Source organism: Alteromonas sp. LOR, assembly GCF_000753865.1.
Lineage (GTDB): Bacteria > Pseudomonadota > Gammaproteobacteria > Enterobacterales > Alteromonadaceae > Alteromonas.
Window position 1 is genome coordinate 1 of sequence record NZ_JQFW01000004.1, and the last position, 115,343, is coordinate 115,343.

Here is a 115,343-nt window from a genome sequence, read left to right on the forward strand (position 1 = left end):
GAATGCTCATCGGATTTTTGCATCTATAAAAGATCGGTCAACCGATCGCTAAAATATTTCTTAACTGATCGGCATTAGCCTACAGCCCCTTAATCATACAGTATTGTGATCGTTGGCGAGATAGTACTATAACCCTCTCGATTCTGCCATTTCCCAGTCTTTTACAATCTTTGTGCTTGTCCACAAGAATACCGCAATTGACAATGCGTACGGTACAACGAGATAAAGCAGTGCTTGTCTTAATGCTTCCGTCTCACCTAGTGTTGGCACGAGGGCTTGACTGATGATACCGGTTAGCGTTGGTCCGCCACCAAGAGCAATAATGTTAAGCACGAAGAAGAACAAGGCGGTAGACATTGCTCGCACGTTGATAGGTGCTAGCGTCTGCGCCATTGCGAAGCTTGGGCCTAAATAGGAACCACTGGTGAACAAAAGAAGCGCCATCAATCCTACCGATAACCATAAATCTTGTACTTGTAAAGAGATGTAAAACGCGGGTAAACCCACAATAAGCATAATAGCTGGCAACAGAGCATAGGCTTTTTTATTGTGTTTGCCCCATCTATCAGCGATGTAGCCGCCTAACCATACGCCTAGTGCATAAGCAGTACCGTTAATGATGCCGAAGACTACCAGCAGTTGGGTAATGTCTAATCCAGCAAAGGCACGCACATAGTAATCAATGATCCAGGTCGAAATTGCGTAGTTACCGAAAGAGCCAAAGGAAATACCCAAGGCCATTCCCCACCACGTAGGAATTTTGAGCAACTGCTTCAACGACTTCTTAACGCTTGGCTTATTAGCACTTTCTGTTTGCGAAGGAGCGGTAACAGAGCGAGTGGGCTCTTTAACCGTAAATTTAAGCAGTAAGGCAAGCAAAACGCCAGGTATGCCTACGCTGTACATAACCGTTCGCCAATCGGCCGAGCCGCCTTGTAAGAAAAACGCCGAGGCAAAAAACGCGAGCATTATGCCAAACGGGATCCCCAGTGAGTAAATAGACAACGCACCTGCTCGTTTTTCTTTTGGGAACAAGTCAGAGATAATACTGTGCGACGGCGGGCTTCCGCCGGCTTCTCCAATACCTACCCCAATGCGAGCTATTGCCAACTGAACATAATTGCCTGCAAGCCCTGAAGCTGCCGTAAAACCGCTCCATAGGGTAAGTGAAATGGCAATGATGTTGACCCTGCTATATCGGTCGGCAAGCCAAGCGATAGGAATTCCCATCACGGTGTACAGCAAAGCAAAGTATATACCTTTGAGCCATCCTAATTGCGCATCATCAAGACCCAAGTCGGCTTTTATGAAGGGAGAGAGAATACCTATTATCTGACGGTCAATAAAATTGAATGCATAGACAAGTGTGAGAATAAAGAGTACGTAGTTGCGGTAACTTCGAGATACACCCGCTTCTTGTGCGGGTAAACCTTCAACGCTTGTGTGGGCCATAACAGTCCTTTTAAATGAAGATAGGACAGTCTAGGCATGAGGTAAATTATTTGGCAACTAATTGTTACTTATTTGTAAACATAACGAAAATTTGTAACTGAGGCTTTTTGTTCCATACGGCTTAGGGTAGGATATTTAGCCTAAGACTCATCAGACCAGATAGGCAGTTATGACAGTAGATGAACTGTTAGATATCCCTTCCCTAACCCAAACTTCTGAAAATACCTGGAAGGTAGAAAACCTTGTTATTCCGAAAACATGGGGACAAGGTAGAACCGCATTCGGCGGTATTTCGGCAGGCATGTTGTACACCGCGGTAAAGCAACAGATTACCGATGACAGGGTATTACGCTCATTCACCACCAACTTTGTTGGACCTCTCATGCTCGACACGCCCTTTTCAATTGAAGTTACCTTGTTGAGAATGGGAAAAAACGTGTCTCAATACACAGCGCACGCAATGCAAGATGGTAAAAGCTGTGTGTTTTCTCAAGCGTGTTTTGGCATTGGCCGAGAATCAGGCATACGGGTTGAAAATACCGAAACGCATCAGATGTCTACGCCTAACAAAGCGAAGTTTATTCCTCAAATTCCTAAAATAACGCCGAAGTTTTTACGCTATTTCGATCTAGCGATAGAAGATGGCGGTATTCCGTTTACTCGCAAGAAAACCAGCATTTATCACGGGTTTATGCGCTTTAAGCAGCCACCAGCGCAAATAACTGACGCTCATATCATCACAATGATCGATGCTTGGCCACCTACGCTACTGCAAATGATGAAGCTCCCTGCCCCAGCAAGTACCGTAAGCTGGAACTTAGAGTTTATTCATCCGCATAAACCAGTATCACCCAGTGATTGGTTTGCCTATAAGGCACATACACGTCAAGCTGCAGATGGGTATGGGCACACAGAGGCAACCATTTGGGACAAAGATAACGAGGTTATTGCAATAAGCAGACAGACTGTGGCGGTGTTCGACTAGTCTTTTGGCACCAAGCTTTTTTAACACCTGAGGTTTGGCGCCTGAGATTTAAGGGCCAGCGCCATGCTGGCCGCTGTTGTTTCTCACAACCTCAATAAAGCATAAATGCGTTGGGGTTAAACAACGATATTACTGAAATACACTGAAGATTGGTGATATCTAAGGCATCCTCCAAGTCGTCTCTTTTCAATGTCAGTTGCTCGTGCAGCTCTGGTTTTAAATTATGATAGCTAGGGTAAATTTCAGGATTGACATTATCCAGTGACAGAACGTAAGAAAGTTGAAGTATGCGGTTTGAGTCTGATTGCGGCTCATCTTGTACATTATGAATGTTCGCTATTGGCTCTGAAATACTATCTGGTATACCCCATTTCTTTATAAGGCCAGCAGACACTTGGCTGTACGTATAGCCTAACACGCCGTACTGAAGTTCAGCAGGTGTAACCTGCTGGCTAAAGTTTAAACAGCGCTTGGCGGCATCTGGCAATGTAGACACTACAACAAGCTCGCCGATATTGTGCAGTAATCCTGCAACAAAAAATCGCTCAGGCTCTCTAATCCCTTTAATTTCAGCAAAATATTTCGCTAGCAATCCGCAGGATACGCTGTGCTCCCAAAATTTATCTAAATCAATAATTTGGGCATCGACTTTGCCGAATGCTTGACTCACGCCATAGGCTAATGCGAGGTCGTAGGTTGAGCGTGTACCAACCACTTGGACCGCTCTGGTTACCGTATCTATCTTGTTAGGGAATTGATACAGCGCAGAGTTTGCTACACGCAACAGCTGCGTGGCTAAGGACGGGTCGAAAGCGATAATCTCACTGATGTCATCTATGCTTGACGCTTCATCATCCATACAGCTTTTCAAGCGTAATACTGAATCTGGCAATACGAATAAGTCTTCGGCGGTCGAAACTAATTCATCTATGTTCATGTGTGCACTCACTCCAATGCAACCAATGTGGTGTTTGTGTTGTTAGAGAGGTCCGATTCTCGGTCAATACTGTAGGTATAGGCGTATTTATCTTGCTGGTCAACAGACGCCGCATCATCAAAAAGTATGATTTCTTTTTATATCAAAAGCTTAAAATTACAAAAATAGACTAAAAGATAAAGCGCTCTGCTAAATAAGTTAATACCTTTCACAGACTTAGCAAAGCGTATTGCGTTCATTATAGCGCTGTACGAGCTTAAATACTTTCCAATCCTCTTTGATTAATACTTTTTTATAAAAAGAAGCGTTTTCCCCTACTCTTTTTGTTCAACCCACTTTGATGCAGCAGTGACGAGCTTATACGCCTCGTTCAGCCCTGTAATTCTCAACATCACCTGATTGTTTTGGTATAGTCCGCGCACATTCGTTGTAAGAAGAAATTTTAATATGCTTAACATAGTGGTGATTGGTTACGTATGGCCTGAGCCTAATTCGTCTGCTGCGGGGCAGAACATGCTTTCGTTGATAAGACAACATTGCGACGCTGGCAATAAAGTAACCTTTCTTACCGCTGCTGCCGACAGTATTCACAAGGCTGATCTGGCAAAACTTGATGTTACAAGCGAGGCGATTGCCCTTAACTGCAGCAGTTTCGATGAACGTATTCGTGAAATAAGCCCAGACGTGGTTATCTTTGACCGCTACATGACAGAAGAACAATTTTCCTGGCGGGTAAAAGACGCATGCCCACATGCATTGAGAGTGTTGAATACGGAAGACTTACATAGCCTTCGACAGGCGCGTCACGATGCGGTAAAAAGCTCAGGTGACGCATCTAATGCACAGCTCAACACTGAGCTAGCGCTACGAGAAATTGCCTCTATTTTGCGTAGCGACTTAACGTTGGTTATTTCACAATATGAAAAGCAATTGCTGGAAAACCACTACAACGTGCCGCGTGCTCAACTTCGATTACATCCCCTTTTTGTTGAGGACGCATCCACAAGCACATTAGACTACTCACAGCGTCAACACTTTGTGCACATTGGTAACTTTCGTCATGCGCCAAATTGGGACGCTGTGCTGCAGTTAAAGCAGCATATTTGGCCAGCTATTCGCAAAAGAATTCCTGATGCCCAACTACACATTTACGGCGCCTATCTGCCGAAGAAAGCCTCTCAACTACACAACGTTGCACAAGGGTTTATTGTAAAAGGCTGGGCAGATAATGCAGAGGAAGTGATTTCAAGCGCTCGCGTCCTCATCGCTCCCATTCGATTTGGCGCAGGTATTAAAGGAAAACTGCTTGATGCCATGCGTACACACACCCCCAGCGTGACTACTTGGCTAGGCTCCGAAGGTATAAGCTCGGAAGGTATAAGCTCAGAAGATATAAGCTCGGAAGATAAAAGCTCAAAAGGCGATTTGCTAGATACACACACCAAGAACGAAAAAGAAGTAACGCCAATATCTACCCAGTGGCCGGGCGCTATTTGCTCACCCATTATGGATAAGACTGCTGTCGATAACTTTGTTGAGCATGCAGTATCACTTTATCAAAACGAAGCAAAGTGGCAGAAAGCGAGCTTGCAGTGCGAAGAGATGCTTAAGGCTTACAGAGCACAGGCTGACGACATGACGCTACCTGAACAGCTGCAGTTGCTATTCAACGGGCTAAAAACCCATCGAGAATCGCTCTTTTTACAAAGCTTGCTGTGGCACCAGAGTTTGAATGCGACAAAGTATATGTCGCAGTGGATAGAAGAAAAGAATAAATAGCGGGCTATAGCGTAAAGGCCTAGATTAAAGAGATTAAAAAGAATAAAAGAGGGTTAAGGGATTTAAAGCTCTTTTAATTGGTGCACCACTGATTTTATTCCGTTTCCTCGAGACTCGCTCATGTAACGCTGCAGCTGGCACTCATTTAAGTAAGCCCCAAAATCAAAATTAGCGCGCTCTTGGTGTTCTAAACTATTGGCTTTTTCAAGCAGAACCGCGAGCACGCCTCGAATGACTTTACTGGGTGAATAGGCGACAAATTTGGTGTTGAGCCCAGCGCGCTCACTGCTCTCCCTGCTCTCCCTGCTCTCGCTGTTCTCAGTATCAAGTAACGCCAACCACACCGGGCTCTCACAGCCCTCTACTGAGTTAGCATCGCGCTGCAAATGCTCAGGCATTGCCGGTAATTTTTTACCTGCAAGCATTATGGTTCGAGTAAACTCATCCCAACTTTTAGCCTGTGATAGCTGCTGTGCAAGAGGAAGTAATTGCATATTCGCCAGTGTCATTTCTTTAAACCCGCTTCACTGTTTAGTTAACTACTTACTTTCGTCATCACCGAGCTCTGAAGTTTTATCCTCACTTGGCTGATCATTTAGCTCTGAGCCTAGTTCTTCACTCAGCTCTGACGCCGTCATCACCAAGTTTTCTACGTCGCTTTGCGTTGGAAACATAACCAGTTCAACGCCATTTGTTTCCAGACCAGGCAGCCATGTAGATACAAATTCGTTTAACGGCCTGCTAACACACATACCGTCAAGGCCATTTGACGTAACAAAGGCATTCGCCAAGTCGCGATGGGGGAAAATAGGAAGACGCACTGCACCATCATCTTCAAGCATCACGAAACCTTCAGAGCCTTGTACTAACCACACCTCTTTGGCTTTACTCACATAACTGATAACCAACATCTGTCTTTCTTCTGCAGACAACTTCATTGCTTGGTCTATTACTGTATCACTTAATTTTTCACTAATAGTATTTGGAAACACGGCGGTTCTCGTCTTAAAATTTTCGGCAAGTATACCTGTGCCAGTTGTGTGTGCAACGGCAATTAGACCAATGTTGAGATGCCGCTTTTCAAACGTCTGTGATACCATTTACACGTGGTCTATTTATGACAGCATTTACGGCGTTTTACCAAATCGTTTTGTTTGTCTCTAGTCAGGTATCTTTAACGTGCTTTTAAGTGTTATCCGAGTCTAAATAAATTGCCCAGAACACATACAAATGATGAGACAGGACAAAAGATTACCTCCATGCACAAACTATTTACGGCGTTAAAACAAGATACCCTCGATAAACACACCACATTAGAAGAAACGCCCCCTTTTTCGGTATTTCACAACCTATCCGAGTTTAATATTTCAACGTATAGCGATGTTCTTAGCGTAATGTCAGTATTTCATAGCACGACATCGTCTCATGTTTCAAAAGCGCTAAACGAAACACCGAGTCTTAATAGGCTTGCAGAGATGTTAAACACTGATGAAGTTTCTGCTGCACTACATCGCGATACCAACGCATTGCATTGTAATTTTGCCAAAAGCTTTGATACTGAGACAAACGCTGATACTCAGACAAACGTTGAGACTCAGGCACTAACTAGCCAAAACCTAGATAGTCAGACAGTCAATGCGCTTGAGAACCAACTCAGCTTTAGCGGGCAAAACTCAGCGGCTATCGCAGCTATATATGTGTGGCTAGGCTCTTCCATGGGAGCCAACATGATTAGCAGACGTCTTGAAAAGCTCAATAACGATATTCCAACAGCGTATTATTCAGCAATGGCAGGATGCGCTAAAGCGTGGGTCCCGTTTAAGCAAACCGCTGAACATATATTGGCTGAATTAAAGCTTGATGATGACAAGGGTATTCGAGATATTGTGGAAGATGCAAACTCGTGGTTTTCATTTTTAATCTCCCTAGGCAAGGCCCAGACAGGTAAGTAAGCCCTGAATCCCTCTTTTTATTCTCCAACGTATAAATTATCTTAATCAACCCTCTCTGCTTGTTGGTATATTATTCTTTAAGAATTTATAAATAGCGGCAAGCGCCGAACAATAGCGCCAATATGCAACAAGCCCGTTAAGCGTGTCGCAAGTTTCTGGTATTCTAAGCCCATCATTGAATTGTTAGAAAAGAAAATATGAAAGTTGTATCGTTTAACATAAATGGGATCCGTGCCCGTCTTCATCAGCTGCAAGCATTAATAGATGCTCACCAACCCGACGTTATTGGTTTGCAGGAAATAAAGGTTCACGATGAACAGTTTCCTGTGAAAGCTGTTGAGGACATGGGGTATGAGGTCTTTTTTCACGGCCAAAAAAGCCATTATGGTGTGGCCTTCTTAGCGAAAAAATCGCCAACGGCTGTCATCAAGGGCTTCCCTACAGACGATGAAGATGCCCAACGCCGCATGATAATTCTCAAAACCACCGACGATGCAGGCGACCCCGTTACCATTTTGAACGGATACTTTCCGCAGGGTGAGAATCAAAAGCACGAAACCAAATACCCCGCTAAGAAAAAATATTATCAAGATTTAATGACCTACCTTAACGACAACCATACGCCTGACGAGAAAGTGATTGTTATGGGAGACGTTAACGTGTCGCACACCGATTTAGACATTGGTATTGGCGAAGAAAACAAAAAGCGCTGGTTAAGAACGGGAAAATGTAGCTTCCTACCAGAAGAGCGTGAGTGGCTAAATACACTTATGTCTTGGGGTTTTGAGGACAGTTACCGAAGCCTAAACCCACAAAGAGACGATGAGTATTCGTGGTTCGACTACCGCTCTAAAGGGTTTAACGATAACCGCGGCTTGCGAATAGATTTGATCCTTGCTACGCCATCGTTACACAGCGCGCTTAAAGACGCAGGTATAGATTACGAATTACGGGGAATTGAAAAGCCCTCTGATCACGCCCCCATTTGGGCAACGTATGAGTAAATTAGTGACTCATACTCATTGGTAAACGTTAAACGCTCTTAAGTGCACAAACGCGTAGCGCTTAGATAACATTACACGCAGGAGAAACAGTGAGTACATTGCAAACGTTGGCGATGGTTGTTTACGGGCTTTTTGTTTTAGGCTCGCTTAAAAATATAGACCTCGTTCATTTCGCAAAGACTAAACATCAGCAACATCTGGTGTTTGGTACTGCTGCTGCACTTTTTGTGCTGTGGTTGCTAAAGGCAGGTATCTTTGAAGGGTTAGACGTACACTTCCTTGGCCTGTCTGTACTCACGCTCATGCTCGGCTTTCGCTACGCGGTTATTTCATCTTTTATTGCACTTATTGGCGCTCACATCATTGGATACGCAACCTGGCAGAGTTTTGGGGTAAATGGCCTGCTCGGCACCGTACTTCCCATCGCCGTTACGTACTTTTTCTTTATGCTGTCGTTTCACCGTATTCCAAGGCAGCTCTTTGTTTACATATTTGTATGCGCTTTTTTCCCAGCCGCAGTGGGTATTGCGCTAAAAACCTTTGCCTTAGGCGGTTATTTCTTTATTGAAGGCGTCTACTCCTGGGATATTGTTTTCTCAAACTACGTGGTGCTTATTCCACTGCTTATTTTTCCTGAGGCATTGCTTAACGGCATGGCAATTACTTTACTTGTTATTTATCAGCCCACATGGGTTTATACCTTCCACGATAAGTTTTACCTCGATAACTGAGAATAGATAAACATGCTCTGGCAGCCGAATATCTATAACTAATTGTTAATGAGATTTTAATTATTTTTAATCTACACTATGTCTAACAGCCATTAAGTAGTTAATTTTATGCGCATAAAAACCTATTCATCAGATGAAAAAGACACAGTAGCGGCCGCAAAAGAAGTGTGCGATGCACTTCAAAACGATGGACCAACCTCATTAGTGATTGCGTTTACTAATGCAGAGCACGATGCCAATTCCCTGGTAGCGTCACTCAACGAATCTGGCGCCCCTTATCTATTGGCCACCTCGTGCTTGGGAAGCTTATTGTGCGATGAGTCACGCGCACAGGCAGACTCAGGTTTAAGTGTGCTGTCAATTTTTGATGAAGCTGGCGCATTTGGTGTTGGAAGCGCCGATTGCTCAGAAACTGACGCCTTTAGTGCAGGTGCTAGCGCCCTTGAGAATGCGCTTATGAGTGCAGGCCGTCCGTTTGAAAGCCCCTCTCTTATATGGTGCGCGCTTCCACCCGGTGAGGAAGAAGCCATACTCAATGGTTTTACCAGCGTTGTAGGCGAGCAAGTACCTATTTTTGGCGGCTCGGCCGCAGACAATACCGTAGAGGGCAACTGGTATATCAGTACGTCATCACACAGCGGCGCCAATTGCTTAGCAGTGGCAGTGATGTATCCTTCCTCGCCGCTAGGGCTTAGCTACAGCTCGGGTTACAAACCAACTGAAACCGTTTTTAAAGCGTCGAGTGCGCAAAACAGGCACATACTAGAGCTTGATGGCGTGCCTGCTGCAAAGGCGTATAACGAGGCTACAAATGGGTTGATAGCTAAAGAATTGGCTGGAGGTCAAATTCTAGGACTTACCTCTACAGTCCCATTAGGCAAGCCAGTGCAGCTAGAAAATGGCGCACTCAATTATCTTTTGTGTCACCCCGATGAGGTATGTAACGATGGCGGCCTTAACGTGTTCTCTGAGGTTATTGAAGGGGAAGAACTGGTGTTGATGGAAGGAAGCATTGCTAGTTTAACGGCGCGAGCAGAGCGGGTTATCAACAATGCCATCATGCTACTGCCAGATGATAGCAAGCCTGTTGGCGTGCTGTTGGTCTACTGTGCAGGCTGTCGATTAACGGTTGGCGATGAAATTCACCCCATGCTGACATCCCTTCAAGAAAAATTTGAGAGCCTGCCTATTTGCGGCACTTACACCTTCGGTGAACAAGGTCGATTTTTAGACGGTAAAAGCCGGCATGGTAATTTAATGATATCAGCGGTCGTTTTTTCTCAATGAACGCTTTTCTTGATAATAGGTTTTTTAGCCTGGGTTTTTTAATAACCGTTTTTAATGGCAGCGTTTAGATGAGTAAGGATTACGAAAACGTTCTTGAAGACTTAGCCCTGGTTTATCGGCTGAAAGAGCAGGCAGAAGCCCACAAAAAAGAAAGTGATGCGCTGCTCGCTGGCACACGGGCTTTGCTTACTGCAAGAAACGAACAAGAGCTGTATACCAAAATGTTTGGTATTTTTCGCAGCCTTTACAGTTACGACGTTTGCTTTGTATTAGAAAACGACAGCAAAGGCAAAATGCGCTGCACCAATACCACACACCCTGCGTTATTAGATACCATGTGGGACGTGGACGAAACACTTTCTCGGGCCATAAAAAGCTCTCCAGTGGCGCTTTTTAATGTAAAGCTACAGCCAACATGGCGCGAGCACCTTCACCTTTTTGATACTCCAGTAACCTCTGCATTACTGTGCCCATTTAGAGTGCACCACCAGCAGGCGGTTATGGTGTTTTGTCATCAAACCTTGGGATTCTATACCCAAGAGTATGTGGATATGGCAAACCGCTACCGCACCTTTACTCAACAAATGTCTATGAGCGTTCAGGCCAAACTAATGGCCCTTGAAACCATTAAATTAAAAGAAGAAAAAGCCCAAGTTGAAAAGAGCCTCATCTCATCAGAAAAGATGGCGTCTCTTGGCCTGTTAGCCGCGGGTGTCGCCCACGAAATTAATAACCCCATCGCGTTTGTAAATAGCAACATGATGTTTATTAAAGAGATATTACCGTCGTTAACAAGCATGCAAGATATTGTGCAAGAGCTTGCGGAGGCCGCAACTGATGAAGAGCGCGCTGCTGTGGCTGAAAAAGCGAAGCAGTGGACAAGCAACAACAAAATAGGCCCCATTGTGGATGAAATTGCAGATATCTGTGAGGAGTCTGGAGAAGGGTTAAATCGCGTTACTGAAATTATCACTAGCCTGCGCTCATTTTCACACAGCTCAGATGTGTTAGACGACGATACCGTCAATATAAACGACTGCATCACTAACGGCCTTAGACTGGTTAATAGCGAACTTAAACACAAAGTGACCATCAATACCGAGCTTGCAGATATCCCCTTAATTCGGGGGAAAACCGGTAAAGTAAATCAGGTGTTAGTGAACTTGTTCGTTAACGCAGCGCAGGCTATGGACAACGGCGACACGCTTACCGTTTCAACACAATGCGACTATCTAGATGATAATGAAATAGTGATAGTGACCGTGCAAGACACAGGTAGTGGTATTGAAAAAGACGATTTAGAAAAACTATTCGACCCCTTTTATACAACAAAACCCACAGGCAAAGGCACAGGTCTGGGCCTATATATTTCGTTTTCAATCATCGAATCTATGGGCGGAAAAATAGAGGTAAGTAGCGAAGTCAATGTAGGCACTACCTTCACGCTTCAACTTCCTGTTGCAAACGGTGATAGTGAAACTGGTGATAGTGAAACTGGCGATATTGAAACCGGTAATATTAAAACCGACAATGGCAATGCTGATAGCGCTAACACTAATAAAGCGCCTTAAACAAAAAAGCCGCATCGATGTAATGATCAATACGGCTTTGGTATTTACTAAAAAGCAGAATGTTGACGCTTTATTTCTTGAAAAGAATATCCATCACTTCAGACAACTCGCCTTTCCCAGCACGAATTTCTTCTTCCGATAAACCTGCAATCTCATGCGGGAACACAAGCCATTCGTCACTTTCGTTAATATGGTAGTCAGGCACTATGTCTGTTTTGTTGTTTTGCGGCTTGTACCAAGGACAGGCAATGCGAATGTCTGTAGGTGTGTTTAAACGCATCAGCTTGTTGATTTGTTTAATCAGTGCATCAACGCTGCGACCTGAATCAAACACATCATCAACAATAAGAAGCTTGTCGCCCGCATTGGCTTTTTCTACTAAGTAGTGCAAACCATGCACACGAATTTCTTTTGCCTGCTGATTAATGCCGTAATAAGACGACGTGCGCACGGCAATGTGATCGGTTGACGTATCTTTGAATTCAAAGAACTCCTGCACGGCGATACCTATCGGTGCACCACCACGCCAAATACCTATAATAAAATCTGGACGGAAACCATCGTCATATACCTTTGCAGCTAAACGAAAGGAGTCCTGTAATAGGGATTGCGAAGTGATAAAATTCTTGTTCATAACGTCTCATTCGGCGAAATTTAAAAGACCGCGAGTATAGTGAACTTCACGGTGTTTTGCACGGAAAACTCGGTTTATTCCTGTGTGACTTACTTAACCACACACGGTTTCTTTCGATTTGTTATTCACTTACTTTGCTGGAGGCTTGGTCAGTAAGTCATTCATTTTGCAGCACTTGAGAAGGCTGGGTTTTCATGGCCTTGAAGGCAGGGTAAATACTGGCCAATACGCATAGCAACACAGAAATACCGGTTATGCTGACAATTTGCATGATGTCCATGTCAATTGGCAGCCCGCTTCCATCGGCCGCCAGAGCAAGTGGAGAGTTAACCAGCGCTAACACGTTATTAAGCTGACTGGTTATAATACAACCCAAGACTAGTCCAATTCCCGCGCCTTTAATTCCGTTAAACAGGCCATTTAAGACAAAAATCCACATGACCGTTTTAGGCATCATGCCTTGGGTTTGCAATACGGCAATATCGCCCTGTTTTTCAGACACCACCATCACAAGGGCAGAGATAATATTAAACGCCGCCACTGCAATAATAAGCAGCAGCATTAACATCATCATGTTCTTTTCCATTTTTACCGCATCAAACAAAGGCCCTTGCCGCTCTCGCCATGTCTTTATATAGGCAATATCAATACCCAATTCATTTTGCAGAGTATTAACCGTGGTTAAATAATCGAATGCGTCGTTTAAAAACAGCCGTACCGATTCGCCCTGCCCTTTAGTGTCGCGAAGCAAGCGATTAACGTCGTTGATATTCATGTACATCACTTTATCGTCCATTTGCGAGCCCATATCAAAAACCCCTGATACTGTTACCAGGCGTTGGCTCGGCATTCTGCCAAATGGAGTATAAACGCTAGCACCGGCTACCATGATGCGAAGTCGATTGCCTACGCGCACATCTAACTTTTGCGCTAATGCCCGACCTATGATGACTCTAAAGCTTCCCGCTTCTAAATCGGTAAAACGTCCCTGCTCCATGTTGTTCGCTACCATGGTGTGTTGCTTCATTTGGTCAGGATGAATTCCGTGAACCTGCACACCTCTTAAATCTCGCTTAGACTGCACCACCGCTTCCGTTTCTCGGTACGGCATAACCGCAATCACATCATTAATGGGCGATGTTGCGAGCGCGCTCTTTATACCGTTTGCGGCTTCTGAGGTTATTTCAATATGGGGAACAATGCCTAAAATACGCTGTTTAAGCTGCCCTTCTAAGCCATTCATTACCGACACAACAATGATGAGCGCCGTAAGCCCTAAGGCAATACCTGCAACTGAAAAGCGATTGATAAAAGACACAAAGCTGGTTTGGTTGGCCTTGCTAGATTTGGCATATCGATAGGCTATTGATGCTGAGAGAGGATAGGACATGGCGCCTTGCTTTAAAAAAAGAAATTAACGTCTCGCACCCCATTGGCGTGGCCACCTCTTTAGCGTGGTCTCCCATTAGCGAGGACCAGGCTTTAATTAGTCAAAAGGTGAGATGACGAGATACACCCAAAATAGTAAAGTGGGTATACTACGTGTAAGCTACTGGCTGCACAAGAATTAGTGGCAGGGGAATGTCGTGAGTAAACTTAGCCTAGATGAAAAGAAAGCCCAATTCGACGAATACTTTTCAATTGCCTCTGGCATTAACGTCAATGTTAGGCCGCTAGAGGACAATGAAGCCGTTCCAGATGAAGAAGGTATTGAAGAAGCAATGCCCTATGCATTTCGTATTGCTAGTGAAATGGCAACCATCGAGGCGCAGGCAATTAGGCCACTACGCAATTTAGGCGATCACGCCGAATCGTTAGCCGACTTTCTTAACCATCAATCTAGAAAAATAGATCTTATGATGTCTTTTGTGCTGCATCAGCAAGACGAAGAAGCGCAGCGCTATCGCTCAGTAAAATATGGAGGCGGAGGCGTTATTATTGAGTCAGCATCGCCGTTAGACATTGGCACCACCGCTGAACTAAAACTTTTTCTAGACGCCGAAGCGGCAGCCATATTCTGCTACGGTGAAGTTATTACTTGCGAGAGCGTGGAAGATAGCTACCATATAGCCTTTATTTTCAGTGCCATTAGAGAGCAAGATCAAGAATTACTGGTGCGAGCTAGCCTGCATGTTCAAACCCAGCAGCTTAGAAAACGCGCGAAAGAGAAAAAATCTGGATCCTAATTGGCACCATAAGCAGTACTCATTGCCATCTTACATTGGTATAAATTGTATTAAACAGTTATAGGACGTCATGACAGCCACCTTATTATCGCTGCCTCTTCCGGCGCAGAAGAAAGACGCATCGTCTCAGGATCATAAGCAATGGGGGCAATTACAGGGTAGCAGTACTGCGCTTTGTATTAGCCAAGCTCAGGAACAGTACAACGGCCCAATAGTGCTGATTACTGCCGATACGCCATCGGCGATGAAGTTAGAAAAAGAACTCGCGTTCTTTATGGCAAACAAGCCCTCGGCCAAAGATGTCCCTATTACGTTATTTCCTGATTGGGAAACCCTGCCCTACGACTCATTTTCTCCTCATCAAGACATTGTTTCTCAGCGATTAGAAACCCTATTTAGATTTACCCAGCAAGTTGACGGTATTTTTATTGTTCCCGTTAACACCTTGATGCAGCGTCTGGCGCCTACAGATTATCTCGCCAAATATCTATTAATGCTAAATAAAGGCGAAACCCTAGACAGAGATCAGTTCAGACGCAATTTAGAGCAGGCCGGCTACTTACACGTTAGCCAGGTAATGAGTCACAGCGAATTTTCGGTGCGCGGCAGCATCATAGACCTATTCCCAATGGGTAGTGAACAGCCGTTTAGAATAGATTTATTCGATGACGAAATAGACTCTATTCGCTATTTCGACACTGAAACCCAGCGCTCGGGCGATGCCGTTGATAAGATTCGCCTGCTCCCTGCTCGTGAATTTCCAACGGACAAAGACGCGATCACGCTGTTTCGACAGCAGTTTCTTGAAAAGTTTGATGCCAACAACGCCTCAGAGAGTATTTTCTCTCAAGTGAGTAAAGGCACCATGCCTAGCGGCGTAGAATATTACTTACCGCTGTTTTTCGAAAAAACGGCCACGCTATTCGATTACCTTCACCCTAAAAGCATGCTACTGCTTCATGGCGATGTGCAAGATGCCAGTGAGTTTTTCTGGGCCGATGTAAAAGAGCGTTACGAACAATACCGGTATAACCTAGCTCGCCCATTGCTAGCACCCGATGATTTATTTCTGCCTATTAATGAATTGTTTGGCCAAATAAAGCAGTGGCCTCGCGCCTCTATGCGCAGTGAAGTACTAGAAGATAAAGCGGGCAGCACTAATATGCTGTGCGAAAAACTAGACGACATTGCCATTAACTCGCAGAAAAAAGTGCCTGCCGAACGCTTAATTGCCACCGTTAATGAGGCAACCAAGCAAGGCGCAAAAGTACTGTTTTGCGCAGAAACTCAAGGCCGACGTGAAGGCTTAATGACCGTACTGGCAAAAGCAGGCATTAAGCCTAAGCCAGCTAACTCATTTAACGAATTTCTGTCAAATCACGATGCCATTGGCATTACCGTAGGCTTGGTAGAACATAGCTTTCGTTGGAAAAGCAAAGAAGGCGAGCTGCTTTTTATTACTGAAACCGAGCTTCTCGGGCACAAGGTAAGTCAGCGCCGTCTGCGCGATAAGCGCACTGCAACCGACGAAAGCGCCATTATACGCAACCTAGCTGAGCTGTCTGTTGGGCAACCGGTGGTGCACCTCGACCACGGTGTTGGCCGTTACCTTGGCATGCAAACCCTCGATGCCGGTGGCGTCACTACCGAATATTTATGTATTGAGTATGCTAAACAGTCGAAGCTGTACGTACCCGTTGCCTCGCTGCATTTAATTTCTCGCTACACTGGCGGCGATGCGGATAGCGCCCCGGTTAACTACCTGGGCTCTGATGCATGGTCGCGAGCCAAGCAAAAAGCCGCTGAAAAAGTGCGCGATGTAGCCGCCGAGCTTCTCGATGTGTATGCCCGCCGCGCCGCTAAACCGGGCTTTGCTTACAACATAAACTGGGATGACTACCAAAAATTCTCTGATAGCTTCCCCTTTGAAGAAACACCAGATCAAGCACAGGCCATTGCCGCTGTAATGTATGATATGGGCAACCCATTAGCCATGGACCGTTTAGTGTGTGGTGACGTGGGCTTTGGTAAAACAGAAGTGGCTATGCGAGCAGCCTTCTTGGCGGCCAACCACGGTAAGCAAGTGGCTATTTTGGTGCCTACTACCCTACTTGCTCAACAGCACTATGAAAACTTTAAAGACCGTTTTGCCGACTGGGCCTTTGAAATAGAAGTCATGAGCCGCTTTGTAAGCGGTAAAGCACAAAAAGACGTCACCCAGCGCATTGGCGAAGGCAAGGTCGATATTGTGGTGGGAACTCACAAACTGCTATCAAGCGATATAAAATACAAAGACTTGGGCTTAGTCATTATCGATGAGGAGCACCGGTTCGGCGTTCGTCAAAAAGAAAAGCTAAAATCGCTTCGCGCCGATGTGGATATACTCACCCTTACCGCCACCCCTATTCCCCGCACGCTGAATATGGCACTTTCTGGCATGCGCGATTTGTCTATTATTGCTACACCGCCAGCCCGACGTCTTTCCATAAAAACCTTTGTGCAACAGCGTAATAAAGCCACTATTCGCGAAGCCATTATGCGTGAAATTTTACGGGGTGGTCAGGTTTACTTCCTGCACAATGAGGTAGACAGTATTGCGCGCACCGCCGAGGAAATAGCTGAAATTGTGCCTGAAGCCCGTATTGCCGTAGGTCATGGGCAAATGCGCGAACGGGACTTGGAAGGCGTAATGAGCGACTTCTATCACCAGCGTTATAATGTACTGGTGTGTACTACCATTATCGAAACCGGTATAGATGTGCCAAGTGCTAACACCATTATTATGGATAGAGCCGATCACTTAGGCTTAGCGCAGCTGCATCAGTTACGGGGCCGAGTGGGTCGCTCTCACCACCAGGCTTACGCATACTTGTTAACGCCGCATCCTAAGCGTATGACCAAAGACGCCGGCAAGCGCCTAGACGCCATTGCGCAGTTAGAAGATTTGGGTGCGGGTTTTGCACTCGCGACTCACGATTTGGAAATTCGCGGTGCAGGTGAGTTGCTTGGCGACGATCAGTCTGGGCAAATAGCGAGCATTGGTTTCAGTCTTTACATGGATATGCTGGATAAAGCAGTAAATGCGTTAAAAGATGGCAGAGAGCCGTCGCTTGACGATGCGTTGTCTGGGCACACCGAAGTAGAATTGCGAATTCCAGCGCTACTGCCAGAAGATTACATTGCCGATGTAAATACTCGACTGTCGCTTTATAAGCGTCTTGCCAGCTGCATGACCCAGGATGATATTGACGAGTTCCAAGTGGAATGTATCGACCGCTTTGGTCTTTTGCCAGAGCCTGCTAAAAACCTCGTGGATGTGGCTGAAATAAAGATAAGAGCCGCCGCTATAGGCATACTTAAAGTGGACTTGTCTGCTACAGGCGGTACCATGGAGTTTAAAGAGACCACCACGGTTAACCCTGCCTACATTATTAAGCAGGTTCAAACCAAGCCAAACACCTTTAAGTTTGAAGGTAGCCAAAAGCTTCGCTTGGTGAAGAAAACCGAAACAGCTAAAGAGCGCATTGCGTTTATTAGCGATATCATTGCCGATTTTGCAAAGGAGTCGCGATAACATGACGTTATTTCGCAGGTGCACATTAACTGCTGTGTTGGCCGCTTTTATAGCTTCATCGTTGTTGGCCAAAGCAAATGCCAACGACGACTGGTGGTTTGATGTAGAGGTTATCGCATTTAAACGCAACAAGGCACTGACTGAGCTAGAAGAGCAGTTTAATTTGGCTGAGTCTTTCGCGGTCCCCCAGAGTGAAGCGGATGTGATCAGTGCGGTAATAATGCCTGACATTCGATTCATCAAGCAAAACTTGGCCACTTGCGATGTCAACCGCTTGCCGAAAAAGAAGCCCTTACCTGCCTGGCCCAACGACCTGAGTTTGCTTGTACCCGCTTTTGATACTGACTTTTTAGCATTAAATACGCCTAACGCGCTTAACGAACTCGCGCTTAATCAGACAAGCCAGCTTGATAACTCAGCTTATGTCGAAAGCAAAGGGTCGTCAGAATCTACTGGCAATGCTTTTGATGAAGATGATAAAAGCCGCGATTTTGAAGGCACTGTTCTTGAAGAGACGACTTATAACGGCAGCGACGTTGAAGGGACTGACTTTAAAGAGAATGACTTTGAAACAAAGAGTGAGCGTAGTGAGCCTACTGGCGATGCCCTAGCACCTTCTCTAGAAACCATTACATCGTATTGGGTAGACGCAAATTGGACTGATTTTTTTGGTACTCACTCAACGCCAACAGTCACAACACCTCAATTTACCTACTGTGAAACCGAGAAGCCTTGGCTTAGCGTTAACCAACAACCCAATGGTATTAAGTGGGTGCGACATAGCGTTGATAACAGTATGCCTGCGCCAGCACAGCTTCCCGTTGTTATAGAAGGCAATGACTGGCCATTAGCAACAAAAACTCACTTGCTATCTAGCGATCTGCAAGAACTAACCTCTATCTCTCGTCAAATACGCTCTAATCGCCAGTTAGAGCGCCTGCTACATGTAGCGTGGCGACAGCCGGTTAAGTTTGGCAAAAGTAAGGCGTTTAACGTGCGTCTCTTTGGTGGCACTAATTACGCAAGTCGCTTTAATAAAGATGGCGAACAAATTCAAGATAAACGCCCTGCAGTTACCGACACCACAGACACGATGCAAGCATCGAAAGAAGCAACAATAGGTGTTATCAATGAGGATGAACAGACGGCCATCGTTAGCGACGCTTTTTTCACGTCGCTAGAGCAGCGTTTGTCACAACCAGAGCCTGTCTCGTTTAAAACCCTCCAGCGCTTAGAAACAGAGGGCGATTTAAGCGACGAGACCACAAACGATAGTGGTGCTTTCCGCGAGCCTATTTGGGAAATTGATGGCCGAATGAAGGTATTTCTCAAATACATTAACCGAGTGCCCTACCTACATATCGACAGTGAGATGTTTTATCGACATCAGGTACCTACACAGTATTTCACTGCTAGCGACCTCAGCACAGAGCTTGCTTCATCAAACAGTGGCGCATTTGTGAATGATGAAGGTGAAAACAGCGTATTGGAAAATAGCTTATCAGAGACCAGCGCGCAAACAGTAGAATATCAGCTAGTATCCATACCTCTTGCCGAGCAACGCCGCGTGATCAGTAAGCAACTGCACTATTTTGACCATCCGCTGTATGGATTTATTGTACAAATTCGTCGCTATGAGCGCCCTTTACAGGCCGATACACAAAACGACAAACAAAACGACACCCAAAAATAGGATTGCTGTTAAATGAAAATTTATACTCGTACTGGCGACAAAGGCAGCACGCAAATATACGCCGACAAAGCTATCCGCGTAGATAAAGATGATTTAGTGGTACAAAGTTACGGTGACATTGACGAACTCAATAGTCACATTGGTTTGCTGGCCTCCTCTGTGCCTAAGCAACATCGCGCACAGCTTCACACCATTCAGCGCAATCTCTTTCAGGCAGGCTTTGCCATATCGGCCAGCTCAACGTTAACGCTGTCAGACATTGAATCACTTGAAAGCCTTATCGATGAGTTAACCAATCAAATGCCGCCGAACACGTCGTTTGTATTGCCAGGTGGCAGTGAAGATGCGGCGCAAGCTCATGTTTGTCGTGCAGTTTGTAGGCGTGCAGAGCGCGCAGTAATAAGCTTGGCCAAGCACTACGACGTGCCCGAGGTGGTTCATGCTTACCTGAACCGCTTAAGTGATTTCTTATTCACCTTTGCACGCTTTTTAAATATTGAAGCTGGTGTAGACGAAGTAGCGGTTTAAATTCCGTTTAGCGCTAGCGGCTTTATAACCGCTGCGGCGACTGTATAACTGCTGCGGCGCTATAAGCACCGCAGTATCTCTGTAAAGCTCAGTTTCTATACGTGCAGTAGCTTCTCTATAAGCGCCACTGCGCTTTCGTACTGCTCACGCAGGCCCGCAGGCAATACTCGCCCGTGTAAATTCATCACGCGCTCTCGTTTTTGACTATCTTCCTGAGACTGCTGTGCAATACGCCCTTCTAGCCCATCTAGGATTTGCTCGGCCCCTTTAGCATTGTTACAAGCCAATACCATATCGCAGCCTGCACTTAATGCCGCATCTGCCCGCTCGACATAGCCGCCGGCAACAGACGCTCCGTGCATAGACAAGTCATCAGAAAAAACAGCGCCGCTAAAACCCAAGTCTTTCTTTAATATCAGCTTAAGCCAACGGGAAGAAAATCCGGCAGGCTCAGCACATACCTTATTATAAATTACGTGGGCAGGCATAACGCCATCTAGCAACTCCCGCTCTATTAACCGTTCAAACACCACCATATCGGTGTGTTTTATCTCGTCAAAATCGCGCTCATCAAGAGGTAATGCAACATGTGAGTCTGGGGCAACGCTGCCATGACCAGGGAAATGCTTACCAATAGCAGGCATGTTTGCCGTTTTAAGCCCGTCGATAAGAGACGCGGCTAACCGCACTACATCAGTGGCGTTATCAGCAAAAGCGCGGTCACCTATTACCTTAGACACGCCGTTTATATCTAATACAGGGGCAAAGCTAAAGTCGATATCAAGTGTTTTAAGCTCTACTGCCAACGCAAGCCCGCACGCGTGAGCAAGAGCAGCGCTTTCGCCTTCGCTTTTTGTATGGCGCAAGATATCGCCCATTGCAGGAATGGCGGTAAACCCTTCACGAAAGCGCTGCACTCGCCCCCCTTCGTGGTCAACTGCGATAAGCAAAGGCTTATTCGCATACCGGCGAATATCTTTTATCAATGCCGAAAGTTGAGGTTTATCATGGTAATTACGAGAAAATAAAATAACCCCGCCGACGACTGGATGCGCCAGCTTTTCTTTTTCCTCAGGCAGCAACTCTTCGGCCTGACAATCGAGCATTAATGGGCCCACAGCACATCCTTATTTTTATCAAGAATTGTGCGTTTAATTAGTCTCATAAAACATCACTTCTCATTGTTGAGTTTGTTGGGGTAGGATAGAGAAAAAAGCGGAGTAATTCACGTGATAAATTGGATCAAGTGGCTTGTTGTTGGTGCTGTACTGTTGTTGTCGATTGCCGCAGCTGCTGTGTACACCACATTATATTTAAGTTTACCCAAATTAGAGGGTAACAGTGCCACTTATCACGTAACCCAGCCGACCCAGCTTTCGAGAGACTCGCTAGGCCATGCCGTCGTAAACGCTGATAACCTATTTGATGCCGCCTATGCATTGGGGTTTGCTCACGGTCAAGATCGCTTTTTTCAAATGGACTTACAGCGCAGAGCAGCCTCAGGCAATTTGTCAGCCTGGGTAGGAAGTGCAGCATTAGACATAGATAAAAACGCCCGTTTCCATCAATTTGAACAACGAGCACAGGCCGTTTTCGAAAACTTACCCAGTAAACAACAAGAACTGCTTATTCGCTATGCTCATGGCGTAAATGAAGCCATTAATGAATACACCACTCTTCCCTTAGAATACATTGCAGCCAGTATGGAGATAACGCAGTGGCGCCCTACCGACAGTATTTTGGTTATTTACAGCATGTATCTAGATTTGCAGGACGGGCAGGTAAAGCTAGATCTTGCAAGAACCGCTCTTAAAGACACCTTTGGCGATGACATTTATCACTTTATAACCCAGCAAAGTCATTTTCAGGCCGCCCTTGAAGGCGGCGAGCTGCCTTTATCCGACGCCCCTATTCCTGAATACCCTAGCCAGTTTAAAGCCGCAGTCGAAAGTAAAAATGGAAGTGAAAACGCAGATACTCAAGCTTATAACAACCGTAGCATTAATAGCGTATTGCCTGATGACTTAGCTCGTTATACCGCCCCTCGTTATACGCATCCTCGTCATAACCGCGCTCGTTACAGCCACGCTCGTTATAACTATAGGGGCACCGAACTTCCCGATCTAGGCAGTAATAGTTATGCGGTGTCGGGCGCTATTACGCCTACAGGCGCGGGGCTGCTGGCGAACGATATGCATCTAAGCCTTCGTGTACCCGTTATCTGGTATCGCACCCAGCTTAATTACAGTGACGCAGGTCAAGACGTTTCTATTACAGGCGTGTCGCTACCTGGTTTACCCGGCATTGTTGTGGGTACCAATGGCAATATAGCCTGGGGCTTTACTAACGCTAACTTAGACAACGTAGATTGGGTAGCGCTTAATAGCGATACGGAAACCACGGCAGTAACAGAAACAATTCCCCTTCCCTCAGGCAGTCACGAATACACGATTGAAGTCAGTGAATTTGGCCCCGTTAAAATACTCAACGGAAAACGCTATGCCCTTAATTGGGTTGCCCATCACGAATTTGCTGCCAACTTAGCTATTGTAGATTTTGGCAATGCTAAGTCTGTGGATGAGGCTATCGATATAGGAAAGCGAATTGCCAATCCAACGCAAAACTTGGTGATGGTTGATATCGAAGGTAATACGGCGTGGATGCCAGGCGGCGCAGTGCTTCACAGAGAAAACGCATCGTACACCGCAATATCTGAACAAGAAATGCGAAACAATCCCACTCGCCCTGCAACCATTCTGCCTTTGGTAAAAAACCCTGTTTCAAATAGACTATGGACCGCCAATGCTCGAGTTATTGCAGCGAAAGACTTATCTCGACTAGGCGATGGTGGATACGCGCTTGGGGCAAGAGGCAGACAGATAAGAGACCGCTTATTTGAAAAAGACACGTTCACCGAAACTGATTTTTACGCCATCCAGTTAGACAACCATGCTCAGTTCCTTATTCCTTGGCATAATTTACTCAGTGGCTTACTAACCATGCAAAATGTCGAGTTTAAGCCAGATCTAACCTATTTAAACACATGGGGAGCCTGTGCATGTGACGACTCCGTGGGGTACACCCTGGTAAAGCATTTTCGTCGTGAAGTAGTACAAACGCTGTTTGGTGAAATTTTATCATCCCTTGATAAACAAGGCGTACAAAGCCGCACGCTGCTACGTGGCATTGAGCCTGCCACGTGGCAACTCATACAAAGCCAGCCAAACAGCTGGCTACCCGATGGAACCGATACTTTCGATGAGTTGTTGGTAGATGCCTACAGGCGAGCCAAGCATAAGCTTCTTGATAAATATTCTCCTCTTGAAGCGAATATGGACATGCTTAACTGGGGAAGTGTAAACACGTTAACAGTGAAACACCCTTTCTCAGCACAAATACCGTTAATAGGCGATAAGTTAAACATGGCCCCAGTTGCAGGTTTTGGTGATACCTACATGCCCGCCGTGCAGTCTACTGGGTTTGGAGCATCAGAACGTTTCTTTGTAAGCCCAGGGCATTTAGACAATGCTATTCTCACCTTACCTGGCGGGCAGTCTGGCCACCCACTGTCAGAATTTTTTACAGCAGGTTTTAATGACTATGCCACTCAAGCAGCTACGCCTCTTTTGCCTGGCGAAATTATTTATTCACGTACATTTTATAAGAAAGAAGAAGAATGACGCCAGCCATTACGCTGCTTTCCAAAAAGCGAATAAAGCACAGCGTGCTCAAGTACGAACACGAACCCAACGCTTCATCTTATGGGTTAGAGGCCGTTGAAAAATTAGGATTGCCTGCTGAAAGCGTGTTTAAAACATTGGTAGTGAGTTATGTGAATAAGGAGAACAAGGAAAATAAAGAACACAAAGAGTTAGCTGTAGCCGTTGTACCGGTTACTACCAAACTCAGCGAAAAGAAAATGGCAAAAGTGCTAGGCACAAAGAAAGTGACCATGGCCAGTGCCGATGCAGTAATCGCATCAACAGGTTATGTACTTGGTGGGGTAAGCCCTTTGGGACAAAAAAAACGACTTGTTACCGTTATTCACGAAAGTGCCCTGCAACTCGAACTCATTCATGTAAGTGCAGGTAAGCGTGGCTTAGAGGTCGCGCTAAGTGCAACCGACCTCGGTGCACTCACTAATGCAAAATTTGCCGACATATCAGTATGAGCTACCTGTATGAGCTATCAGTATAAGCTATAAATATGAGCTTTTGGTATGAGCGCTCGAGATAGGCTAGCCATATAAGCGCTCGACGTGAGCTATTTATATGAGTACTCGGTACAAACTATCGATGTGAGTGTTTAAGAGCCTGCTTTACCCAGTACTTACCAATGAGTACTAACGAGTACTAACTGGCACTGCATTGGCCTGTTGAAGCCACTGCTCTCTCGCCTCTTTTATTACCGCATCACTGGGTGAGTCGTTACCCGCAATGGTAACAGCAATTTGTTGAATGATAGCATCTCGCTTTTCAAGCAGCGCATCAGCACGGGCGAATAAGTCCTGCGCTTCCGGGTATTTAGCCTTAAGACTCTCTATGCTCTTTAATGCATAGTAATGGGCTTCAAATTCTTCGTTAAAAAGCTGGCGCTTAGCATTAAAAACCACGTAGTCTTTCGCTGCGCGAGAGCGTAAGTACTCAAGGTCGTCAGCCGCTAAGTTAGCCGCTTCACCAACCTCTGAAGCTTGCTGAAGCCAGTATTGAATTTCTTCATCGTTGTTTTGATTTACTGCCTGCTTAACGCCCTCTTGCAAGTCGCTTGCATGCAATATTTCCATTACGGTAATAACGGGTACGCTCGACGCTTCTTGATCGCGGTTATCAGCATCAACAGACAAGAAAACAAACCATGCCGCTATGGCGATGAACACAATAGAAAGAACGACAAGTGCTTTTTTCACACCATCCTCCGAAAAAATAACATAAGAAATCCAGTGCGGGTGCACTGTAAAAAGAAGAAACACAAAAGAGCGAGGGTGCTCCCCGCTCTTTTCATGTTTTACAACGTTATAATTGCAGCAGTGTGCGAATTATTCGTCGACAGGTGCTGAGTTTTCAACTCGGCTTTTAAGTTTTTGACCAGGGCGGAATGTCACCACCCTGCGCGCTTTGATAGGAATATCTTCACCCGTTTTAGGGTTACGTCCAGGACGTTCATTCTTATCACGCAGGTCGAAATTGCCAAAACCTGACAGTTTTACTTGCTCACCAGATTCCAGAGCGCCTTTAATTTCTTCGAAAAAAAGCTCTACCAGATCTTTAGCATCACGCTTGTTAATGCCTAGTTTCTCGAATAGGTGTTCAGCCATCTCGGCTTTGGTCAATGCCATAGTTTACTCTCTTAACGCGGCCCCAAACTCAGATTCCAAACCTTTCACCACAGTATCGACAGCGTGCTGAATCTCAGCTTCTTCTAAGGTTTTTTCTGGATCTTGTAAATGAAGTGACAATGCAAGGCTCTTGTACCCAGGTTCAATTCCCTTGCCTTTGTATTCATCAAACAAGTTTAGAGCAACTAGTTGATTTACGCCAATTTTTTCTATGTAAGAAAGAACATTTCCTACACGCACTTCATCTTTCACTGTAATAGCTATATCACGACGATTAGATGGAAAACGCGATACAGGTGCAGCAGACGGTAATTTACGTTCACTAATAGCGTCTACCGCTAGTTCAAACACAAATACACGACCGTTTACGCCCAACAATTTTGTAAATTGTGGGTGAACAGCACCAATATAGCCAACTTCTTCATCGTTAAGCAAAATTTTTGCAGTCATACCAGGATGCAACGCGCTGTGTTCGCCAGTAACAAATCGAAACTCACCGTGCTTACCGGTAAGTGCCAATAACGCTTCCACATCTGCTTTTGCATCAAAGAAATCTACTGGGCTATCGCCTAAGTCCCAGTGCTCTTCGTTACGACGCCCTGCTACTACACCACCAATTACCTGCTGTTGCAATACACCATTTGGCGCATCTTGTTGAGGTATAAAGCGTAATCCGGTTTCAAACAGTCGAATTCGCTGTTGCTGACGCTTCTGATTGTACGCCGAAGCGCCTAACAGACCTGGCCATAAACTTACGCGCATTACCGACATATCAGATGATATTGGGTGCGGTAACACCATGCCTTTTACATCAGGGAACAATGCGTTTTGTATTTTCGGGTCGACAAACGAATACGTAATAGCTTCGTTATAGCCTCTACTTAATAACAACGACTTCATTGTGCCTAGCGGCAGCTGCGCTTCTTGGGAAGGCAACATGGCAAGCGTTGCGGCAGGCGCAACATTAGGAATGTTGTTGTAGCCGTAAACGCGGGCAATCTCTTCAATTAAATCTTCTTCAATTGAAATATCAAAACGATAGCTAGGTGCAACGGCTTTCCAACCCTCAATGGTAGCGGTAACGTCTAAGCCTAAACGAGAAAGCATCTCGCTTACCTTTGCATCATCAATACTAATACCGAGCACGCGAGTTAAGCGGTCGCGACGAAGTGTAACCGTAGCTTGTTTAGGCAGTTTATCTTCTGAAACCGCTTCAACAACTGGGCCCGCTTCACCACCACAAATTTCAAGAACAAGCGCGGTAGCGCGTTCCATTGCTTTGCGCTGTAGCTGTGGATCCACGCCACGCTCGTAACGATGTGATGCATCGGTGTGCAAACCGTACTGACGGGCACGGCCCATAATCACGTCACGACTGAAAAACGCGCTTTCAAGCAAAATGTCTTTAGTTTCAGTGGTAACACCTGAATGCAAGCCACCGAAAATACCGGCCATGGCTAACGGTTTGTTATCGTCAGCAATTACCAGCGTGTTTTCGTTAAGTGTTGCTTCTGTTTCGTCAAGCAGAGTAAGCTTTTCGCCCTCTTTTGCCATGCGTACATTTACGTTGCCTTCAATACTGGCAAGGTTAAACGCGTGCATTGGCTGGCCAAGCTCTAGCAACACAAAGTTAGTAACATCAACAATGGGGTCGATGCTGCGAATACCGCAACGACGTAGCTTTTCAACCAACCACAGTGGCGATGCTGCTTTTACGTTAACGCCCTTAACCACACGGCCCAAATAACGTGGGCATGCGTCATCCGCGCTTAACGTAATTGATAATTTATCTTCAATAGTTGCGTCTAGGGCAGCGACTTCAGGCTCGCAAACGTCAAGGTTATTAAGTACGCCTACTTCACGGGCAATACCGCGAATACCCAAACAGTCTGCGCGGTTTGGCGTTAAATCTACTTCAATGGCGTTATCATCAAGTCCAAGGTAATCGCGAATGTCTGTACCTATTGGCGCATCTGCAGGAAGCTCGATAATACCGTCGTGATCATCGCTTATGCCCAGCTCAGAAAAACTGCACAGCATACCGAATGACGGCTCGCCGCGAAGCTTGGCTTTTTTAATTTTAAAGTTGCCAGGCAATACCGCACCAACACAGGCTACCGCGACTTTTATGCCTAGGCGGCAGTTAGGTGCGCCACAAACGATATCTAGTAGCTCATCGCCACCTACATTGATTTTGGTAACGCGAAGCTTATCGGCATTAGGGTGCTGACCGCACTCTACCACTTCACCTACTAGTACGCCGGTGAACTCGCCTGCAACAGGCTCTACGCCGTCTACTTCTAGGCCAGCCATGCTCAACTGTTCAGACAGCTCATGTGCCGACAGCGACGGGTTAACCCACTCTCTTAACCATTTTTCACTGAATTTCATGTGTACTCTCTGCCTTAATTGAACTGCTTGAGGAAACGAAGATCGTTTTCAAAGAACGCGCGTAAGTCGTTAACGCCATAACGCAGCATAGTTAAACGCTCTACGCCCATACCAAAGGCAAAACCAGTGTATTCTTCTGGGTCTATTCCAACCGACTTGAGTACATTAGGGTGCACCATGCCGCAGCCAAGCACTTCTAGCCACTGACCGTTTTTACCCATTACGTCTACTTCAGCTGAAGGCTCTGTAAACGGGAAGTAAGACGGACGGAAACGCACTTCTAAAGATTCTTCAAAGAAGTGATGTAAGAAGTCGTGCAAAATACCTTTAAGTTCGGTAAAGCTCACGTTTTTATCAACCATCAAGCCTTCCACTTGGTGGAACATTGGCGTGTGAGTTTGATCGTAATCGTTACGATACACGCGCCCAGGTGAGATAATACGTAGCGGCGGCTTTTCTGCTTCCATAGTACGAATTTGAACGCCAGAAGTTTGCGTACGAAGCATCATATCTGGGTTAAAGTAAAACGTATCGTGGTCGGCGCGCGCAGGGTGATTAGCCGGAATATTTAACGCATCAAAGTTGTGGAAACCATCTTCGATTTCAGGGCCTGTTTTGACCGAAAAGCCTAACTCACCAAAAAACGACTCTATGCGCGCAATGGTGCGGCTAACCGGGTGCAAATTACCTGGCTTTTCAGTACGCCCAGGTAGCGTAACGTCTACCGCTTCTTCCGAAAGCTTTTTATTAAGCTCTTCAGTGCGTAAATGTTCGCCTTTGGCAGAAATAGCCTGCTGAATAACCTGTTTCGCTTGGTTAATTTTTTGGCCAGCGGCAGGACGTTCTTCGTTAGACAACTTTCCTAAGCCTTTAAGTAAGTCGGTAAGTTTACCTTTCTTACCCATAAATTCGACCCTAACTTGGTCTAATGTAGCTGCATCTTCGGCAGCGTCAATCTGGCTCTGCGCCTGATTGATAATAGCGTCAAGCTCCATGGTTTCCTCAATGTGCATGATGACTGCATGGCCCTCGCATAAGTAGAATAAATCTACGGGCAAAGGCTTGCTTGAAATAAAAAAAGATAGTTTACACGAGTGTCTAATATAAGGGCTACCCTACGCGCCTGATATTCTCAATATTTTCCGTAGAAATGCGAAAAATTGATAGAAACAGAGCGCTAAAAAAAAGATATCGGGGATTTTGCTGTAGGTATTTGGGGGAGTGAAAGATGGAATTAGTTAATTTAGAGCGATCTTTGAAAAATAGAAAAGAAAAAGGCGAGCATCCTGCTCGCCTTTCCCCGAAAGAACTTAAACTTAATTAGTTAATAATTAAGCTAATGCGCCTTTAGCCGCTTCGACTAATGCGCTAAAAGCTGCTTTGTCATGAACTGCGATGTCGGCAAGGATCTTACGATCGATTTCAACAGACGCTTTCTTCAAACCGTTAATGAAACGGCTGTATGACAAACCATTTTGACGTGACGCAGCATTGATACGTGCAATCCATAACTGACGGAATTGACGTTTACGCTGACGACGGTCGCGGTAAGCATATTGACCAGCTTTAGTTACAGCTTGTACCGCTACGCGATAAACTCGTGAACGAGCGCCGTAATACCCTTTTGCCTGCTTGAGGACTTTTTTGTGACGAGCACGTGCAACCGTACCGCGTTTTACTCTAGCCATTCTTTAGTCTCCTAAGTCTTAAACGTACGGCAACATGCGCTGAACTAATTTAGTATCAGAATCATGAACCAATTTTTTGCCACGTAACTGGCGTTTACGCTTAGTACTCTTCTTAGTCAGAATGTGACGTAAGTGAGACTGCTTGCTTTTAAAGCGACCAGAGCCCGTTTTCTTGAAACGCTTGGCGGCACCGCTTACAGATTTCATTTTAGGCATTGCTAAAACTCCGCATTGTTTTGTATCGACATGTTCAGCGTGCAGTCGCTTAATTGTCGGTTAATGTTTGCAGCAAGGTGTTTCAGGGTGCAGATTCCTGAAAACTTTAGACCGTTACTACTTCTTAGTTGGGGCTAGCACCATAATCATCTGGCGGCCTTCCACGCGACGTGGAAAAGATTCGCAATTTGCGATCTCTTCTAAATCGTTTTTAACGCGATTTAGTAGGTCTATACCGATGTCTTGGTGCGCCATTTCACGTCCGCGGAAGCGGATTGTGACTTTGGCTTTATCACCACCTTCGAGAAAGCGACGCAGGTTGCGCAGTTTTACCTGGTAATCGCCTTCATCAGTGCCAGGGCGAAATTTAATCTCCTTGACCTGAATTTGCTTTTGTTTTTTCTTCTGCTCTTTCTGAGCTTTACTCTTTTCGAAGACGAACTTGCCATAGTCCATAACTTTACAGACTGGCGGCTCAGCATTCGGACTGATTTCTACAAGATCTAAGGTAGCTTCTTCCGCTAGCTGCGTTGCTTCAGCGAGTGAAACTACGCCAACCTGTTCTCCGTCTTTGCCAATTAAACGTACTTCTTTGGCTTTAATCTCATCGTTAATGCGGGCTTTGTCGCCCTGAGCCTTATTGTTAGCGCCTTTAATGTGGTATTCCTCCAAACATTTAATTCTTTCGTTTGTTTTTGTGATGCCGTATTCAGCATGAAATTTGAGTCAAAAACAAACTCCGGTGTGCATTATACACAAATTTTGCTCAACTACTTAATGGTCTTTGCCATAACTTCTTGTTGAGACATGGCAATAAAGTCTTCCAGGCTCATTTTGCCTAGGTCATCGCCGCGACGTGAGCGTACTGCTACTTCGCCCGATTCCATTTCTTTATCGCCTACTACTAGCATATACGGGATACGCTTAAGCGTGTGCTCACGGATTTTAAAGCCAATCTTCTCATTTCTCAAGTCAGACTTTGCTCTAAACCCTAAATCGTGCAGTTTTTTTACACAATCTTTCGCGTAATCTGCCTGTTTGTCAGTAATATTCATTACTACCACCTGTTGTGGTGCTAACCATAACGGGTAGAAACCGGCAAACTCTTCGGTAAGTATACCGATGAAACGCTCTAACGAACCCAAAATCGCTCTGTGGATCATTACAGGTACTTTTCGTTCGCCATCTTCAGCAACGTAAGTAGACCCTAAACGACCAGGCATCGAGAAATCGAGCTGCACAGTACCACATTGCCATGCTCTGTCTAGACAATCGTGTAAAGTAAATTCAATTTTAGGGCCGTAGAACGCACCTTCACCCGGTTGATATTCAAATTCAATATCATTGGCTTTTAATGCTTCAGCTAGTGCTGCTTCCGACTTATCCCAAATTTCATCAGCCCCTACTCGCTTTTCAGGTCGAGTAGACAATTTCACTGCCACTTTGTCGAAGCCAAATGCTGCATAAGTCTCATACACCATTCTTATACAGCCGCTAACCTCTTCTAAGATCTGCTCTTCTGTACAAAAAATATGGGCATCGTCTTGAGTAAACCCACGAACTCGCATTAAACCGTGTAGTGCGCCTGAGGGCTCATTGCGGTGGCAACAGCCGAATTCAGCCATACGCAGCGGTAAATCGCGGTAAGACTTAAGGCCTTGGTTAAATATTTGAACGTGACCTGGGCAGTTCATCGGTTTAACCGCGTACTCGCGCTTTTCCGACTCGGTAGTAAACATGTTTTCTGCGTACTTGTCCCAGTGTCCACTTTTTTCCCACAAGCTGCGGTCCATCATTAATGGGCCTTTCACTTCGTCGTAGTTGTATTGGCGAAGTTTTGTGCGAATGAAGCTTTCTAGCTCTGTGTATATAGACCAACCGTCATTGTGCCAAAACACCATACCTGGCGCTTCTTCTTGCCAATGGAATAAGTTTAGTGCTTTACCAATTTTACGGTGGTCACGCTTTTCAGCTTCTTCAAGTCGTTGTAAATACGACTTCAATTGTTTCTTATCTGCCCATGCTGTGCCGTAAATACGCTGCAGCATTTTGTTATCGCTGTCGCCGCGCCAGTAAGCACCAGCCACCTTCATTAGCTTAAAGTGATGGCAAAACTTCATGTTTGGTACATGAGGGCCACGGCACATGTCGGTATATTCTTCGTGAATATACAGTGCTGGGCGGTCATCCTTGCTGATGTTTTCATCAAGAATTTCAATTTTGTAGTCTTCACCACGCTCTGCAAAGGCATCGCGAGCTTCTTGCCAACTTACTTTGTTTTTTACAACGTTATAGTTTGTTTTGGCAAGCTCTAGCATACGTTTTTCAAGCTTGGTTAAATCTTCCTGAGTCAGGCTTTCTTCCATATCAACATCGTAGTAAAACCCGTTGTCGATAATAGGTCCAATGGCCATTTTCGTGTTTGGCCATAGCTGCTTTATTGCGTGGCCTAACAAGTGAGCACAGCTGTGGCGAAGAATATCTAGGCCGTCGTCGTCTTTTGCGGTAATAATTTGAAGCTTTGCGTCAGCATCAATCATGTCAACAGCGTCAACAAGCTCGCCGTTTACTTTTCCGGCAATCGTTGCTTTGGCTAAACCAGGGCCAATGTCGTTTGCAACGTCAAGTACAGAAACAGCGTTGTCGAAAGCGCGTTGGCTTCCATCAGGAAGGGTAATTACAGGCATGAATGTTCCTTTACAGTGGTGACGCCTACTCTGCGCCACTTGCATATTTAAAGTTTGAGCGTGGAATACGCTATTCGTATTTCTCCAACGTTCGTGTTTATCCCGCTTACACCATTAATTTTACGGCAGGCGTTGTCACTCAAAAACCGTAGCGCCAAAGAATTAAAGCAAAGGGTAAAAACAAAGTACAAAATAATGCACAACGTTGAATTATTAATATGTTTTCGATGGGCGATTATAACGAGTGTATGCACAACTTCAATGATGAAAGCAGGTTTCATCAACTAATTGGCATTCAATCGCTTAATTTGAATGCTTTTCCTTAAAGACACTTGCCATTAACCGTGCATTTTTTGTGATTTGCTCCATACTTTAACTCTGTTCAAAATTTAACCACAGGTGTGTTATGTGGCATTTCATCAGCGAACATATTTCTGAAGCAACAGGTCAATTTTTTAATTGCCAGCGCGCAGAGCCCGTAACAGGTGGCCATACTCACGCATGCTTTATTATCAAGGATGAAAGCCATCGATACTTTGTCAAAACACGGCTGTACGATGATACCCAGCAACTATTTCATGAGGCTGAAGGGTTAGAAGCGCTATCACAAACCAACACAATTTTGGTGCCCAAGGTTATCTGCCACGGAGTTACCAAAAACGAAACACCCAATATGGAATATTTAGTGTTATGCCACTGCCGTTTTGTTACGCCTGATTTGAACAGCTATTTTGTGATGGGAGAAAAACTTGCGCAGCTGCATAGCGTAAATGCCTATACGAGCTATGGCTGGCCACACGATAATTTTATTGGTTTAAGTATTCAAACCAATGGGCGCGCGGCGTCTTGGGCAGATTTTTTTGCTGAACGGCGAATAGGAAGCATGCTTGAGCGCTTAATTGCCAGTAATGTATGGCAAAAAAGTGATGGTAATGCCGATGATATTGTTGAATACGCTCGCAATGTGCTTAGCTTACACCAGCCCCACCCTTCGCTACTGCATGGAGACTTGTGGCAGGGCAATATAGGCTTTACTGCGAAAGGCCCGGTAATTTACGACCCTGCTGTATATGTGGGTGATGCAGAAACAGATCTGGCCATGGCCGAGTTGTTTGGTGGCTTCCCCGATATTTTTTTTAAAGGCTATAACAATGCCTCACCCATTGAAAAAAATTACATTCAAAGAAAACCAATCTATCAGCTTTACCATATTTTAAACCACGGGTTATTATTCGGCGCTCATTATATCGTTCAAGCAAAAGACATTATTAGCGATATTCAGCGTACGAAATACGCATAGCGTAAATACAAAAGTGAGTTTTTATGGAAGACAACGGCCTTAATGCGTTTGCAGCCAACAATGTTTACAAGGAAAGCGTAACGCCTGTCGTATTGGTAACTGGCGCTGCAAAGCGCATCGGCGCGACAATAGCTCGTCGACTTCACGCAAGTGGATATGCAGTCATCATTCATTTCTCCACGTCTTCAAATGAGGCAAATGGCTTAGTTAACGAACTCAATCAATCTCGCGAAAATTCTGCTGCCTGCCTTCAGGGCGATCTATGCGATAAAGACAGCGTACAAAGATTAGCTGAACAGTCAGTGGCTATCTGGGGGCGATTAGACTTACTGGTCAACAATGCATCGAGTTTTTATCCCACGCCCCTCGGCGAAATTACCGAAGACGACTGGTCGTCATTAGTGGGTAGCAATGTGAAAGGCCCGTTGTTTTTGTCTCAAGCATTAACGCCAGCACTGACAAACAGTAAAGGCAGCGTTATCAATATGATAGATATGCACATTGATAGACCGTTGCCTAAACACAGCGTGTATTTATTGGCAAAAGCAGGGTTAGCATCACTCACGCGCTCTATGGCGATAGACCTTGCACCAGAGGTTAGAGTAAACGGTATTGCCCCCGGCGCTATACTATGGCCAGAGCGGGAGATGAACGAGCAAGACAAAAAGCGTTTACTCGACAGCGTTCCACTTCGCCAACTTGGAAACCCAGAAGATATTGCAGAAACGCTGATGTTTCTTGTTTCTGCGCCTTATATAACGGGGCAAATTATCTATGTGGATGGCGGCCGAAGCCTTTATACCAGCGCTGAAATATAAAGCGAAAGAGCTCAATTAAAAAGAGACGCACAATCTATGATGAAGTTTCAACGTTTTACATTCGCTATGCCTTTTACACGCGCTATGCTTTTTACACGCGACTTGCCTTACACGCCAACATTCGCACCGGCTTCGCGGTACGTGTTCGCTGCAATCGCCATCATTTTGCTATCGGGGTGTTTTGGGCAAGAAACGGTAAAAGATAGTCTTGATAATTATCAGGGGCGGCTTTCTCGAGTATTAGACACTCCATTACCGGAGACGGTTGTGAAACCGTTGCCAAAACTGACAGACGGCTCGCAATTAAAGTACAACATTGAAGGGTTGAGCATAAACTTACGAGAGTTTTATGCCATATTAGACTGCGAGTTAGGACGAGTTGTTGCCGAACGCAATACGTCCCTTGGCAAAAGCCAGTTGCCATCTCAGCGCTTAGTGTATGAAAGTAAGCTGCTGTCGGTGTTTTCAGCCTGTGAAAACTCACTGAGAGAAACTGACACAAAGCTAGCCGATACGCTGGCCGCTTGGAAAGAAGCAAAAGAGGCTGACTACACGCAAAGCTGGGCTAACCTTATTCAAACCAGCAAAGAGTTGCGCCTAGGTTTAAATAGCCCTGAGCGCCTCCTTGCCACTGAGAACAACAAAGATGCGTTAGCCAGTATTAATAGCTTATACTTTCTGGATGAGCTATTAGCCCCCGCGGCGTTAAGCAAAAGTATTGATAGCAGCGAGTTAGAAGCACAGCTTAAGATAATTCTTTCTTCGCGACTGCCGGCGAGTTTATGGCAAACGCAGCAAACCCTTGCTACTACTTTACCAAAGCTCACAGAGTCTCTTGCCCCCCAACTCAATGCCATTGCTTGCCCAGAGGGTCGCGCGAGTGATACCGCTAAAATTCTTCGTAATGTGTTTTATTTGTTTTTTATTGAAGAAATTCAGCCCGTGGGCAGTTTGGTAAACAACTACCACTACAAACTGATGCCGTTATGGGAAAAGTGGCAAGACAACCCGGCGCTTCACAGTTCATTTAAGCGCTATATTAACCAACAAGCTAACATAGGATTTGCTACATACAGCAATGCCATGCAGGAACATGTTTCTATGTGGCAGCAGTTTTTAGGTCGCTGTAATTTATCACCGGTGGCGTAAATGTACCGTCACATTCTGTAATAAATTGCATAAGCAATTGGAATCATGGAATACTCTTATCAAATCACTATTTCTAAAAATGGCGTTAGCGCTGATGAGCTGTTGCAAAAAAGACCATGACTAAAAAAAGAGCGAATAAAAGCCCAAACGACGTTTTAGAGCAAATAGCACAGCATTATGCAACGCTGTCTCCTGCGGGCAAGGCAATAGCGCACTACCTTCAAAAAAATCCAATTGCAGTGCTATCGCAGTCAACATCGCTGATTGCGGAAAATGTAGGTACATCTAAGGCCACGGTAAGCCGGTTCTTTCGCCAGGTTGGCTTTGAATCTCACCAGCAAGCAAGAGCCTCACTCACCACACTGCGGGAACAGGGCGTGCCTATTGCCTCAGACAATAATGAAAAACACCATTTTGATAGTGAAGTACAAAACCTAGCGGCAAGTTTTGATGGTATAGCTGTTGAAGAGCTAACCTCTATTGCTACATTGCTGGCCAATGCTGGGCAAGTAACCCTTATTGGATTTCGAAACGCCTACCCTATTGCCCTTCACTTTCGCCAACAGTTAAAGCAAATACGAGCGTCGGTTCGAGTGCTTCCTCAGCCCGGACAGACACTCAGTGAGGATATTATCGACCTTACTGATAAAGACGTAGTGGTTTTGTTTGGCTTTCGCCGTCGCACTCGCCAATTTAAGTTTGTGCTCGAAAACATCAAGCACTGTAAAACCGTGTTAATTACCGATCCCACCGGTCAGGGCTATAAACGCCTTGTCGACCACCTTTTGGTATCGCATATCGGCAGTGATGCCCCCTTTGACAGCTACGCTGCACCAATGAGCCTAGTTGCTACGCTGTGTAACTTAACGTATACCAAACTTGGCTTAACGGCCTCTACGCGTGTTGATGCCATTACTGAAATTTACAAGCAAATGGATGAATTGGAGGACTCCGAACGATAATCAAGCCTCATTTCTTTTAAGTCCCTTATGTGAGTGCATTTATCCAGCATTATTTTGTTGCTTGTAAAAGTCTAATCAACAAGGCATTTTCGAACCCCTTAAAAAATACTTTCGTTTAATAGCCTCATTAATATAAAGATGCATGAGACAAAAGGAACAATTGTTTCTCTTGACATTATTTTGAAACGATTGTTTCATAGGGTATTGAAAAATTATAATGACTATAACAAAACACGCAGTGAACTCTCCTTTTGTATTAACGCCACCTATTAATGAAGAAAAATCCCAGTTCGCCCTAGAGGGTTCCCCTAAAGGTCTCCTTGAACATTTAGGGCTGGCGGTGAAAGACTTATTTCACATGACTAACCTGCCAACAGGTGCAGGCAATCCTGACTATTTGAAGTCGCATGTAAATGTTCATAAAAGTAATGCAATTGAGACGAACAGCACAGTAAAGGCACTGCTAAACGCTGGTGCAGTGTTTAAAGGGAAAACAATTACCGATGAGCTTGCCTATAGCCTACACGGGCAAAACAAGCACTTTCCTGCGCTTACCAACCCTGCGGCTCCCGAGCATATTCCCGGCGGGTCATCATCTGGCTCTGCCGTTGCGGTTAGCAGCAGACTAGCAGACATCGGTTTAGGCACCGACACCGGCGGCTCTATTCGAGTTCCTGCCAGTTATCAAGGGCTGTGGGGCATGAGAACAACCCACGGCATTATTGAATGCGACAATATGGTGGCCTTAGCGCCCTCTTTTGATACCGTGGGCTGGATGACGAGAGACTTAGCCACCTTCGAATTGGTAAGCGAAGTGTGTATTCCAGCACATACCCAACGCGATATTACAGGCGAGCCTCGCTTTGGTATTGCCCACAATTTGTTTGACAGTGCCCTTCACAAAGAGCATTGCAGTGCATGGATAGAAGAAAACCTTCGTCCACACGTTAACACCAAGGATATCTTTTCTGACAAGTTCGACCTAGCTGCTATGAATACCGCTGCCACATTTAGAGTATTGCAAGGCAATGAAATTTGGCAGCAGCACGGTCAGTGGATAGAAGAGGAAAAACCAGATATTGCAGAAGATATTATGTCTCGCTTGTTGTGGTGTAAAACCATAACGGCCGAGGAAGTGGCCTTTGCAAAACTGCAGCAACACAACCTTGTTACACACCTTGAAGTACTGTTTCAAGATATCGATGTATTGGTAATACCCACTACGCCAGGCATTGCACCTCGATGTGATGCCGACAGTACCACATTGGCAAATGATAGAAATTCACTACTCGCGTTAACCTCTCTTACAGGGCTAGCCGGGTTACCACAGCTTCATTTGCCGTTATTTGCGCTAAACAATGCCCCCTGCGGATTATCGTTTGTAGGCAAAAAAGGCAACGACCTTGCGCTCCTAGCGTTAGCTAGGAGATTAGAGAGCCATTAGCGAGAAAATTAGGAAGCTGTTAGCGGGAAAACTAAAGAGCCATTAGCGAAACAATTAGAAAAGTATTAGCAAAAGCATTACTCCATAAAAACTCGCTTTGCTAACACAACAGCTACAACACATAGCAACAAGTGCATGCACAATAAAAATCTCACTATGTGAATGTCGAAGCACGCGATGCCTGAAATCAAAGGAAAGAATGATGACAAAAAAATCTAATATTGCATTTACCGCCCCGCATTTTGCGGCATCTCAGGTAGGTTTGAATATTTTGGAAAAAGGCGGCACGGCCATTGAAGCTATGGTTGCTGCGGCGGCGTCCATTGCTGTGGAATACCCCCATATGAACGGCCTTGGCGGTGACGGCTTTTGGCTTATCAGCGAGCCGGGTAAAGCGCCGGTGGGTATTGATGCGTCAGGTGTTGCAGCAAAAGGAGCCACCCCATCATTTTACAAAGACTATGATGCTATTCCAAGTCGCGGCGGTATGTCTGCACTCACAATGGCAGGCGCGGTAGCGGGCTGGAGCGAAGCACTAAAAATAAGTAAAGAGTGGCAAGGTGGCAAAGAAGGTCTTCCGCTTACCACTTTATTAGATACAGCCATAAGCCAAGCTAACTGGGGAATTGAAGTTACCCAAAGCTTAACCGATGCAAGTAATAAAACCTTTGATGACCTCGCCGGTAATGAAAATTTTGATCAATTTTTAATTAAAGGCAAAGCACTTAAAAAGGGAAAAATCCTTAAGCTAACGGCCTTATCAAAAACCCTCGCTCATTTGGCAGAAAAAGGCCTAGACGACTTTTATCACGGTGAATTGGCGCAAAAGTTAGCCGCTGATTTAGAAGCAGCAGGCTCTCCTATTCGCTTAGAAGACTTTGAGAACTATAAGGCGCAGCGGGTAACTCCACTTCACGTTACTACGTCAAAAGGTAAACTCTATAATTTACCGGCTCCAACCCAAGGTGTGGCATCGCTTATTATTTTAGCGCTTTACGATAAAGTACAGCACTTGGGCAGCAGCGATGCTGACATGGTGCACCTACTTATCGAATGTACCAAGCAAGCGTTTATTGCACGCAACAACAATGTGACCGACCCATCTCGAACGCCAGTTGACTTACAACAGCTACTTACAGACGAGTCGCTAAATGAAATGGCACAACATATTTCGTTAGATACAGCACAACCTTGGCCTCATGTGGCTAAGCCTGGAGATACAATCTGGATGGGTTGCTGTGATAGTGAAGGCCGCATGGTGAGCTACATACAGTCGCTTTATTGGGAGTTTGGTTCAGGCATAGTGAGCCCGCAAACCGGCATTGTGTGGAATAACCGCGGAACGTCGTTTTCGCTCGACTCCTCTAGCAATCAATATTTAGCGCCAGGGCTTAAGCCATTTCATACACTAAACCCTGCGTTTGCAGAGCTTAGCGACGGTCGTCGCATGAGTTACGGCACTATGGGAGGTGAAGGTCAGCCACAAACTCAAGCCGCGCTTTTTGCCCGCCATGTGTATCACAATCAGCCAATCGACAAAGCGATATGGCTGGGTCGATGGTTGTTAGGCCGCACCTGGGGTGATGAGAGCCATAATTTAAAAGCCGAGCGTGATCTTGTTGAATACGTAGGTGAAAGTTTAGTGGCTCGCGGCCACGACTTAGTAACCGTAGACCCTTGCAATGAATTAATGGGCCATGCTGGCGCTATTATTCGCCAAGAAACAGGTGATGTTACTGGGGCGAGCGATCCGCGCAGCGACGGCAAAGTCTATCTGGGCGATTTATAGCAGTTAGTGTTAGCGGTTATTTTTAGCAGTTATTCATAACCGCTACTTAATTCCGTTTTTCAAGGCTGTTACTAATAGCGGCTTGTGTTGTGCGGGCTTTTAACAGTGGCCTTTTACCTGGTCATCTACAAGAACCCGGTATAGCTCAGAGACAAACGCACATCGGCTTTAGCGCATAAAATTTAGATTAATAAGAGATAACACAAACATGCAGTTTTTAATGGAAAACATAACGGTAATTTTATCGTTAATTGGCACCGGCGTTTTTGCCGGATTACTAGCAGGGTTGCTCGGCGTTGGGGGCGGCATCGTTATTGTGCCTGTACTCTTTTTCTTATTTCAGGCACTTGGAGTATCCTCAGAAAGCGCCATGGTTATTGCTACCGCTACCTCGTTAGCCACCATAGTGCCCACCTCGCTGAGCTCAATTAAAGCCCACCATGGCAAGGGCAATGTAGACTTTGCCCTGCTTAAATCATGGGCGCTGTTTATACTTGTTGGTGTTCTTGTGGGAAGCTATGCCGTTACCGCAGTTAACCCCACGTTATTAACGCTAATGTTTGGCGTTATCGCTACGTTATCGGCCATAAACATGCTAATTGGCCGAAAAGAAGCCTTGTTCAACAGCCTACCAAATAAGGGCGGGCAATCGGTCATGGCCACCTGCATCGGCTTATTTAGCTCTATGGTGGGCATTGGCGGTGGAACACTTACCGTACCAACCCTTACCTTTTGTAATTACCCCGCGCACAAGGCCGTGGGCACTGCCGCCGCTGTGGGGCTGATCATTTCATTGCCAGCGGCTATTACGCTGCTGTTTGTGGGCACAACACCACCTGATGCACCATTTGCAACCTACGGTTACGTTAACCTGCTTGGATTTGCCTGTATTGTGCCACTTACCGTTCTTTTTGCGCCTATTGGTGCAAACATTGCCAGCAAGCTAGATGCTGGACTGCTCAAAAAAATATTTGCCGTCGTTCTTATTATTACAGGCCTGCGCATGCTTGCGCAGGTACTCATTTAGGAGTTTTCTTTTATGCAAGGTTTTACACCGCTTTCTCCTCCACCTCGCCTTCTTATGGGTCCAGGGCCCATTAACTGTTACCCGCGGGTGCTATCGGCAATGGCAACACAGCTAGTGGGCCAATACGACCCTGTAATGACAGGCTACATGAACGAAACCATGGCCTTGTATCGCGATGTTTTTAATACCAAAAATCAGCAGACGTTTTTGGTAGACGGCACCTCACGTGCAGGTATTGAAGCCGTGCTTGTGTCGGCTATTGAGCCCGGTGATAAAGTACTTATTCCTATTTTTGGCCGCTTTGGCCACCTATTGGCTGAGATTGCTGAACGTGCCGATGCCGAAGTACATACTATTGAAGTGCCCTGGGGAGAAGTCTTTACCCCTGAACAAATAGAAACGGCAATTAAAGCGGTTAAACCCAAATTGCTTGCCACTGTGCAAGGTGATACTTCCACCACCATGCTGCAGCCTCTGGCTGATATTGGCGCAATTTGTGAAGCCCACGACGTGCTTTTTTACTGTGACGCCACTGCCTCAATTGGCGGAAACCCGCTAGAGGTAGACGCTTGGAAACTGGATGCAGTATCAGTGGGACTACAAAAGTGTTTAGGCGGCCCATCTGGCAGTGCGCCTATTACCCTTAGCGATAAGTTTGTCAAAACCGTTCGCACTCGTCATCACGTTGAAGCGGGCATTCGCGATGCCCACCACCAGGCGGCAACAGGCCCTAAAATTCGCTCTAACTACTTCGACTTGCCAATGATCATGGATTATTGGGGTGATGAGCGCCTCAATCATCACACAGAAGCCGCCAGCATGCTGTACTGCGCAAGAGAATGCGCACGAGTGCACTTGGAAGAGGGGCAGCAACAGGTTATTGCACGTCATAAAGTGGCTGGCGACGCCATGCTTGCGGGCATTCAAGCAATGGGGCTTGCGCCTTTTGGCGATTTAAAGCACAAGATGTACAACGTGGTAGGTGTGTATATTCCAGATGATGTTGAAGGTGAAGAGGTTCGAGAAACCCTATTGCTGCGTTTTAACATTGAAATTGGCACCAGCTTTGGGCCATTAAAAGGGAAAATTTGGCGTATTGGCACAATGGGCTACAACGCCCGCGAAGACGCCGTGCTTCATACTTTGCAGTCACTAGAAACCGTACTTCGCATGCAGGGGCATCACTGCCCTGCTGGTGCGGGCGTTGAAGCCGCACTTAACGTGTATACCCAAGCAAAGAATGCAGTTAACAAGGCGGGTAGCGCGAATGAGTGAGTTCGCTGAACTAGCTACACAGGTAATGGCGCGATGTGAAATACTAGGCACGCTAAGTCAAAATCCCAACTGCCTAGATAGGCGCTACCTCAGTGAGCAACACAGGCTTGCCAATCAACTCGCTTCTGGTTGGATGATTGAAGCGGGAATGACAACCTGGCAAGATGCCGTTGGCAATATTTGGGGCCGCTATACGTCAACAGTGCCGAATGCCCCTCGCCTTATTTTAGGCAGCCATTTAGATACCGTACCAAACGGCGGAAAATACGACGGTATGCTGGGTGTGATTGCCGCTATTTCAATGGTTGCCATGTTCGACGGTCTACAGCGCAAATTTCCTTTTCACATTGATATTGTGGGCTTTTGCGATGAGGAAGGCACACGCTTTGGCACAACGCTTTTAGGCAGTCGCGCCCTGACAGGAAATTGGCAAGATAGCTGGCGTCATTTAAAAGATGAAAACGGCATGAGTTTGGCCGAAGCAATGGAGCAATTTGGACTTCATTTTGATGAAGTGTCCAGCGCCAGTATTTCACCTACTGATATATTGGGCTATTTAGAACTTCACATAGAGCAAGGCCCGGTTCTTGAACAAGAAAATCTGCCTGTAGGCGTGGTGAGTGCCATTGCCGGCGCAAAGCGCTTTACTATCACCATTGAAGGAATGGCCGGTCACGCTGGAACCGTACCTATGTCTATGCGCTACGATGCCCTTGCTGCCAGCGCAGAAATGATATTGGCGGTAGAGCGCACAAGCCATCAGCGACCAGGTGTTGTCGCAACCGTGGGCAAGATAGATAACATGCCAAACGGCGTAAACGTGATATCGGGTAAAACCCGTTTTTCACTGGACGTAAGAAGCGAAGATGACGCACTGCGAGATGCGGCGTTGGCAGAAATAATGCAGCAATTTGGCGAGATTGGCGCGAAGCGAAATGTAAAGCTAAGTGTAGAGCAAACTCACGCTGCTCCTGCAGTGCAGTGCGACGAAGACCTAAAACAAGCCTTAGTGCGTGGGGTTGAACTGAGCGACATAAAGCCAAGAATATTGGCATCCGGCGCGGGGCATGACGCTATGGCAATGGCTGATATATGCCCAGTGGCTATGCTATTTACGCGCTGTAAAGGTGGCATTAGCCATCACCCTGGCGAGTCAATAAAGGAAAGTGACGTAGAAGCAAGTTTATCGGTGTTATTCAAAAGCATCGAGAACCTTCAGCATGTCTAGCGCCCCCTGTGGCGCTTGTGCACTTTAGTGCTGTATTTCGTAGCCGTTCTTCAGAGCAGTTCTTGAGAACCATTGATCAGGGTCGTTCTTAAGAACCGTTCTTCAGGGCCGGGCTTCGGACTTCAAAGTTGTAGCACTCACAGGTTTCAAAAATAGAAATTAATAGTTCAAAAGATAAAAGGGAAAGAGCTAATGAAAATAAGCAGAATTTATAACGATGATGAGGGGAAAAGCCACTTTGGTGAAGCCCATATCGATTTAAAAGACGGCGGCCCCATTGGGCTGCTTTCTGAAAAATTTGGGGTTGATAAAATAATATTTCGAGAAACGCCTGCCGACTATGACTTTAAATGGCACCCTGCCCCCGCCCGACAGCTATTGTTTATCATTAAAGGTCGCGCTGAATTCACCGTTTCAAATGGAGAAAGCAGAGTATTAGGAGCGGGCGACGTATTGCTTCTTGAGGATACTGAAGGACAAGGGCATTGCTCAAAAGCGTTATTCGATGAAGTACGGCATTCTATCTTTGTCACCCTAGACGATGACACTACGTTTTGAGATGTTCGACCTAATACAGACACTTTTACAATGACCTTAGGGTCATTTTTTTTTGCACTATTACCACTCAGTTGCACAGCTAAAGTGCACATTTCCCTCCCTGTTTTCACAGCACTTCTCACATCTTATTTTTATATTTATTTTTCAGTCACTTAAATAAAACTGAATTCGAGAATAACAATGACCAATTGGTCAGCTAATTGCTTTATTTACTTTTTATTCTGCTTACTTTTTTGTTGCTCACTTTTTGTTGCTCGCTTTTTGTTGCTCGCTCTTGAGCACGAAGCATGAGTACGAAGCGCGAGTACGAAGCACGATTCATTTGGAAATATAATGCACAATAGCGATCTACTTTTTAATCTTCACGACAAGCCTAATGCACTCACGTCACTTATCGCTGCCTTTCAACATATGTTAGCCAGCTTTGTAGGCGTAATTACACCTACGCTTATTATCGCTTCAACATTAGAGTTAGCAGAATACACTCCCTATCTCATTAGTATGGCTTTGTTTGTAAGTGGTATTGGTACGGCGGTTCAAACCAAACGAATCGGCCCTATTGGCAGTGGTCTCGTGGCTATTCAGGGAACTAGTTTTGCATTTATCAGCGCACTGTTACTTGCTGGCAATCAAGTGAAAAATAATGGCGGCTCGCCTGAGGATATTCTTGCCCTTTTGTTCGGACTTACCATGGCCGGTGCTGTGGTTGAAATTGTATTTAGCCTATTCATTGCCCAGCTAAAGCGCATTATCACGCCACTCACCACGGGTATTGTCATAACGGCAATTGGGTTGTCATTAATCAACGTGGGTATGACAGACTTGGCAGGTGGTTTTAATGCAAAAGGGTTTGCTGATGTATCAAATTTGGGAACTGGTGTTGCCGTCTTACTTGTTATTGTTTTTTTAAACGCCTCGTCTAATCATTGGCTTAGATTGTCAGCTATTTTTATCGGTATGTTTTTGGGCACTATCTATGTTGCGTTCACCGGCGGTATAAACCTTCAACATTTATCGGTTCTGCCTGTTATCGCCATTCCACAACCCTTCGCATTTGGTATCGACTTCGACATTTCACTATTTTTGCCTATCGCACTCATTTATCTCTTTAGTGCTATCGAAACCGCGGGCGATCTCACTGCCAATAGTCTTTTTTGTAAGCAACCGACAAGCGGGCCGCTTTACCTTTCTCGAATTAAGGGTGGGATTCTCGGTGACGGCATAAACTCATTACTAGCAGGCTCATTTAACACATTCCCAAATACTACATTTGGTCAAAATAATGGGGTTATTCAACTAACCGGGATCGCCAGCAGAAAGGTAGGGTTTTATGTGGCTGGTCTGTTTGTTGCTGTAGGGTTTTTTCCTGTTGTTGGCGGCATACTTCAAGCCATCCCAAAGCCTGTATTAGGAGGAGCAACACTGGTTATGTTTGCCATGGTTGCGGTTGGCGGGCTTAAGCTATTAGCCAGTCACGCGTTAGATAGACGAAGCAGTTTGGTAACCGCTTGCTCACTTGGTATGGCTATTGGCGTGATGATGGTTCCCGAAGCGCTTGCCCAACTGCCCGTTTGGCTTAAAAACGTACTGTCCTCTCCTGTCACCTCTGCGGGATTAACCGCAATAGCCTTAGATTTAACCCTGCCCAAAATGACTGATACAGATTCATCTGTACTAATGCGTGGTGATCTTTCAAAGAGCGACGAAAATCAGCCAGTTGCACATGAAAATCGGGCAGCACTTATTGGTGCAAATAGCGGGCAAAACTCCCATTAATGGTGCGCTCGATATCATGTAGAAAAAGCGTTACATAAATATAACATTATATTTATCGAGGATCGAAAATAAGCCCATATTTATCAACACGTTAAATATTTCAAAAATGCAGACTAAGTGGACAGGAAGTTGGCACTTTTTCTGCTCTTTAGTTTTTATGCATTATGTTGTGCAGCAAGCAAGAACAGCGTTAAAAAAGCTCCACAAAAGAGCTAAATAAAATAAAAAGAGGAAGCCATGAAACACACTACGTTCGCTCTATCCCCCCTATCTCGGGCTCTCATTGTAGGTATTGGTGCTATGGCATCAATATCTACAAGTGCGATTGCGCAAGAGGAAACGCCTAAAGAAGCTGATGTTGAAAAAATTGAAGTCACAGGCTCGCTGGGCAGCTTACCAGGGCAAGACGTTGAATCTGTTTTTGGGTTCGGAAAGTCTATCTTGGAGACCCCTCGCTCTGCTTCAACCATTTCACAAGAGCAAATGGAACGATTTAACGTCACGGATATAGACGAACTGGTTGCCTTTGCACCGGGTACATTTACACAATCTTTCTTTGGTGTGGCAGGCTCTTTGGATGTTCGAGGAACGCCAGGTGAAAACTATTTTAGAGGGGTTAAGCGTCTTGATAACCCAGGCAACTACCCTACCCCTATTGGTGCATCTAGCCGAATAGATATTGTACGTGGCCCCGCGTCTCCTATTTACGGCCCATCTAAGATTGGGGGTTACCTTAACTTTAACCCTAAATCTGCTCGCGCATCGTCCGGTCAATACTTAGATTCTCCTACAGGTAGACTTTCTTACACCGCAGGTTCGTGGGATAAGAGTATTCTTACCGCTGAAGTGGGCGGCCCTGCTGAGGTGGGTGGTAAAGAAATGGGTTACTATCTTTACGGCGAAGTAGAAAACTCAGATAGCTACTACGACAATACGCAAACCGACCAAACCATTTTACAAGCCTCGTTCAATATCGATATTACCGATAACCTGCGCTTTGAGTTCGGTGGAATGTATCATGACTTTGATGGTAACCAGGTGGCTGGTTGGAACCGTTTAACTCAAGACCTCGTTGACGACGGAACCTACATTACCGGTACAGCACTGCCATTAGATACCGATGGTGACGGACAAATAAGCCATGAAGAATATGGTGCTGTTAACATTGCGGGCAATAGCTTTTTCTACGTGCCTGGCGCAGCATTTACCGACGATGAAGCAACCGACTTAATGAAGCTTCAAAATGTAGGTACAACAACATTAAGCGGTAACCAAGTGCTTGTTGCACCTGATGATCAGCTCGGTAACGAAGCTATTACCCTTTATTTTGATACCATTTTTTACGCTGATGAGTGGGAAATTCGCAACCAGCTTTTCTACGATTATTACGATAACATCAATGAAAACGCCTATGGATTTTCTCAGTTTCATGAAAGCTGGGTAGTAGAAGATAAGCTCATTTTCGCTACCGAATACGAAAAAGACAGTTTACTCGCGCAGTTCCAATTCTCGCCATCTATACGCTACACCGACTTTGAACACGGTGATGACTTTACGTTTGAGTACTTTAACCGCCGCGACCTCACTATGGCGTCATCGCCATTAGACCGCCGCTTATTGTCAACTCGCTCTGGTAAAAATTACGATAACTACGATGTAGGTAACTACCTAGATTTAGGCATCGCTGCCATGACCGATTTAACATGGGATTGGGGGCTTAACCTCGTTTTAGGTTTACGTTACGACACCATAGACATTGAAAGTACTTCTCGCAGCGATTTACTACTTTTTGCTACGGGTGATGAGACGCCGGTTTACGCAGAAGAAACCGTAGACGGTTGGTCTTGGAATGCCAGTATTTCCTACGAGTTCGATTTTGGCCTTATTCCTTACTTCACCGCTGCCGAACAGGCAACGCTCGTTGCCGGTCAAGGTGCAGAGATTGGTGTAGGCCAGTTAAACCAACCCGGCTCTAGCGGCGCTTTTGATACTTCAGAACTTATTGAGTACGGTGTTAAAGGCTCGCTATTAGACGACACCCTTTACTTTGCCCTATCTGCCTTTGAGCAAGAGCGCACCGATTTCAACACGCAAAATGTTGTCACCAATAACACGACTAATAACGAAGGTATTGAGTTTGAGCTTCGCTGGGTGGTTAACGAAAACCTTGTGGTTTCAGCAGGCTACACTAACATTGAAGTGATTAACCTTACTGCATTAAGTAACGGCAATCAGTTTGGTTTCTTGGGCGCTGAAGATTTGGTCAACCTTACGGATCCGTCTCTCGTGTTTGGCGGAAATGTTATTGGGCTTAACCTTATTGGTGAAGGATTTGCCAATTCAGACGGTCGTAAGGCGGGTATTCCTGAAAATATTTATACCCTGACGGCCACTTACGACTTCCAGAATGGATACGCAGCCAATGTAAGTGTTGTTGATGTAGAAGAGGTCGCCTCTGGCTTTTCTGCTGCCGTTACACTTCCTGCTTACACCTTAGTGAATGCTGGTCTGTCTTATGAAGCTGAAGATTGGACGGTTAATGTGACGGTTAAGAACTTAACCGATGAACGTTATTTCCGTGCTAACTTCCCGGACTTGTTTGGTAGTCAAATTGTATTGCCGGAATTACCACGTCACTGGAACGCTACTTTCGCTTATAAATTTTAATCCTGTTATTTAAGCGACAAGCCAAGGTGATACCAGTTCGCATAGATAATTGCCCACTCAGAAGGCACTGGCAAGTTTCCTAGCAAAGCATGGGAATGCAGGAATGGCTGTTCCCTTTCAAATTCCCAGAATGACGCTGGGGAATTTGCCAGACCTTCCCGAAGGGCGAGTTTAAAATGCCCGTACTCTTTGTTGTGTCACCTTGATGTAGAACAACTGCACCTGCGGTAACACGCCGCGATTCCGAACATTTTAAGTCTCGCTGAGTGGATAATTATCTATGCGGACTGGTATAAACCCAGTTCTCTGGGTTTACCTTTTTTATTGGAGACATTTATTTATGTATTTACGCGTTTTATCCCTATTGCGGCCCACTTTGTCATTGAGCGTTTCAATTGCTGTGAGCATCTTAAGCGCAATGAGCTTTTCATCATTTGCACAGGACACAAACTCCCAAGCTAATTCTGTATCGTTGACATCATCGAGTTCTACAGCAGCACCGGCTCATGAACAAACGAAGTTGAAGGTAAAAGTGGTCGTTGTAAGCATGTTTGAAATTGGCGAGGACACGGGTGACGCTCCGGGAGAGTTCCAGCTTTGGCGTGAACGGGAGTCATTAGATACGGTTTACCCTATGCCCCATGCTCATCATGATGTGTTCGCAAATGAACAAAAAGGCATGATTGGTATTGTAACAGGAATGGGTATTGCCAGAGCGTCTGCTGCCATTATGGCGTTAGGGTTAGACCAGCGTTTTGACTTATCACAAGCGTATTGGATAGTGGCGGGCATTGCCGGTATCGACCCATTTGATAGCACTATTGGCAGTGCCGTTTGGACTGACTATGTGGTAGACGGCGACCTTGCTCATCACATTGATGCGCGGGAAATTCCGGATAGCTGGAACACGGGTTACTTTCCTCTATTCACCCACGCACCATACGCAAATGCCGAAAGTGTTAATGTTGAAGACAGCCCAAATGGCGAGGTTTATCAGCTCAACGAAAGCTTAGCAAAGTGGGCATATTCTCTTACTAAAAATACCGAGTTACCTAATACCCCTGCTATGGATGCATTGCGCTCTAAGTACCAAGGGTTTCCCAACGCGCTGCAACAACCTGTTGTTACCTATGGTTCTCACCTATCAGCATCTACGTTTTGGCATGGCAAAAAGCTAAATACCTGGGCTAATGACTGGGTTTCTTACTGGACTCGTTCAAAGGGAAACTTCATGACGTCAGGCATGGAAGACTCGGCAACACTGCAGAGTATGACCTATTTACACAATGCAGGTCTGGTAGACAAAAATCGTTTAGTCATATTGCGTACGGCTAGTAACTTTACTATGCAACCACCAGGGCTTTCCGCCGCAGAAAATTTAGAAACAGAAAGCTCTGGCGATGGGTATGCAGCAATGAGAAGTGCCATCGAATCAGCCTATTTAGTGGGAAGCCAATTCAGCGACTATATTCTTGACCATTGGGATGAAGTGAAGACTGAACCGCCATCGCTTGATAGGCAGTAAGCTGTAGCCTGCGGTAATAGTCCTGATAGAAGAAAGCAGCACCTTGCCCACTTTTCGCTTTACACTGCCCTATCAATCGATTAAAAATAAATCATCAAGGAAAGACAATAATAATCGTTGAGACACTAAATGAACAAATTACCCTATAGCGGCCTTACCTACTGGCTTGCCATGCTGAGCTGTTTTCTTTTTATTTTCGGTGGATTCACTGTGGTGTTGGCACTTGCTGCTTTGCTCCTATCGATAAAGTCTCAACGGACTTATGCGCAAGCCTCTAATGAATACAACAACATTGGTAAAGTTAACAAAGCAAAAATCATCGCCATTATTGGTTTAGTACTCAATGTGATCATTCTTGGCGTTACCATTTGGACACTGACAACTATCGGCTGGGATGCGTGGTCAGATGAATTTGTTCGCAAGTGGAATGAAGGGTTAGAAAACGGTCGCGGTTACTAGCTTAAAGGCTGCAGCCTCTAAGCTAATAACCGCTTACACAACGATTTAGGCAAAAGTCGATTTGCTAATTAGCGTTTGTTTCACATGAGATAACACGTCGTTTTTGGCAACTGGCTTGCTCAAGAAGCCAGTCATTCCAGCCTCAAAACACGCTTTTTTATCATCAGGTGCTGTATGGGCGGTTACCGCTACAATACGACCAACTTCAGACAGCAACTTTTCAGCAAGGATCCCGCTAGTTGCGCCATAGCCATCAAGCACTGGCATGGCTAAGTCCATCAATATGAGGTCGTACTGCTTGTCTCTAGCCTTCTCAAGCGCAATTTGCCCATTTTCAGCCATATCTACAACAAATTGAAAGTCTTCAAACATAGATGACAGCACAAGCCTGTTAATATCGTTGTCGTCAACAATGAGCACGTTAATCGTAGTGCGCAACAAATCTGAAGAGAACACGACTTCTGAGTCAATAACATCATGGGTGTTTTGCACAACTTGAACAGGCATAACAATATCGAAACACGTACCCCGGTGTTCAACTGAGCTAACGGTAAGTTCGCCTTCCATTTTACTTACCAATTGCTTAGCCGTGGATAATGCCAAACCATTGTCATTACGCGATTCTGATGATTCCTGGGGGGCGCTCATAAGGGGTTTAAAGAGTTCCCGCATTGCAGGTTCGCTCATTGCCGGCCCTGAACCTTCAATAGAGGCGTGAAAAACCGCGTTATCTTTTTTGTGCAATAAGGCTACGTGTATGGTGAGGCCATTAAGCTCTGAGCGCTTGATGATAAATGAGGCAACATTTTTGACCACTTGTGCCATTCGCGCCGCATCACCCTGAATGTAGGTTTCTGCCCCAAATTCTAGAGACGTATTAAAGCTTATGCCCCGCTCTTCGCAACGCATTTCAAGTATACCTACCACGTCATCAAGAAGCGCTTTTATACAAAACGGAGTAGTCTCTAGCGTGAAGTCCTGATTGATGATGGCAGTATAATCCACCACATCATTAATTAGGCTACCTAATCGGTCTGCACTGCGAAGGGCAAAGTCTGCTTTTTTCTCGCGTCGACCATCATGCTGCTCGTGCTTCAGCGCTTCTAGCATACCGACAATGCCGTTTAATGGCGTTTTCAACTCGTGGCTGACTCTGGCAAGCAGTGCGCCTTTCTCAGCTGCAACGGCCTCTGCTTCTTTGCGCTTTTGGTCTAATGCAAGTCGCAGTTCCACTGCTTTATTCACGTTCTGGCAAGTTCCAAATAATCGCAGGCACTCGCCATTTTGCATTTCGGCCATACCGTGGGTTTCAATCCACACTGTATTTCCCTTTGCAGTAACCAGCCTCAAGGTAGAGCTCCAAGGTTCACCGGTTTCTGCGGTATGAGCCACAATACGAGATATTTCGTCCCGGTCGAAACCTTCTCTATAAAACTCGATGGCAGAACCTAATGAGGGTTCAAAGTCACTGTCAACTTCGTGGATCTTTCTTGTTTGAGACGACCAGGTGAGTATATTAGTCGCAAACTCAACTTCCCACGTGCCGATATTGGCAACGCTTTGAAGTTTTTCATATAAGGTATTTTGTTTATTTTCTGTCTTTTCGATATCAAATTTAGACAGTTCGGTGCTTAACCATTCATCAAGAAGCAAGAGCTTATCAGCGTCATCCTTACGTTTGGGATCGACGTTTATTGCCACAACAAAAATACATTTATCATCTAATACGTGTGCTTTACCGCGAATGAACGTATTCGCGTCGAAGTAGGTTTTTACCCACTGCTTAAATGCAATAGTGGCCTCTATACTGGACGAAGGGAAATTACTGTCTAATGGAAAACGGCTGTTTGGCGAGAAGTCACCTGCAAATGAGGGAATAACCGAAAACGAGGGTGCGTGGGCTGATGAGGCTTTTGCAACAATCTCTACCGTATCTTTATCTAAACACACTATTGCGCACTGAAAGACATTCATTGTTTTCGCTGCGCTTTTAACAATTCGCTGGAACGTTTCTTTTAACTGCTCCCCTAACAATGCGTTTAGATTAGATTGCTCGTCGTAAAAAATCATTTAAGTAAACCTTGAAACCGCTCGTTAAACACCCGCAACGCAAAAATCCGCGCAATGACATTGTCCTTTGTCAGGTGACCAAATAATATTTCAAACATTAACCTAGATTACCCGCAAATCCCCATCGTGAATATTAAACAATAGGATAGATATAATGCTTTTTAGATGGCGCAACACAGCTTATTACATTAATTCACAGGCGGGAACATTTTAGTGAAGACAAAGTCTTGGGTGAAAACAGAGCGTTGGATGAAAACGAAGTCTTGGATGAAACCAAAGTGATCGGTTCAGATGACGGATGATACGGATGATACAGATGATACAGATGATACGGATGATAAGAAGCAAAGCATGATGAGGGGCGAAAGCAGGGATATTTATATTTGTAAATACCCCATGGTTTCAAGGCTAATGTGAAAAACCTTTCGCTTGGTTTCTACCCGTATCTTTAGCTTCAAATAGCGCCACATCGGCCTCTTTAATTAAGGAGGTTGCACTTGAATCGATGAGTTCACGGGCGGGTTTTGTGGAATATCCAGCACTGACTGTCACTATGCCATCAAGGCCATATTCATGGGTAATTTTAGCTTCGTTTACAGCGTTCACGATTTGCTCAGCAACAATACCAGCGCCGATTTCATCTACATAGGGCAATATCACCAAGAACTCTTCACCGCCAAAACGTATAACCGCATCTTTAGGTCGTTTAACCGTGTTTTCAATGATAGAGGCAACCCCTTGCAAGCAAGTATCGCCTTCAAGGTGACCGTAGTTATCGTTGAACAGCTTAAAACGGTCGATATCGATAACGATAGCACCAACACTGTCTTTGTCTCTTGCCACTTGTTTGATTGTTTTCGGAATTTCTTTTGCTAAGTACGAACGATTATACAGCCCAGTAAGTTGGTCGTGATAAACCATACTTTCCAAAAATTCAGTCCGAGTTTTATTCTCTAGGTGAGTTTTAATGCGGTGAGTCAACGTTGATGCATTTACTGGCTTCATCACAAAATCAGAAGCGCCTACTTCCCAGCACGCATTTTCAACTTGTACGTCCATAGTCGCGGTAACGAAAATAATAGGGATAGAGGCCGTTTCAGGAAAGACTCTGAGCGCTTGGCATACTTCCAAACCATTTTTATCCGGCATGTTCATATCTAGTAGCACTAGGTCTGGCACGTCTTGTCGGCATTTTTGTATTGCCTCGCGACCACTACTTGCGGTTTGACACACTACAAAACTTTCAAGAATAGACTCAAGCAATATACGACTAGCAATCTCATCATCTACGATTAAGACTTTGCACTCTGAGAAGGGTTTTATTTTTGCTAACATGATTTATGACAAACTGCTGAACGTTAAAAAAATAGAAGAAATACAATGCGTCACAAAAAGCCCTGTTTTGATAATGAAGAATTAAATAAAATTGATTTTCATTATACATAAGTCTAACAATAATGCTCGGCTAGCATGGTAGAACTCATCTATATTTACCCTACTTTCATCGTAATGCATCATTACCCTATGAAAAATAATGAAAGACCGTGAAGGGTATCACAGGAGATAACCAAAAAAATTGCGACAAACACTCACGTACTTATCTTGATGTGCTCATTTTAACGTACCTATCGTGACGCTCTCATTTAAAGTGCTGAGCAAGCAGCAGTCTCTTGTTGTGTCTAAATAATAGATACTCTCGAAAGATATTCCCACTTTTATTTATAAGCTAGGGCGTGTTGATCTTTACTGTACATTTTTAAAGCCACTGCAATTTCCTCTTTTTTTTGCTATCGTCATTTCATCTAAACATAGGAAAGGTTTTGCAATGACCGCAGATACTCAAGCAAATTTATGGAACGCAGAAGAGGCCTTAGCCAGATTGGGAGGCAATGAAACACTCCTAAACCGTATCGTTGGTATGTATTTAGAACAAGTAAATCTGAAACAACAGCAGCTTTTAGCCGCCATCAACGCAATGAATTTGGATGAAGTTCGTTTGCAAAGCCACTCCCTAAAAGGTTTATCCGGTGATGTGGGCGCGGATGCCGTGCGAGAAAAAGCATCCAACATCGAGCTATTTGCCAAGGATAATGCTATGGATAAAGTGGCTAGCGAAGCTGATAACCTCGACGCGGTAATAAAAGCAACCATTGCGAAAATGGAAAAGGGCCTGTAATACCAGTCCGCATAGATAGTTACCCACTGAGTGAGCATTTATCTAAACGGACTGGTATAAAAAACCTGCTTATTTTCTAAAATCGTCATCATCAATCTGATTAATATACTGACGCTTTTTATCCTCTGGTAAAAAGCTAGCGGTAAAGCTATTTTTCGCCAGTGCTTTCACATGCTCTTCATTAACATCGAGAGATTCGCTAAGGGCGATAAAATTATCGTTTAAGAACCCGCCAAAATAAGTAGGGTCATCTGAGTTCACAGTAACTAGCAACCCTTCTTCAAGCAGCGTAAGTATATTGTGCTGCTTCATATCATCAATCACGCACAGTTTAAGATTACTTAAAGGACAAACAGTAAGCGGTATTTGATTTTCTTTTAAGTAAGTCATCAACTCTGCGTCTTCTTGACACCTTACGCCGTGATCTATTCTATCCACCTCAAGCAAATTAATGGCTTCCCAGATATAGGAAGCAGGCCCTTCTTCACCCGCATGAGCCACTATTTTAAAGCCATGTTGCTTGGCCTGCTTAAAAACGCGCTCAAACTTTGATGGCGGATGGCCTAATTCAGAACTATCGAGCCCAACGGCGTGAATATCCGAAAAATACGGCTTTGCCTGCTCTAAGGTTTCAAACGCCGAGGACTCTGGCAAATGACGCAAGAAAGACATAATAAGGTAACTAGAGATGCCAAATTGTTGCTCAGCATCCCGCATAGCGCGCAGAAAGCCCGCCATGAAAGTCGCGAACTCTATTCCGCGCTCTGTGTGAGTTTGAGGGTCGAACATTATTTCGGTATGAACGATATTTTCTTCATGGCAGCGAGATAGGTAGGCCCACATCAGCTGATAAAAATCATCTTCATCAATCAATACGCCCGCACCAGCGTAATAGAGGTTTAGGAAACTCTGCAAATCGGAGAAATTGTATGCCGCCGCTATCTCTTCCACGCTATTGTAGGGAAGTGATACACTGTGCTTAGCAGCAAGATTCCACATCAGTTCTGGCGTTAAACTTCCTTCTATATGAAGGTGTAATTCTGCCTTGGGGATCTTTTTTATAGTATCGATTAACGACATGGCACCTCACTTTACCGCACCAAATAAATGCAAACTAACAATAATGGTGCATTATAGTTTATATCTGATTGTGTCTCTGTAGAAATTTATTAACAAATTCAGGTTTTTGATAGCGCTAAACCTCTGTATCAGCGTTACTCAAGCTCCATATTGTTTATCATTTGTTCAATTCATTTTCTCACCATCGTTTTTGATGAAAAACAGGGCTACATAAATAGAAGCTAGCACGAAACGCACCAACACATTGACTAGTTGGTCAGTTAATTGCTTGTGCATGTGATATCAACAGAGAAAATAATAACAGACACAACACAGAGATTATTAGATGTTCAATCAACTCCTAGAGCGGCTCTTCAAACTTCAGCAGCATGGCACAACTATTAGAACAGAAGTCATTGCTGGCCTCACCACCTTTGCCGCAATGTCTTATATATTAGTGGTTAATCCGGGTATTTTAGGCCTAAGCGGCATGCCGGTAGAAGGGCTGATTACCGTTACGGCAATAGCGGCCTGCCTAGGTACTTTGCTAATGGCGCTAATGACCAATTACCCTATCGCCTTAGCACCAGGGATGGGCTTAAATGCGTTTTTTGCCTTTACTATTTGCCTAGGTAGAGAGGTTCCCTGGGAGGCTGCCCTCGGTATAGTTTTTTACAACGGTATACTGTTTTTAATATTATCGCTAACTGGGGTACGAACAAAAATTGCCGAATCTATTCCGCCAGCACTTAAAATTGGTGTTCAATGCGGCATTGGGCTTTTTATCGCCTTTATCGGTTTGAAAAATGCAGAGCTTATTGTTGATAACCCCGCCACCTTTGTGCAACTCGGCGACTTATCAAACCCCGCTGTATTGTTGGCGTTAGTGGGCATTATTTTCACCATTGTGCTAATGATTAAAAAAGTCACGGGCGGCATACTTATTTCCATTATCACATTGACCGTTATTGGTGCGTTTATTCCCACTGAATCTGGCACCCTGACTCAAACACCTTCAGCTATTGTGGGTATGCCCGAACCAATCTCAAACACGTTTTTCGCCATGGATCTTTGGTATCCCATCGACCATTTTGCGCAAACATGGGATCTTATTTTTGCACTTATGTTCGTCAACATGTTTGATACCATCGGAACGCTCATTGGCGTGTCGCGCAAAGCAAACCTGCTTACCGACGATGGAAGACTCCCTAAAATAGGGCCCGCAATGACAGCGGATGCATCTGCCAGTGTCGTTGGTGCCATGGTAGGCACTTCACCGGTGACAAGCTATGTGGAGTCTGCCACCGGTGTTTCTGCTGGCGGTCGTACGGGGTTGACTGCCGTGGTTGTGTCGGCCTGTTTTGTACTGTCGCTATTTCTTACGCCATTGATGAAGGTTATTCCCCTGATGGCGACTACCCCTGCGCTTCTCATGGTGGGCATTCTTATGATGGAGTCGATTCGACAGCTAGATTTTGACGACCTCGGGGATTTGGCGACAGCGTCGGTAGCACTTATCGCGATGCCTCTTACCTTTAGCATCAGCGAGGGGATAGCACTAGGGTTTATCACCTATGTGGGGATAAAAATAGGTACGGGCAAGTTTAAAGAAGTGACTTGGCTCACCTATTGTCTTGCGGCGGTTTTTGTACTGAGATACGTGTTAGATTTGAAATAGCCCCAGCTTGAAAAACAGCCTGAGCGCAGAAAACAGCTTGAGCGCAGAAAACAGCGGCGAGAAGTACGTGTTACTTCAAGCCGCTATAATTAAATGTCACTGCTTTATCTGCCATAAATACAATTTTAATGTAGCTAGATTCCTCATTTCCCCAGGTACATGCCATAGTACCCATGGTTTTACCGCATTTATCCGCAGAGCCTATGATGCTTTCAACTTCTTTTTGCGTCATACCCATTTCTAATCTGTCGTAGTTCTCTTTCGACAGTTTAGAGCACGCAGTGAGAGCGAGCATACCTACAACCAAAGCTATCGTTCTAAGTTTCATAATGGTGTCCTCTTTTATTAAAGATAGCGTAAAAGCGCTATTCGTAAAGCCTAGTAGCGGCTTTTATGCCCCCCGGTATATCTAATGCCACTTTCTGTCATAAGGATTCTTGTCACAGAGTTTCTGTTAAGACAGTTTTTGCCGAATCACTCACCGTCATGTGGTGTTTGGTCAACTCTATGAGTTTGCTTACCCAGAGGTATCTGGATGCTCACTGAGCCAGTGCTTTGCAATATCCTCTCTGGTGGCAATCCATACTTTGTCATGAGATTTCACGTATTCAATAAACCGTTTCAACGCCGCCAGTCTAGCTGGACGACCGATAATTCGATTGTGCAAACCAATAGACAGCATTTTGGGGGATTCACTGCCCTCTTCCCACAACACGTCGAACGCATCTTTTAGATAGGTAAAAAACTGCTCGCCGCTGTTAAAGCCCTGGGGTGATGCAAAGCGCATGTCATTGGTATCTAACGTGTATGGCACCATCAGCAAGGGTTTGCTGTAGTGGTGGTCGAAATACGGTAAGTCATCGGCGTAAGAATCGGCGCAGTAAAGGATGTCGTCCCGCTCAGCAATGAGCTTTAGCGTATTAGGACTTGTACGACCGGTATACCAACCAACAGGCTTTTTGCCAGTTAATTGCTCGTGCAAAACAATCGCGTCGTCAATTTCCTTGCGCTCTTGCTCTTCGCTCATATCCTGATAATGAATCCAGCGCATTCCGTGACTGGCAATTTCCCAGCCAGCGTCTAGCATTGCTTTAACCGCTTCGGGGTGACGCTGCATTGCCATGGTAACGCCAAACACCGTTACAGGTATATCATGCTGAGTAAACAATCGATGCAAACGCCAAAACCCTGCCCTGCTTCCGTATTCATATATGGATTCCATACTAAGATGGCGGTCTTGATACGCTTGAGCACCAATTATTTCCGATAGAAACACTTCAGATGATTCGTCCCCATGAAGCACACAGTTTTCACCGCCTTCTTCATAGTTAATGACAAACTGAAGGGCAATTTTGGCATCGCCTGGCCAGTTTGCTTTGGGTGTGTGCTGCCCATAACCAATGAGATCTCGAGGGTAATTAGATGTTGTCATAGGCTAGTGTGTAAACTCTTTAGGTACTGACAAACCACAACCGCCAAGCACGAGATGCACGACCTCTTTTGTCGCTTGCTCAAAATCGGCTTTATTCATTTTTTTACCTCGCAAGCGAGTAATTTGCGCAGAAAAATCAGCATAGTGCTGAGTACTCGCCCAGATACTGTAGAGTAAATACTCGGGGTTCAACTTTCTAAGCTTTCCAGCATTTATCCATGCGTTAATAAGCTCTACTCGCCCTTCCATCCAACGCGCATGCTCTTCATCAAAATAGCCGCTTAGGTTTTGAGCGCCGTTGATAATTTCCATTGCAAATATTTTTGAGGCCAATGGATGGATACGAGAAACTTCCATCTTTTCAGCGATGTATACTGACAACACATCAGCCGGATCGTCCTCTACAGTTGCCTTATCGAAATGAGAGTTCCACAGCGACAGTGTTTCTTCTAATACCGCTACATAGAGTTCTTGCTTAGTTTTAAAATAGTAGAGAACGTTGGTCTTCGGTAAGCCTGCTTCATCAGCTATTTTCTGTACAGCAGTACCTTTAAAACCAAATTGAGCGAAGCACTTTTCAGCAGCCTGAAGTATTTTTCTTCTATTCGCAGCCCCAACTCCCGCTTCGGAGCTTCTTACCTTTATCATTATTATTTATTTCCTTTGCAAAAAATTATGCAAGCGCAATTTACGTCGTCAATGTACACCACTAGCATATGTTCCGATAACGCACGTACCCAAACGATATAAATGTTACTGTGAATTTTTGTACTTTAATAGGCTTACGTTAGCATGAATTAACGTTAGTCCTAAGCAAATATCAGCCCAAAAAGCACCTTGTAGACCAACATAAACAAACACAGCCCGCTATAAATCTTGACAGCTCCAAACAGAAATAGCCCTATATAGCTGCCAGTGTATTAACCCGCTTACTGTTTGTAGCCTGTCGCTTTATGTTGGAGCGCCCACTATTTGAGTGCCGTATCGACCATTCTCTTTAAGCTAACACCAAACTAGCATGAATCTTGCTGTGTTCACCCTGCATTCATAGCTACGCTTTTATCGAGCACTTGTCGAAAAGCGTTAAGCGCAGATATTACTAATTAAAAATTGCCTTTAACCGAACAACAATAGCCAATGACTAGAGCGCCTTAGTCTGGCTTTTTTTATAAGCAAAAAATTGACCACATGGTCTACTTTTTTACTAAAAAGACAGCTATATTAAGGGAAGCTGTATTAAAAGGCAGTTTTTGTTGAAAAGCCGGCCTTACTAAAAAGCTTATAAGAAGCCGTGTTTGCGATAAATACAGCTAGTGGGAAAATATTATGAAAACAATAACAAGGTGTACGTATGATTCGCTTCCTCATTAACCAAGAAAGTGTTGAGATAGAGGACGTTAGAGCCGATCTTACGCTGCTTCAATTCATACGTGAATACCGACATAAAACCGGTACAAAAGAAGGCTGCGCCGCTGGTGATTGCGGTGCGTGCACCGTTGTTCTTGCCGAGCCCAACGCCGATTTTTCATCGCTCAATTACAGAACCGTAAATAGCTGTATAACGCTTATGAGCGCGGTGCATGCTAAACAGCTTATTTTTGTTGAACACCTAAGCAATGGCACTGCTCTGCACCCGGTGCAACAGGCCCTTGTTGATCATCACGGCTCACAATGTGGTTTTTGTACACCCGGCTTTATTATGTCAATGTTCGCGCTTTATCATACAAACAGCTCACCAAATAGAGACGATGTGCTACATGCCCTATCGGGTAATTTATGTCGCTGCACCGGCTATCGCCCTATTATTGACGCTACGCTAGCAGTTTGTGAACAGCAAGCCGATGATGGGTTTACGCGCAATACGTCTTCGACATTAAGCATCTTAAAGGCGATAGTTACTAGAGATAGCGCAGGCGGTGATTATGTGGGTACTAGAAACCTGATCATGCCTCGAAACCGCGAATCATTAGCAAAGGCGATAAAAGACAACCCAGCGGCTATGTTAGTTTCTGGCAGTACAGATTTAAGTTTAACTTTCACCCAGCAGTTAAAAAGTATCGATACGCTAATAAGTTTATCGCACATGGATGAATTGAAAGTTTGCACCACAACGTCGCATTCTCTCATTATTGGTGCAGCCAATCCCATCAAGGACATCACGCCGGCGCTGTTAAAACACTTTCCGCAGTTAGCGGAATTGATCACTCGCTTTGCTTCGCTGCCAATCAGAAATCAGGCAACTTTGGGTGGTAACGTCGCTAACGCATCTCCTATTGGCGATATGCCGCCAGCATTGATTGCGCTTAACGCAGCAATTTTGGTCGATAATGGAATACAAAAACGTTCAATCCCTGTATCAGAGTTTTTTGTGGGCTACAGAGAAACCGCTCTAAAAAGTGATGAATGGATTGCTGCCATTGAAATTCCCTTTCTGAACACAAATCAGCGCCTTGCCGCGTACAAAATATCGAAACGTTTTGAAGATGACATTTCAGCAGTATGCGCCGTTTTTAACATCACTATTAACCACGGCATTATTGAGCAAGTCGATGCGGGGTTTGGCGGCGTAGCTGCAACTCCCGCAGGCTGTAACGCATTGCATGATGCGCTAGTGGGTAAGAACTTCTCAAGTAAAGCATGCGTAGACCTAGGAAAAACAGTGTTGATGAATGCGTTTACGCCTATTGATGATGTTCGCGCTACAGCAGAGTACCGCAAGACTGTGCTGGCAAATTTATGGCATCGGTTTTGGTTAGAAAATCAATCAGACACAACAATAACGACACGGGTGGTGAACCATGCGTAAACTCATCGATTCACTTTCTCTTGAACAGTCGTCTCAAGCCTTGTCGTCAACGGGCCAGCCATCAGGCCGTGTTCACACGTCTCAAAAACATGAGAGCGCCATTCGCCAAGTGCAAGGCTCTGCAAATTACGTTGATGATATTACTGAACCCCAAGGTACCCTCTATGCCGCGGTTGGGCTTAGCCAGTGCGCAAGGGGTAAAATTACAGCAATAGACTTAAGCGCTGTTCGCGCAAGCCTAGGCGTTATAGACGTAGTAACCATAGACGACGTGCCAGGCCATAAAGATATTGGACCCGTTTTTAAAGGCGACCCGTTACTTGCCGATGGCGAAATAAAATTCTATGGGCAGCCTGTGTTTGCAGTGTTAGCCACCTCAGTATTTGCAGCCCGCCAAGCCGCCCTTAAAGGCGTTGTGACGGTAGACGGCGAAACGGCTATTCTTAAAGCAGAAGAGGCTCACCAACACAGTGCATTTGTACGCCCTTCACACCGTTTTGGCCAGGGTAACCCTGACAACATCATTCAGAATGCTGAAAACTTCGTAAGCGGTACGTTAGATATAGGCGGTCAAGAGCATATGTACCTTGAGGGGCAAGTGAGCCTTGCCGTACCTTGCGAAGAAAACCGCATGAATATTTACACCTCAAGTCAGCACCCTAGTGAAGTGCAAAAGCTTGTTGCTGAAGTGCTTGATGTGCGCCTTCACCATGTCATGGTAGATATGCGCAGAATGGGTGGTGGATTCGGCGGTAAAGAAACACAGGCTGCTCAATGGGCCTGTATTGCCGCGCTATTAGCACACAGAAATCAGCGGGCGGTAAAATTAAGGCTACCCCGTTTTGTTGATATGCATGTAACGGGTAAGCGCCATCCATTTAGTAACGCCTTTGACGTAGCGTTTGACGACAGTGGTAAAATTATGGCGACACGCATGGAAATCAACGGCATTTGTGGGCACTCTCCTGACCTTTCAGACGCTATTGTAGATAGAGCCATGTTTCACGCTGATAACGGCTACTTTTTAGGCGATAGCGATATTATTGGCCATCGACTGCAAACCAATATGGTTTCTCATACAGCCTATCGCGGTTTTGGTGGGCCGCAAGGGATGATCATGGCAGAAGCTATGATGGATAAAATTGCTCGTCATGCCGGTGTAGACCCTCTGTTAGTGCGCAAAAGAAACCTTTATGGTGCATCAACGGGTACCAAAACACCTTACGGTATGGAAGTAGAACACAACCTGCTTCCTGAAATGATTGACGCCCTTGAGCGCAAAGCAAACTACTGGCAGCGACGAGAAGATACCGCTACGTTTAATCGCAACAGCCCAATCGTTAAAAAAGGGCTTGCATTAACGCCAGTGAAGTTTGGTATTTCCTTTACCGCCAAGCACCTTAATCAGGCCGGCGCACTCGTGCATATTTACACCGATGGCAGCATTCAAGTTAATCACGGTGGTACAGAGATGGGCCAAGGCCTGCATACCAAGATTGGCCAAATTGCAGCCAACGAGTTTGGTATCGACTTGTCCATGATTGAGGTGACCTCTACACGTACTGATAAAGTACCGAATACATCGCCTACCGCGGCATCAAGTGGCACAGACCTTAACGGAAAAGCAGTACAAAACGCCTGTATTACGCTTAAAGAACGCTTAGCAGCATGTTTTGCGAAAAAACTAGGGCAAGATGAATCTGCTGAGCAAGTGACTTTTGAAGACGGGTACGTGGTGTTGGTCGATGAAAAGATAACGTTCCCCGACCTTATTCAAGCCGCCTACTTTGAGCGCGTATCGCTATCGACAAGCGGTTTTTATCAAACCCCAAAACTTGCCTACAACCGAGATACGGGCGAAGGCCGTCCCTTTTTCTATTTTGCCTATGGCGTCTCTATGTCTGAGGTATCCGTTGATACCTTAACCGGCGAATACACCGTAGATCAGGTAGATATTATTCACGACGTAGGAAATAGCCTTAATCCGGCTATCGATATTGGACAGATAGAAGGTGCGTTTATTCAGGGAATGGGCTGGCTCACCACCGAAGACTTAAAATGGAACGAGAGCGGAAAGCTTATTAGCGAAAATATGGCCACCTATAAGATACCGGCTATCGGCGACACGCCTGCAACATTTAACGTTGAGCTGTATGGCAAAGAAAACGCCGAGGACAGTATTTATCATTCTAAAGCGGTTGGCGAACCCCCTTTTATGTTGGCAATTTCAGTATGGTGTGCACTTAAAGACGCCATTGCTAGCTTATCTGATTACGCTATTGACCCGCAGCTTGATACTCCAGCCACACCAGAAAGAGTGCTTAATGCAATTAATGAAATGCGAAGGCACGCTGTAACGTCACCCACAGATTTGGTTGCTGAATTAAACAAAGCGTCGGAGGCGTAATGCAGAATTTTACTTGGCGCGCAAAAACGTGGCACGAAGGGATAGCCCAATGCCAACAGCACAATGTGTCGTATGTATTGGTTACCGTTGTCAGCGTTGCAGGCTCAGCGCCAAGGGAGACTGGCAGCAAAATGGTAGTTACCGCCTCTGAGAGCATCGATACTATTGGCGGTGGGCACTTAGAGCACCACGCCATTGCAACGGCGCGAGAGTTTCTTTTAAGCAATCAACCTCTCACTGAGCTGCGCAGCTACCCACTAAGCAGTAAATTGGGGCAATGCTGCGGGGGCGCGGTAAAAGTGCTATTTGATGTGTGTAATAGCTACCAGCAGCACATCGCCGTATTTGGCGCGGGTCACGTTGCAAAAGCGCTGGTGCCTATACTTTCGCAGCTACCTGTGAAAATTACGTGGATAGACAGCCGTGAATCACTTTTCAGCAACACTGGAACGATTCACTCTGGAACGGACAATACTAATACTTCAGCGCTTAATTCCAGCGGTTTGCCAGACAACGTGAACATTGTTGTTGAGCAAGAGCCTGAAACTGAGGTTGCCCAATTAGCCCCCGGTACATGGCTGGTTATCCTTACCCATGACCACCAATTAGATTATCGAATCACGGAGCAAGCACTAAAATATCCGTCGCTTCCGTTTGTTGGTCTTATTGGGTCACAAACTAAAGCCAAACGATTTATCACTAAGCTGTCCCATCGTGGTTTTGACGATGCAGCTTTGGCGCGGCTTTATACTCCAATTGGCAACCCATCGATTCCGGGAAAACGGCCTATTGAGGTGGCAGTTTCTATAAGCGCCCAATTAATTGCGCTGCTACACTGCCAATCTGACAAAGACAGTACTCAAACAGCTGATAGGGCATCTACGCTCTCAACTGTCAGGGCAGCCACTAATTTAAGTGCCGGTACAAGAGCCAATACAAGTGCCGGTCCAAAGGCCACTGCAACAGCCAGCGCAGAAAATAACGCCGGCGAAGAAAGGGAAACTAATGACATTCGATGAGCTAAATAGTCTAGAAGATGGAAAAGCAGCTAAGTGGTTTGAACAATGCTGCGCCTCTACTACATGGGTTAATAGCATGGTAGGTGCTCGTCCGTATGCAGATATCAATGCTGTCGAGCGTCAGGCAAAAAAAGCCTGGGCTGCCTGTGATAGAGACGATGTATTAGCCGCATTCAAAGCGCATCCCATGATTGGCAATATAGAGTCGCTTCGTAAGAAGTTTGAAAATACAAAAGCCATAGCCGCAGGTGAACAATCTGGTGCGCACACAGCCTCTGAAGAAACCCTTCATGAATTAAAAAATGAGAATATTGCGTACCTCAATAAACACGGCTTTATTTTCATCATTTGCGCTACCGGGCTAGCGGCGGAAACTATGTTGAATGCGCTCAAAAAACGTCTTCCCAACAGCACAAAAGAAGAGATCAGCATTGCCGCCGACGAACAATTAAAGATCACGCTTCTTCGACTAAACAAAGCGCTGAGCTAAACAGGATTAATTATGAATACACTATCAAGTCATGTACTCGATACCACATTGGGAAAACCCGCCAAGGGCATACCATTAACCCTTACTTACCCAAATGGCGATAAGGCTGAGGGAGTAACTAATGACGATGGCCGCTTTAATGGCTGGGCAGAGAATGGCGCATCAGGTTTTACGCCTGGGATCTATACGTTGCGTTTTCACTGCCAGCCGTTTCTCAAGGAGAATCACGGCAAAAGTTTTTATCCTCATATCGATATTACCTTTGAGCTAGAGCAGGAAGGTGGGCACTACCACGTTCCCCTTCTTATATCACCGTTTGGTTTCAGCAGTTACAGGGGCAGCTAGATTTAATGCCGTTAAATTCTTTAATTTCAGAAGCTGTTTCTTCTAAAGCGACTGCATCAAATACCGTAATGCCAAAGAAAAAGCAGTTACTTCGCGCAAGTATTGCGCATTACCCGAATAGTAAGCCTGACAACAAGAGTGCTGATGAGCGCTCTTGTGAAAGCTTATATCAAAAGAACATCGAGATATTCACCGACGGTGCGCTAGTAATAGAAGACAGCATAATTCGAGATATCGGTGACTACGACACTGTCGTTCAAAAGCACCCCGATGCTGCTATCAGTGATTATTCGGGCAAATGGATATTACCTGGGTTGATAGACAGTCACCTGCATTACCCGCAAACACAGAGCATCGCCAACTATGGCGATCAGCTTCTTAGCTGGCTAGAAAACTATACATTCCCGGCAGAAATGGCCTTTGCCGATGAAGAGCACGCAAAAAATATAGCTAAGGTATTTATCAATCAGCTCCTTAAAAACGGCACAACTACTGGGTTTGTTTTTACCACCGTGCATGCGTCGAGTTGCCAGGCGTTATTTAGCGCAGCCAGCGACATCAACATGGCGATTGTGGCGGGCAAAGTGTGCATGGATCGCAACTGCCCTGCACAGTTGCAAGATACCCCTGAACTAGCACAGCGTGAAAGTGCCGACTTAATTGACCAGTGGCACAATAAGGGACGCAATAAATATGCGCTCACGCCGCGGTTTGCACCAACAAGTAGTGATGCTCAGTTAGCGGCGCTTGGCGAATTAGCAACGCAATATAAAGACGTTTTTATACAAACTCATCTTTCAGAAAACCGCGATGAAATTGCATGGGTAAATTCGCTTTTTCCGCATGCCGATGGCTATTTGGATGTTTACGACAAACATCACCTTGTAAGAGAGCGTTCGGTTTTTGGGCACGGTATTCACCTTAATCAAGACGAATGGGTGAGGTTAGGCGAAGCAAATGCCACATTGGCGTTTTGCCCTACCTCAAACCTATTTTTAGGCAGTGGCCTTTTTAACATGGAGCAGGCAAAAGCGAATAACGTGCATGTTGCCTTAGCCACCGATGTGGGCGCAGGCACCACATTTAATATGTTTAAAACCTATGGTGATGCCTACAAAGTGAGTCAACTTCGCAACGCCCCAATGAGCCCCTTCGAAGGCTTTTACCTAATGACTCAGGGCGCTGCGGCTGCCCACCAGTTAGATGACGAGATTGGAAATTTAAACCCCAACACTACGGCAGATTTTATTATTGTTGAACCACGGTATGACGAACTTACCGCATTGCGTATTAGTGAAAACGCCACTTTTGAAGATGTGTTTTTCGCTCTCAGTATTCTTGGCGATGACCGCATGATTGAGCAAACCTGGATCAACGGTCAATGTTGTTACAATAAAAAGGAGAATCAACATGCCTTGGCTTGACTGGCTTAGTTTATTTGTTCGATGGTTTCACGTTATCGCTGGCGTAGCGTGGATTGGTGCGTCTTTCTATTTTATCTGGCTAGATAATAACCTTCGCGCACCTGCCCAATGGAAAGTAGATAAAGGCATAAAAGGTGATTTGTGGGCGATACACGGAGGCGGGTTTTACGAAGTGGCTAAGTATGCCTATGGCCCTGAGCAAATGCCTACTACCCTGCATTGGTTTAAGTGGGAAGCCTATACAACCTGGCTTTCTGGCTTTGCCCTATTGATTATAGTGTATTACTTTGGCGCATCAGCGTACCTTATCGACCCGCGGGTAAATGCCATTTCACCGACTGTCGCCATCGGCCTAGGTTTAGGGCTTATCTTTGGCGGCTTAGCGCTATATGAACTTGCCTGTCGAAGCCGACTTGCAAACTATCCCGTTGCCTTTGGTGTTTGCCTTGTTACACTCATTTGTGTTGTTACCTTTTTCGCTACCCAGTGGTTTAGCGGCCGAGGCGCTTACATTCACGTGGGTGCGCTTATTGGCACCATCATGGCTGGTAATGTATTTCTCAACATTATGCCTAATCAGCGCAAAATGGTCGCTGCCGTTGCAGCAAAAAAAGACATCGACCCACAGTGGGGAGCAAGTGCAAAGCTACGTTCATTGCACAACAACTACTTTACGCTTCCCTTGCTGTTTATCATGATTTCTAACCATTACCCCATGACCTATCAACATCAGCACAACTACCTAGTGCTTATTGCTATTATGATAGCGGCAGCGTGGATAAGACACTTCTTCAATTTACGTCATAAAGGGCAAACCAAACCTAGCATACTCGTTACCGGCACTATCGCTATGCTGGCCATAACCCTTTGGATTTCATGGCCTCAAGCCGCTGCCGTGAACCCTGCTGCAAGCTCTGGTTTAAGCCCTGAAAGCTCTGCTGGATCACAGCAAACATCGTCTATCAATACAGACGAAGCTGTTTCAAATAAAGCTGTTTTAAATCAAGCCGCTTCAAATACAGGCAGTGACTCGTTACCAACAGCAACCGCAGCGATAAGTAACGAGCACGTGCAGGGCCTAATTAATAAACACTGCGTTAGCTGTCATTCGCGTAACCCAACCGATGATATTTTTAACGTTGCGCCTGTGGGGGTCATACTAGATACATGGCAAGATATAGAGCGCTATGCCCCGCAAATAGTGAGACGAACATCGGTAACAAAAGATATGCCCTTTATGAATAAAACGGGCATGACTGAAAAAGAGCGCCAAGACATTGCGCGCTGGTTTGCACAGCGCTAACAATTTAAGCGCCATGCACTTCTTCACTACGTCAATAGCTGATAAGAACAGTGTTACGTAGTGAAGAAATAAATTTGCGCTACCACTTCTAAGACTGTTTGTTTATTCGCACGACCTCATTCCCATGGGGCTTTTTCTTTATGGTGTACATAGCGTGATCTGCTGCATCAAGCCATTCCTGTACCGACGATAACTCGTTGCTCCACTCTTTCCAGCCTACGGTATAACGAATAGGAATAGAAATATTGTCCTCCGCTAAAACAACAAACGCGAGTTCATCAATTCGAGCAAAAAAGCGCTCTACTTCCTTCTCTTTAGTGCCGTAAAGAAGCACAACAAACTCATCACCGCCAATACGACCCATTCTGTCGGTGTCTCGTAACAATGCCTGCATTTTTTCAGAAAAAACTTGTAGCGCTTTGTCACCCACTTTGTGGCCGTAGTTATCGTTTATTTGTTTAAACTCGTTTAAATCGATGTACACCAAAGTGGAAACGTGGCGATCTCTTTTCATCCGCTCAACTTCTTTAGAAAGTTGCTCAAATATTTCTCGGCGATTTATAAGACCCGTTAACGGGTCGGTCTGAGACAGAAAAGCGAGTTCATTGACCGCTTGCTCTAGTGCCTGCTGCTGCTCTTTTTCTTTGGTGATATCGTCTGCCGCCCCCAAAATAAGGGTTTGTTGTTCTTTCGAATCATAAATGAGGCTGCCTCTATCGTGTAGATAACGAATTTGGCCGCTTACATCATAAATACGGTATTGGAGCTCCCAACTTTTTAGAGGGCGCTGGTTAAATACCTCGCGAACTTTGGCTTTATCATCTTCATGCACGTGGTCGATGAATGCTAACGGCTTAGCGTACAGCTCATATTCACTGCGCCCGAAAATGCTCTGATAACCATCGTTGAGATAATGCATTGTTTTAAAATCTGGGCTAGCAACCCAAATAAACGTGCGGGAAGAAAATTCATTAACAATTTTACTGAACAGCGCCTCAACCTGAAATAACTCACCCTCTATTCGCTTTTTATCATCGATGTCTTCAACAACTGAGATAAAAAAATCAGGATTGTCGTTAGCATCTCTTACTAAGGAGACCGTTAACTTTCCCCATACCGCCACGCCGTCTTTTCGAAGGTATTGCTTCTCCATAGAGTAACTACCGACTTTTCCAGCAAGTAGTTGCTCTAGGTTGGATAGATCTGTGTTAAGATATTCGGCAACCGTTATTTCTTGGAACGTCATATTTTTGAGTATATGTCGCTCATAACCTAAAAAATCACAAAGCTTCTGGTTTACTTTGATAAAGGTTCCATGCGGACTCACATGAGCCAACCCCACAGCACAAAATTCAAAGGTTTTATCGATCATGTGCTTCCCTCACTATAAAAAAATGCATTCCTTGCCCTCTAGTGTTAGCTTTTTTTTAATTGGCTTATTTAAATTAGCTTTTTTGAAATTGACTACTTATAAATTAACTTTATAAAGATAGCCTTGTAAAATAGTCCTTTATAAAAATATTAGGGTTTAGTTAAACCTTAGTCTAAATTAGCAATTTTGTGGGAAGTATCAAAATTAATTTAATTGGATTACCCGCTACCTAAAATTCAAGAAGCAACACTCTTAAATTGATGCGCTTATTATCTTAATTTGGGGCATGTTAATTTTCATTAGTGTCTTGTAGTTTTAATAAAGGGTTAAAGCTGCTATCCCAGTATTTTAGACATTAGCGGTATGTATGTAGACAGTTCAAATAGCTTGCTATGGCAACTTTATAGTTGAGTCCGTTTGAGTTGCCTCTTAATGTGGCCGACTTAACTGGAGTAATGGAATGAGCACAGGAATGAGTAAATGAAAAACGATAGTTATCCAACATCAACCATAGCGAATAACACTAAACGTATTCTTGTGCTGTTTGCTCATCCTGTACCCCAGCAATCTGAAGTTAACATTTTTTTATTTGAAGACGCGCAGCTGTTACCAAACGTAACGGCTGTTGATGTTTACGCCGAATATCCCGACTTTAATATCAACGTGATTAAAGAGCAGGAGCGACTGGTAAATCACGATGTCATTATTTTTCAGTACCCGCTGTACTGGTATTCCACACCATCTATATTAAAGGAGTATCAAGATTTGGTGCTTGAATACGGGTTTGCTTATGGTAAGGGTGGTACTGCATTAAAAGATAAACTCTTTTTTTGTGCCATCAGCGCCGGAGGAAAAGAAGAAGCCTATCAAACCGATGGGTTTAATCATTTTACTATACGTCAGCTGCTGCAACCTCTAGAACAAATGGCGAGTATTACCAATATGACTTATCTAGCGCCCTTTGCGCTTTTTGGCTCTCGTTCCGCATCTCGAGAGGACAGAATATCGACGCACAGGGAAAAATGGACAACACTGTTAAATGCCCTTGCTACAGAGCACATTGATTTGGACCGAGCAAAAAATATAGAAAATCTCGCTGATTTAACCATAAATGGGGCCAATGAATAAATGACCGCCTATTTTCTTTATATTTTCATTTATTTAGCTGCCGCCGTTATTGCTGTCCCTATTGCAAAGCGTCTAGGGTTAGGCAGTGTATTAGGTTATTTGATAGCCGGGCTCATTATCGGACCTACACTTGGGCTGGTAGGCGATGAAACCACTACCATTCAGCATTTTGCCGAATTCGGTGTCGTTATGATGCTATTTCTTGTCGGGTTAGAGCTTGAGCCTAAATCGCTGTGGGCAATGAAGTCTCGGCTTATCGGACTTGGCGGCCTTCAGCTAGGTATCACTACGGCGCTTATTACCATTATTGCCATGCTGTTTGAGCAACCCTTTAGTATTTCCCTTACCATAGGTCTCATTTTTGCCCTGTCATCCACCGCCATTGTCTTACAGACGTTTCAAGAAAAGGGATTGCAAAAAACCGAAGGTGGGAAAGGCGCCTTTTCCGTTTTGCTATTTCAAGATATTGCTGTAATTCCTATGCTGGCGCTTATTCCTTTGCTAGCGCTGCCGGAATTAGTTGCTAGTGCGGCAGATGCTTCCGGCGATGCCGCGCACTCAGACAGCTTTAATCTTGTGAGTGAATTAGCACCTTGGGCATATGGCTTAGTTATTATTGGCTCGGTGGCTTTTGTGACCGTAGGGGGCCATTACCTTAGCCGTCCGTTATTTAAGTTTGTTTCCTCATCGGGTTTGCGGGAGATATTTACTGCAACAGCGTTAATGCTTGTTATCGGTATTGCAGCGTTGATGGGCTTGGTAGGGTTATCGCCAGCCTTAGGAGCCTTTTTGGCCGGTGTAGTACTGGCTAATAGTGAGTTTCGCCACGAGTTAGAGGCCAATATCGAGCCATTCAAAGGGCTGCTTCTTGGTTTGTTTTTTATTACCGTAGGCGCTGGCATTAATTTTTCAGTGTTAGCATCAAATACCGTATTAATTATTGCACTAACCTTATCGGTGATTGTTTTAAAAGCAGCAGTACTGTTTGCCATCTCGCTTATATTTACTTTTAAAGGCAGCAGCAAATGGCTGCTAACACTTAGCCTAGCTCAAGCCGGTGAGTTTGGCTTTGTACTCCTTAGTTTTGCATCTCAAAACTACGTATTACCCCAAGATATTATTGCTATTTTATCTCTAGTGGTAGCCCTTTCCATGTTCTTAACGCCGGGGTTATTTATCTTCTTTGACAAAGTCATTCTCCCTCGTTATCAGCGTCGGGGCACGCAAAATAAAGAAGACACTATAGACGATAAAGGAACCGTGATCATTGCAGGCATTGGTCGCTTCGGGCAAATCATCAATCGACTGCTCGTGGCAAATGATGTTCACACCGTGGTACTAGATATACGTGCCGAGCAGGTAGAACTTATTCGTAAGATAGGTACAAAAGCGTATTTCGGGGACGCCTCAAAACCGGATATCTTACACACTGCCGGAGCAGAAGACGCCTCGCTGCTCATTGTTGCTATTGATAATAGAGAAACCGCAGCAGAGATGGTGAAATATGCAAAGCACGCTTACCCGAACATGCAAATTTTAGCTCGGGCTTTTGACCGTGGTCACGGCTACCGATTACGTCAGTTAGGAGCACACTACGTGGTATCTGAAACTTACCACTCTGCGCTTGAAATGGGGGCTCATGCACTTCGCTCTCTTCACTCTCATCCGTTTCAGGTTGAGCGACAAAAAATGGCCTATAAAGATATTGAAGATCGGCAAAATGACGTGCTTTACAATGCATGGCTTGATGATGCCAGCGGCGAACGTATCGACAATAATTACCTAAAGCTTTTCGTTGAACTAGAATCTTTGATAGGTGAAGCCCTAAATACTGGCCTTCACGATACGCATTCAAAAATGAAAGGCTGGACACCACCGCCCAAAGATCATGCCGATTCATTCTCTAGTGCAGAAGCAGTTTCAGATGTGGATAAGGAAAGAGCTGGGGATATTGATAGAAATCTGAGAAAAAGCGATGCAGAAAAGCACCCCGAAATAAAAGATGATTGAATTTGATAGGTTCGCACGATTCTCGGAAACAACAGATAAGAGTAAACAACAGATGACAGTCACTATTTTGCGTTTCACAGCTGAACAATAAATAAACTACCTGATGGGGCTTCTTACTGATATCATGCTAATATAATCAAAGAGATATGCGGTCTTTTTAATACAAGGCTAAAGTTAATAGCTGATAGTCAGCGATTGACAATCCTGATGGTAGTGAACGATTCGAGCCATGGAGCGTCGAGCACCGAATAAGCTTCTATCCAAATATGCGGTGGGGCCGGTAAGCAATAGGGAGTGCACAAAATAAAATGAAATTATCTACTCAAATTAATTTGGGCCTTTTCTTTATTATTCTGTTGGCCGGCGCTGGCGCAGGGTCAATTGAAGTATATCAAACCAAAGCTCAGGTTGAGCGTTCTGCAAATGCCTTGGCACAAAAAACAGCATCACAACTTGCTGCCCAGCTGTCCGCGTTACTTTCACGGCAGAGCCCGCAGCAGCGTTCTGAACTGGGTGAAAATCAGCTTTCAGAAGACAACCTAGTATCTTCTATTTTAACTACTGCATTAACCAACGATAAACTCTCCACTATTAGCATAGAGAACACTGAAGGCATCGAGCTGGTTAAAAAAGAAAGCGCAAGTGAGCCATCTTCAAACAGTATATTATCCAATGTTATCGAACTCTCTGTTGCACAGTCGCAAGAAGCTATTGGTTCAACGTCAACGGTTGTTAAAGTAACAAGCAGCCCTAAAACGCACTATCACTTTCTGTGGCAACAGCTACTTAAAATTGCAGTTTTTTGTGTGGCAATTTATCTGCTCTCTTTAATCGCTGTCATCGTTATAGCAAACCTCGCCACTCGCCCACTGAGTAAAGTCACTAAAAAGCTCAATGAAATACAAAACAACGATTTCACGCCATCTTCAATAAAATCTGCCACTGCTGACTTTCGGTATCTTGTCAGTGCGGCCAACAACCTGTCCCTAGCATTAGAAAGTAAGTTTCAAGAATTGACCCGTCAAGCAGAGCAGTTCAAATCTGTGGCCAGTAGAGACACGCTGACTAAAATCGCTAATAGAAATGCATTCGACAGGCATATGAAGGCCCTTATTGGTGGTATTTCAGGCCCGAAAGAGCACGCACTAACACTTGTGAGGCTAGCTCAGCTTACCACTATTAATCATAAGCTTGGCATGTTGGCGGGCGACAATTATGTGTGTGGTGTTGCTGATGTTTTGAAGAAAGCCGGCCAAGATGATTTTAAAGGAGCCTTTGTTTTTAGAATTTCGGGCGGCGACTTTGCCATTATTAGCGAAGTGCAATCCAAAGAGGTGCACGAAGAGAACTTGGCATTGATAAGTAAAAGCTTTACTACCATCAACCCGCTTCGCGACGGCAACAAAGCCGCATGGATTGGTGTAGCACGATTTACTAATAGTATGTCGATGAAAGAAATTATGGAAAGTGCAGACAGTGCCCTTATGGCCGCAACAAAAAGGCCTCAGGGGTGGCAGTTTGCTTCAGATATCGCGCAAGTTCACAGCAATGCGCAATGGCGTCAGCGCCTTGAGTATGTAGTTTCACAGCAGTACGCCGACATATTGATTCAACCGGTTATGAATTTGGAGCGCAATACGCCGTCGTACTACGAAACATTTGCTCGCTTTAAAGACAAGCAGACTAACGATGTTATTCCCATGTCACAGCTTATTCCAGCCTCTGAACGCCTCGACCTTATCCCTCAGGTAGATAAGCTGGTAACCAGTATTGTATTTAAAAAGCTTAAAGTAACGTCACACCAAGTTGCTATTAATATTTCAAATGCCTCCATAGCAAATACAGAATTTCGAGAGTGGTTAATACAGCAGCTATCTGAACATGAGGCGCTTTGCCACCGCATTATTTTCGAAATTCAAGATGCAGCCCTTATTCATTATAACGAAGAAGCCATTTCATTTTGTAAGCGGGTAACACAGTTGGGCTGTCGTATAACCGTTGAGCACTTTGGTGACAACTTTGCTTCTTTGTCTGGTTTACGCGCCATCCAGCCCGCGTATGTAAAATTATCTGGGCGCCTTACCGAAAGTATTCACACCAATAAAGACAACCAGCTATTCGTAAGCAGCCTCTTAAATATTGCTCGCAGCTTGAACATAAAAGTTATTGCAGAGAAAGTTGAAAATGAGGCCGAATCGGTGGCGTTAAACAACTTAGATATTATTCATCAGCAAGGTTATTACTTTTCTAAACCCGCTCTTTGGACTGTCTACTAGCGCTTGTAGAGCTATTACTGACACTCTAGCCGCTTTTGGATAACAGAAGCGGCAAGCGGTTTGGCAAAGAGGTAGCCTTGAGCGCACTCCACTCCTAAGCGCTGACAGTAGGTAAGTTGAGTTTGCGTTTCTATACCCTCTACAACAATTTTAAGATTGAGTTTGTGCCCCAAATGTACGATAGCCTCCATCAATGCACCGTCGTAATCACTCTCAGGCGCATTTTCAAGAAAACTGCGGTCAATTTTTAAGTGGCTTACCGGAAAACGCTTTAGGTAGCTTAACGACGAATAACCCGTTCCGAAATCGTCGATAGACACTTCTACACCCATTGCTCGCTGGTTTTGTAAGCCTAATAGCACTTGTTCATCTGATTTTATTAGCATATTTTCAGTTAGCTCGAGTCCAATGGCTTCAGGGGGTAAAGCGTATTTTTCTCGACATCGAGCAAGGCGCTCAAAAAAATCATCTTGCTCTAACTCTCTGCCCGACACATTAATGTGAATACAAATCTCGATACCCATATTGCGCCATACTCGTGCTTGTTCACAGGCTTTCTCCATTACCCAAGATCCAATAGAGATAATTAAGTCTGTACGCTCGGCAATAGGGATAAATATATCTGGCGGAACGCTATGCTCAGCAATCTCAGGAGTCCAGCGAAGCAGCGCTTCACAGGAAATGATATTGCCATTTCTCAGGTCTACTTGCGGCTGATAAAGCAGGGTAAACTCATCGTTTTCCACAGACTCTCTCAATCGAGATGCGATGTTTCTTTGTTGATGCAGCAGTACGCTTAAGTCGTTACTGAAGGTGCTGTAGCGGTTTCTACCCTGCTCTTTTGCTTCATACATAGCCGCGTCGGCATTTTTAAGTAATGTATCAACCTCTGTGCCGTCATTAGGAAAAAGGCACACACCGACGCTGGACGTGACAAATACGTTTTCTGTGCCCAAAGAAAAGCTTTCTTTGCAGCAATCAACAATTTCTTCAGCCAAATCCTCTAACGATTTATCATCGTCAATATCGTCGATAAGCACGACAAATTCATCACCACCAAAACGGGCCAAGAAAGACGCTTCACCCACACACTCTTTGAGTCTATCGGCAAAGGAGCGTAGCAGCTTGTCGCCCCACGTGTGGCCTAAGGTATCATTGATATCTTTAAACATATCGAGGTCGATAAAAAAGACTGCCAATGATGTTGAATCACGCTCGGCTTTTTCGACTCGTTCTTTTAATGCCATCTCAAGATAGCGTCTATTGGGAAGACCGGTGAGTAAGTCAGTTGTGGCAAGTTTTTCTAGCTCGCTGCGTATGGCGTGCTGTTCGCTTAAATCAATATCAACGCAATACATTTCTGGTGAATCGGTGTGTTCACTGAGCATAACGTGGGATGAGAAAACGTGAACGGTGTCGCCGCTTTTACGTTGAAGTGCAAGTTCACCGCTGGGAATAGAAACGCCTTCTAACAGCCATTTCTCATGAGCGGATACCACTTCGTCTCGCATCAATGCGGGAATAATAAGTTCTTCAAGACGCTTTCCAAGCGCCTCTTCTTGAGTGTAGCCATAAATATCTTCGCTAGACGCATTCCAGTAAATAACGCGCCGCTCTTTGTCATAGCCTTGAACCGATACTTTAGGTAACGCACTAATGAGATTAAGAAAACGAGCCTCAGCAGATGCGCAGTCTGTGCCTAATGTATTTACGTGGTTTTTATTCAAAGCCATTCTACTTCCTTATGATTAGCCAAACCTTGTCGATAAGCAGTTTACCTTGCCTGGGGCGTATTAATCACGAATCGGCCCTAATTTAAGTGTAGTTGAAAAAATATAATTGTCTTAGTAATGCAACATTAACGCGGGCTGCACCCGCGTTATAAACAATATCGTTTTACAAGTTGCTGTAGTCTAACGCCCAGTTAACGTAGAGCTCGGTACCGACTTTGAGTGAAGATTCATCAGCATAAAAATACGGAGAGTGGTTACTAGGTGCCGACTTTGCATCCTGTCCCTCAGGCGTAACGCCTAAAAATACAAATAAACCCGGTACCTCTAGGGCAAAGAAAGAAAAATCCTCTGCACCGGTAACAAGGTCGTTCACATGCACCTTATCTTTACCTGCAACACGCTCCATAGTGGGCAGCATTTGTTTGGTAAGTTCAACATTATTAATGGTAACCGGATAGCCTTCATCAATGTGCACGTGTGCTTCGGCGCCAGTGGCTTTTGCTGTCATTTCTGCTGTGGTGGTTAAGTTTTCGAAGATTTGAGCGCGGTTATCCATATCGAAATTACGAATAGTGCCCTCTAAGTAAACTTCATCAGGAATAATATTGTTGCGAATTCCTCCATCTACAATACCAAAACTCACCACCGCTGGCGCTTTAGTTATATTAACTTGCCGACTAATAACCGTTTGAGTACTGCCAATAATCTGACCTGCGGCTACAATAGGATCTACGCCGCCCCAAGGTCTAGAGCCATGAGTTTGCTTACCTTTCACGGTTATTTCAAATCGATCTGACGATGCCATAAGCGGCCCTTCTCGGTAACCAATATGTCCTGCAGTACCTGCCGACCACACGTGTATACCAAAAACAGCTTCCGGTTTATAACGCTCAAAGAGCCCCTCTTTTAACATCAGCTCTGCGCCGCCTTCTTCGCCCTTAGGCGCGCCCTCTTCGGCAGGCTGGAAGATAAATACAACGGTGCCTTTAAGCTCGTCTTTCATGCTAGCAAGCTTCTCTGCCGCTCCCATCAGCATTGACATATGTAGATCATGGCCGCAGGCATGCATTACCCCGACTTCTTTGCCTCGGTATTCCGATTTGGCTTCAGATTTAAACGGTACGTCGGCTTTTTCTACAACAGGCAATGCGTCCATGTCAGCGCGCATTGCAATGACAGGGCCAGGCTGTCCACCTTCTAACACCCCGATGACTCCCGTATGAGCTACACCAGTTTCTACCTTCATACCTAACGCATTAAGATGTTCGGCAAGGACTTTTGACGTTCTAAATTCTCGGTTGCTTAGCTCGGGATGTTGATGAAGGTCTCGGCGCCACTCGATAACTTTTTGCTCAAGCTCAGCAGAAATAGAAATAGGCGCTTGGGCCAAAGTAAGTGGACTAAATGCCAAAGTGGCAAGGAGTGAAAAAGCAGTGGTAGCGGCTCTCATGGACGTTCCTCGTTATTATCGTTGAATAACCAGTATGCCTATGTCGCCGCCCGACCACAAATTGATTACAAGAGATGTTTCAACGCTACTGGTTAAGACCGTCACTTAAGAACATAGCTTAGGAACTTCGACTAAAAGCGTCGATAAAAGCCATCACTGAACGCTAGAGGTTACAGCGGCTACCACGAGCACTACCTTACTCTAAAAAGGCGTGCTCGATAACAAAGTGCCCTTTCTCTCTTGACGTCGCTTTTTTAAATCCAAGACCGGAAAGAATCTCCATAGTGTCATCTAACATAGACTGGTTACCACACAGCATAAAACGATCTTCTTCAATATTGAGCGCTGGAAGATTGAAGTGAGCGCATAATTCGCCACTTTTAAGTAGCTCGGTTAATCTGCGCTGATGAATATCACCTTTAAACGGCTCTCGGGTTACAATAGGAAAATACAACAATTTCTCTGACACAAGGTCGCCGAAGTACTCATTTGTCGGAAGCTCATTACAAATTTGCTCTTGATAAGCCAGCTCACTTTTGTAGCGCACGCTATGAACTAAAATAACATTGTCGTACCGCTCGTAAATGTCCGGATCTTTGATGATCGACATAAAAGGCGCAAGGCCGGTGCCTGTTGCTAGAAGAAAGAGGTTTTTCCCTTCAATTAAAAAGTCGGCAACAAGGGTACCCGCTGGTCTGGTGGACAAAAGCAACTGCTCCCCTACTTTTATATCTTTGAGGCGAGAGGTAAGTGCACCGTCAGGTACTTTTATACTGAAGAACTCAAGCTCTTCTTCGTAATTGGCACTGGCAATGCTGTAAGCACGCATTAACGGCTTATTATCAACTTCTAAACCCAGCATAACAAACTGCCCATTTTCAAAAGTATAGCTTGGGCTACGGGTAGTCTTGATAGAAAATAGTGATTCATTCCAGTGATGGACATGGGTAACTGTTTCTGATGTTAAGTTTCGCATTTTCTCCCCAATATATGACTTTCTGTGTTTAAGCCCTACGAGCAATAATTCTGCGCATAACAGGCTTTCTTCTACTGCTTTTTAAACTCGTGAATGCATGCACAAGTATGCACTTTGATTTACCCGTTATTATTACCTCAATAAAGCACCTCAATAATACCCGAGTAAATTACTCAGGTAAATAGCCTACTAAAACACTCAAGTATTATTGGTGTATAAATTTCAGCTAAGCACACTTCAATGCGCACTGGCTCTTTTTGTAACTTGTTCACAAAACACAACATGCCAACTTGGATATACGCCAACTTGGATATACGCCAACTTGGATATACGCTAAGTTGGATATACGTTAGCTTTGATATACGAAAGAATGGTACCTCGGGTTTATTGATATTTTTAACCCATCCAAAACGGATAGAACACAAGAGTACACACATCAATACGTATCGGAATACATTCGCAGGGGCAGTCAAGTTCAAGGGCCGTTAAATTGCGCATTCAGAAATTGCGGTCTAACTTATATAAAGTATAAGGCCAATATCGAATTAGGTATCTAAATAAGCGCCTGCTCTGGTACATAGTTAGGTGCCTAAATGGGCACTAATTATTTGCCTAATTAAATGCTAGGGAAGGCATCAAGTTTCACTTAGGCAGAAGCGAGAATAAAAGTTTATATTAACTTAAAGTTTAATATACTCAAATGTCATATTTGTCGTATCATTGCAGTGCAAACAAAAAATAAACAATGCTTAATATAACAATGTGTACATATTGAGCACTTTCCTACTCACGGAGGATTTATATGTCGTTATCTGTACTCATTGCCGATGACTCTAAATTGGCAAGGCGGAATGTGGTTCGCTCGTTACCGCTAGAAGTAGACTTTGCTGTAACTGAAGTTACCAATGGACAAGAAGCCGTTAGTTTACTTGCAGATAATACCTATAGCCTTGTATTGCTTGATTTAACCATGCCGAAACTCGATGGCATCGATGTGCTCGAGCGGTTACAAGCTCTTGAAAACATGCCGAATGTGGTAGTGATAAGCGCCGACTTTCAACCTGAAAAGCAGCGGGTAGTGAAAGAGCTAGGTGCAAAATTCTTTCTTCGAAAGCCGTTAAAGAAAGAGGATTTAACGGCGGTGTTATCAGAGCTCGGCTATTTATGACCACATCCTCACAGCTAAGCGAAGAACAAAGAGATGTATTGCAAGAGTTACTCAACATCTCAATGGGTCAGGCTGCGAACTCCCTAGCCTTGATGCTAGACACCCGCATTGACATTTCCATTCCTGAAATTTCCGCGGTTACACCAAATCAGCTCTATGACTTACTCTTTGAAACGGGTGATCTTTCCTATACTCGTCAATCTTTTATGCGGGATATTCACGGGGAAGTCATATCAATCATATCCTATTCTGGCCTATCAGAAATTGGGGCGTTGATGGATTATGATCAGCCACTTAGTGAAGAAGACACACAAGAGATTATCTTAGAGCTTTCCAATATCCTGGCGGGTGCCTGTTTATCGGGGCTGTCTGAACAGCTTAAACTCACTACAAACTTGAACATGCCGTTATTGTTTCAGCCAGACAAAGCCAGTTTTGACGGACTTCCGTGGCAGCATAGCCTGGCAATGGAAGTACAATTTTTAATTACAATTTCATCGTTCAGTATGCGGGTGATTTTTTGCCTCGACGACGAATCACTCTCTAGAATTCTCGGCACGTTGGATGTTTATCTAAAATAGCGAAAGAATAATGTCATTGTAAATAACACAAAGAAGCTCTCAGCCTAAAAGCTTCTTAATGCCCAGCAACGGGTTAAATAGTTTGTCATAGCTACTTGGGAAGAACTTATATAGCCAGTGGACTAGCTTGGCATCAGAACCAATTAAAATGCGAGGGGTCTTTTTTCTCATTCCTCTTTCAATAACCTTAGCCGCCTCTGAGGCTGAGGTACGGGCCACAGCGTCAAAATGCGCCACAATTCTGTCTTTAGTATCCTGATTACTGACATGGGCTTCGCCGGTGTTCACATGTTTGTCTAAAGCCTGCTTTTCGCTATGGGCTGATAACACTTCGCTGGACTTAGCGATATTCGTTTTAATTCCCCCAGGTAATACACACAACACTTCAATAGTTTTCTTTTGATACGCCATATCCTGACGCAATGCCTCACTAAACCCACGAATAGCAAATTTAGACGTGTGATATGGAGTCAGCATAGGAATTGTTATCAACCCAAAAATAGATGCCACATTAACAATGAGGCCTCGCTGCGACTTTTCTAATAACGGCATCATTTCTCTGCAACCCGTTATGGCGCCATGTAAATTCACGTCTAACACTTTGTTAAAGTGCGCCTCAGACGTTTCATCAAAGTAGCCAAATGTGCTGATCCCTGCATTGTTCACAAGCACATCGAGACTACCAATATCTTTCTCAATAAGCTGCGCAAGCTTTTGCCAATCTGCTTTAGTGCTTACATCAGCGACTTGAGCAATGAGCACTGAATTTCCCAGTTCATCAGTGATTGCTGACAGGTTTTCTTTATTTATATCAGTAAGGATAAGACTGGCACCCAATTTAGCCAATAGCGTTGCCAAGGCATGGCCTATGCCCGAGCCAGCTCCAGTAATAAGAATACGTTTATTTTTCCACGTCAGTGCTTGAGATTGCTTCATTATATTTTCTCTAACCATCTAAAAATGTGGTTGCTTACTGCAGGTAAATGACTTCCACCAATAGTCCAATGGCACGCCTCATCAATAACCTTTAATGTGACGTTTACGGCCTCTTGAGAAGAGTCTTTTAGCGTACGATGAGTGCTGTATTTCTTTGCGATTTTTCGCTGCACTGAAACGGGTGTAATACGGTCTTGTGCGCCACACACTAACAGTATGGGGCAATGTATATCTTTGGCATTGACAAATGTTGGCGGATGACGAAACAAGAACCACATGCCAATTTCCATCGATGCCCTGCCCGATTCAAATGTCGCTTTGCGTAAAATATCGTGCTGAATCTGGGGTGTCTGGGTGTTAGCAATGCCGTACTTTACGTTCTTAAGCAGTAAGTGAGTCGTTTTCTTCCACAGCGGAAACTTAAATAGGTTATGACCGAACGTGCGTATTACCGACCACGACCAACTGTTTATGCCAGCTGGCGAGGCGCTTGAAATTAAGACCATTTTATTAACGCCAGTGCGCGCTGCAACAAGCTGTGCCAGTAGTCCTCCCATAGAATGACCGACCAAAATAGGAGGCGCGTCTAATGTGTTAATAAACGACAAAAGAGACTCAACGTAGTCGTTGATACTAGCTTGGGCAAGCGCATTTTGCTTTGCCTTATCATTAAGCTCGGCTTTTGAAAAATGAAAGGGCAAACGGGGTGAATACACTCGGTAACCGTATTGTTCAAACTGCGCTTTCAATTCTATCAGCGTCTCTGGTGTGCTCCACATGCCGTGAATAAGCACAACCTCAGGCGAACTACTGGATTGCTGCAGATTAGGGTGCTTCATAGTTTGCGCTCTTTACATATGAGCTCTTGTGTAAAAGGCCTAGACATCACGAGCTGTGTACGTCAGCAGCCGGTTTATGAAAATCGGCAAGAGGTTTATTATCGTCAAACCGCAATACGTTGTCGGCCAGCTTACTGTGCTTTATGGCAAGTAAATCTTTTACGTATAAATCTTTGTTACACCATGGAAACTCTGAACCTTGAGAGGGTAATTCGTCCAGCTTACGCAGAATATAGCCAGACTTGAGCCCCACAATATTCTCTCTTGGCGCGTCTGGGTTGCGGTATGGATAAACGCTGTCGTGGCCGTGTTGCTCCATGTAATCAAGTAATCGACACACATAATCAAAAGTTAGCTCAGCTTTAAGGGTCCACGATGAGTTGGTATACCCAAACACCCAGACAAAATTAGGAAGCTGACTGAACATCATGCCTTTGTAATTGGTAAGCTTGTTGCCGTGTACTTTATGCCCATCCACAGATAAGTTGATATTGCCCCATAGCTGCAAATCGAGGCCGGTGGCTGGCACTATAATATCCGCATCGATATGCGTGCCATTTTTAGTTAACACGCCGGTTTGTGTGAAACGCTCGATATGATCGGTGACGATGGTGCTTTTACCTGTACGCACCGAATTAAACAGGTCTGCATCGGGCACCAGCGCCATACGCTGATCCCAAGGTTGGTAATCGGGGTTAAAATGCGTGTCTACATCTGCCGCGCCATCAAGGGCTTTAACATTCATTTTGCGCACTATTTTACGTACGAAGTCTGGAAATTTTTTCGATAGCACAAAGGACATCTGCTGTAAGGTCGTGTATTTCAGACGCATTATTCGGTTGGTTAACCCAGCAGGCAACACTCGAGATAGCACGCGAAACAGCACGTCAGAGGCAGGGCGAGACACGATATAGCTAGGAGAACGCTGCAGCATAGTTACATGCGCTGCCTTTTTTGCCATGGCAGGTACTATGGTAACCGCAGTGGCTCCACTCCCAATAACAATCACTTTCTTACCACTATAATCTAACTCTTGTGGCCATTTTTGAGGGTGAGCAATGGTGCCTTTGAAATCATCAAAGCCTTCAAAGTCAGGTAGGTAGCCTTTATCGTAATTATAATAGCCTGAGCAACAGGTAAAAAACTTTGCGGCAATATGGTACTCAGAACCATCTGCACGGGAAATGGTAACCAACCAGCGATTTTTAGTTGAATCCCAATTGGCAGCTTTTACTTTTTGTTGAAAACGGATGTACTGGTTAAGACCTTCATCTCGCACCAATTCCCCTAGGTAATGTTGAATTCGTTCGGCAGTGGCAATGTACTCTCTGTCAGTCCATGGCTTAAAGGAGAACGCAAATGTGTACATATCAGAGTCTGAGCGTATACCCGGATATTTAAATAAGTCCCAGGTGCCACCAAAATTCTCACGACTTTCGATAACAGCAAACGAATTATGTGGGCGCTTTTTCTTGAGTGTATAGCTCATTCCTAAGCCAGAGATCCCAGCCCCAACAATAAGTACGTCGAGTGCTTCATACTCAATGTGTTGTTCTTCGCTTGCTTTCATCACGTGTCACCAGATTTTATTATTATCGACTGTCACCACAATAAAGAGCAGTGACAACATAAACTATGACACAGGCTGTCAATCATTGACCTAAACGGCCATTCTGGCAATATGTGTATATGAAGAAATAGGCAAAGCTGAAAACGTTATGACGGCCAACACATCTCAACTAATTGAATCTGAGAATATATTCAAAGATAAGCACCCTTCCGGTGCTAATCAGCCGTTTAAGCGAAAGCGCTCTATTTTGGGATTACTTCCTCTTTTTAAAGCATTGGAAGAACAAGGGCGCAGCCCACAATCAATTCTGGCTGCTCGCGGGTTATCTTTAGATAACCTGACAGGCGCCGCAATGATCGATACCAATTTAGAACTAGACATTGTGGGCGATGCGATTGAATTGCTCAACGATCCTATTTTAGGCGTAAAAGTGGGTAGCCAAGTGTCGTTTACCTCATATGGCACGTACGCCATGTTGCTAATGACAGCCGATACGTTTTTGGAATCGGCTCGCGTTGGCGCACAATTCCAGCACCTTTCTCTGCTCTTTTCCCACATGACGTTGCACTTCGACTCTCACGGTGTTGAAGTGCGCTATACCGTGCCCGATGCACCTCCAAAATTAAGAGACTTTATTGCCGATAGAGATCTTATGGGCACCTATATCTTTATGCGGGAGTTTTTGGCAGAGGCGCCACATGTGTTAGTGGGAGGTACGGTGCGTTCGAAGCCAGAACGACATCATTTAGCAACGTATAAAAAATATTTGAATTTTGATGTGAGCTTTGACCAACCCTACAATTGGTTTCGCATTCCTGCATCCATGCTTAGGCTAAGCCAACAGCACAGTAATGTTTGGGCCCATAAACTATATAAAGCCCAGGCCTATGAGTTGCTTAACACCTTTTACCCCGCTCAGCAGGACGTAGTAACCCAAGTAAAAACCCTAATTGCCGGTTACCAGTCGGGCTACCCTTCTGCGTCAGAATTGGCAAACATTATTGGCGTAAGTGAGAGAACCCTTCGGCGAAAACTTGATGCGGCAGGCTCTAGCTATCGCAATATAATTGATGCGCAGCAGCAAAAACGGGCTCTTGATATGCTGTCATCACAGCGTTTACCCATTACCGCAATAGCCAGCCAACTCGGCTACGCCGAGCCTGCCAGCTTTCTCAGAGCATTTAAGCGCTGGACGGGGCTCACGCCCAAGCGCTTTTTACAGCAGCAAAATACGCCTTAATGCTCTTTCGATAAGTAGCAAATTAGCTAAGTAGCTTCTGGCCTTTATTCACCAGCATCTGCAAGCAAACTGTAAAAGTAACTCACCGCTTGCAGGTAATCACTTACCGCCAGCTGTTCGTTAACACCGTGGAATCGCTTCAGGCTTTCTTTATCTAGCCTTACCATCATGAATCGATATACGTTATCGGATAAGCCATAAAAATGCTTTGCATCCGTGCCTCCCATAACCAGATATGGCGCAACTAACACGTTGTCGTCCATGCGACGAATGTTAGACTCGATGAGCTTATACCCAGTACTGTTAAGCGGCGAAAGTTGTGATGGTTCATTTTCCATAAACGTCTCAACGCTCACTCTAGAATCATCAATTGCCTCAACAATGTGCTGCTTCACACTGGCTATGCTATCACCGGGCAGAATACGTACGTTCACCACTGCACTGGCTACTGTAGGTAGTATGTTCGACTTACTGCTACCCTCCAGCATGGTGGCTGCGATGGTAGTGCGAATACCAGCAGCGCTGCTTGGCGCTGACAGCATAGACTGCTCTACAATGGGCGAGAACAACCATAAATTTGCCATGGGCAACTGCAAAGACAGCGGCGCATAAGCTGCTACATGAGAAAATGTGTTGTAGCTGTAGCTTAAATTAGTATCAAACTGGCTATTTTCTATATTAACAATGGCCTTGCTTAACACGCCTGCTGCTGTGTGATCAGGAGGCTGAGAAGAATGCCCACCCTCTGAGGCTACAGTAAGCCGCAGGTTTACAAAGCCTTTTTCAGCCACACCCACCATGGCAACTGGCTGATCGACGCCTTTCATCAACCCTTGAGTAATTGCCCCGCCTTCATCAAGCACAAACTCAAAGCTAAGGCCTTGTTGTGCAAAATGTTCTGCAATTTTTGCGGCGCCCTGCTTACCACCAATTTCCTCATCGTGACCAAATGCAAAATATATACTTCGCTGTGGAGAAAAGCCCTCTCTTAAACGAGTTTCCATTGCCTCAAGCAAAGCCATTACCGTTACTTTGTCGTCAATCGTTCCTCTACCCCAAACAACATCGTCTACAATGGCGCCACTAAAAGGTGCCTGCTTCCACTGCTCTGCTGTACCTTCATCTACAGGTACTACATCCATATGCCCCATAAACAATGCTGGCTTAAGAGCAGGGTTGCTGCCTTTTACATGATAAACTAAGCTGTACTGGTTAATGGTGTAATGTTCGGCCTGCTGATGAACAAGGGGAAAACTAGCGCGTATGTGTTCATGTAACCCTAAAAATGCCTGAGGGTTTAGCCTTGACGGATCATCATATGAAATGGTTTCAAACTGAATCGCTTTCGCAAATCGCGCTACCGCGGCGTCTTCGTTAAGCGGAGCTTTAGGCAGCGGACTGTCTACCTGTAGCTGAGTGTCTTCAAAACTCAGTAACGTATTCACGTACAACACTATGCTAAGAACAAGAACGACTGACAATAAGCCAGCTATTATCTGAATTCGGGACTTTTTCATTATTTATTTACCCAAAAATAGTAAAGTAAAAGGTTTGAGATAGTATTAGCACGATGCAACGATAAAGTCTTGTTGTGACAACACATAGTGCTGTTTTACGACTCCTTCTTTTTGGTTCGCCTACGCTTTTTATAGGCAGGCTTCACCGTTGATTTTATGCCTTTCAGCGACACAGGCACGTTGTTTGACGCAATGTCGATAAGCTCGTGTAGGGTGTTTTCTAGTGGCTGCATAAAACTTTTATAGTTTGTCTGTTGCTCGGCAATGCCGTTTAACGTTGACTCCCATTTAGCCGTCATATCGGGTGTTGTGCACATTTCAGGAAGGGCTTCTACCAAGCCAATTCCTGCGGGTGTAGCATTAATAATTTTGCCTTGCCGCTTCAAAAAGCCACGCTTAAACAACAGTTCTATAATTCCGGCTCGCGTGGCCTCAGTGCCCAGACCGTCAGTATCTTTTAATATTGCTTTTAAGGTTCGGTCTTTAACAAAGCGGTTTATCCCCGTCATGGCAGCTAGCAGTGTGGCATCGGTAAAATGTTTGGGAGGTTGAGTCTGCTTTTCTAGCAACTCTCCTTTCTCGCAATGCAGGCTGTCGTTTTTGTTCAGTTCTGGCAGCGAGCCTTTTTGCCATGGGCTATCAGAGTTCGAATTACTTTCTCCGCCTTTTTTGCTATTTTTTTCGCTTTCATTATCACTGATTTTTTCAAAGAGCGCCTTCCATCCCAGTTGCTCGGTTAAATTGGCAGTTGTAGCAAACTTGCCACCTGCAATGGTTAGTGCTATGTGGGTTTGTTGATAAATAAAGGCAGGATAAAACTGAGCAAGATACTGCCTAACAATAAGGCCATACACGTTTCGTTCTAGCTGACTTAAGGAAAGCCCTAAAGGTGACTTTTCTGTAGGGATAATGGCATGGTGAGCGCTAACTTTCGCATTATTCCACGCTTTGGACTTAATAGAAGTATCTGCTTGTTGAGCCGCACTAGAAAACGGTAACTCTGCTTTGGCAAGCATAGCCACAATGGACTTCGCTAAGGAGAATTGCTCGCTGGGAAGGTATCGGCAGTCTGAGCGAGGATAGGTAATGAGCTTGTGTTTTTCGTACAGCGACTGACACACATCGAGCACCAGCTTGGCGTTCATACCAAATTGCTTAGCCGCATCAATTTGTAGGGTTGAAAGATTGAAAGGTAAAGGTGCATTCAGCTTTTTCTGCTGCTTTTTAATATCATCAATGGTTGCAGGTTGATTCGATATCCTTCCTACCACATTTTCAGCTAGCCCTCTTGAAAGTACACGCCCCTCATCATCCATATAAGCCTGACACGCCTCGCTAGGCTGCCACTTTGCAGTAAACGGTTGCTGTGAAGGCGTTGTAATATGGGCCAACACCTCATAAAAAGGCTTCGATACGAAATTGCTAATTTCCTTATCTCTATTTACCACCAGCCCCAATACGGGTGTTTGCACTCGCCCTACAGAAAGCACCCCTTGATAACCAACTTTACCACCTTGAATAGTATAGGCTCGCGTTAGGTTAATACCGTATAGCCAGTCGGCGCGGCTTCTTGCCAATGCTGATACCGAAAGAGGAATAAAATGCTTATTAGGTTGCAGCTGATTTAATGAACGCTTTACCGCGGGTAAGTTTAAATCGCTGATAAGTAAGCGCTGCATGCTGTCGCGCTTTTGCGGAGTTACGTTGAGATAATCGATAACCTCATCAACCAGAAGTTGCCCTTCCCTGTCTGGGTCGCCAGCATGAATAATTTGGCTACACTGCTTCACAAATTTACGGATAATCGCTAGCTGGCTTTTTGTTTTATATTTTGGTTTTAGCTGCCACTGGTTAGGGATAATAGGTAAGTGTTCTAACTGCCATTTCTTAAACTTTTCATCGTAACTATCGGGGTCTGCTTGCTCGAGAATATGGCCCACACACCACGTAACTACATCGCCACCAGCTGTTTCGATATAACCTTGGTGCTTTTTTTGAGGTTTAGGTAAGGCCTCTGCGATGGCTCTTCCTAGGCTAGGTTTCTCGGCAATGTATAACTTCATCGGCTCTATTTAGCATATTATTTTGAGTGGATGGTGCATGTTTGACTACATGTGGAGGCTTTGTATAGAAGCTGTTTTCGAGGCTTCATCTGAATCTTTTTCTGTAGCTATATGTAACTGCGTTCAACTACCTGTAACTACTCACATGAAAACTCGTTTAACGAGTACTTTATTATGTCTATCGTCATATTAAATAACCACTGTCATTATATCCAGTCATTTCTATCAGGCAGCGTTTTAGTAGTCTGGTTTAGTAGCCTGGTTTAGTCGCATTAGTTTAGAAGCTTGGTTTAATCGTCTAGTTTTGAAGCATAGTTTTGAAGCATATAAGGTCACAGCTTGCCCATACACCATTTTGCTACAAGGCCCGTCGCGATTGTAATAACCACACTGGTCAGCGTGCCTAGCAACACATACTCGGTAAGCTTTTTGTCTTCGCTCTTTGTTAAATCGCCAAACCTAAAGATGGACTTTGCAGCAATTAAAAAGCCAATTGCAGCAAATTGATTCAACAACACAAAAGTAAGAATAAGTAGTCGCTCTAAATAGCCAATACGCTGACCCGCCATGGCTAAGGTGCGCTGCACTGGAAGCTGCACTAATTCGCTGGTGCGTTTAGGGTTAGTCAGCTCCTCTAGCTCTTGGGTCCATGGCGAAAGCAGCTGTTTTATAACAATAGAAGTAGGACTTAAAATGATTAAATAAGCGAGCAGCAGTACCAAATGCTGATAGTTTATGGCGTAAATATGCTGCAGTAATGGCGCGAACTGTTGTGTTAACAGCGCCCACAAGATGATAGCAACGGTAATATGCGCAGCTTGATCGATAACAAAAGCAAAGGTGGTTGGGCTAGTGTAAGACTTAATTGCGTCAATGATAAAATGAGTCACCGTTACGCCAATAGCCACTAAAAATAAGGGTATAAGCTCTATTGCCGTTACACTTGATGCAGATAGACCTGTTGTAGAAATACCTGTTATAGAAACACCTGTTGCAGCAGCGCCAGTCTCTTTTGTCGCAAGTGTGGCAAATAAAGATAAAATCAATAGAGCAAAAAATGCCAGCACGCCGTGAAGTAAAGCATGTAAGTACAATGCCGGAGACAGCAGATGTTTAGTATTGCGACTTTTTACCCAGCCGGTAGGCTGAAAATAGAAGTCTCCCAACACGTGGGCTACCAAGAGTCCGGCTAGCAGGGCTAGCTGTTGTAACTGCAGCTGCTCTGCACCTATTCCACCCATACTCAGCACTCCTATGCTCAACACCTCTATACCAATAGCTTCCATACTAAATCTCCTAGGTCTGCTATCACGAGCTAACTTCAGTTGCCATGTGCTCAAGATATTCATTCACCAAGTGATATCCACTGGCATTTAAAATTCGGGTAACGTTGCTTCTCGTTTTACCCAGCGTATTCGCAATGTGTTCATGGGCTTTATCTTTTGCACAAATATAGGCAAGCAGGGTTTCTGATTGAGTTTGAGTTAACGCCGTAATATGGCTATCTAAAAATGCGGTTAGCAGTGCTGCATGCTTATTTAAAGCTTCATCATCGCTAGTAAACACCAAGTATTGCGATTTCAGAGTATCTAATGCCCTACCCGAACGAACGAAGGCATCCCCACTCCCTGTTTTTACCTGTCCATCAGTAACGTTAACCTCGCCAAGCCCTACGCTAATACGAATATCGGTTGAGGGCGTGCAAGCTTTTAAAGCAAGCCTTATGCATATCGCAGTTTGCATGGCATTTTGCGGCGAGGGTATTACGGCCTGAAACGCATCGCCACGAAACACATCATACTCGCCATGATACATTTCCGTTTGCGCTTTAAGCGTTGTGGTGAGTACTGCCAGCACATGCTTTAAGTCTTCACCACTTAAGTGCTGTGAGTTGGCAATATCTCCAGTGATCACTGCCGCCCGCTGTTTAATCGTGTCCATTAGCCGCTCTCGTTGTAATGAGTTTTGCTGAAAGGTCGAGTGATAAACCCTCTAAAATTAGATTGCCTGTATTTTTATACATATGCAATACTACCTTCTTCAGAGTGCATACGTGCACTCGGGTAACCGTTTATCAACACTTTTTAAAAAGAGTCCATAAACAATCACTTTCAACAAAGTTACCATAATCAATCACACAAGCATACAGCTGTTTTTACGGCAGATACCGCCTGAAGTTTATACCTAATGCTTTCGCCTGATGAGCACGACTGATGTTTATGCCTGATTTTTTTGCCAGATGCTCTCGCCTCAAGTTCTTGCTTAAAGCCCTCGCCTAAAACTCTCGCCTAAAGAGCATGCTAAAAGCTTACGTTTACTATTTACTCAGCGGCTACATGCGACAGTTTTTGTCGCATGTTGTGGGTATGCTATTGTGCTTACACGTAAAGGATTCAGGTTATTTAGTCCTATGAGCGCATTTCAACGCAAATTAGACATTTTACAGTTTGTGCCTACGGCACCGCGAAAGGTATCAAGCCGCCAAATATTTGATAACCTACAGAACTGCGGCCATCACCACATTGATATGCGAACGATACAACGGGATTTGGTTAATCTAGAAACCGTTGGGCTCTTTGGTCTTGAAGTAGACAAACGCTCTAAACCCTACGGCTGGTTTATCAATGCCAACTTTAAAAAGCTGAATCTTAGCTTGATGGATGGCAATACCGCCCTTGCATTTAAAGTGCTCGAACAATCTGGCGCTACACTGCCCAATACCACGCTTAACGAATTGCAGCCCTACTTCACCAAGGCAACACAAATACTTCAACAAGACAGCGACTCTCTGCTTAGCAACTGGTTAAAGTCGGTAGCAGACTCGCACATTTCTCAACCTCTTCTGCCGCCAGAAATAGATGCAGTGTCTTTTGAAAGGCTGAAAAACGCCATCTATTTTAAAAAACAAATATCGGCTGATATAAAACGTATTTTTAATGGTGGTAATCAAATGGTATGGAAACACTACGACCGAATAAACCCCATGGGGTTGGTTAAACAGGATGGTCGCCAATTGTTTGTCTGTTCGTTTGGGGAGCTACACAAAAGACGCTACGCGCTACCCTTACATTTTATCAGAAACGTGCAGGTAACCGAGGATGACTGTCAGCAGAGCTTTGGCGAACTTGAAAGCGTTCAGTTACTCAACAACAATAGAAAGCAAAATATTGAACTGAAACTACTGGTTAAAAACAACGCGCTCTTCCTGCTCCACGGTTATAAGCTTTCTGAGGATCAGATCATTAGCCCGTCTGCACACACCGACAAATCGTTTTTAATGGCAACCGTGAAAGATACGAATAAGCTAAGAGCCTTTTTGAGAGGGCTTGGCGACAATATTGAAGTTATTGAGCCCAAAAAGTTAAGAGACTACTTTTTGGCAATGTCGCAGAAATTATTCGCAACATATAGCCAATAAAAGGCTACATCACAGATGGTGGCTGTAGCCTTGCGCGCCCTACGTTACTGGCGGCTAATGAGTCATTGCTTCATTTGCTGGCGAATAAATGCAGGAATATTAAAATACTTCGACTCAAGGTTTGAGCTAATACGGGAGCCATTAATCTTCATTGGCACCATCTCTCCCATTATTTCACGGTATTCTTCTAATTCTCTGCTTTGTTCTATCATATCGATTTCATCTAACAGGCTGTATTGCTCTAACTTGCTGTATTCGTCTGGCTCAGTACTGTTTTCAAATTCGCCACCCTTTTCTTTTTCACTATGTTGCTCTTTTTCACTATGTTTTTGGGGAACAGGAATGCCCGTTGCGATAACTAGCACTTCACCGAAATGAGATAGCTCTGGGGATACCGTTACGCCGGTTATTATTAGCGCACGAGCACTCTCAATCAAATTTTGCAGTGTCGCTAGCATTTCCTCATACATCACTAAGCTAGGCTCTTCCTTGCACGTAAGTTGCACAATAACGCCCTGAGCTCCAACAATGCTTTGATCATCAACCAAGGGGTTATTAAGAGCATGGGTTAATGCATCACACAGCAAGCTCCCATCTTCGGCAATACCAACGCCTAATGCCGTATTGCCTTCTAACGACAGAATATGGCTAAAGTCATTAATATCCACATTGATATAACCGGTTTTGGTCAGCATGGTAATAATAGCTTCGACAATTCGGTGCATCTGCGTATCGCAATGACGAAATGCCGACAGTAGCCCAACCGTTTCATTAAGCGCCGACACCAGCGAATCATTCGACAATACTAAGGTGGCATTTGCGACTGCTTTTATCGCTTGAAGTGCATCGAGGGCAATTTGGTGGCGCTTACTGCCTTCCGACTTGAACGGCAAAGTCACAAAGCACATCGCGTTTATGCCCTTTTTCTTCGCCATGTCTAAAAGTACAGGCGTAGCCCCACTGCCAGTGCCTCCGCCTAGTCCTGCAATAACGATAATAATACTGTCGTCTTCTATTAGCGTACTTAACACCTCTTCACTTTGACGGGCAGCACTATGTGCCACTTGAGGGTCGGCACCCGCTCCATACCCTTTTGTGGTGGCCTCTCCTATAAGAAGAACTTCATGATTATCACATTGGTGCAGCGCAGATATATCGGTATTAATAGAGGTAAATCGAATATTGGTGTGCTGACATAAACCGGCCATAGTAGTGATGGCATTGCCGCCACAACCGCCTACGCCTATTACGTGAATATTGATATCTTTAGATTCTGTATCTTTGAGTATTACGTTGTGCATGCTGTGCCCCTCAATGTCATCATTGGCGTAAGTGGGGTTAAAAAGGACGTTAAGCATGCATTACCCGTACGTCAAAAACTGACGCACTTCGACACAGGCACATTATTATGCTCACTCTTTTTTTGATAGTAAGCGCTAATCCCTTTACTCTAAGGCTAATAAAATACAAAAATCGTGACATAAACACGGACGGATAAAAAATGCAGCCTCATGACCAATTGCCCTTACATGACTTTATAGAGTATCCAGAACCCACCATGAAGTCGCGAAGCGCTGACTTTTTAAAAGCCATGCAGCGACGACACAGTATTCGCCATTTTAGCGACCGCCCGGTGGACAAACACGTTATAGAGAACTGCTTATTAACAGCAGGCACAGCACCAAGCGGCGCTAATCATCAGCCTTGGCACTTTGCTGCCATAAACACTCCATCGATGAAACAAAAGATACGTGAGCACGCCGAAGCCCATGAACGTGGCTTTTATGAAGGGCGCGCTGGGCAACAATGGCTAAACGACTTGAAACCCTTAGGGACAGACGCCGCTAAACCGTATTTGGAAATAGCGCCCTGGCTTATTGCTGTTTTTAGTCAAAAGTTCGGGGAAACCGAAGGTGGAGAAAAACAGCAAAATTACTACGTGCATGAGTCGGTAGGCATTGCCGTGGGTATGCTGATTACCGCCCTGCACAACGCCGGATTAGCGACGCTTACTCATACGCCTAAGCCTATGAACTTTTTAACCGACGTGTGTGGTAGACCCGATAACGAAAGGGCATACATGCTAATAATTGCGGGATACCCTGCGATTAATGCGACTATACCGGCTCACGCCACACAGAAAAAATCCCTAAGTGATATTGCGAGCTTTTTATAATCGCTGGAAACAGGGCTTGCATGTCGATGTGTTGACTGGGGCAGTAAATTTGGTTCTGACCCCATTTATTTCTGTGCTACTCTGCGCGCCGACATTCAATTCACGCAATATATACGGTTAAAAGGACACGTCTTCACATGGTTCCATGGGTTAAATTGGGTACAGCTAAAATTCCAAACAATGGTGGTGAATTAACCTTTTCTCAGCGAGATCAGGAGTTTAGTATTAGACTTTCTGGAATTCGTGGCGAATTGATGAATAGCCGAGTATTCAATTCAGAAAAAGAGTTGTCTCAAATGGGGTGTGCGCATCTCAAAACGACACCTAACGCACACGTTTTAGTGGGCGGTTTAGGCATGGGATACACACTAAGAGCCGCACTCAATGAAGTTACGCCAAGCTCAAAGGTTACCGTTGCCGAACTCATTCCTGAAGTTGTAGAGTGGAATAAAGGCCCACTTGGCAACTGCGCTAAAAACCCACTTCAAGATCCTAGAACAAATGTTGTGGTTGGTGATGTTAAACACCTTTTAAATACCGGAAAGCCAACTTTTGATGCAATATTACTCGATGTGGACAATGGACCAGAAGGCCTAACACACTCTGACAATAACTGGATTTATTCAATAGACGGTTTAGAAGAAATTTATAATGTGCTTAAACCTGGTGGCATGCTTGCCATATGGTCTGCTGGGCCTGATTATTTATTTTCCGTTCGCTTAAAAAATGCAGGCTACAAAGTGTCTACACGTATTGCCAGAGCTCGCAAAGGAAAAGGAAGTAAGCACACTATTTTCCTAGCTAAAAAACCCATGGACTAAAGCATTAGTGCGCTTAGGCTAAACGCTGTTCATTGCCATCTACCCCTTATATTTACGCCTTACATTTACCTCTCGTATTGGTTTTCAATAACCTGACGGTTAACAGAAACCCAGTAATGAGCCTTTAAAAAGGTATGTGTTTAAGTGAAGAGTTTCGGTAATTTTTTCATAATAACGCCCGAATCATACGAGCAGACGGTGATGTTCGCAGTGAATCTTTGGCTTCAACATAGCGTAAAAGCTCCTTTCAATAAGGGCTGTAGCGCTTTTACGAATCATTGAATTAAACTGGCTTGTTTCGTGCTCCTAATCTTTGTACCTAGCAATAAATGCTAATAACGTTGGATATGAAGATAAGGAGAACATCATGAAGAAACGTTTACAATTTACCCTTGCAGGGTCAATGTCATTACTACTAAGCGCTGGTTGTTTCGCGGGCCATCACCAAGAAGATGGCAAAGAGGTTATGATGAAAAACCTAGAAACTGGCAAGAGTATTGGCAGCGTAATGGTGAGCAGTTATGACGATGACGGCGTTGTGTTTACGCCCAGCCTTTCAGGATTAACACCAGGGGTGCATGGTTTTCACGTGCATCAGAATGGCGATTGCTCACCTTCAATGAAAGATGGCAAAAAGGTATTGGGCGGCGCAGCTGGTGGACACTTTGACCCCGAAGATACAGGCAAACACAGAACCCCTTGGTCTGAAAAGGGTCACGAAGGCGACCTTCCAGTTATCTACGTTGACGAAAACGGATATGCCGACCAACCTATTTTCGCGCCAGAACTGGAATTTGAAGACATTAAAGGTCGAGCGTTAATGATTCACGCACAAGGTGATAACTATTCAGATACCCCCAAAAAGCTCGGCGGCGGTGGCGAACGCGTGGCCTGCGGTGTCATTAGTGAATAAGAGTAGTAAGTAAAATCAGTAAATAAAGTGCCAAGTGTTTAGGTACTGTTTACATACAAGAAGAAGCGGCATAATGCCGCTTCTTCTTGTATGCTTTTTTAGTCAATGATTGTTACTTAACTTCTAACCATTGACCATTTAACTGCATTAATTCGACAGCTTATACTCCAGCGTAATCTTAGTGTTTAAAAGCTGTGACACTGGGCAATTTTCTTTTGCTCCCTGAGCAATTTCCTCAAATTTATCCTCAGTGATCCCTCTTACGCTAGCGTCTAAAATCAATGCTGATTGCGTAATTTCAAATCCATCATCACTTTTCTCTAAGCTGATTTTTGCTGTGGTATTTAATTCACCGTCATCAAAACCAGCATCTGACAGTGCAAAAGAAAGAGCCATAGTGAAACAGCTTGCATGGGCTGCACCAATGAGTTCTTCTGGGTTAGTCCCTTTTCCATCTTCAAAACGGGTATTAAAACCGTAAGGGTGGTTAGACAAGGCACCCGTTTCTGTAGAAACACTGCCTTTCCCGTCTTTTCCTAACGGTTGATAAATTGCGCTACCTGATTTTACTATTGTCATTTCATCTATCCTTATCTGGTGTTCGCACTTTTGCCAAACCAAGCTCCAATAACTGTCGTGCTTCAAACCCAGTTATTTTCAATCGAACCACTTGGCTTGATTACAAGACAAAAGCGTTGCAAGTGTTCTGCCAACCGCCTGGCTTTGCTCCAGCCCCTACCATGCATGGACTTTGGAAATTATATTCGCCAGACAGCGCTAACGCTTTTACGTAAAATGTAAGCGAAATACAGAGATGGCTGAAAATTTTACTTGTGCTTTTTACTTACCCCTTAAAACATGAACTGTTGTCTCTGTACCAATAGTTCAATCACTTGAGCACTAGATCTTCGTCTAAAAAAAGAATTTGAAATAATTTAGGCATATAGCCAGATTTGCAGTGTTAATTTTAAGGCGCCTTTGCCTATTCAACACAAATAATTGATGATATTTTTGGACAAGGATTCTGGTTTATAAGACTGATTTACAAGGACAGGTAAATGATGAAACTCTTTCACTCCCGCTTAAAAAGCACAAGCGTAAAAAACACCGCTTTTTATCGCTCTTACACAATCATCGGCGTAACCCTAAGCGCTTTGCACCTAACTGCTTGCAGCGATAATAATGACGCAAGTGACATCGACGCTGTTGAGGAAGTTGATTCAGCTATTGGCATTTGGTTTGGCGATGCGACAACTATAGATAACGAACAAGAAAGCGTTGTAGTAGCCGTTTCCTCAGAGGGAAAGGCAATTCTGTTTGCAGAAAACTCTAGCAATGTGCTTATTGCGAATGATGTGGTTGGCACAAACGTCATCACTTCTGAAGATACTATGTACTATCCCAAAGATAATATGACGCGATATGGCTCAATGCAGGCAAGTGCAACAAGCGACATGCTTGAAGGGACGGCAACGGTATCGGGCAGCGTCATTGAGTTTTCTGCTACGACAGTGACGTCACAAGACATCATTACCCTTACTGATGTTGCTGGAAATTATTCTGACTCATCTTCAGATAACACTTTCACTCGCTCTTTTGCTATAGACAACGAGGGTGTAATAAGTGGCTCTGACACTGCAGGCTGTATTTACTCAGATAATGTCGAACCTATCGCAGATGTTAATACGCTTTTTAACATAACGGTCGAAGTTGATACATGTTTTGAAGACTTTACGTATGAGGGCCTTTTGGCCTATGGAACCTTCCCTTTTGACTATGAAGGTGCAATTAACGATAGGAAAGGGATTGTCATCGTGGCCGAACATGCGTCAAGAGCATACGCTATAAGACTATTTAGCCCTCAAAATTAAATTAGTAAATATACTTAGGATTGTTCGATAAGGTATTTGATCACATTCTGATTTGCTATTAGCGAGCTTACAGGCACAATTCGCGTCACTTTAAAGTCGTGGTTTTTAAAGAAGCTTTAACGGTATTTAAGTAGAAAAATAGATGGTGCGTCTACCCTGATTCGAACAGGGGACCTCTACCATGTCAAGCACTTTTACCATCTCACCACCAAGAACCATAAAGAACAACCAAAAACAAATAAATCATTTAAATTCATACGCTTAATTAAAAATACAAGTTAACTAGAGACCTCTACCCTTTCCTGATTGTTCTTGATTGTTCCCCTTTTTTCTCCCATAATGTTCCCACTTTGTTCCCACTTTTTAATTTAAGGGAAAGTTATGGCAAATTTCAGCCCTACTTCTATCACCAAAACCACCGCCGCTAATTTCATTAAAACAGCGAAGCATGAAGCTGAATTGCCTTGTGAAAAGATCATCGGCTTTCACTTAAGAAAAACACAAAGAGGTGGAACCTGGCGATTGCGTTACACCGACTTTGCTGGCAAACGCAGAAAAACCAGCTTAGGTAAATTTGTTGATGGCTCAAAAGATAGAATTGATGCAGCGGAGCAAGCAATTGAATATCGTAGTAGCTTAAACAAAGGAACAGACCCGGTAAAAGAGGTAGAAGCTAAAAAGGAAGAGTATAGGCTCAATGAGCTCACGCGAAGCAAAAGAACCATAGGCGCATATTTAGACGGCCCCTATAAGTTGCATCAGTCGCGCAAGTCAAACAATGGTAAGCATACGCTCGACATGATTCGTAGGGCTTTTGCTGAATACCTTGATCATCCAATGGATGAATTAAACAAGAGTCTCATACATCAATGGCAAGTTGAATATACCAATTCAAGAGTTGATAAAAAGACTAAAGAAATTAAACCTCGTTCACATGACACCGTGAGCCGCTCATACGCAGCTTTAAAAACAATGGTAAGGCATGCGTATCGAAATGAGGTTATAAGCTCTTTTCCATTAGCTGAGGTTTCGCTATTGGATATGACTGATACCGAAAAAGAAAAACTTCACAACAAAGCAGACAATAAAAGAAGATTGCTTTCTGATTTAGAAATTGATCAACTTAATGATGGATTGGAGAAGTATAGAGAGCAGATAATACAAGGCCGTGAAAATAGTCGGCAACATGGTAAATCACACCTACCCTCTTTTAACGATGTTGCTTTTCCAAATTGGTTTTTTCCTTTTTTTAAGTTAGCCGCTTATACAGGTATGCGCCCAGGTGATCTCTATAACCTTCATTGGCATCAGCTTAACCTTAATTTTAAGCGCTTGGTGAAAGTACCAAACAAAACACGACACCATAAATCACCGGCTAAACTCGATATACCATTGAGTGAATCAATAACGCATGTAATGCGACAATGGAAAGAGCAGAACGGAAACCCTTCAGAAGAAAATCTTGTCTTTACCTCCCCTGTTACTGGCAAGGAGTTATCCAGAGACGCGCACGAAAAGCCATGGAATAATATTTTGATGCTTGGAGGTGTAGAAGCCAAGCTGGACTTTTATTCTTTAAGACATCATTACATAAGTAAACTTGTGGCCAAAGGAGTTCCACTCTTTACAGTGGCGAAGTTATCAGGCCACAAGTCAACAAAGATGATAGAAGAACATTACGGGCATCTTTCCCCCCATCACGCCGCCGAGGCGCTTGAAGCTATATCATCCGACTTTAATAGTGGAGTGGTTTCTAATGGAAATTAAAAAAAATAACGACAGCACGGACGTACTGAAAAAAGAGTTACGGAAATCTGCTGGCGGCTTTGCTGTTTTTGCTGACTTTTGCTCTGAATATGAAGCAGGCAAAATTAATGAATTAACCCTCGATAACTTATACGAAATACTCAAACCCATGCTTGAAGATGAATTGTGCAACGGTGAAAAAACCCAGGCTAAGGAAATTAGAAACCTTTCTGCGAAGTACCTTAAAGCAAATCGCACCCCACACAAGCAGCCAAACCCTGCAGAAGAATATAGAAAAGGCATGAGTATCGCGATTACTTTTAATGAACTGCGCAGCTCTGGCACTTCATATGAAGAGGCATTAAGACTTGCAGGAGAAAAAGAAGCAGTTGGAGAAAAACGAGCAGAGCAATACAAAAAATTATATGAAGAGAAAGCTAAGAAACATGTTAATGAAGTAAAAAAAAGGTCGTGATCCTTTGTTAGGTAAAAACAATTAGCGAAAAGCAACAATATGGAACTGTCAGTAACAACTAAGGAAACAAAATGACAGTTCAGGCACAAATGAAGACCGCAACTTCCGAAAGTTTAGAAAACTACAAACCAAATATGCTCTTGCTCAAAGATACTCAGTTAAATGAGTTAACGGGCATACCTGCAAGTTCATGGCGCAAATCACGAATGACAGGTTATATCCTAGGAGTACCCGCACCACACCACATAAAATTCGGTAAATCTGTACGTTACCGGCTCGCAGACATTCAAGACTGGCTTGAAGGCTTAGATCAGAATGGCAAGGAGGGCATGTAATGGAAACAATAAAGGAGTTGGTAAACAAACAGCTTGAAGAGCTACACGCTCGATATTCCCACCTAAGCGATAAAAAGAAAGTGAAGTTCTACAGGTCGATGCTGTTGTCGTTCGGTAAGGAGCGCAAAGAGAACCTGGATAAGTTAGGCGAAGCAGAAGAAATGCTTAGGCACTTTCTTGAAGTCGAAACTGGACTAAGTATGACCATCGACGGCCTAAATGAAAAAGTAGAAGAACTTGAAGCAAAGGTGAAGAAATGAAAAAGAATGAAGCCACCCCGAAGGGCGACAACATCAAGAACGGCAATTCTTATGTTACAGAAATCGGCCCGCGTATCAAGAGCGAATATACACTTGAGATGCTTTTAAAGGTAGGTCCAAACGGTATTACCCAGCCGGAGGCCTATTCCGTCTACCGTGAATCGTGCTTGCATTCAACTATTTCAGCGCTACAGAATCAGCACGATATCAAAATAATGAGACGGTCTGATAAACAATCAATAGTACACAAGCGCCAGAAGCCTTTTTCTCGTTATTGGCTACCCGATATTGTTCAAGCTAACAGAGCGTTAACGTTGCTGAATTTTTATCGAAAGCAGAGGAACGCCCCATCTCTAAAGCTTAGCGCTATATATCAACCCACTAGTAAACCAGTGTAGCCCTTGTGGTTACCCTTTTTCGGGTAACTTCTTACCCATAACAGGGTAAGAAGTACCGAGGGGATATTATGGCAAAGAGCAAACCAAGACCTTTTGCTGGTATACCTAACAGAGTTATCGAGCATCCTGATTTTCATGCTTTAAGTGCTAACTCAGTGCGCTTATTACTCTGGTTCGCTTACCAATACAAAGGTAACAATAATGGCAAGTTATGCGCCGTTCACTCGCAGCTACACGACAAAGGGTTTAAGTCGAAGTCTACGCTTAGTGCTGCTTTAAAGGAGCTGCTTACTAAAGGGTTCATTGAGCTCAGTAAAGGCTCAGGCTTATGTAAGAACGGACGAACGCCTAACTACTACGCATTAACCTATGAGAGCGTGGACGAGATTAGAGGCTTTGACATGGATATAAAGCCAACTAGTAAGGCCCTAAGAACTTTCATTGATGATGTAGATAAAAGGCGCAGTGCTTAAAAAAGCCAGGTATCAAAATGTGTACAGCAAACATGATTAGCGGTACACATTCCGTACACTGGCTCAATTTAGCGGTACACATTCCGTACACTGGCTCAAGTTTAGTAAGCAATTAAAACAATAACTTACGAATATTGGAAAACCTTACCCAGTGTACAGATTCTGTACCCCTTAATAGTAAGCCATACATAGAGTTATTTAACGCACTAAACAAACAACAACTAAACATAGAAATAAGGGGGAAAGGACAAGTAGAAAAATTTGGGCTAAAAACAAGTCGAATCCGACTTAAAAAAAGTCAAATACGACTAGCTGGTGGATTTAGGTTTTAACTTTTGCTCGCAGGCATCCTTTACCCACTCGGAAAACGGTTGATTAAGTTTGGCTCGATCAGTCTCAATTCTCTCGAGCAGACCATCTTCGAAACGAATGTTTTTCCTGGTAGAACCTTTTCGTTCATCAGACCTTTTTGAAGAATTATTATTTTTTTCTTGCATTGGGTGTGTACCACTCTTATATTAATGGGTGTGTACCAATCAATATACAACAACGTCAGTTAGCAAACAATGGAGAATAGTTGTGGAAAACGAAGAAACAATTTTTTCAGTGATTGAGAACAAGCTGCCTTACCGAATTATTAAGACAGGCCTTGAGTCATTAGGCGAAGCGAGAAAAGCGCTGGCACAGGCTGAGAAGGAACTAGGCGGTAATATCGGCCTAGCCATTAGAAAAGAAAGTTTATTTAACTAGAGGAACTACCATGAACTCAGAAATGGAAAAAAGAGCATTAGATGTTGAAGATAAACGAACCGCTGCAATCGATAAGGCTGAGGCGATATTGAGTCTTGTACAGCTTGGAGTCGAAGAACACGGAGTGAATCAAGAAACAGTCTCTAGAGCATTGTGGGCCGCTGGCGATCTTTTATTCGAGGCAAGAGAGGCTCAAACAGATTTTCAACAAGAGTTAGCAGAGAGAAACGTAAGAATAGTTCACCAGCAAATTGAAAACACATTAAGGAAGGTATAAGCCATGACACACACAGATAAAGCGTTAGTTGATAGCATGGAGCAAATAAAAGCGCTTAGCTCGACATGCCAACAACAAATATTTGAAAACACCATAGACTTAGGTAAACATGAGTTAGTCGTTCACGCCCTCCTAGATAAGATACAAGAGACCTGTAACGAGTGGTTACCCAAAGCTTGATAGAGTTCGAAGGGGGTAACGTTCTGTTACCCTCTCTTTATAAAAACCGTCCATATCCCGTCCACAGCTAAAAGCTATAAACATCAAAAAGCTAAGCAATTCAATAATGTAAATGATTTTTGGCGTTTTCCATTGTGGAATACACATTACTTGTCATATACATGTCACGGAAAAAACCATAAAGCGCACATTTCATAGCTGAATCATAGGGTTACAAGGTTTTGTGGGTTTTCTATAGAGGAAAACGCAAAGAGTCATGCCTGTCCTGATTTCGGGACTGTTCTGTCCTGATATCGGGATTATTGACCAATCAACCAATCGGTTGAAGAAAGTTAACTGATTGGTGTAGTCGCCAAATACCAAATATTTAGAATTTAAAACTAAAAATAGACTTAAATTAAGCATTTAATGCTGTGAAGATCAATATTTGCGCAATTTATTATTGATATTGTATTTATATACAGTATTATTGAGTTGCTCAATGCTTAAGCAGCGGGCAACTACCAAGCGGGGCGGTTTGGTTTCAAGTCTTTTGCCTTATTAAAGTTTAGATACCGCGCTCACTATCGCCCCGCTTACTCTAATAGTTGCCTGAAGTTAAAAACTAAAACAGGTAACAATATGAAATTATTATTAGAGTTAAGATCGAAAAAGGCAGACCTTCATGCCCAAATGAAGAAGATGGTTGAAACTGCCGAAAGTGAAAAGCGCAGTTTATCCAAAGACGAAGACGCAAAATTCAAAGCGCTTCAAGAATCAATTGAAGAAACGAACGCAAGCATTCAGCGAGCGGAAGTTCTTGCAGACAATGAACGCAGTTTAATTACTGGCCCCGAGTCAACTCCAGAAGATAAAGCCCCTAGCAACGCAGAGCTTAGAACGTTTATCAAAACTGGTGATGTTCGCTCACTGACAAGCGCCGTTGATTCAGATGGCGGTTTCGCAGTAGTTCCGACACTCGATAGAGCTATTTACAAATTACTTCGAGACAACTCAGTTTTTCGTTCCAACGCCACTGTTAAAACCACCTCAAGTAAATCACATGAATTGCTAGTAAGTACCGGCGGTACTACAGCTTCATGGGCCGCTGAAGGTGATACACGAGGCGAGACAAGCACAAGCAATTTAGAAAGCATAGAAATCAGACTTAATAGTCTTTTCGCCTATCCGAGCACTACACAAGAATTGCTTGACTGGTCAGACTTTGACATTGCCGGCTGGTTAACTTCAGAAGTAGCGGAGCAAACCGGAGTGGTAGAAGAAGCATCATTTTGGAATGGAGATGCCGTTAAAAAGCCAAAAGGATTGTTAACTTATCCCACGGCTGCAACTGACGATTCAACACGAGCATTCGGTACTATCCAAGCAATTGAAACCGCAGCCGCGAACACACTTACCGGTGATGACCTGATTACCTTTGTTCACAAGTTACGCCAGGGCTATAGAGCCGGCGCTAAGTTCTATATGAATGATGCAATGTTAGAACGAGTTCGCAAACTCAAAGACTCTGATGATAATTATCTTTGGAGACCAGGCATCGCAGAAGGCTCACCTAGTACGCTTTTAGGTAAAGCGGTTGAGATAGCAGAAGCTATTCCAGACGACCAAATTGTATATGGTGACTTAGCTAAGGCTTACACGGTTTTAGACCATACAAGCGGTATCCAAATGATTCGAGACAATATTACCTCAAAAGGTTTTGTGAAGATGTTCACGACTCGTTATGTCGGCGGCGGCCTAGTTGATTCAAATGCTATTAAATCACTAACAATCGCAGCAGCTTAATTCATAGAGGGGCCGCGGCCCCTTTTTTCGAGGTTATTCAATGAAACTAGAAGTAAGAGCGGCGGCTGGTTTAAGCCTTCAAGGTAAGAAGATCATCGGGCGACCAGTTGTTTACAACTCACGCTCAGAAAATTTAGGCGGATTCGTGGAAATCATTTCCCCTGGTGCGTTTGGTGATTCAATCAATGGTGATATACGCGCATTGGTTGAACACGACTCCAAAATGCTAATTGGTCGAACTGAGTCTAATACGATGCGCATCAAGGAAGATCGGGAGGGGCTATTAGTGGAGATAGACCCGCCCAATACAAGAGCAGATCTTTTAGAGAGCATTGAACGCCGTGATATTACTGGAATGAGTTTCGGTTTTACCGTTAATGACCAGGGTGCAGAATGGAACTTTGACGAAGACCCCGCACTTAGAACGGTAACAAGCGCCGTGCTTCACGAGATAACCATTACTAGTATGCCAGCTTACAGGGCAACTAACGTTCAAGTCGCAATGAGACACTTGGAAAATTACAAGAACTCAAGCGCACTTAATTCGCTAGGTTATGAGCTCGACTTGGCTAAGTACAAAACAGAGGTACTAGGATGCTAAACCCGTTGAAGTTCTTCAAGCGGTCAGCCTCGATAACATCGACAGACCAACTTTTAAATCTTTTGTCTACCACTCACGAAACCGCTTCCGGCTCAGTAGTGAGTAGTGACACGGCCCAGAACTTACCCGCTGTTTATTGCGCGGTAAATACTATTAGTGAAGCTATCGCGTCGATGCCTGTTCATGTTTACAAAAAAAACGAGAGCGGCGACAAAGAGCGCCAGCGCAGTAATGTTCTTGAAAGGCTATTAAACATTTCGCCAAACGGCTACCAAACTGCTTTCGACTTCAAAGTTGCATTGATGCGCAGCGCTCTACTCACTGGTAACTCTTACGCTGAAATTATTTATGATAATGCGGGTAGAGTTCAAAAAATAATACCGCTTCACCCTAACGAGGTAACAGTAAAAGAATTACCTAATTACCGTTTGGGTTATCACGTCACTAGAAAGGGTAAGTATCGTTCGTTGCAGCAAGAAGAAATGCTTCATATTCGAGTTAACTCTGATGATGGAATCATAGGTAAAAGCCCTATTACTGTTTGTAGAGAATCATTAGGCGCTGAAATGGCCACGCAAGAACACGGCTCTAGCCTTTTTAAAAATAAGTGTGCTCCTTCAGGTGTGTTTACCTGGCCCAATAAAATGAGCGCCGAGACGATGAGGACTACCTTAGACTACATTACCAAGAACTACACTGGCAACAAGAACTCAGGCAAGCCCCTGATCATGACTGAGGGCGGAGAGTTCACCAACTTAACCATGAGTAACCATGATGCAGAGTGGCTGGAGTCTAAGAAGTTCGGCATTGCTGAGATAGCACGTATGTTTAAGATAAGCCCTATATTCTTACAGGATTACAGTAACAGTACTTACAGCAACTTTGCCGAGGCCTCTAAAGCTTTCCTTCAGCAAACGTTAAAGCCCTGGCTTACTAACATAGAAGCCTCTTTACTGATGAACCTGATACCAGATAGAGCACAGAGCACAACATCTATTCAGTTCGAGACAAAAGATATAATGAGAACTACTGCTAGGGAACGCTTTGAACTATATGACATAGCGATTAGAAATGGATTGATGAATCCTAATCAATGTAGACGAGCCGAGAACATGGAGCCGAGAGAAGGTGGTGATCAATACAGTCAAAGCTGGTTGCAACAAGCGAAAGCAGCAGAACCGACGCAGGATTAGGTATCACTTTGGGCAAGGGGTACGGGGGTATTTTCAAGACTAGGTTCGATTTACACAGTACCGCCGCAATAGGTTTTTTTACACGCCTGGCGTTCAAAATTTGGAATTAGCAATATGAATAAAACAATTAGAACCCTCGACAGGATCAGAGAAGACGCAGCCAAGCAACAGACAGATCCATTGAAGAGTAAGACAGATAAGGCTTACAGCTTTCCATCATGCCCCCGGCACATTAAAGGTGCTGAGAAAAAAGTATGGAGCGAAGTTCGAAAGGAAATGGAAGTTTTTGAACTAATAACGGGCGCTGATAAGGCTATTCTTGAACAATATTGCTTTCTTATGGCGCAATTGAGAGAGCAACCAAGCGAATTTACTGCATCATTACACGCTCAGTTGAGAGGGCTAGCAAACGATCTATACCTCACGCCAGAGAGCCGCCGCAAAGCTAAATTAAGCATTGCTGAAGATGATGATCCTCTCAAAAAATACGGCTTGTAATGCTAAGGGGCAATTATGGCGAGTAACATCGGACGCTTAACAGTTGATTTAAGACTGGCTTCACAGAAATTTGAGGCCAGCCTTAAAAAAGCTACGGCTAACTTAACCACATTCAGAAATAGAGCCAATACCGCTGTAAAATCTATCGGCGGCATGCAGGCACGAATAGCTGGCCTAGTAGGTGTTGCAGGTTTTGGCGCGATGATATCAGGCAGCCTTAAAGCTGGTGATTCAATTGCTAAGTTATCAGACAGAGTTGGAATAAGTACAGAAAGCCTTTCAGCACTCCAACACATGGCTGAACTTAATGGCGAATCTATCGAAGGGCTCGACAAATCAATCGAGAAAATGTCACGCTCAATCGGTGAAGCATCCCGCGGAATAGGTACCGGTAAAAAAGCATTCGAAGAACTTGGAATTTCTATCAACCAGCTCCAAGGCCTTAATGCTGAAGAACGTTTCTTAACCATTGCTGAAGCGATAAAGGGCGTAGGAGATAAATCACTCCAAGCGAGTTATGCGTCAGATATTTTCGGTAGGTCTGGTATCAAGTTGATAAACACACTTGACCAGGGCCGCGAAGGTTTCGAAGCCGCTAAAAATGAAGTTGAGTCTTTAGGCCTCGCATTGAATCGAGTTGATGCCGCAAAGATTGAGGCCGCTAATGATGCGATATTGAGAGCGCAGAAAGCAATTAAAGGCGTATCGTTACAAGCGAGTTCCCAGCTTTCACCACTAATTGAAGCCGTTGCAACTGCTTTCACGGAGTCCGCAACACAAGGGAATAATTTTGGTGAGACAGTAAAGAATGTAATAACAGGAAGCTCGAAAGTCGTTGGTGTTTTTGCCGATGGAATACATGGCATCAGCATAATCTTAAAAACCGTCGAACTTGCCGTTAAAGGGTTTGGTACGGTTTGGGCAACAGTTCTTGACACAGTCGTAAATCAAGGACTAATACCATTTGCGAATAAAATAAACGAATATGCTTTAGGTCCAATTAAAGATGTATTGTCATTCGCTTCAGAGTATAGCGATACCGCGAAACAAATGCTTAACGAGCTTTCTAGTTTCGAGGGTGTAAAAAATGTAGACGGTATAACAAACTTTGCAGATTCGATGAAAGAATCTTTAGAAAGTTCTAGAGTCGATTTACAAAATGCGATGATGAAAACGATTCCCTCAGTTGCAATGAAAGCAAAGATTGATGAAGTTTTCGAAACTGCTAACGAGAACGCATTAAAAAAAGCACAAGACGTAAAGGATCAACTAGAAAAAACACTGGGCGTTAGTCCAACCGTTGAAGAACCGGTGACTGAACCAGAAAAAGGCTCTAAAGAAGAAACCAGCGATGAAGAGAAGATAGCTAAAAAGCGTTCATACCTTGAAAGGGTAGCGAATCTTGAAATAGGGCAATCAAAGAAAGTAGCCGCCATACAAAGAGCTATAAAGCTTAAGCAACTTATTATGAATAAGTTCAAAGCAATATCGGAAGCAGTTGCATCCGCTCCGTTCCCTGCCAATATCCCAGCTATAGCCCTGGCAACCGCGGAATCATTCGCGGCCTTATCTGGCTTTAAAAGCGCTGGTTCTTTTGAGGGTGGTGGCTATACGGGCAGGGGTGCAAGAGTTGGCGGCATAGATGGTAGAGGTGGTATACCTGTTACCGTTCACCCTAATGAAATGATTATCGATTTAGATAAGCAGAAAGCGCAAAGCTTGCAGACCGTTAAAAGCGGTTCAACTAACACTAACAATACAACTATTTCAATTAGCAACATGATACAAGGAAGTAGTGATGACATCTTATCAGCAATAGAGCGGCAACCAAGACGACTCAAACGGATAATTCAAAGTGTTTCAGTAAGGCCAATCTAAATCAGACAACGAAAACATGGGTAGTTTCAGCAATGGAACTGCCCTTTTTAAACAGTGTTCCCGATTCGTTCCCACTTTTATTTTTAAAGTTTTTTGTGAGTCTATACTTACGCTGCAGGGCTTGTGTGGTGGTGCGTCTACCCTGATTCGAACAGGGGACCTCTACCATGTCAAGGTAGCGCTCTAACCAACTGAGCTATAGACGCATTGTGTATCTAGGCGTTGATAAATAACAAATGGGCATTTGTTTGCTCAACGGCGCGTATAATACTGAGGCAGAATGAAAGCTGCAAGAAAAACTTAACAAATCGCGCTTAAGTGTTTATTTTACCAGCAACTTCATCTAACGTTGATTGAAAGGAAGGGGTTTAATACTGTCTACCAATCTTCCATCGTTCACCGCTTCCATAAAGTACTCCCCCAACCTATCGGTTTCGCTTAGTACAGTTTGCCAGTATTTTATGCGCGTAGGCGCATCGAGCACTTCAAAGTCTTTCCTATCAGGTATCTTGCCGTACGGCAGTTTTGCAACAAACGATGGTGAGGGCACTAGCATTACTACATTATCGTAGCTTGAACGGTGAGGTACCCTGCGCTTTAAGCCCTTATCGAACCATCCAGGTATAGGTTTGTTGTAAAAGTGAGGATATAAAACCAAGCCTTCATCGGGGCCAAAAGACACGTCAAAATGATAGTCGATTATACCGCCGTCTCTGTACATGCCTACTGGCGCGCCCTCAATTTCTCTCACCCCTTCAATGACAATGGGGATAGACCCTGAAGCTAAGAGTGCGCTATGAATATTCCCTTCAGTAAGAGAATGGAAATGAGATGGCATACCGTATGGGTCGGTAATGGTTAATTGGCTGTTGGGCGAAGAAAACACGTACCGCTCGTAAAGCTTTGCTAAGTTCTTGCGGCTGACCGTATTGGCCGCTGCGCTCATGGCAAGACCCGAGAGCTGTTGCAATTTACTTTCAAACCGTGTGGCACCCAAGCATTTAGCCACAATTAAGTGGGCTTTGAATCGCTCATTGGCCAGCACTTCTTGCTTGCCCTTGTCGCTGACCATTTCTTTTAAAAGATCTTCTGCTTTCGCCGTAATCTCTCGCGCCGTTGGCTTATTGCTGCTGTAGGTAGTGGTAGAGTATGACTGTGCCAGCCTGTTTATGGCAGCAAGCGGATCGTTTTGTACTGCGCAGATTGCGCGAAACGCACCTGCCGACGAACCTATAACATGAATTTGATGCTGAACATTGGCAAACCATTCAGGGAATAAAACTCTGTCTAAACCAGCTAGCGAAAACCATTTCGGGCCGCCTGAAGCGCCTAAAAAGTAACTAAACAATTCAGGGCGGAAACCATTTTTTAAAATTGTTTCGTGTGCTTTTTTACCTGCATATACTTCTAATGGTGCCACTGGTTTTCCTGTTCTGATTTTTACAGCTACCGCACCGTGTTTTGTGCTGCGCTTTTTACTGTGTTCCGTGCTGCGCTTTTTGCCGTGTTTAGTGAGTGCTGTGCTGTATTTTGTGCTTTACTGCATTTTGAACACAAATTACCAGTTAACCTGTTAAAAGTAACCGTTTTACCTCACAGAATGTCACTTGTCCTACCACGCTATTTCGGCACCAAGCCTTTACTTTTGTTGGGTTAAGCTATTTATCACTTTTAAAAATATGTGGTACTCATCGTCAGTGATATTTTCTAATCTGTCTGTTTGCCACTTCGCAACTAATGGCGTAAGCGCGTTGTAAGTACGCACTCCTTCTGCAGACAACGATATGTTGATAGCTCGCTTATCATTTTCATTCGTTTCGCGAACAATCAGCTGCTTACTCTCCAATTGCTGAAGCGCTCTACTGGTTTTGACTTTGTCTAAACGAGTGGCAACTGCAATATGCTTTGATGTTAACGACATCGCATTACCTAGCGTAGCGAGCACGCGCCATTCTGGCATAGTTAACCCATAGGGCTTGTATACCGTAGCGAGTGATTCACTTAAATCACTGGATAACATAGCGACCTTATAGGCGAGCATATCGTTTAACTGCACGGGTAACTTCCTTACATTTATCGCTTCTTATAAAAGCTGTCTGGGTACATAAATAGCGCATCTAACATGTAAACTAATCGGCACAATTTGCGGTTAAGTTCAGGCGCTAATCTGCATTCACATTTGATTTACATAGTTGTACGTTCTAGCCTAAACAAATTAGTTTCATTTGTAACTACTTTCGTAAACAGTTTCTTTAGCAAGCGTTAAGCGCAAAAAATTAACGGCAAAGCCTTTTTTTAAGCGCTTTTGATTAGAGAAAAAGGGCAAGGAGTATTATTGGTGCAAGAATTGATGCAAAATCTAGAATACATGAGTGGGTTTAATAACGAGCACGAAACCGAAGCGCTCGCTGATGCGCTGCCAAAAGGTCAATTTAGCCCGCAAAAGGTAAGTTATAATCTTTATACAGAGCAGTTCAGCAGTACGGCTTTTACAGCGCCACGCCACTCTAATAGACGTAGTTGGACTTACAGAATTCGCCCCTCTATTGCGATGGGCGACTTCCTACCCTACTCTCAATCATTAATTAAAACCGGCCCCGAAACAGACATTCCCTGTCCGCCAAACGTATTGCGATGGGATCCACTTCCGCTACCAGAAACACAGACCGACTTTATCGACGGGCTTATTACCGTAGGCACTAATGGCGATGCAAAGGTGCAAACCGGCATGGGTATCCACTGCTATTGTGCCAATGCATCTATGGGAAATCGCGTCTTCTACTCTTCAGACGGCGAAATGTTGTTTGTTCCTCAACAGGGCATTCTGTATGTAAAGACTGAGTTTGGTAGGCTAACCGCGGCTCCGGGTGAGATAATGGTTATCCCTCGCGGGGTGCGTTTTTCGGTGGACGTTGCCGAAAACGACCCGGTTCGTGGCTACATTTGCGAAAACTACGGGCACCCGTTTGTATTGCCTGAGCGTGGACCGGTGGGCGCAAATGGATATTCAAACCAACGAGACTTCTTATATCCAACTGCATGGTTTGAAGATAAAGACACACCGCATACTGTGATCAATAAGTTTTGCGGTAACTTATTTGCTGCCGAGCTCGACCATTCTCCCTTTGATGTGGTTGCCTGGGTTGGCAACTCTGCCCCCTATAAGTACGACCTTGCTAATTTCAACGTGATGAACACGGTAAGTTTCGATCATCCAGACCCGTCTATTTTTACCGTGCTTACCTCACCCTCTGAATTAGAGGGCACGGCAAATGTAGATTTCGTTATCTTTCCACCGCGCTGGATGGTGGCAGAGCACACTTTCAGACCCCCTTATTACCATAGAAACGTGATGAGTGAATTTATGGGGTTAATTGAGGGCACCTACGACGCGAAAGAACATGGTTTTGTGCCTGGAGGTATGAGTCTTCACAACTGTATGACACCTCATGGTCCTGAGGCAGAAGTGTTCGAAAAAGCCTCTAATACTGATTTGTTACCCCAACAATATAAAGATACATTGGCATTTATGTTCGAATCTCGATTCCCCATAGCGCCCTCGGCCTATGCGATGCAAACTCCTCTACGTCAAAAAGACTACATAGGGTGCTGGAAGGGGTTAAAGAAATACTTTGATGGCACACGCTAAAAACCATTTAGTTTGAAACATCGAGGTAAAACCATTTAGTTGCAAAGAGTTCGGCAACAGTGTGGTGTGACTTTCTTGAACTTGATACGCTGTATCAAAAAGTGAACACCACCAGCCTATATTCTTAGTTTAACTTATCCAATAAAATCAAGGTATTAATTACTATTTTCTGCCGCTAAGCGTTTGATTAGACACAACTGAAAACTTATCGTTACAACCATGCTTTCCAATTGGAATACGCGTGTATCTCCTCACTATTGCTTGTCTTTTAACGTCGCGCTTACAATCGAGTCACAATTACAAAAACACTTTGCTTAAGGAAAATACCCATGGCAGATTTATTTGAAAACCCAATTGGTTTAGACGGGTTCGAATTTTTAGAATTCACCGCGCCAGAGAAAGGTATTCTGGAACCAATGTTTGAAGCAATGGGCTTCACCCTTGTCGCTCGCCACAAGTCAAAAGACGTTGAGTTGTGGCGCCAGGGTGACATTAACCTTTTAAGCAACTACGAAAAAGACTGCCACGCGGCTTATTATGCTGAAGAGCATGGCCCATCAGCATGCGGAATGGCCTTTAGAGTGAAAGACTCACAAGTAGCATACAACGAAGTGCTAGAGCGCGGTGCGCAGCCTATGAATACATACACAGGCCCCATGGAATTGAAGCTTCCAGCCATTAAAGGCATCGGCGGCGCCATGTTGTACCTCATAGACCGCTATAAAGGCGAGAACACAATTTACGACATCGACTTCAACTGGATTGAAGGCGTCGATCGCCATCCAGTTGGTTGTGGCTTCCATACGCTGGATCACCTTACCCACAACGTATATCGGGGCCGTATGGACTTTTGGGCAAACTTCTACGAGAAGTTATTTAACTTCCGTGAAATCCGTTACTTCGACATTAAAGGTGAATACACAGGGTTGTTATCTAAAGCCATGACGGCTCCAGACGGTAAAATTCGTATTCCGTTAAACGAAGAAGCCGTTGGCGGCGGCGGTCAAATTGAAGAATTCTTGATGAAGTACAACGGCGAAGGCATTCAGCATATTGCTTTTGCGTGTGACGATCTTGAAGTGTGCCTTGATAGGCTAAAAGCGCGAGGCATGAAATTTATGACGCCTCCGCCCAACACGTACTACGATATGCTAGAAGAGCGTCTACCCGGCCACGGTGAAAACGTAGAAGAACTGCAAAAGCGCGGTATCTTACTCGACGGTACCACAAAAGATGGTGAGCCTCGCCTGTTACTGCAAATATTCTCAGAGACCGTATTTGGGCCTGTGTTCTTTGAGTTTATTCAACGAAAAGAAGACGACGGCTTTGGCGAAGGTAACTTCAAAGCACTCTTTGAGTCTATTGAGCGCGACCAAGTTAGTCGCGGTGCGCTTAGTAAATAAGAGCGGTTAAACAGCAAGAAAGAAGTGTAAAAGAACAACAATAAATAAGTGGGCGAGCGACATATAATCAAATAAAGGCTCAATGCTCACATTAAAAAGCATGTGTTAAACACATGCATTAGGTGACTTTTAAAACGGCGACTGAAGAAATTTCATTCGCCGTTTTTTTCATAAAGTGCACAAGCTGCGCCTGAAGGGTCTAGAATTGTGCAAAACCGATCCTCTCCGTGATGCTTTATCTCTCCTACTTGCTTGCCACCTTTTGTTTCAACGCTAGCTAACGACTGTGTTAAATCATCCACCGTAAAGTAGTTTATCCAGCCTCCGGGTAAGTCGCTATTCACCCCTTTCTTGTGGCAAATACCGCCAATGGGCGTACCGTCGGCACTCATCATAACGTAGTCATTGTACCCGCCCATATCAATAGGCTCTTTTTTCCATCCCATTACTGATTCGTAAAAACTCACTAAATTCTCTGCGTGCTCTGTTGTAATATCACACCAACTAGACATAGTTGTTCCTTATGCATTAACGCCGCTTTTTTAGGACACTGCTTTTGAGGGCAGTG

Annotated in this window: 100 protein-coding genes and 1 tRNA gene; 63 read left to right on the plus strand and 38 right to left on the minus strand. The window is 44.4% G+C overall.

All coding sequences use genetic code 11. The features are described 5' to 3' along the window. Positions 1-126 precede the first annotated feature (126 nt). Positions 127-1,452: a spinster family MFS transporter gene (locus tag JV36_RS0101735; RefSeq protein ID WP_032095114.1), complete on the minus strand. Its 1,326-nt coding sequence runs from the start codon at positions 1,450-1,452 to the stop codon at positions 127-129. 169 nt (positions 1,453-1,621) lie between these two features. Between JV36_RS0101735 and JV36_RS0101740 the strand changes: the two genes are divergently transcribed. Beyond that, positions 1,622-2,437: an acyl-CoA thioesterase gene (locus JV36_RS0101740; protein WP_032095113.1), complete on the plus strand. Its 816-nt coding sequence runs from the start codon at positions 1,622-1,624 to the stop codon at positions 2,435-2,437. Between the two features lie 91 nt (positions 2,438-2,528). Here JV36_RS0101740 and JV36_RS0101745 read toward each other — a convergent pair whose 3' ends face one another. Further along, entirely contained in the window at positions 2,529-3,374 is an 846-nt protein-coding gene (locus JV36_RS0101745; RefSeq protein ID WP_032095112.1) for an HDOD domain-containing protein, read from the minus strand. 447 nt (positions 3,375-3,821) lie between these two features. Here JV36_RS0101745 and JV36_RS0101750 point away from each other — a divergent pair, with 447 nt between their 5' ends. Continuing rightward, positions 3,822-5,153, plus strand: coding sequence for a glycosyltransferase family 4 protein (locus JV36_RS0101750; RefSeq protein WP_032095111.1), 1,332 nt, complete (start codon positions 3,822-3,824; stop codon positions 5,151-5,153). A 62-nt stretch (positions 5,154-5,215) separates the two neighbouring features. Here the strand turns inward: JV36_RS0101750 and JV36_RS0101755 are convergent, their stop codons facing one another. Together JV36_RS0101755 and JV36_RS0101760 are read right to left on the minus strand one after the other, a co-directional pair. Beyond that, entirely contained in the window at positions 5,216-5,662 is a 447-nt protein-coding gene (locus tag JV36_RS0101755) for a SufE family protein (RefSeq protein WP_200883128.1), read from the minus strand. 30 nt (positions 5,663-5,692) lie between these two features. Then, positions 5,693-6,253, minus strand: a complete 561-nt coding sequence (locus tag JV36_RS0101760) for a DUF2750 domain-containing protein (protein ID WP_235207733.1) — start codon at positions 6,251-6,253, stop codon at positions 5,693-5,695. 159 nt (positions 6,254-6,412) lie between these two features. On the opposite strand from JV36_RS0101760, the gene JV36_RS0101765 reads away from it, so the two are divergent. The 5 genes from JV36_RS0101765 (at position 6,413) to JV36_RS0101785 (ending at position 11,698) form a co-directional block, all read left to right on the plus strand. Beyond that, positions 6,413-7,105, plus strand: coding sequence for a hypothetical protein (locus tag JV36_RS0101765; RefSeq protein ID WP_032095110.1), 693 nt, complete (start codon positions 6,413-6,415; stop codon positions 7,103-7,105). 197 nt (positions 7,106-7,302) lie between these two features. Continuing rightward, positions 7,303-8,109, plus strand: a complete 807-nt coding sequence (xthA, locus tag JV36_RS0101770) for an exodeoxyribonuclease III (protein WP_032095109.1) — start codon at positions 7,303-7,305, stop codon at positions 8,107-8,109. An 89-nt stretch (positions 8,110-8,198) separates the two neighbouring features. Continuing rightward, positions 8,199-8,840, plus strand: coding sequence for an energy-coupling factor ABC transporter permease (locus JV36_RS0101775; protein ID WP_032095108.1), 642 nt, complete (start codon positions 8,199-8,201; stop codon positions 8,838-8,840). A 108-nt stretch (positions 8,841-8,948) separates the two neighbouring features. Next, positions 8,949-10,127, plus strand: a complete 1,179-nt coding sequence (locus JV36_RS0101780; RefSeq protein WP_032095107.1) for an FIST signal transduction protein — start codon at positions 8,949-8,951, stop codon at positions 10,125-10,127. A 68-nt stretch (positions 10,128-10,195) separates the two neighbouring features. Beyond that, positions 10,196-11,698: a sensor histidine kinase gene (locus JV36_RS0101785; RefSeq protein ID WP_052010074.1), complete on the plus strand. Its 1,503-nt coding sequence runs from the start codon at positions 10,196-10,198 to the stop codon at positions 11,696-11,698. A 70-nt stretch (positions 11,699-11,768) separates the two neighbouring features. On the opposite strand, the gene JV36_RS0101790 is transcribed toward JV36_RS0101785, so the two are convergent. Both JV36_RS0101790 and JV36_RS0101795 read right to left on the minus strand, forming a co-directional pair. Further along, complete coding sequence (locus tag JV36_RS0101790) at positions 11,769-12,332, minus strand: phosphoribosyltransferase (protein WP_032095106.1); 564 nt, start codon at positions 12,330-12,332, stop codon at positions 11,769-11,771. Between the two features lie 157 nt (positions 12,333-12,489). Continuing rightward, the gene (locus JV36_RS0101795; RefSeq protein ID WP_032095105.1) at positions 12,490-13,722 is read right to left on the minus strand and encodes a lipoprotein-releasing ABC transporter permease subunit; all 1,233 of its coding nucleotides are present in this window, start codon (positions 13,720-13,722) and stop codon (positions 12,490-12,492) included. A 196-nt stretch (positions 13,723-13,918) separates the two neighbouring features. On the opposite strand from JV36_RS0101795, the gene JV36_RS0101800 reads away from it, so the two are divergent. The 4 genes from JV36_RS0101800 (at position 13,919) to JV36_RS0101815 (ending at position 20,313) form a co-directional block, all read left to right on the plus strand. Then, positions 13,919-14,518: a PilZ domain-containing protein gene (locus JV36_RS0101800; RefSeq protein ID WP_032095104.1), complete on the plus strand. Its 600-nt coding sequence runs from the start codon at positions 13,919-13,921 to the stop codon at positions 14,516-14,518. Positions 14,519-14,588: 70 nt separating this feature from the next. Then, entirely contained in the window at positions 14,589-18,092 is a 3,504-nt protein-coding gene (mfd, locus tag JV36_RS0101805; RefSeq protein ID WP_032095103.1) for a transcription-repair coupling factor, read from the plus strand. 1 nt (position 18,093) lies between these two features. Continuing rightward, positions 18,094-19,785, plus strand: a complete 1,692-nt coding sequence (locus tag JV36_RS0101810) for a CsiV family protein (RefSeq protein WP_052010073.1) — start codon at positions 18,094-18,096, stop codon at positions 19,783-19,785. Between the two features lie 12 nt (positions 19,786-19,797). Further along, positions 19,798-20,313 (plus strand): cob(I)yrinic acid a,c-diamide adenosyltransferase, encoded by a 516-nt coding sequence (locus JV36_RS0101815; RefSeq protein ID WP_032095102.1) that lies wholly within the window; start codon positions 19,798-19,800, stop codon positions 20,311-20,313. A 95-nt stretch (positions 20,314-20,408) separates the two neighbouring features. Here the strand turns inward: JV36_RS0101815 and nagZ are convergent, their stop codons facing one another. Continuing rightward, on the minus strand, positions 20,409-21,419 hold the full coding sequence (nagZ, locus tag JV36_RS0101820) for a beta-N-acetylhexosaminidase (RefSeq protein ID WP_032095133.1): 1,011 nt from the start codon (positions 21,417-21,419) through the stop codon (positions 20,409-20,411). 123 nt (positions 21,420-21,542) lie between these two features. Here nagZ and JV36_RS0101825 point away from each other — a divergent pair, with 123 nt between their 5' ends. Together JV36_RS0101825 and ybaK are read left to right on the plus strand one after the other, a co-directional pair. Next, positions 21,543-23,993 (plus strand): penicillin acylase family protein, encoded by a 2,451-nt coding sequence (locus tag JV36_RS0101825; protein ID WP_032095101.1) that lies wholly within the window; start codon positions 21,543-21,545, stop codon positions 23,991-23,993. Continuing rightward, complete coding sequence (ybaK, locus tag JV36_RS0101830; RefSeq protein ID WP_032095100.1) at positions 23,990-24,484, plus strand: Cys-tRNA(Pro) deacylase; 495 nt, start codon at positions 23,990-23,992, stop codon at positions 24,482-24,484. Before JV36_RS0101825 ends, ybaK begins: the two co-directional genes overlap by 4 nt. A 171-nt stretch (positions 24,485-24,655) precedes the next feature. Here the strand turns inward: ybaK and JV36_RS0101835 are convergent, their stop codons facing one another. From JV36_RS0101835 to thrS, 8 genes are all read right to left on the minus strand, one after another. Next, positions 24,656-25,219, minus strand: coding sequence for a hypothetical protein (locus JV36_RS0101835; RefSeq protein ID WP_032095132.1), 564 nt, complete (start codon positions 25,217-25,219; stop codon positions 24,656-24,658). A 129-nt stretch (positions 25,220-25,348) separates the two neighbouring features. Next, positions 25,349-25,648, minus strand: a complete 300-nt coding sequence (gene ihfA / locus JV36_RS0101840) for an integration host factor subunit alpha (protein WP_032095099.1) — start codon at positions 25,646-25,648, stop codon at positions 25,349-25,351. 3 nt (positions 25,649-25,651) lie between these two features. Continuing rightward, positions 25,652-28,039: a phenylalanine--tRNA ligase subunit beta gene (pheT, locus tag JV36_RS0101845; RefSeq protein WP_032095098.1), complete on the minus strand. Its 2,388-nt coding sequence runs from the start codon at positions 28,037-28,039 to the stop codon at positions 25,652-25,654. A 14-nt stretch (positions 28,040-28,053) separates the two neighbouring features. Beyond that, on the minus strand, positions 28,054-29,034 hold the full coding sequence (gene pheS, locus JV36_RS0101850) for a phenylalanine--tRNA ligase subunit alpha (protein ID WP_032095097.1): 981 nt from the start codon (positions 29,032-29,034) through the stop codon (positions 28,054-28,056). A 336-nt stretch (positions 29,035-29,370) separates the two neighbouring features. Next, entirely contained in the window at positions 29,371-29,727 is a 357-nt protein-coding gene (gene rplT / locus JV36_RS0101855) for a 50S ribosomal protein L20 (RefSeq protein ID WP_032095096.1), read from the minus strand. An 18-nt stretch (positions 29,728-29,745) separates the two neighbouring features. After that, positions 29,746-29,943, minus strand: a complete 198-nt coding sequence (gene rpmI, locus JV36_RS0101860; protein ID WP_032095095.1) for a 50S ribosomal protein L35 — start codon at positions 29,941-29,943, stop codon at positions 29,746-29,748. 117 nt (positions 29,944-30,060) lie between these two features. Beyond that, entirely contained in the window at positions 30,061-30,615 is a 555-nt protein-coding gene (gene infC / locus JV36_RS0101865; RefSeq protein ID WP_081926491.1) for a translation initiation factor IF-3, read from the minus strand. A 98-nt stretch (positions 30,616-30,713) separates the two neighbouring features. Then, positions 30,714-32,630, minus strand: a complete 1,917-nt coding sequence (gene thrS / locus JV36_RS0101870; RefSeq protein WP_032095094.1) for a threonine--tRNA ligase — start codon at positions 32,628-32,630, stop codon at positions 30,714-30,716. A gap of 406 nt (positions 32,631-33,036) precedes the next feature. Between thrS and JV36_RS0101875 the strand changes: the two genes are divergently transcribed. The 14 genes from JV36_RS0101875 (at position 33,037) to JV36_RS0101940 (ending at position 50,607) form a co-directional block, all read left to right on the plus strand. Next, positions 33,037-33,930, plus strand: a complete 894-nt coding sequence (locus tag JV36_RS0101875) for a fructosamine kinase family protein (protein ID WP_032095093.1) — start codon at positions 33,037-33,039, stop codon at positions 33,928-33,930. Between the two features lie 23 nt (positions 33,931-33,953). After that, positions 33,954-34,748 carry a pteridine reductase gene (locus JV36_RS0101880; RefSeq protein ID WP_081926492.1) on the plus strand — a complete coding sequence of 265 codons (795 nt, stop codon included), beginning with the start codon at positions 33,954-33,956 and terminating at the stop codon, positions 34,746-34,748. Between the two features lie 36 nt (positions 34,749-34,784). Further along, positions 34,785-35,897, plus strand: a complete 1,113-nt coding sequence (locus JV36_RS0101885) for a DUF3080 family protein (RefSeq protein ID WP_235207735.1) — start codon at positions 34,785-34,787, stop codon at positions 35,895-35,897. Positions 35,898-36,013: 116 nt separating this feature from the next. Beyond that, the gene (locus JV36_RS0101890) at positions 36,014-36,859 is read left to right on the plus strand and encodes a MurR/RpiR family transcriptional regulator (protein WP_032095092.1); all 846 of its coding nucleotides are present in this window, start codon (positions 36,014-36,016) and stop codon (positions 36,857-36,859) included. A 217-nt stretch (positions 36,860-37,076) separates the two neighbouring features. Beyond that, complete coding sequence (locus JV36_RS0101895; protein ID WP_032095091.1) at positions 37,077-38,303, plus strand: amidase; 1,227 nt, start codon at positions 37,077-37,079, stop codon at positions 38,301-38,303. A gap of 202 nt (positions 38,304-38,505) precedes the next feature. Further along, complete coding sequence (locus tag JV36_RS0101900) at positions 38,506-40,092, plus strand: gamma-glutamyltransferase family protein (RefSeq protein ID WP_032095090.1); 1,587 nt, start codon at positions 38,506-38,508, stop codon at positions 40,090-40,092. Positions 40,093-40,300: 208 nt separating this feature from the next. Next, positions 40,301-41,119 carry a sulfite exporter TauE/SafE family protein gene (locus JV36_RS0101905; protein ID WP_032095089.1) on the plus strand — a complete coding sequence of 273 codons (819 nt, stop codon included), beginning with the start codon at positions 40,301-40,303 and terminating at the stop codon, positions 41,117-41,119. A gap of 12 nt (positions 41,120-41,131) precedes the next feature. Further along, a complete protein-coding gene (locus JV36_RS0101910) occupies positions 41,132-42,394 on the plus strand; it encodes a pyridoxal-phosphate-dependent aminotransferase family protein (RefSeq protein ID WP_032095088.1) in 1,263 nt (420 codons plus the stop codon). After that, entirely contained in the window at positions 42,387-43,622 is a 1,236-nt protein-coding gene (locus JV36_RS0101915; protein ID WP_032095087.1) for an allantoate amidohydrolase, read from the plus strand. Before JV36_RS0101910 ends, JV36_RS0101915 begins: the two co-directional genes overlap by 8 nt. A 192-nt stretch (positions 43,623-43,814) precedes the next feature. Then, positions 43,815-44,180 carry an AraC family ligand binding domain-containing protein gene (locus JV36_RS0101920; RefSeq protein WP_032095086.1) on the plus strand — a complete coding sequence of 122 codons (366 nt, stop codon included), beginning with the start codon at positions 43,815-43,817 and terminating at the stop codon, positions 44,178-44,180. Between the two features lie 333 nt (positions 44,181-44,513). Next, complete coding sequence (locus tag JV36_RS0101925) at positions 44,514-45,956, plus strand: uracil-xanthine permease family protein (protein WP_081926493.1); 1,443 nt, start codon at positions 44,514-44,516, stop codon at positions 45,954-45,956. Between the two features lie 237 nt (positions 45,957-46,193). Then, positions 46,194-48,623: a TonB-dependent siderophore receptor gene (locus JV36_RS0101930; RefSeq protein WP_032095085.1), complete on the plus strand. Its 2,430-nt coding sequence runs from the start codon at positions 46,194-46,196 to the stop codon at positions 48,621-48,623. A gap of 340 nt (positions 48,624-48,963) precedes the next feature. Next, positions 48,964-50,148: a purine nucleoside permease gene (locus JV36_RS0101935; RefSeq protein WP_235207736.1), complete on the plus strand. Its 1,185-nt coding sequence runs from the start codon at positions 48,964-48,966 to the stop codon at positions 50,146-50,148. Positions 50,149-50,277: 129 nt separating this feature from the next. Next, positions 50,278-50,607: a CCC motif membrane protein gene (locus JV36_RS0101940; protein ID WP_032095084.1), complete on the plus strand. Its 330-nt coding sequence runs from the start codon at positions 50,278-50,280 to the stop codon at positions 50,605-50,607. 45 nt (positions 50,608-50,652) lie between these two features. Here JV36_RS0101940 and JV36_RS0101945 read toward each other — a convergent pair whose 3' ends face one another. Both JV36_RS0101945 and JV36_RS0101950 read right to left on the minus strand, forming a co-directional pair. Continuing rightward, the gene (locus tag JV36_RS0101945) at positions 50,653-52,677 is read right to left on the minus strand and encodes a response regulator (RefSeq protein ID WP_032095083.1); all 2,025 of its coding nucleotides are present in this window, start codon (positions 52,675-52,677) and stop codon (positions 50,653-50,655) included. A 408-nt stretch (positions 52,678-53,085) separates the two neighbouring features. Beyond that, complete coding sequence (locus JV36_RS0101950) at positions 53,086-54,012, minus strand: GGDEF domain-containing response regulator (protein ID WP_032095082.1); 927 nt, start codon at positions 54,010-54,012, stop codon at positions 53,086-53,088. Between the two features lie 490 nt (positions 54,013-54,502). Here JV36_RS0101950 and JV36_RS0101955 point away from each other — a divergent pair, with 490 nt between their 5' ends. Next, positions 54,503-54,853 carry an Hpt domain-containing protein gene (locus JV36_RS0101955; RefSeq protein ID WP_032095081.1) on the plus strand — a complete coding sequence of 117 codons (351 nt, stop codon included), beginning with the start codon at positions 54,503-54,505 and terminating at the stop codon, positions 54,851-54,853. Positions 54,854-54,922: 69 nt separating this feature from the next. On the opposite strand, the gene JV36_RS0101960 is transcribed toward JV36_RS0101955, so the two are convergent. Beyond that, positions 54,923-55,933, minus strand: a complete 1,011-nt coding sequence (locus tag JV36_RS0101960; RefSeq protein ID WP_032095080.1) for an adenosine deaminase — start codon at positions 55,931-55,933, stop codon at positions 54,923-54,925. Positions 55,934-56,258: 325 nt separating this feature from the next. Between JV36_RS0101960 and JV36_RS0101965 the strand changes: the two genes are divergently transcribed. After that, positions 56,259-57,590 carry an NCS2 family permease gene (locus tag JV36_RS0101965; protein ID WP_032095079.1) on the plus strand — a complete coding sequence of 444 codons (1,332 nt, stop codon included), beginning with the start codon at positions 56,259-56,261 and terminating at the stop codon, positions 57,588-57,590. 70 nt (positions 57,591-57,660) lie between these two features. On the opposite strand, the gene JV36_RS0101970 is transcribed toward JV36_RS0101965, so the two are convergent. The 3 genes from JV36_RS0101970 to JV36_RS0101980 form a co-directional block, all read right to left on the minus strand. After that, complete coding sequence (locus JV36_RS0101970; protein ID WP_032095078.1) at positions 57,661-57,918, minus strand: lipoprotein; 258 nt, start codon at positions 57,916-57,918, stop codon at positions 57,661-57,663. Between the two features lie 189 nt (positions 57,919-58,107). Further along, positions 58,108-59,022: an allantoinase PuuE gene (puuE, locus tag JV36_RS0101975; protein ID WP_032095077.1), complete on the minus strand. Its 915-nt coding sequence runs from the start codon at positions 59,020-59,022 to the stop codon at positions 58,108-58,110. 3 nt (positions 59,023-59,025) lie between these two features. Further along, positions 59,026-59,670 carry a TetR/AcrR family transcriptional regulator gene (locus JV36_RS0101980; protein WP_032095076.1) on the minus strand — a complete coding sequence of 215 codons (645 nt, stop codon included), beginning with the start codon at positions 59,668-59,670 and terminating at the stop codon, positions 59,026-59,028. 703 nt (positions 59,671-60,373) lie between these two features. Between JV36_RS0101980 and xdhA the strand changes: the two genes are divergently transcribed. From xdhA to JV36_RS0102015, 7 genes are all read left to right on the plus strand, one after another. Beyond that, complete coding sequence (gene xdhA / locus JV36_RS0101985; RefSeq protein WP_032095075.1) at positions 60,374-61,828, plus strand: xanthine dehydrogenase small subunit; 1,455 nt, start codon at positions 60,374-60,376, stop codon at positions 61,826-61,828. Further along, positions 61,821-64,235 (plus strand): xanthine dehydrogenase molybdopterin binding subunit, encoded by a 2,415-nt coding sequence (gene xdhB, locus JV36_RS0101990; RefSeq protein WP_032095074.1) that lies wholly within the window; start codon positions 61,821-61,823, stop codon positions 64,233-64,235. The genes xdhA and xdhB overlap by 8 nt, the downstream gene beginning before the upstream one ends. Beyond that, positions 64,235-65,254 (plus strand): xanthine dehydrogenase accessory protein XdhC, encoded by a 1,020-nt coding sequence (xdhC, locus tag JV36_RS0101995; RefSeq protein ID WP_032095073.1) that lies wholly within the window; start codon positions 64,235-64,237, stop codon positions 65,252-65,254. The genes xdhB and xdhC overlap by 1 nt, the downstream gene beginning before the upstream one ends. Continuing rightward, a complete protein-coding gene (gene uraD, locus JV36_RS0102000; RefSeq protein WP_032095072.1) occupies positions 65,241-65,744 on the plus strand; it encodes a 2-oxo-4-hydroxy-4-carboxy-5-ureidoimidazoline decarboxylase in 504 nt (167 codons plus the stop codon). Before xdhC ends, uraD begins: the two co-directional genes overlap by 14 nt. A gap of 12 nt (positions 65,745-65,756) precedes the next feature. Next, positions 65,757-66,089 carry a hydroxyisourate hydrolase gene (gene uraH / locus JV36_RS0102005; protein WP_032095071.1) on the plus strand — a complete coding sequence of 111 codons (333 nt, stop codon included), beginning with the start codon at positions 65,757-65,759 and terminating at the stop codon, positions 66,087-66,089. Between the two features lie 68 nt (positions 66,090-66,157). Then, positions 66,158-67,513: a guanine deaminase gene (gene guaD, locus JV36_RS0102010; RefSeq protein WP_032095126.1), complete on the plus strand. Its 1,356-nt coding sequence runs from the start codon at positions 66,158-66,160 to the stop codon at positions 67,511-67,513. Beyond that, positions 67,500-68,816, plus strand: coding sequence for a urate hydroxylase PuuD (locus tag JV36_RS0102015; protein WP_032095070.1), 1,317 nt, complete (start codon positions 67,500-67,502; stop codon positions 68,814-68,816). The genes guaD and JV36_RS0102015 overlap by 14 nt, the downstream gene beginning before the upstream one ends. Positions 68,817-68,904: 88 nt before the next feature. Here JV36_RS0102015 and JV36_RS0102020 read toward each other — a convergent pair whose 3' ends face one another. Beyond that, positions 68,905-70,188, minus strand: coding sequence for a diguanylate cyclase (locus JV36_RS0102020; protein WP_032095069.1), 1,284 nt, complete (start codon positions 70,186-70,188; stop codon positions 68,905-68,907). 480 nt (positions 70,189-70,668) lie between these two features. On the opposite strand from JV36_RS0102020, the gene JV36_RS0102025 reads away from it, so the two are divergent. From JV36_RS0102025 to JV36_RS0102035, 3 genes are all read left to right on the plus strand, one after another. Beyond that, positions 70,669-71,316, plus strand: a complete 648-nt coding sequence (locus JV36_RS0102025) for an NAD(P)H-dependent oxidoreductase (protein ID WP_032095068.1) — start codon at positions 70,669-70,671, stop codon at positions 71,314-71,316. Beyond that, positions 71,317-73,326 (plus strand): monovalent cation:proton antiporter-2 (CPA2) family protein, encoded by a 2,010-nt coding sequence (locus JV36_RS0102030; RefSeq protein ID WP_081926494.1) that lies wholly within the window; start codon positions 71,317-71,319, stop codon positions 73,324-73,326. It begins immediately after the preceding gene. A 308-nt stretch (positions 73,327-73,634) separates the two neighbouring features. Then, positions 73,635-75,602, plus strand: a complete 1,968-nt coding sequence (locus tag JV36_RS0102035; protein WP_032095067.1) for an EAL domain-containing protein — start codon at positions 73,635-73,637, stop codon at positions 75,600-75,602. Between the two features lie 14 nt (positions 75,603-75,616). On the opposite strand, the gene JV36_RS0102040 is transcribed toward JV36_RS0102035, so the two are convergent. From JV36_RS0102040 to JV36_RS0102050, 3 genes are all read right to left on the minus strand, one after another. Further along, the gene (locus tag JV36_RS0102040) at positions 75,617-77,335 is read right to left on the minus strand and encodes a putative bifunctional diguanylate cyclase/phosphodiesterase (RefSeq protein ID WP_032095066.1); all 1,719 of its coding nucleotides are present in this window, start codon (positions 77,333-77,335) and stop codon (positions 75,617-75,619) included. Between the two features lie 163 nt (positions 77,336-77,498). Continuing rightward, entirely contained in the window at positions 77,499-78,785 is a 1,287-nt protein-coding gene (locus JV36_RS0102045; protein WP_032095065.1) for an amidohydrolase, read from the minus strand. A gap of 196 nt (positions 78,786-78,981) precedes the next feature. Then, entirely contained in the window at positions 78,982-79,761 is a 780-nt protein-coding gene (locus tag JV36_RS0102050; protein WP_032095064.1) for a ferredoxin--NADP reductase, read from the minus strand. An 802-nt stretch (positions 79,762-80,563) separates the two neighbouring features. Between JV36_RS0102050 and JV36_RS0102055 the strand changes: the two genes are divergently transcribed. Beyond that, positions 80,564-80,929: a response regulator gene (locus tag JV36_RS0102055; RefSeq protein ID WP_032095063.1), complete on the plus strand. Its 366-nt coding sequence runs from the start codon at positions 80,564-80,566 to the stop codon at positions 80,927-80,929. Next, positions 80,926-81,510, plus strand: a complete 585-nt coding sequence (locus tag JV36_RS0102060) for a chemotaxis protein CheC (RefSeq protein ID WP_032095062.1) — start codon at positions 80,926-80,928, stop codon at positions 81,508-81,510. The genes JV36_RS0102055 and JV36_RS0102060 overlap by 4 nt, the downstream gene beginning before the upstream one ends. Before the next feature lie 39 nt (positions 81,511-81,549). Here JV36_RS0102060 and JV36_RS0102065 read toward each other — a convergent pair whose 3' ends face one another. From JV36_RS0102065 to JV36_RS0102075, 3 genes are read right to left on the minus strand one after another with little or no spacing between them, the layout of a single operon-like run. Then, positions 81,550-82,446: an SDR family NAD(P)-dependent oxidoreductase gene (locus JV36_RS0102065; RefSeq protein ID WP_032095061.1), complete on the minus strand. Its 897-nt coding sequence runs from the start codon at positions 82,444-82,446 to the stop codon at positions 81,550-81,552. After that, positions 82,446-83,285, minus strand: a complete 840-nt coding sequence (locus JV36_RS0102070) for an alpha/beta hydrolase (protein ID WP_032095060.1) — start codon at positions 83,283-83,285, stop codon at positions 82,446-82,448. Before JV36_RS0102070 ends, JV36_RS0102065 begins: the two co-directional genes overlap by 1 nt. 46 nt (positions 83,286-83,331) lie before the next feature. Beyond that, positions 83,332-84,855 (minus strand): flavin-containing monooxygenase, encoded by a 1,524-nt coding sequence (locus tag JV36_RS0102075; RefSeq protein WP_052010072.1) that lies wholly within the window; start codon positions 84,853-84,855, stop codon positions 83,332-83,334. 148 nt (positions 84,856-85,003) lie between these two features. Here JV36_RS0102075 and JV36_RS0102080 point away from each other — a divergent pair, with 148 nt between their 5' ends. Continuing rightward, complete coding sequence (locus tag JV36_RS0102080) at positions 85,004-86,095, plus strand: helix-turn-helix domain-containing protein (RefSeq protein ID WP_032095059.1); 1,092 nt, start codon at positions 85,004-85,006, stop codon at positions 86,093-86,095. Positions 86,096-86,139: 44 nt separating this feature from the next. On the opposite strand, the gene JV36_RS0102085 is transcribed toward JV36_RS0102080, so the two are convergent. The 4 genes from JV36_RS0102085 to JV36_RS0102100 all read right to left on the minus strand — a co-directional run bounded on the left by JV36_RS0102085 (position 86,140) and on the right by JV36_RS0102100 (position 91,616). Next, a complete protein-coding gene (locus JV36_RS0102085) occupies positions 86,140-87,612 on the minus strand; it encodes a M20 family peptidase (RefSeq protein ID WP_032095058.1) in 1,473 nt (490 codons plus the stop codon). 95 nt (positions 87,613-87,707) lie between these two features. Beyond that, entirely contained in the window at positions 87,708-89,675 is a 1,968-nt protein-coding gene (locus tag JV36_RS0102090; RefSeq protein WP_032095057.1) for a DNA topoisomerase III, read from the minus strand. Positions 89,676-90,007: 332 nt separating this feature from the next. Continuing rightward, complete coding sequence (locus tag JV36_RS0102095) at positions 90,008-90,961, minus strand: DUF3307 domain-containing protein (protein ID WP_235207738.1); 954 nt, start codon at positions 90,959-90,961, stop codon at positions 90,008-90,010. A gap of 22 nt (positions 90,962-90,983) precedes the next feature. Next, entirely contained in the window at positions 90,984-91,616 is a 633-nt protein-coding gene (locus JV36_RS0102100; RefSeq protein WP_032095056.1) for a hypothetical protein, read from the minus strand. Positions 91,617-92,085: 469 nt separating this feature from the next. On the opposite strand from JV36_RS0102100, the gene JV36_RS0102105 reads away from it, so the two are divergent. Next, positions 92,086-93,093 carry a helix-turn-helix transcriptional regulator gene (locus JV36_RS0102105; RefSeq protein WP_032095055.1) on the plus strand — a complete coding sequence of 336 codons (1,008 nt, stop codon included), beginning with the start codon at positions 92,086-92,088 and terminating at the stop codon, positions 93,091-93,093. Positions 93,094-93,155: 62 nt separating this feature from the next. On the opposite strand, the gene JV36_RS19045 is transcribed toward JV36_RS0102105, so the two are convergent. Beyond that, positions 93,156-94,451 (minus strand): cell division protein FtsZ, encoded by a 1,296-nt coding sequence (locus JV36_RS19045; protein ID WP_235207739.1) that lies wholly within the window; start codon positions 94,449-94,451, stop codon positions 93,156-93,158. Between the two features lie 143 nt (positions 94,452-94,594). Here JV36_RS19045 and JV36_RS0102115 point away from each other — a divergent pair, with 143 nt between their 5' ends. The 3 genes from JV36_RS0102115 (at position 94,595) to sodC (ending at position 97,003) form a co-directional block, all read left to right on the plus strand. Then, positions 94,595-95,269 carry a nitroreductase family protein gene (locus JV36_RS0102115; protein WP_032095054.1) on the plus strand — a complete coding sequence of 225 codons (675 nt, stop codon included), beginning with the start codon at positions 94,595-94,597 and terminating at the stop codon, positions 95,267-95,269. Positions 95,270-95,406: 137 nt separating this feature from the next. Beyond that, the gene (locus tag JV36_RS0102120; protein ID WP_032095053.1) at positions 95,407-96,090 is read left to right on the plus strand and encodes a spermidine synthase; all 684 of its coding nucleotides are present in this window, start codon (positions 95,407-95,409) and stop codon (positions 96,088-96,090) included. Between the two features lie 367 nt (positions 96,091-96,457). Further along, positions 96,458-97,003, plus strand: coding sequence for a superoxide dismutase family protein (gene sodC, locus JV36_RS0102125; protein ID WP_032095052.1), 546 nt, complete (start codon positions 96,458-96,460; stop codon positions 97,001-97,003). 147 nt (positions 97,004-97,150) lie between these two features. Here the strand turns inward: sodC and JV36_RS0102130 are convergent, their stop codons facing one another. Next, complete coding sequence (locus tag JV36_RS0102130; RefSeq protein ID WP_032095051.1) at positions 97,151-97,582, minus strand: OsmC family protein; 432 nt, start codon at positions 97,580-97,582, stop codon at positions 97,151-97,153. Positions 97,583-98,061: 479 nt separating this feature from the next. Between JV36_RS0102130 and JV36_RS0102135 the strand changes: the two genes are divergently transcribed. The 15 genes from JV36_RS0102135 (at position 98,062) to JV36_RS0102205 (ending at position 109,723) form a co-directional block, all read left to right on the plus strand. After that, the gene (locus tag JV36_RS0102135) at positions 98,062-98,874 is read left to right on the plus strand and encodes a hypothetical protein (protein WP_032095050.1); all 813 of its coding nucleotides are present in this window, start codon (positions 98,062-98,064) and stop codon (positions 98,872-98,874) included. Between the two features lie 381 nt (positions 98,875-99,255). Next, positions 99,256-100,641: an integrase family protein gene (locus tag JV36_RS0102140; RefSeq protein WP_032095049.1), complete on the plus strand. Its 1,386-nt coding sequence runs from the start codon at positions 99,256-99,258 to the stop codon at positions 100,639-100,641. Next, the gene (locus JV36_RS0102145; protein ID WP_032095048.1) at positions 100,631-101,095 is read left to right on the plus strand and encodes a hypothetical protein; all 465 of its coding nucleotides are present in this window, start codon (positions 100,631-100,633) and stop codon (positions 101,093-101,095) included. Before JV36_RS0102140 ends, JV36_RS0102145 begins: the two co-directional genes overlap by 11 nt. 71 nt (positions 101,096-101,166) lie before the next feature. Then, the gene (locus JV36_RS0102150; protein ID WP_032095047.1) at positions 101,167-101,430 is read left to right on the plus strand and encodes a hypothetical protein; all 264 of its coding nucleotides are present in this window, start codon (positions 101,167-101,169) and stop codon (positions 101,428-101,430) included. After that, positions 101,430-101,690: a hypothetical protein gene (locus tag JV36_RS0102155; RefSeq protein ID WP_032095046.1), complete on the plus strand. Its 261-nt coding sequence runs from the start codon at positions 101,430-101,432 to the stop codon at positions 101,688-101,690. The genes JV36_RS0102150 and JV36_RS0102155 overlap by 1 nt, the downstream gene beginning before the upstream one ends. Next, positions 101,687-102,088, plus strand: coding sequence for a hypothetical protein (locus JV36_RS0102160; protein WP_032095045.1), 402 nt, complete (start codon positions 101,687-101,689; stop codon positions 102,086-102,088). Before JV36_RS0102155 ends, JV36_RS0102160 begins: the two co-directional genes overlap by 4 nt. Before the next feature lie 68 nt (positions 102,089-102,156). Next, positions 102,157-102,561 carry a hypothetical protein gene (locus tag JV36_RS0102165; protein ID WP_032095044.1) on the plus strand — a complete coding sequence of 135 codons (405 nt, stop codon included), beginning with the start codon at positions 102,157-102,159 and terminating at the stop codon, positions 102,559-102,561. A gap of 579 nt (positions 102,562-103,140) precedes the next feature. Further along, positions 103,141-103,311, plus strand: a complete 171-nt coding sequence (locus JV36_RS19655) for a hypothetical protein (RefSeq protein WP_160173347.1) — start codon at positions 103,141-103,143, stop codon at positions 103,309-103,311. Between the two features lie 10 nt (positions 103,312-103,321). After that, the gene (locus tag JV36_RS0102175) at positions 103,322-103,588 is read left to right on the plus strand and encodes a hypothetical protein (RefSeq protein WP_032095042.1); all 267 of its coding nucleotides are present in this window, start codon (positions 103,322-103,324) and stop codon (positions 103,586-103,588) included. A gap of 3 nt (positions 103,589-103,591) precedes the next feature. Further along, positions 103,592-103,768: a hypothetical protein gene (locus tag JV36_RS19660; RefSeq protein WP_156141761.1), complete on the plus strand. Its 177-nt coding sequence runs from the start codon at positions 103,592-103,594 to the stop codon at positions 103,766-103,768. A gap of 621 nt (positions 103,769-104,389) precedes the next feature. Further along, on the plus strand, positions 104,390-105,553 hold the full coding sequence (locus JV36_RS0102180; protein ID WP_032095041.1) for a phage major capsid protein: 1,164 nt from the start codon (positions 104,390-104,392) through the stop codon (positions 105,551-105,553). A 40-nt stretch (positions 105,554-105,593) separates the two neighbouring features. Next, positions 105,594-106,154, plus strand: coding sequence for an HK97 family phage prohead protease (locus JV36_RS0102185; protein WP_032095040.1), 561 nt, complete (start codon positions 105,594-105,596; stop codon positions 106,152-106,154). Then, a complete protein-coding gene (locus JV36_RS0102190) occupies positions 106,148-107,347 on the plus strand; it encodes a phage portal protein (RefSeq protein WP_032095039.1) in 1,200 nt (399 codons plus the stop codon). The genes JV36_RS0102185 and JV36_RS0102190 overlap by 7 nt, the downstream gene beginning before the upstream one ends. Before the next feature lie 114 nt (positions 107,348-107,461). Beyond that, on the plus strand, positions 107,462-107,845 hold the full coding sequence (locus JV36_RS0102195; RefSeq protein WP_032095038.1) for a hypothetical protein: 384 nt from the start codon (positions 107,462-107,464) through the stop codon (positions 107,843-107,845). A 15-nt stretch (positions 107,846-107,860) separates the two neighbouring features. Next, positions 107,861-109,723, plus strand: coding sequence for a hypothetical protein (locus JV36_RS0102205; protein ID WP_052010071.1), 1,863 nt, complete (start codon positions 107,861-107,863; stop codon positions 109,721-109,723). A gap of 129 nt (positions 109,724-109,852) precedes the next feature. Here JV36_RS0102205 and JV36_RS0102210 read toward each other — a convergent pair. The 3 genes from JV36_RS0102210 to JV36_RS0102220 all read right to left on the minus strand — a co-directional run bounded on the left by JV36_RS0102210 (position 109,853) and on the right by JV36_RS0102220 (position 111,779). Further along, positions 109,853-109,929 (minus strand) — tRNA-Val (locus JV36_RS0102210). 137 nt (positions 109,930-110,066) lie between these two features. After that, entirely contained in the window at positions 110,067-111,143 is a 1,077-nt protein-coding gene (locus JV36_RS0102215; protein WP_032095035.1) for a patatin-like phospholipase family protein, read from the minus strand. Between the two features lie 219 nt (positions 111,144-111,362). Then, positions 111,363-111,779, minus strand: a complete 417-nt coding sequence (locus JV36_RS0102220) for a MarR family winged helix-turn-helix transcriptional regulator (protein ID WP_032095034.1) — start codon at positions 111,777-111,779, stop codon at positions 111,363-111,365. Positions 111,780-112,073: 294 nt separating this feature from the next. Between JV36_RS0102220 and hmgA the strand changes: the two genes are divergently transcribed. Together hmgA and hppD are read left to right on the plus strand one after the other, a co-directional pair. After that, complete coding sequence (gene hmgA / locus JV36_RS0102225; protein WP_032095121.1) at positions 112,074-113,372, plus strand: homogentisate 1,2-dioxygenase; 1,299 nt, start codon at positions 112,074-112,076, stop codon at positions 113,370-113,372. A 329-nt stretch (positions 113,373-113,701) separates the two neighbouring features. Continuing rightward, positions 113,702-114,775 (plus strand): 4-hydroxyphenylpyruvate dioxygenase, encoded by a 1,074-nt coding sequence (gene hppD / locus JV36_RS0102230; RefSeq protein WP_032095033.1) that lies wholly within the window; start codon positions 113,702-113,704, stop codon positions 114,773-114,775. Between the two features lie 152 nt (positions 114,776-114,927). Here the strand turns inward: hppD and JV36_RS0102235 are convergent, their stop codons facing one another. Continuing rightward, positions 114,928-115,287: a VOC family protein gene (locus tag JV36_RS0102235; protein ID WP_032095032.1), complete on the minus strand. Its 360-nt coding sequence runs from the start codon at positions 115,285-115,287 to the stop codon at positions 114,928-114,930. Positions 115,288-115,343: the final 56 nt, after the last annotated feature.

What these genes read in the sequence shown, in the direction of transcription:
- JV36_RS0102075 (WP_052010072.1), bottom strand. Translation starts at nt 84,855, where the DNA reads ATGAAAGCAAGCGAAGAACAACACATTGAGTATGAAGCACTCGACGTA.
- JV36_RS0101880 (WP_081926492.1), top strand. Translation starts at nt 33,954, where the DNA reads ATGGAAGACAACGGCCTTAATGCGTTTGCAGCCAACAATGTTTACAAG.
- JV36_RS0102015 (WP_032095070.1), top strand. Translation starts at nt 67,500, where the DNA reads ATGCCTTGGCTTGACTGGCTTAGTTTATTTGTTCGATGGTTTCACGTT.
- rpmI (WP_032095095.1), bottom strand. Translation starts at nt 29,943, where the DNA reads ATGCCTAAAATGAAATCTGTAAGCGGTGCCGCCAAGCGTTTCAAGAAA.
- JV36_RS0102195 (WP_032095038.1), top strand. Translation starts at nt 107,462, where the DNA reads ATGAATAAAACAATTAGAACCCTCGACAGGATCAGAGAAGACGCAGCC.
- JV36_RS0102160 (WP_032095045.1), top strand. Translation starts at nt 101,687, where the DNA reads ATGAAAAAGAATGAAGCCACCCCGAAGGGCGACAACATCAAGAACGGC.
- xdhA (WP_032095075.1), top strand. Translation starts at nt 60,374, where the DNA reads ATGATTCGCTTCCTCATTAACCAAGAAAGTGTTGAGATAGAGGACGTT.
- JV36_RS0101740 (WP_032095113.1), top strand. Translation starts at nt 1,622, where the DNA reads ATGACAGTAGATGAACTGTTAGATATCCCTTCCCTAACCCAAACTTCT.
- JV36_RS0101980 (WP_032095076.1), bottom strand. Translation starts at nt 59,670, where the DNA reads ATGATAAAGGTAAGAAGCTCCGAAGCGGGAGTTGGGGCTGCGAATAGA.
- xdhC (WP_032095073.1), top strand. Translation starts at nt 64,235, where the DNA reads ATGCAGAATTTTACTTGGCGCGCAAAAACGTGGCACGAAGGGATAGCC.
- JV36_RS0102065 (WP_032095061.1), bottom strand. Translation starts at nt 82,446, where the DNA reads ATGAAGCAATCTCAAGCACTGACGTGGAAAAATAAACGTATTCTTATT.
- JV36_RS0102070 (WP_032095060.1), bottom strand. Translation starts at nt 83,285, where the DNA reads ATGAAGCACCCTAATCTGCAGCAATCCAGTAGTTCGCCTGAGGTTGTG.
- JV36_RS0102030 (WP_081926494.1), top strand. Translation starts at nt 71,317, where the DNA reads ATGACCGCCTATTTTCTTTATATTTTCATTTATTTAGCTGCCGCCGTT.
- ihfA (WP_032095099.1), bottom strand. Translation starts at nt 25,648, where the DNA reads ATGGCATTGACCAAAGCCGAGATGGCTGAACACCTATTCGAGAAACTA.
- JV36_RS0101780 (WP_032095107.1), top strand. Translation starts at nt 8,949, where the DNA reads ATGCGCATAAAAACCTATTCATCAGATGAAAAAGACACAGTAGCGGCC.
- JV36_RS0101900 (WP_032095090.1), top strand. Translation starts at nt 38,506, where the DNA reads ATGACAAAAAAATCTAATATTGCATTTACCGCCCCGCATTTTGCGGCA.
- JV36_RS0102175 (WP_032095042.1), top strand. Translation starts at nt 103,322, where the DNA reads ATGAACTCAGAAATGGAAAAAAGAGCATTAGATGTTGAAGATAAACGA.
- pheT (WP_032095098.1), bottom strand. Translation starts at nt 28,039, where the DNA reads ATGAAATTCAGTGAAAAATGGTTAAGAGAGTGGGTTAACCCGTCGCTG.
- JV36_RS0101910 (WP_032095088.1), top strand. Translation starts at nt 41,132, where the DNA reads ATGCAAGGTTTTACACCGCTTTCTCCTCCACCTCGCCTTCTTATGGGT.
- JV36_RS0102115 (WP_032095054.1), top strand. Translation starts at nt 94,595, where the DNA reads ATGCAGCCTCATGACCAATTGCCCTTACATGACTTTATAGAGTATCCA.
- JV36_RS0101735 (WP_032095114.1), bottom strand. Translation starts at nt 1,452, where the DNA reads ATGGCCCACACAAGCGTTGAAGGTTTACCCGCACAAGAAGCGGGTGTA.
- sodC (WP_032095052.1), top strand. Translation starts at nt 96,458, where the DNA reads ATGAAGAAACGTTTACAATTTACCCTTGCAGGGTCAATGTCATTACTA.
- JV36_RS0102190 (WP_032095039.1), top strand. Translation starts at nt 106,148, where the DNA reads ATGCTAAACCCGTTGAAGTTCTTCAAGCGGTCAGCCTCGATAACATCG.
- JV36_RS0101760 (WP_235207733.1), bottom strand. Translation starts at nt 6,253, where the DNA reads ATGGTATCACAGACGTTTGAAAAGCGGCATCTCAACATTGGTCTAATT.
- JV36_RS0102235 (WP_032095032.1), bottom strand. Translation starts at nt 115,287, where the DNA reads ATGTCTAGTTGGTGTGATATTACAACAGAGCACGCAGAGAATTTAGTG.
- JV36_RS0102135 (WP_032095050.1), top strand. Translation starts at nt 98,062, where the DNA reads ATGATGAAACTCTTTCACTCCCGCTTAAAAAGCACAAGCGTAAAAAAC.
- xthA (WP_032095109.1), top strand. Translation starts at nt 7,303, where the DNA reads ATGAAAGTTGTATCGTTTAACATAAATGGGATCCGTGCCCGTCTTCAT.
- JV36_RS0101955 (WP_032095081.1), top strand. Translation starts at nt 54,503, where the DNA reads ATGACCGCAGATACTCAAGCAAATTTATGGAACGCAGAAGAGGCCTTA.
- hppD (WP_032095033.1), top strand. Translation starts at nt 113,702, where the DNA reads ATGGCAGATTTATTTGAAAACCCAATTGGTTTAGACGGGTTCGAATTT.
- nagZ (WP_032095133.1), bottom strand. Translation starts at nt 21,419, where the DNA reads ATGCTCGATTGTCAGGCCGAAGAGTTGCTGCCTGAGGAAAAAGAAAAG.
- JV36_RS0102105 (WP_032095055.1), top strand. Translation starts at nt 92,086, where the DNA reads ATGAGCGCATTTCAACGCAAATTAGACATTTTACAGTTTGTGCCTACG.
- JV36_RS0102120 (WP_032095053.1), top strand. Translation starts at nt 95,407, where the DNA reads ATGGTTCCATGGGTTAAATTGGGTACAGCTAAAATTCCAAACAATGGT.
- mfd (WP_032095103.1), top strand. Translation starts at nt 14,589, where the DNA reads ATGACAGCCACCTTATTATCGCTGCCTCTTCCGGCGCAGAAGAAAGAC.
- JV36_RS0102155 (WP_032095046.1), top strand. Translation starts at nt 101,430, where the DNA reads ATGGAAACAATAAAGGAGTTGGTAAACAAACAGCTTGAAGAGCTACAC.
- JV36_RS0102035 (WP_032095067.1), top strand. Translation starts at nt 73,635, where the DNA reads ATGAAATTATCTACTCAAATTAATTTGGGCCTTTTCTTTATTATTCTG.
- JV36_RS0102185 (WP_032095040.1), top strand. Translation starts at nt 105,594, where the DNA reads ATGAAACTAGAAGTAAGAGCGGCGGCTGGTTTAAGCCTTCAAGGTAAG.
- uraD (WP_032095072.1), top strand. Translation starts at nt 65,241, where the DNA reads ATGACATTCGATGAGCTAAATAGTCTAGAAGATGGAAAAGCAGCTAAG.
- JV36_RS0102040 (WP_032095066.1), bottom strand. Translation starts at nt 77,335, where the DNA reads ATGGCTTTGAATAAAAACCACGTAAATACATTAGGCACAGACTGCGCA.
- JV36_RS0101815 (WP_032095102.1), top strand. Translation starts at nt 19,798, where the DNA reads ATGAAAATTTATACTCGTACTGGCGACAAAGGCAGCACGCAAATATAC.
- JV36_RS0101790 (WP_032095106.1), bottom strand. Translation starts at nt 12,332, where the DNA reads ATGAACAAGAATTTTATCACTTCGCAATCCCTATTACAGGACTCCTTT.
- JV36_RS0101875 (WP_032095093.1), top strand. Translation starts at nt 33,037, where the DNA reads ATGTGGCATTTCATCAGCGAACATATTTCTGAAGCAACAGGTCAATTT.
- JV36_RS0101925 (WP_081926493.1), top strand. Translation starts at nt 44,514, where the DNA reads ATGCACAATAGCGATCTACTTTTTAATCTTCACGACAAGCCTAATGCA.
- guaD (WP_032095126.1), top strand. Translation starts at nt 66,158, where the DNA reads ATGCCAAAGAAAAAGCAGTTACTTCGCGCAAGTATTGCGCATTACCCG.
- uraH (WP_032095071.1), top strand. Translation starts at nt 65,757, where the DNA reads ATGAATACACTATCAAGTCATGTACTCGATACCACATTGGGAAAACCC.
- JV36_RS0101905 (WP_032095089.1), top strand. Translation starts at nt 40,301, where the DNA reads ATGCAGTTTTTAATGGAAAACATAACGGTAATTTTATCGTTAATTGGC.
- JV36_RS0102150 (WP_032095047.1), top strand. Translation starts at nt 101,167, where the DNA reads ATGACAGTTCAGGCACAAATGAAGACCGCAACTTCCGAAAGTTTAGAA.
- JV36_RS0101940 (WP_032095084.1), top strand. Translation starts at nt 50,278, where the DNA reads ATGAACAAATTACCCTATAGCGGCCTTACCTACTGGCTTGCCATGCTG.
- rplT (WP_032095096.1), bottom strand. Translation starts at nt 29,727, where the DNA reads ATGGCTAGAGTAAAACGCGGTACGGTTGCACGTGCTCGTCACAAAAAA.
- JV36_RS0102145 (WP_032095048.1), top strand. Translation starts at nt 100,631, where the DNA reads ATGGAAATTAAAAAAAATAACGACAGCACGGACGTACTGAAAAAAGAG.
- JV36_RS0102165 (WP_032095044.1), top strand. Translation starts at nt 102,157, where the DNA reads ATGGCAAAGAGCAAACCAAGACCTTTTGCTGGTATACCTAACAGAGTT.
- JV36_RS0101745 (WP_032095112.1), bottom strand. Translation starts at nt 3,374, where the DNA reads ATGAACATAGATGAATTAGTTTCGACCGCCGAAGACTTATTCGTATTG.
- JV36_RS0102205 (WP_052010071.1), top strand. Translation starts at nt 107,861, where the DNA reads ATGGCGAGTAACATCGGACGCTTAACAGTTGATTTAAGACTGGCTTCA.
- JV36_RS0101890 (WP_032095092.1), top strand. Translation starts at nt 36,014, where the DNA reads ATGACTAAAAAAAGAGCGAATAAAAGCCCAAACGACGTTTTAGAGCAA.
- pheS (WP_032095097.1), bottom strand. Translation starts at nt 29,034, where the DNA reads ATGGAGCTTGACGCTATTATCAATCAGGCGCAGAGCCAGATTGACGCT.
- JV36_RS0101750 (WP_032095111.1), top strand. Translation starts at nt 3,822, where the DNA reads ATGCTTAACATAGTGGTGATTGGTTACGTATGGCCTGAGCCTAATTCG.
- JV36_RS0102140 (WP_032095049.1), top strand. Translation starts at nt 99,256, where the DNA reads ATGGCAAATTTCAGCCCTACTTCTATCACCAAAACCACCGCCGCTAAT.
- JV36_RS0101970 (WP_032095078.1), bottom strand. Translation starts at nt 57,918, where the DNA reads ATGAAACTTAGAACGATAGCTTTGGTTGTAGGTATGCTCGCTCTCACT.
- JV36_RS19045 (WP_235207739.1), bottom strand. Translation starts at nt 94,451, where the DNA reads ATGCTTAACGTCCTTTTTAACCCCACTTACGCCAATGATGACATTGAG.
- JV36_RS0102085 (WP_032095058.1), bottom strand. Translation starts at nt 87,612, where the DNA reads ATGAAAAAGTCCCGAATTCAGATAATAGCTGGCTTATTGTCAGTCGTT.
- JV36_RS0101885 (WP_235207735.1), top strand. Translation starts at nt 34,785, where the DNA reads ATGATGAAGTTTCAACGTTTTACATTCGCTATGCCTTTTACACGCGCT.
- JV36_RS0101930 (WP_032095085.1), top strand. Translation starts at nt 46,194, where the DNA reads ATGAAACACACTACGTTCGCTCTATCCCCCCTATCTCGGGCTCTCATT.
- hmgA (WP_032095121.1), top strand. Translation starts at nt 112,074, where the DNA reads ATGCAAAATCTAGAATACATGAGTGGGTTTAATAACGAGCACGAAACC.
- JV36_RS0102050 (WP_032095064.1), bottom strand. Translation starts at nt 79,761, where the DNA reads ATGCGAAACTTAACATCAGAAACAGTTACCCATGTCCATCACTGGAAT.
- JV36_RS0101755 (WP_200883128.1), bottom strand. Translation starts at nt 5,662, where the DNA reads ATGACACTGGCGAATATGCAATTACTTCCTCTTGCACAGCAGCTATCA.
- JV36_RS0102080 (WP_032095059.1), top strand. Translation starts at nt 85,004, where the DNA reads ATGACGGCCAACACATCTCAACTAATTGAATCTGAGAATATATTCAAA.
- JV36_RS0101785 (WP_052010074.1), top strand. Translation starts at nt 10,196, where the DNA reads ATGAGTAAGGATTACGAAAACGTTCTTGAAGACTTAGCCCTGGTTTAT.
- JV36_RS0101765 (WP_032095110.1), top strand. Translation starts at nt 6,413, where the DNA reads ATGCACAAACTATTTACGGCGTTAAAACAAGATACCCTCGATAAACAC.
- JV36_RS0101915 (WP_032095087.1), top strand. Translation starts at nt 42,387, where the DNA reads ATGAGTGAGTTCGCTGAACTAGCTACACAGGTAATGGCGCGATGTGAA.
- puuE (WP_032095077.1), bottom strand. Translation starts at nt 59,022, where the DNA reads ATGACAACATCTAATTACCCTCGAGATCTCATTGGTTATGGGCAGCAC.
- JV36_RS0101960 (WP_032095080.1), bottom strand. Translation starts at nt 55,933, where the DNA reads ATGTCGTTAATCGATACTATAAAAAAGATCCCCAAGGCAGAATTACAC.
- JV36_RS0101920 (WP_032095086.1), top strand. Translation starts at nt 43,815, where the DNA reads ATGAAAATAAGCAGAATTTATAACGATGATGAGGGGAAAAGCCACTTT.
- JV36_RS0102020 (WP_032095069.1), bottom strand. Translation starts at nt 70,188, where the DNA reads ATGATCGATAAAACCTTTGAATTTTGTGCTGTGGGGTTGGCTCATGTG.
- JV36_RS0102180 (WP_032095041.1), top strand. Translation starts at nt 104,390, where the DNA reads ATGAAATTATTATTAGAGTTAAGATCGAAAAAGGCAGACCTTCATGCC.
- JV36_RS0102095 (WP_235207738.1), bottom strand. Translation starts at nt 90,961, where the DNA reads ATGGAAGCTATTGGTATAGAGGTGTTGAGCATAGGAGTGCTGAGTATG.
- JV36_RS0101950 (WP_032095082.1), bottom strand. Translation starts at nt 54,012, where the DNA reads ATGTTAGCAAAAATAAAACCCTTCTCAGAGTGCAAAGTCTTAATCGTA.
- JV36_RS0101895 (WP_032095091.1), top strand. Translation starts at nt 37,077, where the DNA reads ATGACTATAACAAAACACGCAGTGAACTCTCCTTTTGTATTAACGCCA.
- JV36_RS0102060 (WP_032095062.1), top strand. Translation starts at nt 80,926, where the DNA reads ATGACCACATCCTCACAGCTAAGCGAAGAACAAAGAGATGTATTGCAA.
- JV36_RS0102055 (WP_032095063.1), top strand. Translation starts at nt 80,564, where the DNA reads ATGTCGTTATCTGTACTCATTGCCGATGACTCTAAATTGGCAAGGCGG.
- JV36_RS19660 (WP_156141761.1), top strand. Translation starts at nt 103,592, where the DNA reads ATGACACACACAGATAAAGCGTTAGTTGATAGCATGGAGCAAATAAAA.
- JV36_RS0101945 (WP_032095083.1), bottom strand. Translation starts at nt 52,677, where the DNA reads ATGATTTTTTACGACGAGCAATCTAATCTAAACGCATTGTTAGGGGAG.
- thrS (WP_032095094.1), bottom strand. Translation starts at nt 32,630, where the DNA reads ATGCCTGTAATTACCCTTCCTGATGGAAGCCAACGCGCTTTCGACAAC.
- JV36_RS0101810 (WP_052010073.1), top strand. Translation starts at nt 18,094, where the DNA reads ATGACGTTATTTCGCAGGTGCACATTAACTGCTGTGTTGGCCGCTTTT.
- JV36_RS0102090 (WP_032095057.1), bottom strand. Translation starts at nt 89,675, where the DNA reads ATGAAGTTATACATTGCCGAGAAACCTAGCCTAGGAAGAGCCATCGCA.
- JV36_RS0101965 (WP_032095079.1), top strand. Translation starts at nt 56,259, where the DNA reads ATGTTCAATCAACTCCTAGAGCGGCTCTTCAAACTTCAGCAGCATGGC.
- ybaK (WP_032095100.1), top strand. Translation starts at nt 23,990, where the DNA reads ATGACGCCAGCCATTACGCTGCTTTCCAAAAAGCGAATAAAGCACAGC.
- xdhB (WP_032095074.1), top strand. Translation starts at nt 61,821, where the DNA reads ATGCGTAAACTCATCGATTCACTTTCTCTTGAACAGTCGTCTCAAGCC.
- JV36_RS0102130 (WP_032095051.1), bottom strand. Translation starts at nt 97,582, where the DNA reads ATGACAATAGTAAAATCAGGTAGCGCAATTTATCAACCGTTAGGAAAA.
- JV36_RS0101935 (WP_235207736.1), top strand. Translation starts at nt 48,964, where the DNA reads ATGTATTTACGCGTTTTATCCCTATTGCGGCCCACTTTGTCATTGAGC.
- JV36_RS0101795 (WP_032095105.1), bottom strand. Translation starts at nt 13,722, where the DNA reads ATGTCCTATCCTCTCTCAGCATCAATAGCCTATCGATATGCCAAATCT.
- JV36_RS0102045 (WP_032095065.1), bottom strand. Translation starts at nt 78,785, where the DNA reads ATGAGAGCCGCTACCACTGCTTTTTCACTCCTTGCCACTTTGGCATTT.
- JV36_RS0102025 (WP_032095068.1), top strand. Translation starts at nt 70,669, where the DNA reads ATGAAAAACGATAGTTATCCAACATCAACCATAGCGAATAACACTAAA.
- JV36_RS0102100 (WP_032095056.1), bottom strand. Translation starts at nt 91,616, where the DNA reads ATGGACACGATTAAACAGCGGGCGGCAGTGATCACTGGAGATATTGCC.